General features: G+C 54.8%; 87 protein-coding genes, 1 tRNA gene, 1 rRNA gene, 1 pseudogene and 4 riboswitches (1 of these 94 only partly in view). Of the genes and pseudogenes, 11 read left to right on the plus strand and 79 right to left on the minus strand.

Annotation, left to right across the window (positions count from 1 at the left end; all coding sequences use genetic code 11):
* The 23 genes and pseudogenes from rimM to ACRTGH_RS11905 all read right to left on the minus strand — a co-directional run.
* Positions 1-389, minus strand: the 5' portion of a protein-coding gene (gene rimM, locus ACRTGH_RS11795) for a ribosome maturation factor RimM (protein ID WP_368845855.1). The gene continues 142 nt to the left of window position 1, outside the view; the window shows 389 of its 531 coding nt (coding positions 1-389); it begins with the start codon at positions 387-389; its stop codon lies beyond the left edge, outside the window.
* On the minus strand, positions 361-768 hold the full coding sequence (locus ACRTGH_RS11800; protein ID WP_368845854.1) for a YlqD family protein: 408 nt from the start codon (positions 766-768) through the stop codon (positions 361-363). The genes rimM and ACRTGH_RS11800 overlap by 29 nt, the downstream gene beginning before the upstream one ends.
* Before the next feature lie 114 nt (positions 769-882).
* On the minus strand, positions 883-1,110 hold the full coding sequence (locus tag ACRTGH_RS11805; protein WP_368845853.1) for a KH domain-containing protein: 228 nt from the start codon (positions 1,108-1,110) through the stop codon (positions 883-885).
* An 85-nt stretch (positions 1,111-1,195) separates the two neighbouring features.
* Positions 1,196-1,471, minus strand: coding sequence for a 30S ribosomal protein S16 (gene rpsP / locus ACRTGH_RS11810; protein ID WP_368845852.1), 276 nt, complete (start codon positions 1,469-1,471; stop codon positions 1,196-1,198).
* A 60-nt stretch (positions 1,472-1,531) separates the two neighbouring features.
* Positions 1,532-2,911, minus strand: coding sequence for a signal recognition particle protein (gene ffh / locus ACRTGH_RS11815; protein ID WP_368845851.1), 1,380 nt, complete (start codon positions 2,909-2,911; stop codon positions 1,532-1,534).
* 1 nt (position 2,912) lies between these two features.
* A complete protein-coding gene (gene ylxM, locus ACRTGH_RS11820; protein ID WP_368845850.1) occupies positions 2,913-3,269 on the minus strand; it encodes a YlxM family DNA-binding protein in 357 nt (118 codons plus the stop codon).
* Positions 3,270-3,403: 134 nt separating this feature from the next.
* Positions 3,404-4,303: an NAD-dependent epimerase/dehydratase family protein gene (locus ACRTGH_RS11825; protein ID WP_368845849.1), complete on the minus strand. Its 900-nt coding sequence runs from the start codon at positions 4,301-4,303 to the stop codon at positions 3,404-3,406.
* On the minus strand, positions 4,300-5,223 hold the full coding sequence (gene ftsY / locus ACRTGH_RS11830) for a signal recognition particle-docking protein FtsY (RefSeq protein ID WP_368845848.1): 924 nt from the start codon (positions 5,221-5,223) through the stop codon (positions 4,300-4,302). The genes ACRTGH_RS11825 and ftsY overlap by 4 nt, the downstream gene beginning before the upstream one ends.
* A gap of 74 nt (positions 5,224-5,297) precedes the next feature.
* Positions 5,298-8,843 (minus strand): chromosome segregation protein SMC, encoded by a 3,546-nt coding sequence (smc, locus tag ACRTGH_RS11835; protein WP_368845847.1) that lies wholly within the window; start codon positions 8,841-8,843, stop codon positions 5,298-5,300.
* 87 nt (positions 8,844-8,930) lie between these two features.
* A complete protein-coding gene (locus tag ACRTGH_RS11840; RefSeq protein ID WP_368845846.1) occupies positions 8,931-9,836 on the minus strand; it encodes a LysR family transcriptional regulator in 906 nt (301 codons plus the stop codon).
* A gap of 176 nt (positions 9,837-10,012) precedes the next feature.
* Complete coding sequence (locus tag ACRTGH_RS11845) at positions 10,013-10,795, minus strand: ABC transporter ATP-binding protein (protein WP_368845845.1); 783 nt, start codon at positions 10,793-10,795, stop codon at positions 10,013-10,015.
* A complete protein-coding gene (locus ACRTGH_RS11850; RefSeq protein ID WP_368845844.1) occupies positions 10,795-11,808 on the minus strand; it encodes a FecCD family ABC transporter permease in 1,014 nt (337 codons plus the stop codon). Before ACRTGH_RS11850 ends, ACRTGH_RS11845 begins: the two co-directional genes overlap by 1 nt.
* A complete protein-coding gene (locus ACRTGH_RS11855) occupies positions 11,805-12,761 on the minus strand; it encodes an ABC transporter substrate-binding protein (RefSeq protein ID WP_368845843.1) in 957 nt (318 codons plus the stop codon). Before ACRTGH_RS11855 ends, ACRTGH_RS11850 begins: the two co-directional genes overlap by 4 nt.
* Positions 12,762-12,776: 15 nt before the next feature.
* Entirely contained in the window at positions 12,777-13,478 is a 702-nt protein-coding gene (gene cobI, locus ACRTGH_RS11860; RefSeq protein WP_368845842.1) for a precorrin-2 C(20)-methyltransferase, read from the minus strand.
* Between the two features lie 180 nt (positions 13,479-13,658).
* A riboswitch (cobalamin riboswitch) is annotated at positions 13,659-13,836 on the minus strand.
* A gap of 287 nt (positions 13,837-14,123) precedes the next feature.
* Complete coding sequence (locus tag ACRTGH_RS11865) at positions 14,124-14,831, minus strand: hypothetical protein (RefSeq protein WP_368845841.1); 708 nt, start codon at positions 14,829-14,831, stop codon at positions 14,124-14,126.
* Positions 14,832-14,971: 140 nt separating this feature from the next.
* A pseudogene (locus tag ACRTGH_RS11870) lies at positions 14,972-17,369 on the minus strand (hemagglutinin repeat-containing protein); the annotation flags it as partial.
* Positions 17,370-17,392: 23 nt separating this feature from the next.
* Positions 17,393-17,848, minus strand: coding sequence for a DUF600 domain-containing protein (locus tag ACRTGH_RS11875; protein WP_368845838.1), 456 nt, complete (start codon positions 17,846-17,848; stop codon positions 17,393-17,395).
* Between the two features lie 42 nt (positions 17,849-17,890).
* Complete coding sequence (locus ACRTGH_RS11880; RefSeq protein ID WP_438474410.1) at positions 17,891-20,941, minus strand: hemagglutinin repeat-containing protein; 3,051 nt, start codon at positions 20,939-20,941, stop codon at positions 17,891-17,893.
* A gap of 50 nt (positions 20,942-20,991) precedes the next feature.
* A complete protein-coding gene (locus ACRTGH_RS11885; protein ID WP_368845837.1) occupies positions 20,992-21,390 on the minus strand; it encodes a hypothetical protein in 399 nt (132 codons plus the stop codon).
* Between the two features lie 39 nt (positions 21,391-21,429).
* Entirely contained in the window at positions 21,430-21,624 is a 195-nt protein-coding gene (locus ACRTGH_RS11890; RefSeq protein ID WP_368845836.1) for a hypothetical protein, read from the minus strand.
* A gap of 104 nt (positions 21,625-21,728) precedes the next feature.
* Positions 21,729-22,016, minus strand: coding sequence for a hypothetical protein (locus ACRTGH_RS11895; RefSeq protein ID WP_368845835.1), 288 nt, complete (start codon positions 22,014-22,016; stop codon positions 21,729-21,731).
* A 235-nt stretch (positions 22,017-22,251) separates the two neighbouring features.
* Positions 22,252-22,638 (minus strand): hypothetical protein, encoded by a 387-nt coding sequence (locus ACRTGH_RS11900; RefSeq protein ID WP_368845834.1) that lies wholly within the window; start codon positions 22,636-22,638, stop codon positions 22,252-22,254.
* Positions 22,639-22,683: 45 nt separating this feature from the next.
* Positions 22,684-23,055: a hypothetical protein gene (locus tag ACRTGH_RS11905; protein WP_368845833.1), complete on the minus strand. Its 372-nt coding sequence runs from the start codon at positions 23,053-23,055 to the stop codon at positions 22,684-22,686.
* 248 nt (positions 23,056-23,303) lie between these two features.
* Between ACRTGH_RS11905 and ACRTGH_RS11910 the strand changes: the two genes are divergently transcribed.
* Positions 23,304-24,500 carry an MFS transporter gene (locus ACRTGH_RS11910; RefSeq protein WP_368845832.1) on the plus strand — a complete coding sequence of 399 codons (1,197 nt, stop codon included), beginning with the start codon at positions 23,304-23,306 and terminating at the stop codon, positions 24,498-24,500.
* Positions 24,501-24,587: 87 nt separating this feature from the next.
* Here ACRTGH_RS11910 and trpS read toward each other — a convergent pair whose 3' ends face one another.
* The 34 genes from trpS to speD form a co-directional block, all read right to left on the minus strand.
* Positions 24,588-25,679, minus strand: coding sequence for a tryptophan--tRNA ligase (gene trpS, locus ACRTGH_RS11915; protein WP_368845831.1), 1,092 nt, complete (start codon positions 25,677-25,679; stop codon positions 24,588-24,590).
* Positions 25,680-25,751: 72 nt separating this feature from the next.
* Entirely contained in the window at positions 25,752-27,311 is a 1,560-nt protein-coding gene (locus ACRTGH_RS11920) for a protein O-GlcNAcase (RefSeq protein ID WP_368846212.1), read from the minus strand.
* A 14-nt stretch (positions 27,312-27,325) separates the two neighbouring features.
* A complete protein-coding gene (gene pyrG / locus ACRTGH_RS11925; protein WP_368845830.1) occupies positions 27,326-28,930 on the minus strand; it encodes a CTP synthase in 1,605 nt (534 codons plus the stop codon).
* 42 nt (positions 28,931-28,972) lie between these two features.
* Positions 28,973-29,299 (minus strand): DNA-directed RNA polymerase subunit delta, encoded by a 327-nt coding sequence (gene rpoE, locus ACRTGH_RS11930; protein WP_368846211.1) that lies wholly within the window; start codon positions 29,297-29,299, stop codon positions 28,973-28,975.
* 109 nt (positions 29,300-29,408) lie between these two features.
* Positions 29,409-31,064, minus strand: a complete 1,656-nt coding sequence (gene argS, locus ACRTGH_RS11935) for an arginine--tRNA ligase (protein WP_368845829.1) — start codon at positions 31,062-31,064, stop codon at positions 29,409-29,411.
* Between the two features lie 84 nt (positions 31,065-31,148).
* Entirely contained in the window at positions 31,149-31,592 is a 444-nt protein-coding gene (locus ACRTGH_RS11940) for a YwiB family protein (RefSeq protein WP_368845828.1), read from the minus strand.
* A gap of 130 nt (positions 31,593-31,722) precedes the next feature.
* Positions 31,723-32,202 (minus strand): hypothetical protein, encoded by a 480-nt coding sequence (locus tag ACRTGH_RS11945; protein WP_368845827.1) that lies wholly within the window; start codon positions 32,200-32,202, stop codon positions 31,723-31,725.
* Complete coding sequence (locus tag ACRTGH_RS11950; protein WP_368845826.1) at positions 32,195-33,670, minus strand: cupin domain-containing protein; 1,476 nt, start codon at positions 33,668-33,670, stop codon at positions 32,195-32,197. The genes ACRTGH_RS11945 and ACRTGH_RS11950 overlap by 8 nt, the downstream gene beginning before the upstream one ends.
* A 36-nt stretch (positions 33,671-33,706) precedes the next feature.
* Positions 33,707-34,507 carry a HesA/MoeB/ThiF family protein gene (locus tag ACRTGH_RS11955; RefSeq protein ID WP_368845825.1) on the minus strand — a complete coding sequence of 267 codons (801 nt, stop codon included), beginning with the start codon at positions 34,505-34,507 and terminating at the stop codon, positions 33,707-33,709.
* Positions 34,508-34,691: 184 nt separating this feature from the next.
* Complete coding sequence (locus ACRTGH_RS11960) at positions 34,692-34,994, minus strand: RNA helicase (protein ID WP_368845824.1); 303 nt, start codon at positions 34,992-34,994, stop codon at positions 34,692-34,694.
* Between the two features lie 76 nt (positions 34,995-35,070).
* Positions 35,071-35,577: a hypothetical protein gene (locus ACRTGH_RS11965; protein ID WP_368845823.1), complete on the minus strand. Its 507-nt coding sequence runs from the start codon at positions 35,575-35,577 to the stop codon at positions 35,071-35,073.
* Between the two features lie 43 nt (positions 35,578-35,620).
* The gene (locus ACRTGH_RS11970; RefSeq protein ID WP_368845822.1) at positions 35,621-36,601 is read right to left on the minus strand and encodes a sugar phosphate isomerase/epimerase family protein; all 981 of its coding nucleotides are present in this window, start codon (positions 36,599-36,601) and stop codon (positions 35,621-35,623) included.
* Between the two features lie 60 nt (positions 36,602-36,661).
* Positions 36,662-37,690: a FecCD family ABC transporter permease gene (locus ACRTGH_RS11975; protein ID WP_368845821.1), complete on the minus strand. Its 1,029-nt coding sequence runs from the start codon at positions 37,688-37,690 to the stop codon at positions 36,662-36,664.
* Positions 37,687-38,529: an ABC transporter ATP-binding protein gene (locus tag ACRTGH_RS11980; RefSeq protein WP_368845820.1), complete on the minus strand. Its 843-nt coding sequence runs from the start codon at positions 38,527-38,529 to the stop codon at positions 37,687-37,689. Before ACRTGH_RS11980 ends, ACRTGH_RS11975 begins: the two co-directional genes overlap by 4 nt.
* 12 nt (positions 38,530-38,541) lie before the next feature.
* Positions 38,542-39,546 carry an ABC transporter substrate-binding protein gene (locus tag ACRTGH_RS11985; RefSeq protein WP_368845819.1) on the minus strand — a complete coding sequence of 335 codons (1,005 nt, stop codon included), beginning with the start codon at positions 39,544-39,546 and terminating at the stop codon, positions 38,542-38,544.
* A gap of 191 nt (positions 39,547-39,737) precedes the next feature.
* Positions 39,738-58,898 (minus strand): hypothetical protein, encoded by a 19,161-nt coding sequence (locus tag ACRTGH_RS11990; protein WP_368845818.1) that lies wholly within the window; start codon positions 58,896-58,898, stop codon positions 39,738-39,740.
* A 13-nt stretch (positions 58,899-58,911) separates the two neighbouring features.
* The gene (locus tag ACRTGH_RS11995) at positions 58,912-61,521 is read right to left on the minus strand and encodes a TonB-dependent receptor plug domain-containing protein (protein ID WP_368845817.1); all 2,610 of its coding nucleotides are present in this window, start codon (positions 61,519-61,521) and stop codon (positions 58,912-58,914) included.
* A gap of 278 nt (positions 61,522-61,799) precedes the next feature.
* Positions 61,800-61,975: riboswitch (cobalamin riboswitch) on the minus strand.
* A gap of 127 nt (positions 61,976-62,102) precedes the next feature.
* Positions 62,103-62,996, minus strand: coding sequence for an energy transducer TonB (locus tag ACRTGH_RS12000; RefSeq protein ID WP_368845816.1), 894 nt, complete (start codon positions 62,994-62,996; stop codon positions 62,103-62,105).
* A 12-nt stretch (positions 62,997-63,008) separates the two neighbouring features.
* Positions 63,009-63,416, minus strand: a complete 408-nt coding sequence (locus ACRTGH_RS12005) for an ExbD/TolR family protein (protein ID WP_368845815.1) — start codon at positions 63,414-63,416, stop codon at positions 63,009-63,011.
* Positions 63,413-64,027: a MotA/TolQ/ExbB proton channel family protein gene (locus tag ACRTGH_RS12010; RefSeq protein WP_368845814.1), complete on the minus strand. Its 615-nt coding sequence runs from the start codon at positions 64,025-64,027 to the stop codon at positions 63,413-63,415. Before ACRTGH_RS12010 ends, ACRTGH_RS12005 begins: the two co-directional genes overlap by 4 nt.
* Before the next feature lie 155 nt (positions 64,028-64,182).
* Positions 64,183-64,977: an ABC transporter ATP-binding protein gene (locus ACRTGH_RS12015; RefSeq protein ID WP_368845813.1), complete on the minus strand. Its 795-nt coding sequence runs from the start codon at positions 64,975-64,977 to the stop codon at positions 64,183-64,185.
* Entirely contained in the window at positions 64,974-65,990 is a 1,017-nt protein-coding gene (locus ACRTGH_RS12020; RefSeq protein ID WP_368845812.1) for a FecCD family ABC transporter permease, read from the minus strand. Before ACRTGH_RS12020 ends, ACRTGH_RS12015 begins: the two co-directional genes overlap by 4 nt.
* Positions 65,991-66,040: 50 nt before the next feature.
* Positions 66,041-67,147, minus strand: coding sequence for an ABC transporter substrate-binding protein (locus ACRTGH_RS12025; RefSeq protein ID WP_368845811.1), 1,107 nt, complete (start codon positions 67,145-67,147; stop codon positions 66,041-66,043).
* Between the two features lie 87 nt (positions 67,148-67,234).
* The gene (locus tag ACRTGH_RS12030) at positions 67,235-68,233 is read right to left on the minus strand and encodes a sirohydrochlorin cobaltochelatase (protein ID WP_368845810.1); all 999 of its coding nucleotides are present in this window, start codon (positions 68,231-68,233) and stop codon (positions 67,235-67,237) included.
* Positions 68,234-68,569: 336 nt separating this feature from the next.
* A riboswitch (cobalamin riboswitch) is annotated at positions 68,570-68,746 on the minus strand.
* Between the two features lie 150 nt (positions 68,747-68,896).
* Entirely contained in the window at positions 68,897-69,820 is a 924-nt protein-coding gene (locus tag ACRTGH_RS12035) for a serine O-acetyltransferase (protein WP_368845809.1), read from the minus strand.
* An 89-nt stretch (positions 69,821-69,909) separates the two neighbouring features.
* Positions 69,910-70,650 (minus strand): alpha/beta hydrolase-fold protein, encoded by a 741-nt coding sequence (locus ACRTGH_RS12040; protein ID WP_368845808.1) that lies wholly within the window; start codon positions 70,648-70,650, stop codon positions 69,910-69,912.
* A gap of 85 nt (positions 70,651-70,735) precedes the next feature.
* Complete coding sequence (gene crcB, locus ACRTGH_RS12045; protein WP_368845807.1) at positions 70,736-71,125, minus strand: fluoride efflux transporter CrcB; 390 nt, start codon at positions 71,123-71,125, stop codon at positions 70,736-70,738.
* 3 nt (positions 71,126-71,128) lie between these two features.
* Positions 71,129-72,469, minus strand: a complete 1,341-nt coding sequence (locus ACRTGH_RS12050; protein WP_368845806.1) for an MFS transporter — start codon at positions 72,467-72,469, stop codon at positions 71,129-71,131.
* Positions 72,470-72,615: 146 nt separating this feature from the next.
* Positions 72,616-73,782 carry a carboxynorspermidine decarboxylase gene (gene nspC / locus ACRTGH_RS12055; RefSeq protein WP_368845805.1) on the minus strand — a complete coding sequence of 389 codons (1,167 nt, stop codon included), beginning with the start codon at positions 73,780-73,782 and terminating at the stop codon, positions 72,616-72,618.
* The gene (locus ACRTGH_RS12060; RefSeq protein WP_368845804.1) at positions 73,782-74,981 is read right to left on the minus strand and encodes a saccharopine dehydrogenase family protein; all 1,200 of its coding nucleotides are present in this window, start codon (positions 74,979-74,981) and stop codon (positions 73,782-73,784) included. The genes nspC and ACRTGH_RS12060 overlap by 1 nt, the downstream gene beginning before the upstream one ends.
* A gap of 30 nt (positions 74,982-75,011) precedes the next feature.
* Positions 75,012-75,893 (minus strand): agmatinase, encoded by an 882-nt coding sequence (gene speB / locus ACRTGH_RS12065; protein ID WP_368845803.1) that lies wholly within the window; start codon positions 75,891-75,893, stop codon positions 75,012-75,014.
* Positions 75,880-76,734, minus strand: coding sequence for a polyamine aminopropyltransferase (gene speE, locus ACRTGH_RS12070; RefSeq protein ID WP_368845802.1), 855 nt, complete (start codon positions 76,732-76,734; stop codon positions 75,880-75,882). Before speE ends, speB begins: the two co-directional genes overlap by 14 nt.
* A 3-nt stretch (positions 76,735-76,737) precedes the next feature.
* Complete coding sequence (locus tag ACRTGH_RS12075) at positions 76,738-78,201, minus strand: aminotransferase class I/II-fold pyridoxal phosphate-dependent enzyme (RefSeq protein WP_368845801.1); 1,464 nt, start codon at positions 78,199-78,201, stop codon at positions 76,738-76,740.
* Between the two features lie 29 nt (positions 78,202-78,230).
* A complete protein-coding gene (gene speD / locus ACRTGH_RS12080; protein ID WP_368845800.1) occupies positions 78,231-79,004 on the minus strand; it encodes an adenosylmethionine decarboxylase in 774 nt (257 codons plus the stop codon).
* Between the two features lie 449 nt (positions 79,005-79,453).
* On the opposite strand from speD, the gene uraA reads away from it, so the two are divergent.
* From uraA to ACRTGH_RS12095, 3 genes are all read left to right on the plus strand, one after another.
* Entirely contained in the window at positions 79,454-80,713 is a 1,260-nt protein-coding gene (gene uraA / locus ACRTGH_RS12085) for a uracil permease (protein ID WP_368845799.1), read from the plus strand.
* Between the two features lie 492 nt (positions 80,714-81,205).
* Positions 81,206-81,389: riboswitch (cobalamin riboswitch) on the plus strand.
* A gap of 332 nt (positions 81,390-81,721) precedes the next feature.
* On the plus strand, positions 81,722-82,885 hold the full coding sequence (locus ACRTGH_RS12090) for an ABC transporter substrate-binding protein (protein ID WP_368845798.1): 1,164 nt from the start codon (positions 81,722-81,724) through the stop codon (positions 82,883-82,885).
* 16 nt (positions 82,886-82,901) lie between these two features.
* Positions 82,902-83,735 (plus strand): class I SAM-dependent methyltransferase, encoded by an 834-nt coding sequence (locus tag ACRTGH_RS12095; protein ID WP_438474424.1) that lies wholly within the window; start codon positions 82,902-82,904, stop codon positions 83,733-83,735.
* Positions 83,736-83,974: 239 nt separating this feature from the next.
* Here ACRTGH_RS12095 and ACRTGH_RS12100 read toward each other — a convergent pair whose 3' ends face one another.
* On the minus strand, positions 83,975-85,330 hold the full coding sequence (locus ACRTGH_RS12100) for a sodium-dependent transporter (protein ID WP_368845796.1): 1,356 nt from the start codon (positions 85,328-85,330) through the stop codon (positions 83,975-83,977).
* A gap of 116 nt (positions 85,331-85,446) precedes the next feature.
* Complete coding sequence (locus tag ACRTGH_RS12105) at positions 85,447-85,845, minus strand: hypothetical protein (protein ID WP_368845795.1); 399 nt, start codon at positions 85,843-85,845, stop codon at positions 85,447-85,449.
* Positions 85,846-86,090: 245 nt separating this feature from the next.
* On the opposite strand from ACRTGH_RS12105, the gene ACRTGH_RS12110 reads away from it, so the two are divergent.
* From ACRTGH_RS12110 to ACRTGH_RS12125, 4 genes are all read left to right on the plus strand, one after another.
* Positions 86,091-86,177 (plus strand) — tRNA-Leu (locus ACRTGH_RS12110).
* Between the two features lie 354 nt (positions 86,178-86,531).
* Entirely contained in the window at positions 86,532-87,161 is a 630-nt protein-coding gene (locus tag ACRTGH_RS12115) for a LexA family protein (protein ID WP_368845794.1), read from the plus strand.
* A gap of 30 nt (positions 87,162-87,191) precedes the next feature.
* A complete protein-coding gene (locus ACRTGH_RS12120; RefSeq protein ID WP_368845793.1) occupies positions 87,192-87,440 on the plus strand; it encodes a type II toxin-antitoxin system RelE family toxin in 249 nt (82 codons plus the stop codon).
* A gap of 12 nt (positions 87,441-87,452) precedes the next feature.
* The gene (locus ACRTGH_RS12125) at positions 87,453-87,665 is read left to right on the plus strand and encodes a hypothetical protein (RefSeq protein ID WP_368845792.1); all 213 of its coding nucleotides are present in this window, start codon (positions 87,453-87,455) and stop codon (positions 87,663-87,665) included.
* Positions 87,666-88,033: 368 nt separating this feature from the next.
* On the opposite strand, the gene ACRTGH_RS12130 is transcribed toward ACRTGH_RS12125, so the two are convergent.
* The 3 genes from ACRTGH_RS12130 to ACRTGH_RS12140 form a co-directional block, all read right to left on the minus strand.
* On the minus strand, positions 88,034-88,852 hold the full coding sequence (locus ACRTGH_RS12130) for a DUF3298 domain-containing protein (RefSeq protein WP_368845791.1): 819 nt from the start codon (positions 88,850-88,852) through the stop codon (positions 88,034-88,036).
* Between the two features lie 50 nt (positions 88,853-88,902).
* On the minus strand, positions 88,903-90,507 hold the full coding sequence (locus ACRTGH_RS12135; protein WP_368845790.1) for a bifunctional metallophosphatase/5'-nucleotidase: 1,605 nt from the start codon (positions 90,505-90,507) through the stop codon (positions 88,903-88,905).
* A gap of 139 nt (positions 90,508-90,646) precedes the next feature.
* Positions 90,647-91,144, minus strand: coding sequence for a YaiI/YqxD family protein (locus tag ACRTGH_RS12140; protein WP_368845789.1), 498 nt, complete (start codon positions 91,142-91,144; stop codon positions 90,647-90,649).
* Positions 91,145-91,309: 165 nt separating this feature from the next.
* Between ACRTGH_RS12140 and ACRTGH_RS12145 the strand changes: the two genes are divergently transcribed.
* Both ACRTGH_RS12145 and ACRTGH_RS12150 read left to right on the plus strand, forming a co-directional pair.
* A complete protein-coding gene (locus ACRTGH_RS12145) occupies positions 91,310-91,909 on the plus strand; it encodes a hypothetical protein (RefSeq protein ID WP_368845788.1) in 600 nt (199 codons plus the stop codon).
* Between the two features lie 172 nt (positions 91,910-92,081).
* Positions 92,082-93,428, plus strand: coding sequence for a hemolysin family protein (locus ACRTGH_RS12150; RefSeq protein WP_368845787.1), 1,347 nt, complete (start codon positions 92,082-92,084; stop codon positions 93,426-93,428).
* A 93-nt stretch (positions 93,429-93,521) separates the two neighbouring features.
* On the opposite strand, the gene ACRTGH_RS12155 is transcribed toward ACRTGH_RS12150, so the two are convergent.
* The 15 genes from ACRTGH_RS12155 to mnmA form a co-directional block, all read right to left on the minus strand.
* Positions 93,522-94,574: a nuclease gene (locus ACRTGH_RS12155; RefSeq protein ID WP_368845786.1), complete on the minus strand. Its 1,053-nt coding sequence runs from the start codon at positions 94,572-94,574 to the stop codon at positions 93,522-93,524.
* Positions 94,575-94,864: 290 nt separating this feature from the next.
* Entirely contained in the window at positions 94,865-95,164 is a 300-nt protein-coding gene (locus tag ACRTGH_RS12160; protein WP_438474898.1) for a hypothetical protein, read from the minus strand.
* A complete protein-coding gene (locus ACRTGH_RS12165) occupies positions 95,139-95,402 on the minus strand; it encodes a late competence development ComFB family protein (RefSeq protein WP_368845785.1) in 264 nt (87 codons plus the stop codon). Before ACRTGH_RS12165 ends, ACRTGH_RS12160 begins: the two co-directional genes overlap by 26 nt.
* Before the next feature lie 137 nt (positions 95,403-95,539).
* Positions 95,540-96,280 (minus strand): ABC transporter permease, encoded by a 741-nt coding sequence (locus ACRTGH_RS12170; RefSeq protein ID WP_368845784.1) that lies wholly within the window; start codon positions 96,278-96,280, stop codon positions 95,540-95,542.
* Positions 96,277-97,026, minus strand: a complete 750-nt coding sequence (locus tag ACRTGH_RS12175) for an ABC transporter ATP-binding protein (RefSeq protein ID WP_368845783.1) — start codon at positions 97,024-97,026, stop codon at positions 96,277-96,279. The genes ACRTGH_RS12170 and ACRTGH_RS12175 overlap by 4 nt, the downstream gene beginning before the upstream one ends.
* An 8-nt stretch (positions 97,027-97,034) precedes the next feature.
* A complete protein-coding gene (locus ACRTGH_RS12180) occupies positions 97,035-97,976 on the minus strand; it encodes an ABC transporter substrate-binding protein (RefSeq protein ID WP_368845782.1) in 942 nt (313 codons plus the stop codon).
* Between the two features lie 33 nt (positions 97,977-98,009).
* Positions 98,010-98,849 carry a hypothetical protein gene (locus tag ACRTGH_RS12185; RefSeq protein ID WP_368845781.1) on the minus strand — a complete coding sequence of 280 codons (840 nt, stop codon included), beginning with the start codon at positions 98,847-98,849 and terminating at the stop codon, positions 98,010-98,012.
* Positions 98,846-99,244 (minus strand): DUF3783 domain-containing protein, encoded by a 399-nt coding sequence (locus tag ACRTGH_RS12190; protein WP_368845780.1) that lies wholly within the window; start codon positions 99,242-99,244, stop codon positions 98,846-98,848. Before ACRTGH_RS12190 ends, ACRTGH_RS12185 begins: the two co-directional genes overlap by 4 nt.
* 15 nt (positions 99,245-99,259) lie before the next feature.
* Positions 99,260-99,958, minus strand: a complete 699-nt coding sequence (locus tag ACRTGH_RS12195; RefSeq protein WP_368846210.1) for an NYN domain-containing protein — start codon at positions 99,956-99,958, stop codon at positions 99,260-99,262.
* 130 nt (positions 99,959-100,088) lie between these two features.
* On the minus strand, positions 100,089-101,459 hold the full coding sequence (locus ACRTGH_RS12200; RefSeq protein ID WP_368845779.1) for an AMP-binding protein: 1,371 nt from the start codon (positions 101,457-101,459) through the stop codon (positions 100,089-100,091).
* Position 101,460: 1 nt separating this feature from the next.
* Positions 101,461-102,594 carry a thiolase family protein gene (locus tag ACRTGH_RS12205; protein WP_368845778.1) on the minus strand — a complete coding sequence of 378 codons (1,134 nt, stop codon included), beginning with the start codon at positions 102,592-102,594 and terminating at the stop codon, positions 101,461-101,463.
* Entirely contained in the window at positions 102,591-103,142 is a 552-nt protein-coding gene (locus ACRTGH_RS12210) for a biotin transporter BioY (RefSeq protein ID WP_368845777.1), read from the minus strand. Before ACRTGH_RS12210 ends, ACRTGH_RS12205 begins: the two co-directional genes overlap by 4 nt.
* A 3-nt stretch (positions 103,143-103,145) precedes the next feature.
* Entirely contained in the window at positions 103,146-103,769 is a 624-nt protein-coding gene (locus ACRTGH_RS12215) for a hypothetical protein (protein ID WP_368845776.1), read from the minus strand.
* Positions 103,770-103,904: 135 nt separating this feature from the next.
* Complete coding sequence (locus ACRTGH_RS12220) at positions 103,905-105,035, minus strand: hypothetical protein (RefSeq protein ID WP_368845775.1); 1,131 nt, start codon at positions 105,033-105,035, stop codon at positions 103,905-103,907.
* Positions 105,036-105,144: 109 nt separating this feature from the next.
* The gene (gene mnmA / locus ACRTGH_RS12225; protein WP_368845774.1) at positions 105,145-106,203 is read right to left on the minus strand and encodes a tRNA 2-thiouridine(34) synthase MnmA; all 1,059 of its coding nucleotides are present in this window, start codon (positions 106,201-106,203) and stop codon (positions 105,145-105,147) included.
* 65 nt (positions 106,204-106,268) lie between these two features.
* Between mnmA and ACRTGH_RS12230 the strand changes: the two genes are divergently transcribed.
* Positions 106,269-107,507: a tRNA(Met) cytidine acetate ligase gene (locus ACRTGH_RS12230; protein ID WP_368845773.1), complete on the plus strand. Its 1,239-nt coding sequence runs from the start codon at positions 106,269-106,271 to the stop codon at positions 107,505-107,507.
* A 9-nt stretch (positions 107,508-107,516) separates the two neighbouring features.
* Here ACRTGH_RS12230 and ACRTGH_RS12235 read toward each other — a convergent pair whose 3' ends face one another.
* Both ACRTGH_RS12235 and rrf read right to left on the minus strand, forming a co-directional pair.
* Complete coding sequence (locus ACRTGH_RS12235) at positions 107,517-107,906, minus strand: hypothetical protein (RefSeq protein WP_368845772.1); 390 nt, start codon at positions 107,904-107,906, stop codon at positions 107,517-107,519.
* Positions 107,907-108,063: 157 nt separating this feature from the next.
* Positions 108,064-108,180: ribosomal RNA gene (gene rrf / locus ACRTGH_RS12240) — 5S ribosomal RNA — on the minus strand.
* Positions 108,181-108,420 lie beyond the last annotated feature (240 nt).

Consider the following 108,420-nt stretch of genomic DNA (forward strand, 5'->3'; position numbering starts at 1 on the left):
CTGCCCGTCTTGAGGACGTTTGTAACCTCGCCGAGCGTTTTCCCTTCCAGATCGAGCACCTGCAGGCCGATAATGTCGAACGTATAAAACTCGCCTTCCGAAAGCGGCGCCGCATCCTCCCGCTCAACGCGCAGGAGCTCACCCGTGAGTTTCGCCGCCTCTTCACGGGAGGCGCATCCGACGAGGGAAAGAAGCACAAATTGACGATGATAATGCACATGTGCGACCTGAAAAAGCTTTTCTCCAATAAAGACTTCCTTGAGGCTCTCAAAGCGTTCGGGAAAATCCGTCAGAGGAATCACGCGCAATTCGCCCCTGAGACCATGCGGCGCTCCTGCCTTGCCGATTACAACGCGCCCGTCAGCCACGGATTGCGACAACCTTGTCATCCTCGACAAGAACCTCGACGTTCATAAGCTCACGCATATTCGTGCCAACCTTGAGTTCAGCCAAACGCTCGAGCGTTCCTTGGACGATTTCCGCACCGATTGCAAGCTTCTTCGTTTCCGCGAGCTTTGCTTCCGCCTGCTCCTTGTAGTCAAGGCGTTTCTGCCTCTCGACTGCAAACTGCTGACGCACGACCTGTGCCTGCCCGATATTCTGCTGCGCGGTTTCCGTGACGATGCGCTTTTCTTCGATGCCCATCTGCTGCAGCTCAAGCTCTACCTTCTTCAGCCCTTCCTCGAGTTCGCCGATGATGCGCGCCTTAAGCTTTTCCGTCAATTTCGCCTTTACCGTGCACGGCACTTTCACCTGAATGCTGTCCATAATCTCTCCCCTTTTCCGCCTGCCCATGAAAGAAATAGCGGCAATTATCCCGCGAGGGACGTTGCCGCATTCCCAGGCATACTTCCCGACGGCCTGCTGCCGTCCGGCTGTTTCCTAGTTGATATCTACCTTGACTTTCTTGTTTTCACGGATACCGGCTGCCTTGGCGACCGTGCGGATGGCCTTCGCAATCCGCCCCTGCTTGCCAATGACTTTGCCCATATCATCCGAAGCAACATGAAGCTCGATAAAGGTCATGCGGTCTTCCTGTCGTTCCTTGACAGTGACGTCTTCGGGATGATCCACCAGCGCCTTGGCGATAATCTCAACGACTTCCTTCATGCTGATTCCTCTTTTCCGGAGCGAAGCCACGGGAATCGGCCACAATGTGCCGACGCCCTTTTGCCTCGCCAATCAGACTGTCCGTTCAGTTCTTCGAACGCTTTGCCTCATCGAACTTCGCCATGATTCCCTTCTTGCGGAAAAGCGAGCGAACCGTATCCGTCGGCTGTGCGCCCTTGCTCATCCAATCGATGGCCTTCTCCTCATCGACATTGATGACGGCCGGTTCCTTCGTGGAATCGTAGTTGCCAAGGATCTCGATGAAGCGACCGTCGCGCGGCGAGCGGGAATCCGCCACAACAATGCGGTAGAACGGTTTCTTCTTCGCACCCATGCGGGTCAAACGAATCTTTACTGCCATGTTTTCACCTCCTTAAAAGGATATTGCCGTACAAAACGGGAAAGACATCCTCCCGACAAATTACGGCATAAACGGGAGCTTGAGCCCCCCGAGGCCGCCAAGTCCGGGAAAGCCCTTGCCCTTCTTGCCGCCCTGCATTTTCTGCACTTTCTTCATCATCTTCCTCATCTCGGCAAACTGCTTCAGCAGCTTGTTCACATCCTGCACGCGCGTGCCGCTGCCCATAGCAATGCGTTTGCGGCGGCTGCCGTTGATGATGGAGGTATCGGCGCGTTCCTTGGGCGTCATCGACTTGATGATCGCTTCGATCCGGCGCACCTCCTTGCCGTTGAGGTCGATATCCTGCCCCTGCAGCTGCTTCTTGAGCCCGCCCATGCCCGGAATCATGCCGAGAATCTGCTCGAAGGAGCCGAGCTTGCGCACCTTCTGCATCTGGGCAAGAAAATCATCCAGCGTGAAATCCGCCTTGCGCAGCTTTTTTTCCATCTTTTTCGCTTCTGCGGCATCAAACGTGGACTGCGCTTTCTCTATCAGGGAAAGCACATCGCCCATGCCGAGAATACGCGAAGCCATGCGGTCGGGATGGAACGGTTCGAGCGCCTCGAGCTTCTCGCCCATGCCGACAAATTTGATCGGGCAGCCGGTCACAGCCTTGACCGAAAGAGCCGCACCACCGCGTGCATCGCCGTCAAGCTTTGTGAGAACGACGCCGTCCAAGCCAAGACCGGCATTGAAGCTTTCCGCCACGTTCACGGCGTCCTGTCCCGTCATCGCGTCGACGACGAGCAGGATCTCATGCGGCTTTACTCCGGTCTTGATATCCTTGAGCTCCTGCATCAGATTCTCGTCGATATGCAGACGTCCCGCCGTATCGATGATAACGACATCGTTCACATGGGAACGCGCATAGTCGATGGAATCCTTGGCAATCGTCACGGCATCCGTGCCCTGCGGCATGGAAAAAACGGGAATGCCGAGCTGTTCGCCCAAAACCTCGAGCTGCTTGACAGCAGCCGGACGATAGATGTCCGCCGCAACGAGAAGCGGCTTCTTGCCCTGCTTCTTCAGTGAAAGGCCGAGCTTGCCCGCCGAGGTCGTCTTGCCCGCGCCCTGCAGTCCGACCATCATGACGACAGTCGGCGGCAGGGAGGAAATATTGAGGCGGCTCTGCGTGCCGCCCATGAGTTCCGTCAGTTCCTCATCGACAATCTTGACGACGACCTGTGCGGGGGTCAGCGTCTCGAGCACATCCTGCCCGATGGCGCGTTCCTTGACCTTTTGGACAAAATTCTTCACGACCTTGAAATTGACGTCCGCCTCGAGAAGCGCCATGCGCACCTCGCGCATCGCCTCGTTGACGTCATCCTCCGTCAGTTTGCCATGGCCGCGAAGTTTCTTGAACGTCTCCTGCAGGCGGTCAGCCAGACTTTCAAATATCATGCTATACCTCCCGTCGCGTCCCGAGAAGCGCCGCTATGCGCTGCAAAACAGCATCGACGGCTTCTCCGTTCGTTTCCGTGCGTAAATTCCCGATTGCCGCCCCTATGGCGGCGAGTTCCTCGTGCTCCTCTCTAAGACGCTTTAAGAGACCGAGCTTCTGTTCATACGTCTCAAGAGCCTGCTCCGAGCGATGAATAATATCGTACACGGCTTGCCTAGAGACCCCGACCGCCTCGCCGATCTCCGAGAGGGAAAAATCGTCGAAGAGATGAAGCTCCAGGCAGCGCCGCTGCTTTTCCGTCAGCAGCATACCGTACATGTCAAACATATCCGCCAGATGAAAGAGCCTTTCCAGCATCCTTTTCACCCGCTTTCGCGCGAGAAGCCCTATGCAGCATAGGACAACTTCTTGTTCGGGCGCCTCGGGCAACCCGACTTTGTTATTATACGCAAAGCGAAAGGGACTGTCAAGTTTTTTCCTTGGCAGGCATCTCAAAATTCATATCCCTTGCGTATGCCGTCCTCAAAGGCTGTCTGCGGATGCCAGCCCGTATCCTCCTGCAGCTTCTTAACGCTCGGCGCAATGCCGTAGACGGCCTCTCCCCTTTCACCGTAATGGATGACGCCGTCCGAAGCGACGATGCGCCGTGCCTCCTCCGTGAATTCGCGCAGCGGACGGCAACGGCCGTCGGCAATATTATACACCTCGCCGACCCTGCCCTTTTCCGCCAGCGCGATCAGAGCAGCGGCGCAATCCTCAGCGTAGAGGAAATCCCAAGTCTGCCTTGCCGCCGTCATGGAAAATTCCCGCCCATCGGAAAGCGCGGCCACAAGCTCACGCAGAAGATGCCCCTCATTCTCATACTTGCCGTAAATGCTGAAGATGCGCCCCCAGAGCCATTCGACTCCCAGCTGCGCGGCAAGGCGCTGCGTCAGGTAACAGGCGGCGACTTTCGCCGCGCCATAAGCATTAACGGGATGCAATGCCGTTTCTTCTGTAATAGTTCCCTCCGTCGGACCGTATTCCGCTTGGGAACCCACGGCAAGAAAGCGGCGGCACGAGAGCGCCTTTGCTGCCCGAAGAGCTGTCAGCACAGCTTCCATATTCGTATGATGCAGCGCAAAGTCGTCGCGCGAGCCGGCCTGCCACGCGAGATGAAAAAACACCTCGGCTGTTTCTCCCACGATTTCCGCCATTCGTCCGTATTCCGCCTGGGAGATTTCGTACAGGCGCAGATTCTCATGCTTTGACAGCCGTTCATTATGCTTCGAGCCCGGACGAACGACGGCATGAACAAGATAATCCTCCTGCAGCAGCTTCTGCACCAGATGATAGCCGATAAATCCTGCCGCTCCCGTCACTACAGCGCTCTTCGCCGCGCCGCGCCTCATTCGTCCCCCAGCCCGAAAAGGGCGCGTGCGAAATCCTTGGCGACGAAAGGACGCAGATCGTCGACGCCCTCGCCGACGCCGATCCACTTGACGGGCATGGCAAGCTCCGATTTAAGGCCGATGATGACGCCGCCCTTCGCCGTGCCGTCGAGCTTCGTCAGCACGATTCCCGTAATCGGCGCGGCTTTCGTGAAGAGGTCTGCCTGGCTGATGGCATTCTGCCCCGTCGTCGCATCGAGTACGAGCAAAGTCTCATGCGGCGCCTCGGGAACCTCACGCTGAATGACGCGATTGATTTTCTTGAGCTCCTCCATGAGGTTCGATTTCGTCTGCAGACGACCTGCCGTATCAATAATGAGCATATCTATGCTGCGCGCACGCGCCGCCTTGACAGCGTCAAAGGCGACAGCGGCAGGGTCGGAGCCTTCCTCATGGCGAATGACGGACGCCCCCGTACGCTGCCCCCAAATCTCCAGCTGGTCGATGGCCGCGGCGCGGAACGTATCGGCAGCTGCAAGCATGACGGACTTGCCTTGCTCCTTGTAGTAAGCTGCAAGCTTGCCGATGGTCGTCGTCTTGCCGACGCCGTTCACGCCGATGACGAGGAGAACCGTCGGCCCTGCAGCCGCCAGACGCGTCTCATCCGAACCCGTCAGAAGTATCTCGGAAATCCTTTCGGCGAGAAACGGCTTGAGATCTTCCGGCGTATTGATTTCCTTCTTCTTTATGCCCTTCCTCACATCGGCCATGAGCCTCTCCGTCGTCTTGACGCCGACATCGGACATGATCAGCGTTTCCTCCAGCTCATCGAGCAGCGCATCGTCAATATCGGCGTAGCCGATGATCAGCTTTTCTATCTTGTTGGTAAAGGTCTCGCGCGTCTTAGCCAGACCTTTTTTCAATCGGTCAAAAAACCCCATATTCTTCCTCCTTAGCTTGCGCCATCATGAACCATATCCTTTTCCTATGCGCTGTCTCTCGATGCAGCGTCATTTCACATCGCCGCATCGAGGCGCACAGAAAGCACGCGCGACACGCCCGCATCCTCAATCGTAATGCCGTACATGAAATCTGCAGCTTCCATCGTCCCCTTGCGGTGTGTGACGACAATGAACTGCGTATTCTGTGAGAATTCGCCGAGAAATTTGCCAAAGCGCGAGACATTTGCCTCGTCAAGCGGCGCGTCGATTTCGTCGAGTACGGAAAAAGGCGCGGGACGGTAACGCAAAAAGGAAAAGAGCAGGGCGATAACGGTCAGGGCGCGTTCCCCTCCCGAAAGAACGGAAAGGTTCTGCCTTTTCTTCGCGGGAAGCTGCACCTCAATTTCCACGCCCGCATGAAGCACATCCTTCTCGTCCGTCAAAAAAAGCTCCGCCTTGCCGCCGCCGAAGAGCCGCACGAAGATATCGGCAAAGTAACCGCGAATTTCCTCAAACGCTTCCTTGAACTGGCGCGTCATCGTCACATCCATCTCATGAATCATCGTCATGAGGTTCTCACGCGCCGCCTCAAGGTCGCCTGCCTGTTTCCCCATGAAAGCATGACGCTCCATGAGTTCTTCGTGCTCACGAACGGCGTTGGGATTGACGGGGCCGAGTTCCTCTAGACTGCGGGAAATCTCCTGCATCTTCTTTTTCAGCTCGGCGGAGGAAAGATCCAAAGCCTCGGCAGCAGCCGTTTCCGCCGTATGTCCGTACTGCTCGAGCAAGTCGTTTTGCGCCTGCTCGAGCTTTACTCCCACCTCGGCGGCCGCAAGCTCCATCTGATGCAGCTTGTTTTTCAGTGTGCTGAGGTCATGCGCCGCCTCTCGCGCCGCTTTGTCGGTTTCTTGGCTTGCAGCGTGACGTTCCAGCTTCTCTTGGTAAAGCTTGTCGTAAACCGCCTTGCCTTCATCATGCTTTTCTTGCCATGCGGCAGCTTCAGAAGCAAGCTCTCGGCGTTCCTCACCTCCCTTTTCCATTTGCTCGTCCAAGGCTGCCTTCTCGGCAAGTGAAGCGTCCGCCTGCACCCTGGCGCGTTCCTCTTCCTTCTTCTTCAGCAAAGCCTGTTCAAGCGCACGAATTTTTTCCTGCTCGATCACTGTACGCCTGAGCTCCGTTTCGTTGATATATTTGCTGAGATCATCGGCATCCTGCTCGAAATCATCGAGCGTATCCTCACTGTCGGCAGCTTGCTTCTCAACCGCCTCGTAAGCACGGCGGGCTGCCGCCGCCCGGCGCACGGCCTCGTTCTTTTTCGCCTGTGCCTCGGCAAACGTCTGCCGCGCCTCCTCAGCAAGCTTTGCCAGCCCTTCCCGCGCCTCTTCTTTTTCCTTCATCTGCGCGCCCATGCGCTCATCTTTGGCGCGCAGCTCCGCCGCCAGGATTTCCTTTTCCTGCAAATCATGCAGGAGCTTCGTCAAGGATTCCTCGGCAACAGCCGCCGCTTTTTCAACGGCAGCACGTTTTTCTGCTAGGACGGCGATTCTTTCGGCTCCTTCCCGCGTGCGGTTTTCCAGCCGTTCGATCTCCCCGCTGCGGTTCAGGAAGCTCGTTTCCTGCCCCTGCGCCCCACCGCCGGAGAGTGAACCGCCGGGATTCAGGAGTTCCCCTTCCAATGTCACAATGCGCAGCCGCCACCCCATCTTCTTCTCGATGGCAAGCGCGTTGTCGATCGTATCGACAACGAGCGTACGCGCGAGCAGGAAGTCCACCGCCTTGCGAAACTTCCCATCTGCACCGACAAGCTCGTTGGCAAAACCGACGGCGCCTTTCTCTTCCTTTGCCTTCACGTCGCCCGGGCGGCGGGGAACAATCGTCGAAAGCGGCAAAAACGTCACGCGGCCGAGTTTCTGCCGTTTCAAAAAGGCAATCGCGGCTTTCGCCGTATCCGTGTCCTCTGTCACGATGTTCTGCAGACCGCTGCCCAGGGCAACCTCGACGGCGCGGACGTATTCGCCCGGCACGGAAACAAGCTCGGCCACCGCCCCCGCGACGCCGCGGCGCCACGGCTCTTTCGCCTGCAGCACAGCTTTCGGAGCGCGTCCGAATCCCTCGTAGGAAGCCTGCATATTGCGCAGAAATTTCAGCTTGTTCTCGTCGGCGCGCATTTCCTCCCTTGCGCGGTTTTCAGCAGCACGAAGCTCTCTCAGTTCCTTTGCGTTTCCGTCTTTTTCTTGCCTCCTCGCCGCACATTCTTCCTCAAGCGACTGCTGTTCCTCTTCCGTCACGCGCCTTTTTTCCGCCAGCGCCTCTGCCTCTGCCTTCAAAGCAGCCAAGGACGCCGCAGCCTTTTCCAGCTCCTCGCCGCGTTCCGCGCCGCTTGCCGAATACGTCTCCATCTCATGTTCCAGAAGAAGAAGATCGTTTTCCCGCGCGAGCAGATCTTTCTGCGCCGCTGCCTTCCGCTCCGTGATTTCGCGGTGCATTTCCTTCGCCCGGCGCAGCTTTTCGCCCAGTTCCTTGAGCTTGGCGCGGTCCTTCTCGATTCCCTCTCCCATCGCCCGGAACTTTTCCGCCAGCTCTTTTTCCGCAGCCAAAAGACGCGCCGCCTCTCCAGCCGCCTCATCGGCCGCCTTCTCAAAGTCCGCGCGCTGTTTTTCAAGGCGCTCCTTCACTGAATCATGCTGGCGCGCCCTCTCTTCAAGTATGGCGATCTCACTGTGCGCCTGCTCGATCTTTGTGCGCATCCCATTGTTTTTTTCGCCCTGCGCCTGCAGCTTTTCTTCCAGTAAAAGAATGTCCTTGCCTATTTCTTCCTTCTTCGCCTCGGCCATCTGCACGCGCGCCTCGGCGGCAATCTCCTCGGCCCTAGCGGCCTCGATCCTTGTCGCTCCCTCTTCCTGCTCCTTTTTCAGCTGCGCCTCGCGCTGGAAAAGCTCCGTCAAAGCGCAGCGCTTATATACCGCTTGCAGCTCATCATAGCGGCGCGTCCTCGACGCGCTTTCGGCAAGCGGAGTGAGCTGCGTTTCGATTTCCTTCATGATATCGCTGATGCGCACGAGATTGCCCTGCATATCCTCAAGCTTTCGCATGGATTCGCGCTTGCGGTTGCGATACTTCGTTATGCCCGCCGTCTCCTCAAAATAAAGACGGCGCTCCTCAGGCTTGCTGTTCAGGATCTCATCGATGCGGTTCTGCCCGATGACGCTCATGCCGTCGCGCCCCAGTCCTGTATCGGCAAAAAGATTGCTGATATCCTTGAGCCGGCAGCGCGACTTGTTGATGAAAAACTCACTCTCCCCCGACCGGAAAAGGCGGCGCGTCACAACGACCTCCCGATAATCCACAGGCATATCACCCTCGTTCTCAAAGAAGAGCGAGGCCTCCGCGACGCCTAAGGCTCGACGCGTCGCACTTCCCGTAAAGATGATGTCTTCCGCCTTTGCACCGCGCAGGGCGCGCACATTTTGTTCGCCCAGCACCCAGCGAATGGCATCCGTGACATTGCTCTTGCCGCTGCCATTCGGTCCGACAATGGCGGTGATGCCCGGATGGAATTCGATTTCAATCTTATCGGCAAACGATTTGAAGCCACAGGCTTCGAGGCGTTTCAACTGCAAATTTTTTTCACCAACCTAATAAAATTCTGCGGGCCCCTATGTCCCGAAGAAAACATGCGCAGGGAGCCCACCATTCTTTACATCGCCTTATTGGCTGAAACGCTCCCTGAACTCCTCCAATGCCGTATATTCCTCCATGAAAGAAACGACCTTGCGCCCCGTTTCGCTCAGACGCTTCTGCGGGTTCCAAAAGAGGTTTGCCTGCACGCCGAGCTGGGGCACCAAGGGGCGGCGCTCGAAAATAGTCTCGCCGCGCGTTACGAACCCCGGCAGGATAGATATGCCCAGACTGTTCGCGACAAGCTGCTTGATCGTCTTGAGCTGCGACGTGCAAAGCAGGATCTCCGGCGCGAAGCCGTTCTCCACACACATGCGGTAAACCGTGTCGTACTGATACGTATTCGGCTGCTGCATGATGAATTTCTCGCGCCTGAGATCGGCAAAGGCAACATGCTCACGCATCGTCAGGGGATGGGAAAACGGCAGGCAGAGCTGCATCGTGTCCCGCAAAACAGCAAGCTCGTTGCGCCGTGCCTTGGCGACAGGCGCAAGCACGACACCGAAATCGAGCAGCCCTTCCTCCACCTTGCTGCGCACTTCGACAGAATCGACATATTCACAAACTTCGAGGTTGATATCCGGATGCGCCACAGTAAATTTTGTAAAAAAGTCGGGAAAAAGATAAGCTTCAAGCATTGGCGGCAAACCGAAGTGAACCGTCTTCTTCGCATCGGGACGAAAACGCAGCATATCCTGTTCCGCTCGCTCCACCGCTTGCATGATTCCCTCCGCATGGAGAAGAAACGCCCGTCCCTCGAGCGTCAGGGACACACGTTTCTGTCTGCGGTCGACAAGCGTCAGACCGATTTCAGACTCAAGCGATTTGATCGCCTTCGTGACAGAAGGCTGAGAAACGTGCAAGGCCTCCGCCGTGCGTGTAAAATTCTCCAAATGGGCAAGTGTGCAAAAATATTCTAATTGTCGTATCTCCAAACTATCCCCTCCTCCAGTTCTCCTCAGGTATTATACCATAACTAACGGGAATAGAACAGAGCATTTCCTTCCAATCGCAAAAAAAGACTGCCTTTCATAAAAAGGCAATCCCCTGCCCCAAGCCGCGGCAACCGCTTCAAACAGCCCGGGAAGCCGCGTCCGGCGACGCTGCGGCTTCAGCGCACGAGCGAAACAGGCGAAAGCACCTGCGCCCCTTGACTGTTTGTAAAAATATCGGCGCGCACGCCAAAGACCTCCGCCAACATCGCCACGGTCAGCACCTCCTGCGGCACGCCCTTGCTGAAAACATGCCGATCCTTGATCACAGCAATCTCATCGGCATACTGGAGCGCATGGTTGATATCGTGCAGCACCATGACAACGGTCATCGCATGATTTTGGTTGAGCCGCCGGATGATTTCCATGACTTCGAGCTGATGCGCAATATCGAGGTATGTCGTCGGCTCATCGAGCAGCAAAAATTCCGGCTGGCGTGCAAGCGCCATGGCAATCCAGGCACGCTGCCGCTCGCCGCCGGAAAGCGACATGACCTGGCGGGTACGCATCTCCTCCAGGCGCGTCTCAGCCAGTGCCCAGGATACCGCTTCGCGGTCTTCCTTCGAGCGCCCCATACTCCTCCAGCTGCGGTAAGGGTAACGGCCATAATCCACAAGCGCCTCAACCGTGAGGTCATGCGGTGCAGCAAGCCCCTGCGGCAAAATGGCGAGTTTTTTGGCGAGCGCCTTGCGGCCTATTTTACGGATATCCTTGCCGTCCAGAGATACGTCCCCCTCGTAGGCAGGATTGAGTGCGGCGAGCACGCGCAGCAGCGTCGATTTTCCCGCCCCGTTCGGGCCGATGATGGCCGTACGCCTCCCTGCCGGAAAATCAACAGAAAGATCCCGAAGAATTTCCTTGCCTGAAAGGGTCACGGAAAGATGGCGGACACAAAGGGACATCAAAGCTCCCTCCTCAAGAGAAACAGGAAAAAGGGCGCACCGAGCACCGCCATGAGGATGCCGACCGGCAGTTCCACAGGCGCAAAGGCCGTGCGCGCAAACGTGTCGCTCAAGGTCACGACAGCCGCGCCCAGCAGCGCCGCCGCCGGCAGCAGGAAGCGGTAATCCGAGCCGATCAAAAGTCGCGCTGCATGGGGCACGATGAGGCCGACGAAACCCAGAAGCCCGACGACAGAAACAGCGCTCGCCGCCAGCAAGGCCGCAACAGCTGTAAGCAAGAGACGCGCAATCTCGACGCGCAGTCCAAGACTGCGCGCGATTTCATCGCCAAGAAGCAGAATATTGAGCTGACGCGAAAAAGCAAAAGCCAACACCAGGCCCACGACAGTATAAGGCCAGATCATCTCTACCTGCGGCCAGCTCCGCGCGGAAAGACCGCCGACCATCCAGAGCAAAGCGCCGTGCACACGATCGCTGTAAAAAATCATCAAGGCTGAAATCCCGGCGCCAAGAAAAGCCGAAACGGCGACACCCGCAAGAATGATGCGGATGGGACGGATCCCATTCTTCCAAGCGAGAAGGTAGATGGCAACAGCAGCCGCCATAGCCCCGAGAAAGGCCACCGGCGTCACGACGGCTTCGTGACCCGGAAAAGCGAGCAAGACGAAGATTCCCGCCAGCCCCGCCCCCGATGATATGCCGATAATATGCGGGTCGGCAAGCGGATTCTTCATGATGCCCTGCAAAATGGCTCCCGAAAGCGCGAGATGAACGCCGACGAGAGCGGCTACGATGGTGCGCGGCAAACGTATATTCATGAGGATCTGGGCGTGCACGCCATCTGCCGAGGCGGTGAGCGCCTGCCAAATCTCCCCTGCCGGAATCTCAACGGATCCCTTCATGATGCTCAAAAGCGCACCAACACATGCCAAAGCGGCGAATATCACCAAAATGGATATCCGCCGCCCGAACGCGCCAACATTCTTCTTTCCGCGCCCCGTGATAAGGCTCATTTGAAAACCTCGGGATAAACAAGCTTCGCCATCGTCTCAAAGGCCTCGGGATACCGCAGACCGGGGCTCAGCAAAAAGAGATCCTGCGGCAAATAATAAACTTGTCCCTTCTGGATGGCAGGAATACTTTGCCAAGCAGGACTTGCGGCGATCGTCGCCTCCATGTTCTGCTTGATCTCCTCAAGCTTGCCCATGCTCGTAACGAAGATGATCTCGGGATTCTGCTCGACGAGCGTTTCCATGCTGTAGGGCGCCGCATCCGGATTCTTTTCCATCGGCGTCATCCCCGAGGCCACATTGTCCCAACCAAGCATTTTCGCTATGGAGCCGGCAATGCTGCCATCGAGCTGTACGCTGAGCCCCTGCGCCGTGCTGTGCAGGATGGCGATGCGCTTCTTGTCCTTCGGCAGACGTGCGACAACATCCTGAACTTTCGTCTCCATCTCCTTCAGCAAGGCATCGCCTTTCTCCTTCTCACCCGTGACCTGGGCAAAGACCGAAACCTCACGCTTCACATCGTCATAGCTCTTCATGTCGAGGACAAGAGCCGGAATGTTGTTTTCCTCGAGCGTCGGCACAAGCTTTTCATTCATGCCTTTATTGACGATGACAAGATCCGGTTTGCACGCAAGCACCTTTTCCATATCGATCTGGTAGACCGCACCGACACTGGCCTTGTCCTTTGCGTAGTCGGGCATCTGCGTTTTCGAATCGGGACGCCCGACGACATCACCGCCCACAGCGTGCAGCGGCTCAAGGAACGAGGCCGACAGCACGACGATTCGCTCCGGCTTTGTCGGCAGCGTGACATCGCGCCCCATATCATCCTTGATCACGGCAAATGCCTTTTCTCCTGAAGCCTCCCCCGCTTCCTTGCCGCCGCAGCCGGAAAAAAGAGCGGCAGCCAGCAAGAAGAAGGACAGCACAGCTGTCATGCGAAAAACACGGTTCATTTTGCACCCTCCTCGTCAGGCGTCACGGCGCGTAAGGATCGTCGAGAGATAATTGACCTTCTTCTCCTTCTGCGCTTCTATATCATCAATGCGCTCCTCGTCCGGCAAACCGCAGCGGCTCACCATCACAGCCTTCTTCGCAAGGTTGTTCTCACTGAGCATATCGGCGATTGCGGGGAAATTCTTGTAAACCTTCATCAGGACGGCATTGTCTGTCACGGGCAGGATTTTCGCAATCTTCTCCGGCGAAGCCGTCGCCGGAATAATGGAAACAATATCATTCCCCTCGACAATCGGATAGCCGAGCTGACTGCCGATGGCGCAAAATGCCGGAATTCCGGGAATCGTCTGGATTTCCACATCCTCATGCTCAAGCAGGCGGTAGACATAGATATAGGTACTGTAGAACATCGGGTCGCCGAGCGTCAGGAACGCGACATTCTTGCCCTCTTCCAAGAGCGCCAGAATCTCCGCCTTGTTCTCCTCCCAAGCATCTGTCGACTCCGCAAAGTTCGCCACCATAGGAAACACCTGGTAGACGATCTCGATATCCTTCTTCAAATATGGCTGTGCAATCGAAAGCGCCACGCTGCCGTCCTTCTTCTCCGTCTTCGGTGCAATCAGCACATCGGCCTTCTCCATGGCACGAATTGCCTTTACTGTCAAAAGCTCCGGGTCGCCGGGACCCACACCGATACCGAAAAATATTCCTTTCATGTCTTCCTCCCATATCTCTCCAAAAGTCTCTGCCACACTCGCCGCCCGGGGACAGTATCTGCATTTGCAAAAATAAGAAGCTGCCTTCATCCCATCGCGAAAAGAATGAAGATGCAGCCCCATGACAGCAAAAAAAGAATCCCCTTCCCATCGCTCGCGGGTCTTGGGGGGATCCCCCCAACGGTGATTGTCAAACAGGCAGTTCTCCTGGCTAGGGTTTCCTCGCGCTTCCCAAACCTTCCCAGCCTCATGGCCAGTGGCATCTCTTGGGAGCGCTCCACCCGACAGTGGCGGGACCGCGCCGGTTCAACCGGCTTCTCTATTGAGCCTCATAGGCACCTGTTCCACTAGCCATTATTATACAAATCGCGGAAAAAGTCAAGGAAACAGCGCATATACGCGTTATGGGCCGTCGTTTAAAGAGAAAGAAATGTCCTTTCCTGCAACTCAGGAGCCTTGGACGAAAAAGCCATGCTCTGCCGCCATAAGGCTTGCTGTGCCTCCTGCACGAATCGTGCTGTCCACGTATTCCTTGCTTCTGCTTTCCGTCGGCGGTAAGGCATCCTTTTCCAAACAACAAGATCTATCCTTGCAAGCCGACAATATCATCATATATTGAATGCTTCTGGCATGAAAGGTTGTCTTTTATTTTTTATGAAGCCCACAAACCAAATCTCGAAATAACATTAGAGGGAAAGATTGGTCTAATGTTATTTTCTCCAGAGATTTATCTTCATCTAAGGTGGTTTTTAGTATTTGCTTTATAGTATATTTTAATGATTTGAGCCATTTTCCGAAATGATCGTTTTCTTGTGATCCATCCCATATCCTACAGTATTTTCCCCAATCAAATAGTATACAGATTTCTAGATCGCTCCATCTTTTTTGTTGTTTACTTTTATGAAAAACAACGCCTTTCTCAATATGTAATTGAATATCCTGCAATATGCGAATAATATTTACAAAATGACGGTTTTGGGAATCAATCCAAAGTGTCCTTCCATATAAAGAAGGCATCGCCGTCAGCAGATGTTTTTTTCTTGCATCATCTTTTTCTGAGATATACTGTTTGTCATGTTTCTTATCCCAATATGTATGGCGAATAAAAATATTCTGTTGACGGGATATTTTTCTATCTTTTGCATAAATCATGAAAGAGGAAATCATTTTATTAGGAATAAATTCTCGTAGTCTAAAAATTTGTTCGTAAGGTTCGTTTTGGTCGTCATAAATAAAACCGGGTTCTTCCGTATAATATGTGGCGATACTTTCATATCTTAATAAGAGTAAAGGAATTACAGGTTTGCACTCTGTAATAATTTGTTTACAATTTCCGGTTTCTATTGGATGCAACTATAACACACTCCCTAACAAACAGCTATGTTATTCTCTGGGTTCTACATCTGCAACATGTTCAGGTTCACCGCTTCCTTTATGAGAGCATATCCTATCGCTATACATAATGTTGCTAAAACTGCCATTTCAGGAGAAGCCATCATCTCATAATTGTTCTTCGTCCCACTAGCCACCGAAGTCGCACCAGCTGCCGCATTCCCACCGATGGCTTTTGCAACGGTTGCGCCGATGATGGCACTGACGCTCTGAACCGTACCCGGATCTTTGCCATCAAGTGCCTTAATAACAGCTTCGTTGAGGCCGGCGCCGACAGCACCAGAAGCAAAGCCAGCACCTGTGATCTGGCTCATGATGCCGCCGATAATGGCATGGACGGCGATTTTTCTGCCGCTGCCGTCGTCGGGCAAGTTATGTGCGAGGCGGAAGGCTTCCTCGCCGAAGGCGGCGGCGAGTTCCTGCTGCTCTTCGATCTTCTGCTTGTCAAAGATTCTGCCCAGCTCGTTCAGCGAGTTCGCCGTATCGCGGCTGAGGGCGGAGATGTCCTGCGTGGGATTGTCGCGGATGTCGATGGTTCCCTGCGCGACGGCAGACTTCGTCGTGCTGCTTGCCTCTCCCTTGGCCGGCATGGAGATGTTGGGTGCGAGGCCTATAGTATTATAGACCTTGGGAAGCGCTGATAAATTCAGCACCGGCATCTTGGTACATCTTTTCCGCCCTGTCTGCGTCGGCAAATCCTCCGCATAGCCCCGCTATGCGTCCGGTTTTCCTCCTTGGCAAGTCGAAAAATCTGCACCAATCTGACGGACTTCATTTTATCAGCGCTTCCCTGTCCTTCGCCTGCTGGCTCATCTTGTCGTAGCTGCCGTAGTGGTGGTAGGCCGCCCCGATGCTCTTTGCGCTGTAGTCCGCTTCGTTTTCCAAATCGCTGAAAGAGAATGTCCCCGTGCTGAGGCGGTTCTTTTCCGCTTCTGCGTCGCTTGCAAGAACGCCGCCTTTGAGGCCAGTGTTCTTCTCGACGTAGATGTCGAAGCCGTCTTTCCCTGCGAAGATGCCTGCCTGCTCACGGGCGCTGCGGTAGTAGGATTCCAGGCTTCCCTTGCTGACCGATGCACCGATCGTGGGCTTGGAGAAGGAGCGGAGGATTTTGCCGGAGCCGGCCGGGTCGAGCATCTGGTTCATGCTCCAGGAGAGGTTGAAGCCCGCCGATGTGTTCTTCTCCTCGTAGGTTTCTTTTTCCTGCAATGTCTCGATCGTGAGATTGCCGCCGACTTTTGCCTCGATCTTTTCGCCCTTGGCCTTGCTTCCGAGGATGTTCGTATCCTTGCCGCTTTCCAGCTTGAGGGTTCCTGCGGCTTTTACTTCCGTGGGGGTGTAGGACGTGCGGCTTTCCTTGCTCTTTCCTTTGGCGCTGCTCGCGCTTAGGCTGAGGCCGGAAAGGCCTTGCGGGCTGAAGGAGGCTCCGATGCTTGCAGCGCTCGTCTTGTTCTCGCTCGTCGTGACGCTGGTGTTTTCTCCGGCTTCGAGGCGCACGTCTCCCTTGGCCTTGAGGGAGACGTCTTTTCCTGCAACTTGGGAGCCTTTGACAGAAAGGTCATGCTCTGCTGCTTCGATGCTTGTTGTACCGCCTGCGCGGATTGTGCTGCCCACGTATTCCTTGCTTGTGCTCTCGGTGCGGCTGTAGGTCTTGCTCGTGCCGAGGCTGAGATTCAAGGAGAAGCCTGAGGCATTCTTCAGCGGGTTTTGTCCCTTGCCGAAGTTTTCATGGATGAGGCGGCCGGCCTTCAAGCGATCGTCCTTCACTTCGCCCATGCGCATGAGCGGCGCGGCAATCTCCTGCCCGAGATCGAGGAGACCGTGGCTGAGACTGACGGTAAGCCCCGTCGTCCGACTCTCCTGCGTGAAGCTCTCGCGGTAGATGTTTTCCTTGCCGTCGAGGTGCGTTTCTTTGGCCTGGATGCTTGCTTCTTTTCCGGCAAGGATGTCGGCCGATGTGAGATGCGCGGTTTCTCCCGCTGTGATCCTGACGTCGCCTTTAAGGCCGGCGATATTCGTTCCCGCCTGCGTAAGGGCGGAGCTTTCCCGTTCGCTCTTTTGCTTCTGCGTGCCGATGGTGAAGCCGAGCCCGCCGGAGGAGAAGACGCCGGATGTTTTCGTTTCCCTGAGGCTGTCGGTATGGGCGTAGTTCTCCGCCGTCTCAGCGGAGAGGTTCCGGCCTGCGGCGATGGCAGCACTTTCGTCCGCGACGACGTTGGCCGCCTGGAGCTGTATGTCCTGTTGGGCGGCGAGGTGCACGTTCTTTCCGGTCACATTTGTCCCGCGTGCCGCTGTGCGTTCACTGTCGCTGCGGAGTGTGGTCGTCATGGTCGAGAGGAAGGCACTGGCCTTGTGCTTTTCGCCAAAGCGGTCGACGGCGGTTTCCTTTCCTGCCGTGAGGCGGATGTCTCTTCCGGCAGACAGGGAGATGTCCCCTTGCCCGCTCGCGATGTTCGCCACCCGTGCCGTTAGGTTGTTTTCAGCAGCAAGGGAGATGCTGCCTCCGACATTAGCACTCTTGCATATTATTTTCCGGTTTTGATTTCTTCAAACCATTCATTGAAAATGTCAGGTGAAATTCTTGATTTTGAATCACTCCAAAAATTTTCATAGGAATATGTAGCATTCAAGCTATTTTTCTTGACATCATACACCAGTTTTATTTGTGTTGGCATATCTCTGTTGTATTGTTTGCAAAGGGTTTCAATTTTCCCAATATCTTCAATGATGATATCTAATGCCATATCTTGACGATGTTCTGAAACATCATAGTCAAAATGTTGTTTATTTGACATTTCATTAAGTTGATGTTTCTTTACAGTTTTCCCAGAAATTGTAAAGAAAAAATCACCGTGTATGGTTTTGCTTTCGTGTGAGCAGTAGATATATATCATATCTGCTTGCTCGTTTACATATTCAAGGCAGATTGATACCATATCCGCTTGATATTCAGAAAAATAATCTTCGAATATTTTTCCCATGATGAAAATCCTCCCATATTCATCGTTGCAACAGCATATTTATTATTGATTAATTTTGATTGTAGTTTTTTCCCCATCAATACTATATCTGATATCAAATCCCGACGGACGCATATCAGAATCTTTATACAGTATTTTTACTTCCACCTTTACATTCTTTCCTGATTCAATCGCTTTAGCCCATTTGTTTTCGAGTATGCGATAATCACTTAAATTGACTTTTGACGCTTGAGATACAAGATTATCCAACTCCGGGGAACCACCAAAACGATCGCCGGCCAAATGTCCCGAATGGTCATCTGAAAGCTTTCCAGGCGTATCTGGATTATGCTTCAACCGCTCTGTACGCTCTGTAAGCTGAAGTTTGTCCGTTTCAAATTTGTTCAGTCGGCCTAAGTGGTCTGTTTCGTAAAAGTAATCAAATTCTCCTGCCTGATATCGGACGTTGGGCAGTAACCTGCCGTCTTTCATATGAATCTTGACTGTATCCGTTCCTATTTTTCCAAGATTTTTGGCCGCAACTCTAGGAGCTTCGCTGGCATGGGCTACTTTGCCGAATATGGACGGCATCCTAGATGTCAATCCGGCTGCCAATCTTGCACCTCTCGATGATTTTGTCAAGGCGCCTCCCGGAGCCAACAGCAAGACGATTTCAGTGAAGAGTTCCCCAGCAACCTCCCCTTTTTGGAAACCATCCCCGTCTTTCAGTTTTTGATATCTTTCCTGGAAGAAGGCTACCATTTGTGTGCCTACTTCCTCTCGGAATTCAGGGTTTGTGCTGAGCAGCCCCATGAATTCTCCAATCGTTCCCAAAACCTGCTGCGGGTGGCTTGCCAGTTCTATAAGGGCATCGGATGCCGCAGAAACGGAACCTGCGCTTCCTTTGATAAAGCCTATGTCAAAACGGAAAATCTCCCCGATTTTTCCATCGTATTCCCCCCTGTGGAACACAATTTTTTCATCTGTCCTGTCCAATGGATAATCCCGCAGCTCATAGTCATTGTATTTGAAAATCACAAATTTTGCAGGCTGTCCGTTCAACGTCTTGTTTTGAAATCTGAATTTTTCCAGTCCAGTGCTGGTGTCCTCGATGATATCCAAATCCCATGCACGCCCCCGGTTGTCGATGGCGACAGCAACTTTCTCGCCGTTCTCTTTGCCGAACATTACCATGTACTCAAAGTCTTTTAGTTTTTTATATTCCTCCGATTCCAAGAGCAGCAATAGTTGTTTTCGGATGGCTGGGATTTTCTCGTAGCGATTGTTCCTCGTTCCGCTGGCGGCAGCGACAGCTCCAGCCGTAGCATTGCCGCCAATGGCTTTGGCAGCTGCGGCGCCGAAGAGGGTGCTGACTATCTGGGCAAGCCCCGGATCTTGTATCTTCCCGATTTCGTTGATCAGAAGTTCGTTCAATCCCGCGCCTACAGCACCCGAAGCAAATCCCGCACCTGTAATCCGGCTCATAAGCCCGCCAATAAGGGCATGCACCATGGCTTTCCTGCCGCTTCCGTCATCAGGCAGGTCATGGGCAAGGCGGAAGGCTTCCTCGCCAAATACGGCGGCAAGTTCCTGCTGTTCGGCTATGGTTTTCTTGTCAAAGATTCTGCCTAGTTCGTTCAGCGAGTTCTCCGTATCACGGCTGAGGGCGAAAAGATCCTGCGTGGTATTGTCCCGCACCTCGATGGTTCCCTGCGCAACGGCAGATCTCGTCGTGCTCTTCGCCTCGCCCTTGGCCGGCATGGCAATGTTGGGAGAGAGCCCTATGGTCTTGTAGAGTTCGTCCTGCTCCTTGGGGCTTTTGCTCTTGAGGTTGCCATAGTGATTGTAGGAAAAGCCCTGACTTTGGGATTCATAACTAGCCTTATTCTCCAGATCGCGGAAAGAGAACGTGCCCGTGGAGAGGCGGTTCTTCTCCGCTTCTGCGTCGCTTGCTATGACGGCTCCTTTCAGATCGGTATGCTTGCCGACCTCGATGTCGAAGCCTTCTTTGCCTGCGAATACACCTGCCTGCTCCCTGGCGCTTTCGTAGTCAGAATGGATGTTTCCCTTGCTTCCCGAAAGGGAGATGTCCGGCTTGCCGAAAAGAGTGCCTTTCTTCCCGTTGCCGAGGAGGCCTTTATGGATGTCGAGGCTGAGACCGATGCCTGCGCTTTTTGTTTTCTCCTCGTAGGTTTCTTTTTCCTGCAAGGTTTCGATCGTGAGGCTTCCTCCGACGTTCATTCCGACCTTTTCACCTTGCACTTGGCTGCCGAGCAGGGCGATGTCTTTTCCGGCATGAGCCTCTACGGTTTCCTGCGCCTGAACCAATGTCGGCGTATAACTTGTTTTCGTCTCCCGGCTCTCGCTTTGCATGCGGCTGGCGTTCAGGTTCAGCCCGGAGAGCCCGGAGGCTCCGTAGGTCGCCCCGATTTCTACGGATGTCTGCCAGCTTTTTGTCGTTGCCGTCGTCTGCTCTTCCGCCGCTTCGAGACGGATATTTCCCTTGGCTTCGAGCCGGACGTTCCTGCCGGAGACTTCGGATCCTTGGATCCGGATGTCCTTCTTTTCTGCCTGGAGTTGGAGATCCTGCCCGCTGCGGAGGATGCTCCTTGCCGTATCCGTGCTCCTTGTTTCCTGTGTCTCTATACTCTTGCTTGTGCCGAGGCCGATGTGGAGGTTCAGGCTCAAATTGCCTTTGGCGATGTTCTTGAGTTCCCGACGATTTTCATAGAGCGCTCTTCCGGCGCGGATTTCGTAAAGCGCCTTGAGGCGAGGATCTTCGACTTCCCCGGCTCTTTTGAGCGGCTGCCAGACGCTTTCTGCGGCACGCACGGAGTTCCCGCCGAGGCTCAGGGTAAGTCCGGTCCGGGAGCGTTCGTGCGTCTCTTTTTCCAGGTAGATGTTTTCCGCGCCCCGGATTTGGACGTCGGCGGCACGGATCCCGATATTTCCTCCTGCCGCGATGTCTGCGGCTTGGAGATCAGCCTGGTTCTGAGCTTCAATATTTACGTTCCCGCCTGCGGTGAGCTCTGCGCCGACTTGTGTGGTATAGTCGCCCTGGAAGTTGTCCTTTTCTTTCCTGGTGCCAAGGAAGATGCCAAGGCCTGCGCCCATGAGTCCGCTTTTCTTGACTTCGCGGTGCGTTTCCTCTTTCTCGTGGACAACTATTGAGTAATTGTAACTTCGATTATTTTAAGAACATGTTTTTTGTTTTGCTTTAATGATTGTACTTGATCCATATATATACGTTCATACATCTTCCGTTGTTTTTTCAAATCACTTATTACCTCCTGTAATTCAAATCCTACTTCATTTGCATAGTATTCCAAAAAACAAATCATCATTTCAAATCCATCACCGACATTTTCTACTGCATTTTTATTATTTTCAACAATAGTATTCCATTCTTTTACAACAACTGGATCAATTGGATTTCCATCTTTCATCATATCCAAGTTTATAATTCCAAGCAATATACCCAATCCATCACTCGGGTTTTTCCAATAATATGAGTCCAAAAACATAACCATTGCCTCATATAGCTCTTTTTTTATCCAATACATACGAACATCTCCATTTCATGAGACTTCACTACTTAAAATTCATCTGAATTTCCTTTTTAATCCAACCTTTTCGTCCCAAATTTTTGGTGTTTCATTTAGTCCCCCATCCCATATTTCTCCATTTCTTGATTCTACCCAATACTGTTTTCCTTCTTCATTGATTTCTGCATACCACTCATTGCCATATTGATCTTTTCCTAGTAAATTTTCTTTCTTATTGGCAATATTAGTCAATTTTTCCCTATTTTGTGGTGTATCCGTTAAATGCCCTTCCTCTTTAGAGAATATATGCTTTAGAACATTCTCTTTATTAGATAATCGATTTTTTCCTGGCGCACTTACGTTTTTTTCGGTGATTGAAAAGCTTTTATATCCTGTCCTAAATTATTAGTGGCTCGATAGAGCACTATGCCGCCATACCCCATAACCGTAAGTCCAGTAGAAACTATTTCCGGCGTTATCGCAATACCTATCCCTGTATCTGCTACTGGAATACTTCCAAGGGTTATTCCTCCGCCCCAAAAAGAAATAGCAAGACCAAGACCCATAGAAACTTCATCAGTGAAAATCTTGCCACTTTGACTAAATAAAGTATGTGGATCATGGGGAGGACGCCCTGCTATCATTTGGAATATACTTCTGCGCAAACCGAAAGCCACATTGTTATCAAGAGATATACCTACACTTTCGAAAAAATCGAGCACTGGAGATTGCACATGTACAGGGGTAACAAAAATCCTGCCTAAACGAATTTGTTGCAGTCCGTCGAAGGTGACATAATCGGTATTCTTCTTGTTGATAATATCGGCAATTTCATCGGGCGAGAGGATTCCTTCTTTTGTTAGGCGCTCTTCCTCTTCGTTATCTTGTCGGTCTTTCTCTTAGAGCAATAATCTCAAAAAAGAAATTCCATGTAACGAGGATATAATGAAACATCTCTTCATCCTTAAATCGTTCCCCTATATATTTTTTGACAAATGTATGATATTTCCCACCATAGATCCTATAAAATACATTATCAAATTTTTTCTCTCGGAAAAAATCGAAAGGCTGATCATCGTATGGTAAAAAAAGCCACTGTCCTTCGTCGACACAATGAAAAGACAGCTCTTCTTCAAATTCCAACATTATGCCATATTTATCGCTCTCCAAATAAACGGTAAACTTCTCGGAATCTCCACATTGTAAACGCAAAAGATAATTTCCGACAGGAATCATACCTCTATTGACTTCTTTCCATTTTTCCATGCTTTTTCCTCTCGGTTTCATAATCTGTTGTTCCTTTTTTGGGCATTAGCACTGCAAATCACTGAATTCTTGTTCCTTTTCGGTATACATATATATATTTTTTCCACAAAATATTATTTTATCACCAGAGTTCAACAATAAGATTATTTTTACAAACCCTTTTTTATATGGTTTTCCTTCAACAGAAAAAATATAACTCCCCATTCCCCATGGTTCATTGGCAGAAAGCTTAAAATACAACATTTCCTTAATGACCAAAACAGCTTTCTCTTCTTGCTTTCTTTGGGGAAGCTCTGCTGGCAGCGTTAAAGAAAAGTATATTTCTTTTTTTAGATACTGTATTTTTATATCATTCAGCAAAACATCATGAAGGTATAACTCATTTTTTTCTATGTTATTTGCATCAATATATTTCATAATTCATTTTCCTCAACTTTAGAACCTATCTCCCGCATGCGAATGTGTCTCCCCATTCTCATAATAGCCCCCGAGGCCAATCCACACCTGTGATCTGGCTCATGATCCGCCGAAAACGGGCGTGCAGGGCGTGCGGTTTTCCATTTTTATGTTTTCTTCTTAAAGGGATAAATATACAAACAAATGCATCCATGTTACAATAGGAAAACACACGCCTCATCAAACAAGGATGGGAAGGAGTCTTTCGCATGTCGGGTACAAACAGCCGCCTGCCTGTATTCTTGCTCAGTGCAGGCCATTTCTTCAACGATTTTTACTGCAATTTCCTGCCCGTGCTCTTACCTGTCATCATGCCCAGGCTCGGGCTTTCCCTGACGATGAGCGGGCTTCTGGTCATGGTGCTTTCCATCACTTCCAATCTCCTGCAGCCTGTCTTCGGTTTCTTCATGGACAAGCACAACTTGAATCGTTTGCTTCTTCCCGTCATCCCCTTCGGCTCTTTTTGTATCTGCAGCATCGGCTATGTCGGGAGCGCTCCCGTACTCTTCTGCCTCATCGCACTGACGGGGCTTTCCATCTCGGCTTTCCATCCTCTCGGCTCCGCGCTTGTGACGCGCGTCTCACCGCCCGAAAAGCTCGGCAGCTCGATGTCATACTATATCGCCGGAGGCAATGTAGGCTTCGCCCTTGCCCCGCTGATTATCGTCGCCTTCATCGGCACATGGCCGATGGAGCAGCTGCCCTGGCTCATCACGCCGAGCCTCTTGCTCTCACTCCTCTTCTATGCGAAAGGGCTCACAGGCTATTCCACCATACAAAAAGCAACTCCCGGACAATCGCCCCCGCTGCTTTCGGTTTTGCGCAGCCGTTCCGTGCTCGGGCTCAATCTTGCCATGGGGCTGCGCGGCTGGGCGCATTTTTCCGCCTCCGTCTTCCTGCCGCTCCTTCTCATCGAAAGCGGCTGCTCCCAGCTCGTTTCAGGGCTCATCCTCACCCTGTTCCTCGCAGGCTGCGCCGTCGGCGGTCTCGTCGGCGGCTATTTGGGCGATCGCTTCAGCCACAAGAAGATCATCGTCTATTCTCTTCTTCTCGGCATCTTTCCGACAGCATACTTCTACTGCCATCCGGGAGCGGCGCCACTTTCCCTCGCGGCGCTTTTTCTCGCCGGCGCCTGTCTTCTTGCACCTCAGCCAAGCTCCATCGTCTGGGCGCAAAAGCTCATGCCGGATAACGCAGCCATGGCGTCGGGCATGATGATGGGCTTCTGCTTCGGCATCGGCAGCATCGGCAACGTCCTGACAGCAACACTCGCCGAGCAGATCGGCCTCTCGTTAGCTATGCTTCTCACTGCACTCCCCGTCGCAGGTTCCGCTTTTGTCGCAGCATTAACGAAGTTTCCCGAACAGGCAGGAGCCGCATCGAAAATTTCATCTGAAGCAAATTAAAGAATCTGTGCACCGGGCTCTTTCGCCTCTATGCACAGATTCTTTTTTGCTGCGGCAGCGCATCTCTGCTGTCCCCGCAATCTATGGTTACGCTTCGCCGCTGAACCGCTTCACCTGACCGGCGATCAGTTCCTCGTCCTCGAAATAGTTGATCTTCATCGCCGCCTTCATCGCCTGCAAGGTCTCAGCAGCCTTTGCGCGCGCTTTTTCACTGCCTTCCGCGAGCACGCGATAAACGGCGCGGACATCTTTTTCAAGCGTCTTACGGCGTGCGCGGATCGGCGCAAGCTCGTCTTCCAAAACAGCGATGAGGAACTTCTTCACCTTGACATCGCCCAGGCCCCCGCGGCTGTAATGCTCCTTCAATGCAGCGAGGTTTTCGTAATCGGGCAAAAACCTGTCGAAATGCTCGGGACGTGCAAATACGTCGAGATAGGTAAACACCGTATTGCCCTCGATCTTTCCGGGATCTTCGACGCGGATATGGTCCGGGTCGGTATACATCGACATGACCTTCTTTTTTACCTCTTCCGCCGGGTCGGATATATAAATGCCGTTGCCGAGGGATTTCGACATTTTTGCCTTGCCGTCCGTGCCCGGCAGGCGCATCGCCGCTTTCTGCGAGGACAGCAGGCTCTTAGGCTCAACGAGCGTCTCGCCGTATACTTCGTTAAACTTGCGCACGATTTCACGCGTCTGCTCGAGCATCGGCTCCTGATCCTCTCCTACCGGCACCGTCGTCGCCTGGAACGCCGTGATATCCGCCGCCTGGCTTACGGGATAGGTGAAGAAGCCAACGGGAATGCTCGTCTCAAAGTTGCGCATCTGGATCTCCGCCTTGACGGTCGGATTGCGCTGCAGCCGTGATACCGTCACGAGGTTCATGTAGTAGGCCGTCATCTCGAAGAGCTGCGGCACCTCGGACTGCACGAACATCACGGTCTTGGCGGGATCCAAGCCGCAGGACATGTAATCGAGCGCTACCTCGATGATATTCTGACGTATCTTCTCGGGATTGTCCATATTGTCGGTCAATGCCTGCGCATCGGCAATCATGATGTAGATTTCATCATACTCTCCCGAGTTTTGCAGCTCGACGCGTCGTTTGAGCGAGCCGACATAATGCCCGAGGTGCAGCCGTCCCGTCGGACGATCCCCCGTCAAAATAATCTTTTTCATGCCAAAATCCTCATTTCCTCAAAATTCATTATCTGCCTGTTCCCAGCCCGAGGCGGCATACAAGCAGAAAGCTCACTGCCCGCCGCTCTGCCGAAAATTCGCGCCTGCCGCAGCGGCACGGCCAATATCGTCCAGCGTCGCTCCGTCGTTTTTTCCGCTGGAAAGCACTGCATTCTGCATATCAACTTGTCCCCAGCCCTCATGCCATTGCCGCGCTTTTTTAATGAAAGAGACAAGCACCTGCTCCGACAAGCGCGGCGCTTTCTCATCCTGCCATTCCACAGGGACGTCAAGCAGGCGTCTGTAATAAGCCGCCTCACGCCCCAGTTGGTTTTTGCGCCTGGCCTCGAACATGGAAAGCGCCGCCTCCCCGGCTTCAGCGTAGGAAGCGAGGAGATGAAGCTGCGGCAAGCATTCCTCCTTCACTTCCGGAGGCAATCTTTCCTCAAGGTGTTTCGCAGCACGTTCCAAGCGCTTAAATTCCCTGGCAAGCACTTTCTCTTCCGCCTTCGTATCGGCTCCTGTGGCCAGCTTTTCCCAGAAATTCTCCATCTCTTTTTGCAGCAAAGGCGCGTCGGGACTTCCTATATGTGCCCAGTCCTTGTCCATGCGCCGTGAATGAAGCGCAAAAAGCTCCATATCCGAAGCGAGGCCGCCGTATTGCTCGCGAATGGCATCGCGCCACGCTTCTTCCGCATCGTAAGCCAGCGGATCTTTCAGCCAAGCCGCCCCCGTCGCCAAAGCGATGCGCGAGAGCCGCGGCTTTTCCATCGGATTGAGCAAAAATACGGGGACACGCTCCGCCACAGCGCTGTCCAAACCCTGTACAGGGCCAAGCGCGAGCTTTCCCGGCAGATAATCTGTCACGGGGTAATTCCACCAAAGCCCCACCGAACGATGGTAAAGGCGCTCCGCCTTCGCCAGATCCTCTGCGCTCACGCCTTCAGGCACGACCTCGGAGCCTGTAAAAAGCACGACGATATCCGAATCGAGTTCCGCTGCCATATCCCGCGTATAGGCCTTTGGCGCATCTCCCTGCACCATATCGCGCAGAAAATATTCCGTCGGTACAGCCAGAAGCGGCTGATCTGCCAAGCCGCGCGTCAAAAGCTCCCGGTTCAAACGATTGAGGAGGCGCGCCTGCGCCTTGCCATCCTTTTTCTCGATATCATCAAAGAATACGGCAAAGCGATGGATGCCAAGATTATGCACCGACTCCAACTTCCTGAGCAAAGCGCGATAGTCCGCCTCGCCTGCCCAACGGGAAAAGCGGGCGTCAAGCCCCGGTGAAACGGCAAAGACAAGCTGCACCCCCGCTGCATCCGCCTCCTTTGCCAAACGCTTCAGTGCCAGCAGCTCTTCCGGCGGATAAGGCTCACGCCATTTCTCGCGGTGATACGGATCATCCTTGGGCGCATAGACATAGAGGTTCATGCCTTTCTCGCCCAAAAAATGAAACATGGAACACCGTTCCTCCTCCGTCCACGGCCTGCCGTAGAACCCCTCGACGATTCCGCTTTCCGCAATGCGCTTGCCTTCCCCGGCTTTTTGCGCCTGTGCCCTTCCCTGCGCCAAGATCTCCCCTGCGTCCGAAAAAGCAGCGGCGCCCAGAAGAAGCGCCGCCAAAAGCATCACAACCAGCCGCCTCATTTGACGTCGAGCGCAGCTTTCACAAAATCGCGGAAAAGGGGATGAGGATAGTTCGGACGCGACTTGAGCTCAGGATGGAACTGCGAGGCAACGAACCATGGATGATCCTTGACCTCGACGATCTCAACGAGACTGTCGTCCGGCAGAGTGCCGGCCACTCTCAGGCCTGCGCGTTCAAGCTCGGCACGGAAATCGTTGTTGAACTCATACCGATGACGATGGCGCTCGCTGATTTCCTCCGTCCCATAGGCAACCAGGCTGTTCGTCCCTTCCCGGAGCTTGCACGGATATGCGCCGAGCCGCATCGTACCGCCCTTGTCCTCGACATCCTTCTGCGAAAGCATGAGGTCGATGACAGGGTGCTTCGTCTCATGGTTGAATTCTGTGGAATGGGCGTCCGTCATGCCGCAGACATGGCGCGCAAATTCGATGACGGCACACTGCATGCCGAGGCAAAGGCCGAGGTACGGAATGGCGTTTTCCCGCGCATACTGTACGGCGCGAATCTTGCCCTCAACCCCGCGGTCGCCGAAGCCGCCGGGCACAAGAATGCCCTTCGCACCGGTAAAGATTTCGCCAAGATCTGCATCCGGCGATTCAAGCGCCTCCGAATTCACCCAAGCGATTTTGACCTCCGTATCGTTCGCGATACCCGCATGATGCAGTGCCTCTGTAACGGACATATAGGCGTCCGGCAGTTCCACATACTTGCCGACGACGGCAATCTTGACCTTCTTCGCAGGATGTTTGATCTTAAAGACCATTTTTTCCCACTCTTCCATATTGGCCGGGCTGTAGTCCATGTGGAGCTTTTCGAGCACGATCTTGTCGAGGCCTTCCTTCGCCATCATCAAAGGCACTTCATAAATTGTCGAAGCCGTGAGGTTCTCAATGACGGCGCTCTTGTCCACATCGCAGAAGAGTGCAAGCTTTTCCTTCATTTCGCTTGAAATCGCTTTTTCCGCGCGGCAAACGAGGATATCAGGCTGGATGCCGATTCCGCGCAGCTCCTTCACGCTATGCTGCGTCGGCTTCGTCTTGAGCTCGCCCGCAGCCGAAATATAGGGTACGAGCGTCACATGGATATAAAGCGCATCGTAACGTCCGACATCCTTCTTCACCTGGCGGATGGCTTCCAGAAACGGCAAGCTCTCAATATCGCCGACCGTGCCGCCGATCTCCGTGATGACCACATCCGCCCCGTCAGCAGCCGCTACGTCATAAACACGCTGTTTGATCTCGTTCGTGATATGCGGAATGACTTGCACCGTCTTGCCAAGATAGTCGCCGCGCCGTTCTTTCGTCAGCACTGTATCGTAAACCTTGCCTGCCGTGATATTGGAATTTTTCGTAAGGCTGATATCAATAAACCTCTCGTAGTGACCGAGATCGAGATCCGTCTCCGCACCATCGTCCGTGACGAAAACCTCGCCGTGCTGGTACGGGCTCATCGTACCGGGATCGATATTGATATAGGGATCGAACTTCTGGATCGTCACCTTGATGCCGCGGTTTTTCAAAAGCCGTCCCAAAGAAGCTGCCGTGATGCCCTTGCCAAGGGACGAAACGACGCCGCCCGTAACGAAAATATATTTTGCCATTTTTGCCTCCTGCTCTTTTCCGGCTGATCTGCGACGCTCGGCTTACTCTTCCTGAATGCCTTCGAGAAGCTTCTCACGGCGACGGGAAGTCTTTGAGCCTGAAGAAGCAGAAGAACGCGAGGCATGGGAACGCTTTGTCTCGGGCGGCTTCCACTCCGCCAGTCCCCATTTTCCATCGCCCTCATAGTGGAAACGACTGTCCATATTGATCAAGGTGTAGACTTCCGCAATGGCATGGGAAAGCGACTGCACAGGCTTGCGTTTCTTATTGATGACCTCGATGACGAGATCCTTGTAGTACATCGCTTGGCCCGATTCGCCCAAGATGGCGTATGCCACATCCGTTTCCGAGCGCTTCGAGTAATCCATATTTTCCAAAACAATAACCTCCCGTTGCTGATCCTTTGACATAACTCCTCCCGTCATGCCGCAGGAAACCGACGGCTTCCCGCTTTCAGGAGACGCCGCCGCCCATGGCTCACATCTTCTCAGGCGCTGAAATCCCAAGAATCCCCAACGCATGACGAATGACATTTCCCGTCACCGCGACAAGCGCCAGACGCGCCCCGGACAAAGCAGGCTCTACGCCCACGATGCGGCACTGGTTGTAAAAACTGTGAAAAAGCCCGGCAATATCGTAGACAAAACGCGCGATACTATGCGGCGCACGATTTTTTGCAGCACGCTCGATTTCTTCCGGATACTCCTCGATCTTCTTGATGAGGGCTGTCTCCGTCGCTTCTGTGAGAAGAGAAAAATCCGGCTCGTCCCCCGCCGCAAGGCCTGCCTCTTCCGCTTGACGGAAGATGCTCGATATTCGCGCATGCGCATACTGAATATAATAGACCGGATTCTCATTGGAATGTGACTTCGCCAGATCCAGGTCGAAATCAAGCTGGCTGTCCAAGGAGCGCATGAGGAAGAAGTATCGCGCCGCATCCGTGCCGACCTCTTCGATAAGCTCCTCCAAAGTCACGCTCTCGCCCGTGCGCTTCGACATCTTCACTAGCTCACCGCCGCGATAGAGACTGACCATTTGCAGCAGAAGCACCTCGAGATCATCCGGCGCATAGCCAAGCGCCTCCAGCGAAGCCTTGACACGACAGACATAGCCGTGATGGTCCGCGCCCCAGATATTGATGAGCCGCCCGAAGCCGCGCTCGAACTTATTGCGGTGGTAAGCAATATCGGCGGCCAGATATGTCGGCACGCCATTGTCTCGTATCACAACGCGATCCTTGTCGTCGCCATAGTCCGTCGAGCGCAGCCAAAGCGCGCCGTCCTTCTCGTAGAGAGCTCCCTTTTCCTTGAGCTCATCACAGGCCGCGAGCACGGCCTCTGGGTGCAGCGTGCGCTCACTAAACCATTCATCGAAGGTCACATTGAAAGCCTCGAGATCTTCGCGCAAATGCCCGAGCTTTTCTTTCAGGGCTATTTCTTTGAAAGCCGCCAGCCTTTCCGCTTCATTCATCGAAAGGTATCTGTCCCCATCCTCTTCGATGATGCGTTTCGCCGTGTCCACGATATCCGCGCCATGATAGCCGTCCTCGGGAAAAACCGAATCCTTTCCCAGCAGTTCCAAATAACGCGCATTGACCGAAGCGGCAAGATTATCGATCTGATGCCCCGCATCGTTGATATAATACTCGCTGCGAACGGGATAACCCGCTGCACGCAGCAGATTGACCAGGGCGCTTCCCGTCGCCGCCCCGCGTCCATGTCCGACATGCAGGAGCCCCGTAGGATTCGCGCTCACGTACTCCACCATGATGCGCGGCACATCCTTGGGCGGCAGGTTGCCGTAGTCCGCACCCTGCCTGTAAATCGCCCGGAGCATATCGTGAAGCACATTCTCCCTGAGATAGAAGTTAATGAAGCCGGGGCCTGCGATCTCCGCACGTTCCAGCCACTCGCCGCGAATCCGTGCCGTAAGCTCCTCGGCAATCTTGCGCGGATTCATGCGAAAGACGCGCGCCGACTGCATCGCGAAATTCGTCGCAAAGTCACCAAACTTTTTCTCCGGCGGCACTTCCAGCAGAATATCGGCAAATTCTCCTGCCGGAAACACGCCGTCGGCAGCCGCTTCCTCCGCCGCCGTACGAATGGCCTGTGCCAGTTGTTCCTTGATGTCCAAAAAAATCCTCCTAATCTCTTCGCCCGTCCGTATCACGGAAAACAGCGGCGACCCATTCCAGCTTTCCTCAGCACGACGCCCAATTCAGCTGCATTCCCGGCCTTCCGATGCGTCCGGCATAACCTCGATGTGCAGCTCATTCGCGCTATGCCAGGCACCATTGATGTGCATGGCATAAACCACATCGATCTGCCCGAAAACAGCGTCATAGACGATGTCAAGCCGCTTCGTCGCCACGCAGAGCTCAAGTTCCCCGAAAGGCGTTCTATAACGGCTGCGGCTCTCCTGCCCCGGAATGAAGCGCTGCTCCTGCTCCACGGCGCCGCGCCGCGTCAAAATCAGCGCCCCCGGCGCGACCTTGAGCATCGTCCGAACCGAGACGCCCTCGGCCAGTGTCGTATCATCATAGATGATGTAATGCCTGCCGCTGCGAAAATAATGCTTTCCCACAGTTGTCATTCCTATGCGGCTGACCTCGCCTGCCGCATCCGTCTGCTCGCCCGTGACCTTTACGATTACCTTTTCCACGAAATCGATCCTCTTGCTCCTGCAATCCATTGGCTAAACATAAAGGTTATCATGTTTTGCCTTCTTTTTCAATGAAAAGAATTGCCCGCCGAACGCCGCGGATTCCCCTCCCGTTCGAGCGCGGCTCCTCTCATTGCTGCTCTGCCTCCACCGTAATCGTTATCGCATTGTCCCGCATCAAACGCGCAAGCTGATAGCAATCCTCGATATATTTCTTTGCAAACCAGCGCATCATGCTGTAGCCGGCGGCAGCCGCAATCCCCTGGCCGATGAAAGGCACATACTTCGCGGCTCCCTTGCCGAGGTAGCGCTTGCCGAAACTCTTCAGGATCAGAATCACGCCTTCCTTCGTCGCAAAATCAAAGACCTTCTTCACGAACGGCACAAAGATATCATAATGCCGCAGACGTTCCTCTGCCTCCTGAGAAAGACCAAAACGCTGCCGCACGTCCGCCATCATTTTCAGGCAGATCCCTGCGTCGACCCCGATATCAAGTCCAGGAATGGGATTGATCGCATTGGCTGCCCCCGCAATCGCATACGTCTTGACCTTGCCGTGACAGTCCGAGCGAATTTCTTCCAATGTTCTTTCGCGTACCATATCAGCCATTTCCACCGCCTCCTGTCCGTGCTGCCGCCTCATTTCCGGCTTGCGGAACCTCCTTCTCGTCAGGCGCCGCCGCATCGCGCGAGGCGTCCGAATACTTCCCGATGGCCTCCTTGGCCTGCGGATACTTTTTCAGCAGCTCCTCACGCCCCATGATGCGTATGCCATCTGCCTGGAGCGCCGGCGTCGTCATGCAGCTGATGAAACTATAGCCCATGGGATCGATATTTTCCGCTGCAAAGATCTGTCCCTTGGGAATCAGCACCATCGGCATATCTTCCGCCCCAACGCCCAGCCTGAACTCCCGCAGCTTCCCATCCGGCAAAAGCACCGTGAGCTTCAGCCCGCAGCCCTCATGGAAGTACCAAAGCTCATCGCAGTCGAGTTTCTGGAAACGCAACGCACCCGATCCCGAGAGCAAGAAGTAGCTGCTGCCCACAGTCGGACGGCTCGCCTCTTCCCCTGTCCAATTCGGTGAAGTATAGACCCAGCTGTAAGCACCACCCTGCGCATCGCCCAGAAGCTTGAACTTCTGCATAAGCTCCCCGACACGCGCCGCCGTCCGCGCTGAAACGGCCATGTTTCCGGCAGTCGGCTCCGCCTGTTCCGCTCCCTGTACAGTCAAGCCGAACGGCGTGAACCCCTCGTCTCCGGCCACCGGCCTCTCGGCCTGCATCACCGCCGTCGGAGAGGACGCCTCCTCTTTTTCGCTTGCAGCGGAACTTTTCGCCGCTTCAGAATCCGCCGCAGCGTCGAGATTTGCCCCCTCTTCGCCAGCATCCGACGCCTTGGAAGCACTGCCGCCCTTCCGCACCACATGTTCGGACACAGATGCACCGCCCTTGCCCGCGCGAATCGTCAGCCTGCCGGACACGGGAGTTTCCTCAGCCTGCCCTGCAGGCCGATCCACAACCAATGTGCCATCTTTCTTGATGCGTATAACCGCTGTATCCGACGACCCTGTATTTCCGGAAGCCGCATCCGTATCCGGCTTTTTTCCCTTCTGCGCCGTTTCCGCGTCGGTCTTTCCGGAGCGGCGCGTCGAGGGTTTCGCCCCGGTACTGCCGCCAGGCTGCTTTGCCGTGCTCTCCTCCGCCTCAATTTTTGCGGAAGTGCCTGCCCCCTTGCCCATAGCGGCTTTCTCAGCCTCCTGCAGTGCCTTGCTCGATGCGGCTCCACTCTTTGGCGGTTTTTCTGCCGCCACGGCGCGGGAAGGTGCCGCCGCCTCCTTCGTTCCTTTCGTACCCTTCATGCTTTCTGCTTCATCCCCGGCTTTTCGGTCTGTCGCCGTTGAAGCGTCCTCTGCCGTCGTACGCACTTTTCGCGCCCTGTTCGTGTCATTCGCATTCCGCTGCGTCCCGGACGCCGCCTTCACGCCGCCGGCAGCCCCATGCACCACGGCCGTGCCGCCCAAGGATGTTCCGGCCAACACCCCTGCCAATACCCATCCAATAAGCTTCTTATATTCCATGGTCGAACCACCCTTCAAGCAAAACCATCCCGTACATTATATCATAAACGCTCTGTTTTCGCCGCACGCTGTACAAGACTTATTGCTCTGAGGCAAACTGATCCTGCGAAACTGCACGGAAAGGGCATCGTATGTGAGAAGCGTGCCCACGAGCAGTTTGCCGAGGCCAAGGCTGTATTTTATGGCCTCTGTCGCCTGCAAAACGCCCAGAATGCCGGAAACAGCACCAAGGATACCGACCTCCCTGCTCGTCGGCACAGCACCGTCTGACGGCGCTTCCTCAAAAACGCAGCGATAGCACGGCCCCTCGCCCGGCAGAACGGTCATTGTCTGCCCTACGAAACCAACGACACCCGCATGGGAAAACGGCTTTCGCAAAAAAACACAGGCATCATTGATTAAAAATTTTGCAGGAAAATTATCGGTGCAGTCAAGGATGAAATCATAATCCCTGTCGCGAATGATGTCCGCTATATTCTCCCGGGCAATTCTTTCCCGGTAAACAATGATTTTTGCATCCGGATTCAGCGCCGTCAGCGTCTCCTTCGCCGAATCGGCCTTTTTCTTGCCGATATCGGCCGTTTGATGGATGATCTGCCGCTGCAGGTTCGAAAGGTCGACGGCATCGTCATCGACAATGCCGAGCTCACCGATTCCCGCCGCAGCAAGGTACATTGCCGCAGGCGAGCCCAGTCCGCCCGCGCCGACAATGAGCACTTTCGCCGCGAAAAGTTTCTGCTGCCCTGCCTCGCCGACGCCCGGCAGAAGCATCTGCCTTGAATAGCGCTGTCGTTCCTTTTCTTTGAGCGCATGCACATCATTTTTTTCTGCCGTCATGACACGCCTCCTCCCTGCCGTCCAAACCGCCGCCATGCTGCCAACACGGCGCTGCACTTTCACGCTCCATATTCTTCGCGCCTTCCCATAATCCTTCTTCCCGTTTTCGCAAAACCAAAAGCGGCAGCCCGCAGCACATGCCGCGAGCCGCCGCTTTTTCAGCCTTGTTGATATTGCCGCTGTATCAGACAGAAACGACCTTGACGATATTCGCACCGAACGCCTCTTTGAGCACCGGAACACATTCCTTCAGGAGCATCGTGCGTTCACGCACCGTGCGTGTTGTGATGAGGAGCGTCGTGCCGCTCTTGGCAAGGTTCTGCAATGGTGCGAGATACTTTCCGTACTTTTCCGCCCCAAGGATTTCTTTAGCCCGTGCCAATCCGTCATGCACATCCGCCCGAGCCTCGGGAATGCGGTCTTCAATCGCACTCATAGTCTCCGCCGTAAGATGCGGATTGTGGAGCAGCCATTCTTTTTCCATCATGGTGGAATCCTCCCTCTCCTTTACGAAAAATCCTATCTCCGGAAAATGCCCGCCTCCCCCAAGACCATCTCCCATCTCAGTGCTGCATCAAGCCGACCTTGATAAAAACAATCTTGCCGTCTTTGACGCCAAAAGTCAGATAACGCATGGGATCGTCTGCCTGCCAATACGTATAATAATCGTAGCCGGGCATACGGCGCGCCTTATGCTTTTTCGGATCCACCTGGCCCGTGCCGTAAAGCTTATGGAGGATCGAGACGTCCATGCCGACCGTCACGCCTGCCGGTGTGGCCCAGCCATTGTTCGCCTTCACGATGATGGACTTCACGCTCGTGCCGTCCGCTGTCGGCACAATCTTCACGCTGTCGCCATAGCCAAGGACATAATCGATATGACGCGACTTCATCCTCTTCATCGGTCCATAGACCTCGCGCACATAATCAAGCGACATGCCCGGTTCGATGGTGCCGAGCGAAATATCCTGCGGCCCCATCCAGTCGAGCCCCTCCGCACCGCATACAGCACTGCCGGTCATAAGCGCAGCACCGAGAAGCAAGCTCACAGCGATTTTCTTCATTTTCATACAACACACTCCTGTTCAAACACAAAGCAACTCCGGCGATATCTCAGACGGCTGCATCACCTCCCCCGAAACTTTTCTTTTGCTGCCTTACTTTATCATACCATACAGCAAACGACTCGTACAAGAATTCATGCACAAGAAATTCCGGCTCAACAGCTTCTGCAATGCGCCGTGCCGCCGAAGTCGCAAAAGGCCGATGCCAATCCACCTGCGAAACATAGCGATAGGATTCTTCCACAGTCAAAGCCTGCGGCCTCTCCTTCTGTTTCTGCGCCATCATCCTGCGCACAAAAGCGCCGGAAAGCGAACAATGCAGATGCATGGCAAAGATCCGCTCACGCAATGCCCCAAGATTTTTCACGCAGCGCAAAATATAAGCGGCAGCCTGCGCCTCATCTGCAAGCCGCAGTTCCGTGTTCATCATATGCCCGGTGTCGAGCAAAAACCCCGTGCGCTCATGTCTCGTCGCCTCCAAAAGACGTGCCGCAAGCATCGGCTCCGTCAAAGTCAGTCCCGGCCACCAAAGATTCTCATAGAGCAGCAAGCACTCCTCCGGCAAGGCATCCGCAAAAGCGTTCACCAAATCTGCCGTAGCATCAATAACGGTCGCCGCGCCATAGGCAAAGCGCCGATTATAAAGCTCCCAGCTGCGCGCGTTTGCGACATGAAGCACGACATAGCGCGCACCGCAGGCCGCTGCCGCACGAATATTTTCCCGCCAGCGAGAGAGCCACTCTTCACGGCTTGCGCCAAAAACAGCGGCAACGGTTTCCCTGTCGCCGAACTCCCGCACGAGTTCCTCTTCACGCCCCCACCAGAAATCAAGCCAATTCGGCCAGAAACGCAGGTGGACGCCGCAGATGTCAAATTCAGAAAAGAACTCCTCGCGTCCCGCTCCGGTAAGCATGAGTTCAATGCCGGAAAAGCCGAACTCCTCCAGCAAATGTCTGAGGCGCGTCGGGTCGCCCCCCAAGACAATATCCGTATCGCACGGATAATCCGAGACATTCAAAAGCTCCCGCATCATCCATCCCCCACTGATGCCGCAGCGGCATCGCCGCTGCAGACATAAACAAAATCCGTCTCACTGCAAATATTTCCGGCGTCGGCGCAGCAAGTAAAGAAAATACGGCGTCCCAATAAAAGCCGTCATAATGCCGACGCGAATTTCCACCCCAGAAAAAACGATGCGCCCAAAGGCATCGGCAAGCACGAGAAACGCGCCCCCGGCCAAAAAACTTGCCGGCAGAAGATATCTGTGATCCGGTCCGGCAACAAACCGCATCATATGCGGTACGACAAGACCAACAAAACCAATATTGCCGCTGACCGACACACCTGCCGCTGTCGCCAGCGATGCGAGCGTGAGAAACAGCAGCCGAAAGAATGTCACATTCATGCCTACGGCACGCGCTTCCGTCTCCCCCAGCGCAAGGATATTCAAATGGCGTGCGAGCAGCAGCAGAATGCAGCCGGCCGCACCTATGGGAACCGCACCGAGCACGACATGATCCCAGCGTCGGTAATCCAGTCCTCCGATTGTCCAGAACAAATACTGCTGCAAAGTCTGCTCATTTGCAGCCGTGAGGACAGCAGCTGTACAGGCGGCGAGAAACATACCCACAACCACGCCGGAAAGCAAAAGCGTCATCATCGGCACCCTGCCGTGCTGCAGGGAAAGCAATACCGTCAATCCCACAGCGAGCAAAGCGCCGCAAAAAGAAAAGCCTGTCAGAAAAAACGGCCCTGCTGCGGCCGCCCCCGAGGCAATCGCCAACACGGCGCCGACCGAGGCGCCTGCCGAAACCCCGATAATGCCGGGATCAGCCAAGGGATTAGAAAAAATCCCCTGCAGCACCGCTCCCGATATGCCGAGACCCGCGCCGACCAAAAGCCCGACGAGCGTACGCGGCAGGCGGATATGCCAAAGCACCGCTTCCTGCTCCGGCGTCAGGACAACCTCGGGAAAAAGAGGCAGCCCTGCCGCATGGGAAAACGCCGCCAGGATACTGCGCAGCGGAATATCGTATTGCCCCGCACTCATGGAAAAAACAGCCGCAAACGCCACGAGAAAAACGAGAGCGAAAAAAAACCATCCCCGCCTCCTGCTCATGATGCCGTCTCCCCCCTGTCGCCCAAAATCAGCCCGAGAAGCCGTGCCTTCCTGTCGTCAAAGTCATCCTCCGTAAACACTTCGGCATGATTCGTGAGCGGATTCCACGCAACATGCACAGGCGCCCCATAAGCCCTCGTCAAAATCGTATCGGTCAGCACATCCGCAGGCTTGCCGTCCGCGAGAATACATCCTCGGGCAAGAAGCAGGAGACGCGAACAAAAACGGGCGGCAAGAGAAAGCTCATGCGCCACGATCAGTACCGTCTTGCCGGCTCTTGCAAGCTCACGACAAAAGCGAAAAATCTCTTCCTGATAAATGACGTCAAGCCCCGTTGCCGGTTCGTCAAGGAAGAGCAGCGGCGTCTGCTGTGCAAGCACCTTTGCCAGCAGCACGCGTTGGCGCTGCCCGCCGGACATCGCACCGAGCGGCGTTTCCGCCAGCTCCGACACCCCCACATACTCCATGCAGGCCTCCGCCAAGGCTCGATCCGCAGCGCTTTCTCTCCGCCACCAGGAAAGATATGCATAGCGTCCTGCCAGCACGATTTCTCGTGCCGTGTAATCAAATGCAAGATCGACCTGCTGCTGCAAATATGCGGCACGACGTGCCAAAGAGCGGGCGGACAGCTGCAAAAGCGGCTCTCCCAGCAGCATAACCCGACCTGAAAAAGGCGTCAGAATACCGCGCAGCGTCTTTAGGAGCGTGCTCTTTCCCGCTCCGTTGGGGCCAATAAGGCCGACAAGCTCTCCCTCGCCTATGGAAAGCGAAACATTTTCCAAAACAGGCTGTTTCCCATACCCCGCATAGAGGCCATCCGCCCTGATTCTTTCCCTCATAAATCCCCCGCTTCAATCCACGGCTGAAAGATGTTCATCGCGCCCTTGACGGAATGCGTCGCCATAAGCGCGATAAGCAATCTCCTGCACACCGAGCACGAAATCCTGCGAAGAATTGTAGATATAAGCCTCCGTAGGCTCCAGAAGGTTTCCGCCCCGAATCGCCTTGAGCGTCTGCAGCGCCGGATCATCCAGGTATTCCCTGCGGAATTTTTCTACATCGAAATTCCCGTGATTATTATATGTAGGCAAAAACAAGATATCGGGATCGATCTGGACAAGCTGCTCCTTCGTCATGACCTGGCCGTCACGAATGCCCAAAACGGCGCGTCCGTTTTTCACCCCCGCATAGCGGCACGCCTCATCAAAAGTCGAGCCTATACCGCCATATCCCTGCATCAGCGAGATCAGAACAACCGTTTTTCTCTCCTTCTCGGGAATCGCATCGACTTTCTGCTTAATGTCTTTAAGACGCGCGTCCATCATGGCCAGAAGCCTTTCACCGCGCTCGGGAACACCGGCCGCCTGCGCCAGCAAAACGACGGTTTCCCTGATCTCCTCAAGATTCCTCGCCCCCTTGCAGACGACGACCTTGAGTCCCGCTTCCCGCAAGGACGGCACTAAGGAGAGATCGCCCCAGTCCGGCACAATGACGAGATCCGGGGAAAGCGCCATGATTCCTTCGACCGTCGGTCTGCCTATGCGATTCGGCACCTTTTCAGCCAAACCCACGACATTCGAGCTCACGGGATCATCGAGCAGCGCGTCAACGGCCGCCATATCTTCCGGCGGCACAAGGCCGAGCATGACCTCATCCGTGCTCATCGAGAGCGTGAGAATGCGATGTGGTTTTTCGGGCAGGGACACGACCGTTCCCTGGATGTCCGTCACCTCATAGGACGCTGCCGTGCCATGCCCCGGCGCCTCTGAACTGCCGCAGGCTGCCAGCAGCAGACAAAAGCAGAGCAGCACGCCGGCCAAAACATTTCTTGCCAAAATCTTCCCTTCCTTCTTCATTCCTCCATTGTGCAGCCAATGGAGACTTCTTGAAAACATGCTACCGCGAAAGACTTTGCTTGTCAATCTTCTGTGTTTGAGGAGCAGCAAACCGCCGCACTTTCCGGCAAACATTGAACAGGAGGGATTCCCGGTGGAAACCCCTCCTGCCCATATCCCGTGCAGAGCCCGGACTGCTGCGCTTCCGTTCGTCAGAAGCTCCAGCGCAGGCCGGCGTCCACACGCCAATTCGTCTTGACATCTCCGCCAAACGTCTTTTCAAAATCACCGTAAAGCGTGCAGCCATCGCTGAGCTTTACCGTACCGCCGAGCTGCAGGGCCACCCAAGTATCCTTGGTATCCTGGCTCGTGCTCTTCCATGGGTTCACCCCATCCGAGTAATACGTCTGCATCTTGCCCGCAAACTCATGATAGAGCGACACCTTGGCAAACCAAGTGCTGTTCTCCAGCTCGCGGCCAAATCCGATACCGACCCGGCCAATCAGGCTGTTCATCGCACCCTGCCGAATATGCATCTGCTGGTACGTGCCGAGGGGAGTCAAGTAATCCGTCATTCCCATATAGTCCGCACCGTTCAGATGGCTGTAAATCAATTCAAGCTGCGGCTCGATGAAGGTACCGTTCCTATGCAGGATACGCTTACCGTATTCCGCCGAAAGCGAGCCGCCCCAAGTGTGGTAATCACCCTTGACATAGTGCCCGAAATCGTTGTAGACGGTATACTCGTTGCTGAGGCGTCCAATCTTAGCGATGATGTCGAAATACTCGCCGTCATTGCCCTTCCAAGTGCCATATATACCGAGATTTCCTTCCTTGTTGTCGCCGCTGCCGTTTGCATAGCTTGAGCTGCCCTTCATATAGCTTCCGGCAATGCCGACACGCCAGTTATTGCCCGCCTCCCAGTCGTGACCGACCTGGATGGTGTTGTAATCCATGGAGAAATCGGCTCTGTCCTTGTTGCCGCTGGCCTTGCCGCGGTAGAAGCGCACCCATGTGCCGGTCTTCTCCGGCGAAAGCCGCAGATCGCCAAGACGCTTCATCAGGTCGTTCGACTCTGCACGCCATGCCATGGCAGAAGCCGTCATCGCGGATTTCACACCGCTCATGAGTTTCGTCTCGTAGTCGCCGTACTCGATATTGGATACAAAAGGCTTCACATCGGAAGCGATCCCATCCGTACCCATGAGGATGTTGTACCTCTTCGAAGAGGATGTCATGCCGTCAGCGATCAACGCGCTCACGGAAAGCCCCCGGATTCTGTTGTTCTGGATATTGCTCGGGTCGCCGACATACTCGAACTGTTTTGCCAGCGATTTTGCAACCTTTTCATCGGCTGCATCGCTGCCGCTCTGCGCATCCGTTGCAATCGTGAGCGCATTGCCCGTTCCGTCGACATTGCGGATCCTGAACTTGCCGGTATTGGCAAGCGTCAGCGTTCCGTCTGCAGTCGCCGTGCCGGCGTAATGCACGGTGGCCGCGCCCTTGAAGCGTTCAATGTTGACGCCTTCGTCATCACTGAAGAGATAGTTGATGATACTGCCTTGCTTCGCATTCAGCCAAGTGAGGTTGGAACGTTCCGTGACATTCCAGATAGTCTTGTCTTCCAGCGTCAGCCTGCGTTCTCCCGTGCCGGCTTCCTTGGCGCTTCCCGCACCGCGAATGCTGCCCGTAAAGGTCGCACCTGCACCTTCCATGGAGATATCGAACACACCGCCGCTCGCGATAATCTTGCTGTTGAGCTTGGAATCCAGCCCCTGCATTCTGAGGCTGAAGCTGCCCGCCGTCTGTGTGATATCGCCGTCGATCGCGCTCTTGCGCCCCGTGTCGAGAAGCGAAATGCGTCCGCCGTTATTCTCGACAGCGCCCTTGAGATCGAAGCCCGCGGCAATGGAAACATCGGCACCTGCGGCCGCGCGTATGCTGCGGCTGCCCGCATCTACGCTGAGATGCTTGCCCGTAATGGCAACCCGGCTGTTTGCTGCTGCATCCACACCATAATCCGTCGCCTGGATCTTGAGCTCCGCGCCTGCGGCCTGCACCGTAACCGGCTTGTCCTGCACCGCCTGGATGCCCGTAGCCGCTGTGATCTTCGAATTCTTGGTGAACGTGTATTTATTATCCTTGAGCACATGCGCCGTCACATAATCCGTATCGACAGCCGCATCGCCGGTGATGGGCGCCGTGAACTCCGTCGTCGTCTGCTCATCCTGGCCCGGCTGCGGCGGCTGCGGGGGATCGACAGCAGGCGTATAGGTATAACCGCCTTGTCCCGTCGTCTCATTGAATGTGATATCCTCGATACGCTTGCTGGCAGCCGACGTCGTCAGGCCCTCGGCAATCTCCGCCTTGCCCGTGAGATTCCTCTCGCCCGTCGTATAGGCCGTGTACCAGAGCTTGTTGGCGAGCGCATTGAGCGTCGCACTGACAAGGTTCTTGTCCGCCGCCTTCGTCGACTCCGTATTGAGGCCGACGCTGTCTGTCGTCAGCGTAATGGAACTGCCCGCCGCCGCGTTCTTGATCCGGAAGTCTCCGCCGATCATCGTCGTCGGCGTCGCGGCATCATGCTTGTAGAATACACGCGCATGGCCGCTGTAGTTGTCAATCGAGATGTCATTGTTGTTCTTCTGGAAGATCACGCCTGCATGGGAAGCGTCGCTGCCACCCGTGAAGTTCGACAGACGGCTGCTAAATCCTGTCGGCTGCGCCGTGTACTCCTCATTATGCCAAGCGGCGCCATTCTGGAGCCAGAGATTGAGCGTCCCAACGCCGGAGATAAGCCCTTTGATGTACGATGTTCCGGTCGTAAGTGCAGCATCCACACGGCTGCCGGACTCCCTGGCGACAATATTGCCGTCGAGCATGACTTCGCTGCTGCCGACCGTGCCGTCCTTGACATTGACATTGATGCGTCCATCGCCCTGTACATCAAGCGTCACCGCATCCTCGGAAGCAGCATTTGCCTTGGCACGCAGGCCTTCCAGCGTCACCGTGCCTCCATAAGCCTGAATCGCCTTGCTGCGCTTCGTACCGGCGACATCGATTTCCGTCATGCCGGAGATATTCGTCGTACTAGCACCCATAGACAAAATACCCCAGGCAGTCTGCAGAGGAGTGACCGAAGTCGCATCGTCCACCAAGAGCTTCAGCGTCTTCGCCTTGATATCAAGCGTCTTTCCAACATTGGCGATAGCAGCGCCTTGTGTGATGCTCGCGATCCCGCTGCCATTCTTGATCGTCAGGACGCGATCTGTTGCATCGATGTGAACATCCTCATTCGGTATAATTGTGCTGCGGAGTCCTTCCTTGTCGTTTTGATACGTGATAGTCGAATCCTTCGTAAAGCGATATGTGCCGTCTGCCTGACGAACATTCGCATCGATATACTCCTGATCCTCATCCACACCGCGGAGACGCGTCGTGAATTCCGTCTTCGTCTGCTCCGTGCTCGGCGGGGGATCGACGGCAGGCGTATAGACATAGCTGCCCTGTCCGCTCGTCCCATCGAACGTGATATCCTCGATACGCTTGCTGGCAGCGGAAGTCGTCAAGCCTTCGGCGATTTCCGCCTTGCCTGTGAGATTCCTCTCGCCCGTCGTATAGGCCGTGTACCAGAGCTTGTTGGCGAGCGCATTGAGCGTCGCGCTGACAAGATTCTTGTCCGCCGCCTTCGTCGACTCCGTATTGAGCCCCGTGTTGTCCGTCGTCAGCGTGATGGCACTGCCCGCCGCCGCGTTCTTGATGCGGAAGTCTCCGCCGATCATCGTCGTCGGCATCGCAGCGTCATGCGCATAGAACACGCGCGTATGGCCGCTGTAGTTGTCGATTGAGATGTCCTTGTCGTTCTTCTGGAAGATTACCCCTGCATGTGCGTTGTCGCTGCCGCCCGTGAAGTTCGTCAGACGGCTGCCCGTAAAGCCTACTGGCGAGGCCGCGCCGTACTGCTGATTCTGCCATACAGCGCCATTCTGCAGCCAGAGGTTGAGCGTGCCGTCGCCGAAGGCAAGTCCATGGAGGTAAGATGTGTTGCTCGTAAGAGCGGCATCCACCCGGCTGCCGGAATCGCGTGCCTCGACATCGCCGTCGAGCATGACATCCCCGCTGCCGATCGTGCCTTCCTTGACATTGACATTGATGCAGCCATTATTCTGCGCAGACAATGCCATCGCCTCGGCTGCAGCATGATTCGTCTTTGCGCTGAGCCCATCCAGGTTCACCGTACCATAGCTTGTATATACGGCCTTGCTGACCGAGCTTCCTCCAACCTCGATATCCGTCTTGCCGGAAATCGTCGTCGTACTGGTTCCCGAGCCAATCTTCTGAGAGTAGATGCCGTAAGCCTTCTGCAGAGGACCTGCAGACACACTGTCATCCACCAGGAGTTTCAGCGTACCCGCCTTGATGTTGAGCGTCTTGCGGTCATTTTCAATCGCGGCGGATTCTTTCACATTCGCGGTCAAGCCGCCGGACTTGACGGTCAGCACGCGATTCGTGGCATCGATATCAATATCTTTCGCAGGCTTTATACCGCCAAGATTCGTATCCTTCTTTGTCTTGAAAGTGATCGTTGAATCCTTTGTAAAACGATATGTGCCGTCCGCCTGTTTGACATGCGCATCGACATATTCCTTCTCGTCGTCGGGATCCCCAAAACCACCGAAAAGACGTGTCGTGAATTCGGTATTCGTCTGCTCACCGGGAGTCGGAGGAACAACATTCCCGTAACGACCCTGGCCGCTCGTCTCATCGAACGTGATATCTTCGATGCGCTTGCTGGCAGCAGACGTCGTCAGGCCTTCAGCGATCTCCGCTTTGCCGGAGAGGTTTCTCTCGCCTGTCGTATAGGCTGTGTACCAGAGTTTGTTCGCAAGAGCGTTAAGAGTATTGTCCACGAGCTCTTTATCTGTTCCGGACGTTGCCTCCGTATTGAGACCCGTGTTGTCCGTCGTCAGCGTGATGGCGCTGCCTACCGCTGCATTCTTGATGCGGAAGTCGCCGCCGATCATCGTCGTCGGCGTCGCAGCCTCGTGTGCATAGAATACGCGTGCATGGCCGCTGTAGTTGTCAATCGTGATATCCTTGTCATTCTTCTGGAAGATCACACCCGCATGTGCGTTGTCGCTGCCGCCCGTGAAGTTTGTCAGACGGCTGCCCGTAAAGCCTACTGGCGAAGCCGCGCCGTATTGCTGATTCTGCCATACAGCACCATTCTGCAGCCAGAGGTTGAGCGTGCCGTCACCAAACGCAAGCCCGTGGAGGTAGGATGTACCGTCCGTAAGAGCCGCATCTACCCGGCTTGCCGCATCTTTCGCGACAATATCGCCGTCGAGCGTAACCTTGCTGCTGCCGGCAATATCGTTCTTGACATTGACATTGATGCGGCCGTTGTTCTGCGCATAGAGCGTCGCCGCATCCTCGGAAGCGGCATTCGTCTTCGCGCTGAGACCATCCAGTGTCACCGTACCGCCAAAGGCCTGCACGGCCTTGCTGACCTTCGTGCCGTCGACCTCGATTTCCGTCATACCGGCGATATTCGTCACAGAATTGCCCGTAGTACGGATACCCCAAGCGGACTGCAACGGAGCGACCGAAGTCGTATCGTTCACCAGAAGCTTCAGCGTCTTCGCCTTGATATCAAGGGTCTGTCCATCATTTGCGATAGCAGCTGCTTCCTTGACACTTGCTCTCCTGCCGCCGCTCTTGACGGTCAGTACGCGCTCTGCGGCATCAATATGCACATCCGCATTCGGCTTGATTGCCCCCCGATTCATATCCGAATTGTTTTGATACGTAATCGTCGAGTCTTTCGTAAAACGATATGTGCCGTCTACCTGCTTGACATTCGCATCGACATATTCCTGATCGGTCGTACCGAAGATTCTTGTCGTAAACTCCGTCTTCGTCTGTCCGTCCTCTGCAGGCGTATAGACATAGCTGCCCTGTCCGCTCGTCCCGTCGAATGTAATATCCTCAATGCGCTTGCTGGCGGCCGAGGTCGTCAGGCCTTCAGCGATCTCCGCCTTGCCCGTGAGATTCCTCTCTCCCGTCGTATAGGCCGTATACCAGAGCTTGTTGGCAAGCGCATTGAGCGTCGCGCTGACAAGGTTCTTGTCCGCCGCCGCTGTCGACTCCGTATTGAGACCGACGCTGTCCGTCACCATTTTGACGAGACTTCCTGCCGCCGCCTTGCCGATTGTCAGCTTGCCGCCGTAGATCGTCGTCGGTGACAACGCGTCATGGCGATAGAGCATCGTCGTCGAGCCGTTGAACTCATCAATCGTGAGATCGCCTGTCTCGCCAAGTCCCTTCTCCTCAATGGAGGAGGAACCCGTCTGTACGGGAGCGCCGCTCAGGCTGTTGCTCGAAGCGAGGAAGCGGTTCGTTCCCGTCATATCGATGAAACCGCCGCTGCCTGTGAAATATTTGACTCTGCTGATTGCCGGGTTGTTGCTCTGATCCTTCTGCTCCTGCGTGATGGCATTGTGCCAAATCGCGCCGTCGGAAAGCTGAAGCTGCAGTTTTTGCCCAACATTGAAACCTGTCCAGCTCGTGCCTTCGCCGCTCATCTCCATTTTCATGGAACCGTTGGAGAAACCCTTCCAGTAGGAACCGTTCTTCATGAAGAGGTTGACCGCGCCGAGCTGTCCCGGCGTTACGCCGTAGCCGCTCGTATCAGCATAGTTGCCGATCCAATGCGAATCCGCCGTGGAGAGACCGACGGAGACGCGCCCCTTCGTGCCCATGCCGCCATTCGTGACGATGTCACCTTCGATGACAGCGCGGTTCGTGCCTGCACCGTTGGCGAGGCCGTCCGCATCCTTCGTGACGTTGAAATTGACCGTGCCGTAGTTGGCCGAAACAAATTCACCATAGGCACGAATCGCAGCCCATGCGCCGTTGATGGCTCGAATGGAACCGCCGCCGATATCGATGGTCGAAGCGACAGCACTGACCGCTTCATTGGCGCCCTTGCCGTTTGCCGCATCATTTCCGTCTGCCAGCACATCGACAAGACCGTCGATGGTGATGTTCGACTCGACGCCCGTCACGCCGTTCATCGACTTGATGACGGCAACATTCGTCTTATAGTTTCCGTTGGCACGAACCTTGAGCACCTTATTCTCAAGATCGCTGCCGCCGTTCTCGATATGAATCGCACCGCCGCCGTTGACAAAGAGCGTCGCCGTCTGCCCGCCGCCTGTGCTCTCCGCATCGATGGAGATGGCACCGGCATTCTTGATGTTGACTTTGGAATCCTTGCCGATTGCCGTGATTCCCGTCGTGCTGACATCCGTCACAGTCTTGATCGCGAGGTTTTTGCCATTTAGATTGATGTCGAGGTTTTTTCCTGTACTGGCGTTCGATACAGCTGCACTGATATTGCTCATCCACGCGCCCGCCGCAATCAAATCCTTGCCGGTGGTAATGGTGGAATCCTTCGTGAAAATGTACTGCCCGTCCGGCTTGCGGACGCCGGCATTCGTGTACGGAGTATCATGCACCTCATCCCCCGTGATGGCGGTGGTGAAATCGGTATCCGTCTGAGAAGCCGGCGGATCAATCAGCGGCGTATAGATATAGCCGCCCCTGCCCGTCGTCTCATCAAATGTGATATCCCCCATGCGCTTGCTGGCAGCCGACGTCGTCAAGCCTTCGGCAATCTGCACCTTGCCCGCGAGGCTGCGTTCACCCGTCGTATAGGCTGTATACCAAAGCTTGTTGGCAAGGGAGTTGAGCGTTGCACTTACGAGATTTTTCTCCGCCGTTGCTGCCGATGCTTCCATATTGAGCCCGGCATTATCCGTGATCAGCGTGATGCTGCTGCCGCCCAAGGCTTTTCCGATAACGATATCGCCGCCTTTGATATTCGTCGGCGTCACGGAATCGTGGGCAAAGAACACCTTCGTATAACCGTGATAATTGTCGATGGTGATATTTTTATCGTCATTCTGGAAAATCACCCCGGCCCGATCTGGCTCAGACCCGCCAACAAAATGGCTTATATGGCTTCCCGTGAAGCCTGTCGGCAAAAGCGCGCCCTGTTTCCCGTTCTGCCAAACAGCACCCTGCTGCAGCCACATATTGATCGTCCCATCGCCATAGGCAAATCCCTTGAAATGGGAAGCCTCTCCGCGAAGACCGACTTCCACGCGACTGGCCGCATCCTTTGCTGCAATATTGCCGTCAAGCGCAACTGCACTATCACCGGCATTTTCACCCTTCACGTTGACGCTGATACGCCCGTCATTTTGTGCAAACAGCGCGGCTGCATCCTCGGAAGCGGCATTTATCTTGGCACTAAGGCCTTCCAGCGTCACCGTGCCGCCAAAAGCCTGTACGGCCTTGCTGCTCTTCGTGCCGCCGACATCGATTTCCGTCATGCCGGAGATATTCGTCACAGAATTGCCCGTGGTACGGATGCCCCATGCAGACTGCAGCGGAGCGACCGAAGTCGTATCGTTTACGAGAAGTTTCAGCGTCTTCGCTTTAATATCAATCGTCTTTCCATCATTTGTAATGGCAGCGGACTCCTTAACACTTGCTGTTCTGCCACCGCTCTTGACCGTCAGTACGCGATCTGCGGCATCAATATGCACATCTGCGTTCGGCTTGATGGCCCCCCGATTCGTATTCGAAGCATTTTGATACGTGATGCTTGAATCCTTTGTGAAATGATACGTACCGTCAGACAACCGTACATTCGCGTCGATATACTCCTGATCCGAGTCTGTACCGAAAATGCGCGTCGTGAACTCTGTCTTCGTCTGCTCGGGATCGACGGCAGGCGTATAGACATAGCTGCCTTGTCCGCTCGTCCCATCGAATGTGATATCCCCAATGCGCTTGCTGGCGGCAGAAGTCGTCAGGCCTTCGGCGATTTCCGCCTTGCCCGTGAGATTCCTCTCGCCCGTCGTATAGGCCGTGTACCAGAGCTTGTTCGCGAGCGCATTGAGCGTCGCGCTGACAAGGTTCTTGTCCGCAGCTTTTGCCGATCCTGTATTGAGTCCCGTGCTGTCTGTCGTCAGCGTAATAGCACTGCCCGCCGCTGCGTTCTTGATGCGGAAGTCGCCGCCGATCATCGTCGTCGGTGTCGAAGCCTCATGCTCATAGAACACACGCGTATAACCGCTGTAATTGTCAATCAAGATGTCTTGGTCGTTCTTCTGGAAGATTGCCCCCGCATGGCTGGCGTCATTGCCACCCTGCAAAGAAGTGAGTCGGCTGCCTGCAAAGGTGTAGTCGTAATCCTTCCCAAGCCCATCGGCCTCTTTATCCGGCACCGAATAGCCATACTGCTCATTGTTCCATACAGCGCCGTTCTGCAGCCAGAAATTAATCTTTCCTTTGCCAAAGGCCAAACCATTCAAACCGGAATTTTGGTTCACCATAGCAATATCGATACGGCTTGCTTCTCCCATAGCTCCGACATTGCCGTCCAGCTTCACAAGATTATCGCCTGCCACGCCGTTCTTGACGTTGGCAAAGATCTGTCCCGACGTGCCGGCGAGGAGCGTCTGCGCTTCGTTATAAGGAGCGACCTTTGCTTTCAGGCCTTCCAGCGTAACCGTTCCATCCTTCGCTTCCACAGCCCGACTTGAAGTATAACCAACAGCCTCTATTTCCGTCATGCCGGAGATTGTGGTTGTCCCGCTCTCATGCAGGATCCCCCAGGAATATTCAGGATAGCTTTCTTCAGTTTCGTTTGCCAACAAGCGAAGCTTGCCTGCCTTGATGTCAAGTTTCTTGCCGCTGTTCTTGATTGCTGCCGTCTTTCCGTCATTATCGGTATTGGTTGCAACCTCAAGCGTATGATCCGACGCATCAATCTTCACATCTTCCAATGGTCGAATAACACCGGCCTTCTCCTCATCCGCATTTGTATAGCTGATGCGGGAATCCTTCGTGAAGCGGTACGTGCCGTCTGCCTGGCGGACATTCGCATCGATGTACTCCTGATCCACATCCGTACCGAGGAGACGCATCGTGAATCCCGTCTTCGTCTGCTCATTGCCCGGCGTCGGAGGAGCAACATTCCCATAGCGACCCTGTCCGCTCGTCTCGTCGAACGTGATATTCTCGATACGCTTGCTGGCGGCGGAAGTCGTCAGGCCTTCGGCGATCTCCGCCTTGCCCGTGAGATTCCTCTCGCCCGTCGTATAGGCCATATACCAGAGCTTGTTGGCAAGCGCATTGAGCGTATTGTCTACAAGCGTTTTATCCGCTCCGGAAGTCGCTTCTGTATTGAGGCCCGAATTGTCCGTCGTCAGCGTGATGGCGCTGTCTGCCGCCGCCTTGCCAATCTTGAGCGCACCGCCCTTTATCGTCGTCGGCATCGAAGTGTCATGCTCGTAGAACACGCGCGTATGGCCGCTGTAATTGTCGATCGTAATGTCTTCATCGGCAGCCTGTCGGATTACTCCGGCATGTCCTGCATCACTGCCGCCCGTCAGGGAAGTCAGCCGACTTCCTGCATAAGTATAGCCATAGCCTTGCCCGAAGTCGTTTTCACTTTCATTCGGTACCATACTGCCATATCTATTATTGGACCATTCCGCACCGTTCTGCAGCCAAAAGTTGATCTTTCCCTTGCCAAAGGCGAGACCATTCAGATTGGAGCCTTCTTTTACCATGGCGATGTCAATCCGGCTTGCTTCGCCCATGGCTCCGACATTTCCATTTATATTCACGGAACTGTCTCCCGCAATACCGTCCTTGGCGTTGATATTGATCCGCCCTGTCGTGCCGGCCAAGATAGCCGTGGCTTCTCCATCCGGGGACAAAAACGCCTGCAGTCCCTCCAGCGTCACTGTTCCGGCTTCAGCTTCCACGGCGCGGACGGACGGTGCACTCGTTACACCGATTTCCGTCATCCCGGAAATATTGATCGTTCCGCTTTGATTGAGAATGCCCTTTGCTCTATGAGACGGAGCGTGCGCATTCATATTTACAAACAGGTTGGTCTTGTCGGCTTTTATATTGATATTCCTGCCATCATTTTTGATTGCCGCGGCTTCCTCTGTCGCCGGCGGCATTATGTTCGTATTGACAGTAAGGACATGCCCGGAAGCATCGATATTGACGTCTGCTTCCGGTGCGACAGCTCCGGCGCCTGTATCCGTCACAGTATCATACATGATGGTCGAGTCTTTCGTAAAGCGATATGTGCCGTCTGCCTGCCGAACATGCGCGTCAATATATTCCTGATCCGCGGTCGTACCCAAAATACGTTTCGTGAATTGCGTCGTCGTCTGTCCTTCTGCCTCCGGCGTATAGACATAGCTGCCCTGTCCGCTCGTCCCGTCGAACGTGATATCCTCGATGCGCTTGCTCGCAGCGGAAGTCGTCAGGCCCTCGGCGATCTCCGCCTTGCCCGTGAGATTCCGCTCGCCCGTCGTATAGGCCGTGTACCAGAGCTTGTTGGCGAGTGCATTGAGCGTTGCACTAACAAGGTTCTTGTCCGACGCCGCTGTCGATTCCGTATTGAGACCTGCGCTGTCCGTCGTCAGCGTAATGGCGCTGCCCGCCGCCGCGTTCTTGATGCGGAAGTCGCCGCCCTTTATCATCGTCGGCGCTGCAGCATCATGCGCATAGAATACGCGCGTATGGCCGCTGTAGTTATCGATCGTGATGTCCTTATCGTTCTTCTGGAAGATCGCGCCCGCACGGGAAGCGTCGCTGCCGCCCGCGAGGTTCGTCAGATAGCTGGCAAATCCTGCCGGCTGAGTCGTGTACTCCTCATTATGCCAAGCGGCGCCATTCTGGAGCCAGAGATTGAGCGTCCCAACGCCGGAGATAAGCCCTTTGATGTACGACGTTCCGGTCGTAAGCGCAGCATCCACACGGCTGCCGGACTCCCTGACGGTAATATTGCCATCGAGCATGACTTCGCTGCTGCCGACCGTGCCGTCCTTGACATTGACGTTGATGCGTCCGTCGCCCTGTACATCGAGCGTCACCGCATCTTTTATAGCAGCATTTGCCTTGGCACGGAGGCCTTCCAGCGTCACCGTGCCGCCAAAAGCCTGGATCGCCTTGCTGTGCTCTGTGCCGCCGACATCGATTTCCGTCATGCCGGAAATATTCGTCGTACCGCCCGTAGACAAAATGCCCCAGGCCGTTTGCAGAGGAGCGACCGAAGTCGTATCGTCCACGAGGAGCTTCAGCGTCTTTGCCTTGATATCAAGCGTCTGTCCATAATTGGCGATGGCAGCACCTTGTGTAACGCTCTCTATTCCATTGCCACTCTTGAGCGTCAGGACGCGATCTGCGGCATCGATGTTAACCCCCACGCTCGGCATGATTGCCCCACGGGCTCCACTCTTTTGATTTTGATACGTGATGGTCGAGTCTTTCGTGAAGCGATACGTGCCGTCTGCTTGACGGACATTTGCATCGATGTACTCCTGGTCTGAATCCGTACCGATGAGCTGTTTCGTAAACTCCGTCGTCGTCTGCTCCGTGCTCGGCGGGGTCGGCGAGGTCGTCGTATAGCTGCCCTGCCCTGTTGTGTTGTCAAACGTGATGTTTTCGATACGCTTGCTGGCAGCGGAAGTCGTCAGGCCTTCGGCGATCTCCGCCTTGCCCGTAAGATTTCTCTCTCCCGTCGTATAGGCCGTGTACCAGAGCTTGTTCGCAAGCGCATTGAGTGTATTGTCCACAAGCGTCTTATCCGCTCCGGAAGTCGCCTCCGTATTGAGGCCGGAATTGTCCGTCGTCAGCGTGATGGCGCTGCCAGCCGCTGCATTCTTGATGCGGAAGTCGCCGCCTTTTATCGTCGTCGGCGCAGCAGCGTCATGCTCATAGAATACGCGCGTATGGCCGCTGTAGTTGTCAATCGTGATATCCTTGGCATTGTTCTGGAAGATCGCGCCGGCATTAGCTGCAGCATCGCCGCCCTGCAAAGAGGCAAGATGGCTGCCCAGCCACTTGTCCGTGGCGCTGGATCTCTGTTCATTCGTCCATCGCGCACCATTCTGCAGGGTCAGGTTGAACTGACCGACATCATGTGCCGTGAAGCCGCCGGAGCCGAAATCTGCTCGATCGACATCATACGTTGCCGCACCTGTCCAGGAAGAATCTGCCGTCGTCAAAGAGACGTTCAGCGTGCCCTTCTTTTCAAAATCCACAAGCTGACCGCCGCTGTATTCAACCGTCTTCTTTCCGTACTCACGCGTGACATACATATCGCCCGTGATATTCGTCTTTCTGTTCCCACGGACGCCCTCGGGTGTGTTGATGTTCACCGTGCCCTTTTCAGCATGGACGGCATAGTACTGCTTCGTGTGATCGGCATCCTCGGCAGCCGAAATCGTGCCGCCGCCGACATCGATCACGCTGTCCGCGCCGACCGTCTGCAGTACGCTGCCCTTGATGTTCTGAATATCGACATTTCCCTTGACCGTGATCTTGGTCTCATCGCCTGTCGTTTTGAGCGCAGCCAGATTGCGCCCGTCGTCTGCACCCTTGTTTTTCGTGTCCACGCGATCAGCCCGTATGGACTGCACAGTGAGATCGCCGTCGATCGTGACATCGCTCGGGGAACCAATGGTACCGGATGTCTGAATCGCCGTCGCATTGTATCCCTTTGCATGAACATCCTCGATGACGACAGGTCCCTGAATATAGATATGGGAATTTGCCTCAGTCTGGATGCCGGTAGCCGCACGCGTATCCGTATTCGATGCCTTGATGGTCAGCGCCTTTTCTTCGCCGCTGTTCACAATTCGGATGCTCTTGTTGTTGCCGCCGTAAATTGCGCTGGAAATCTGGTTCTTACTGTTTGCCTCAAGGTGCAGACTATGACCGTTCATATCGACGACCATCGGATGCTGCTTATCGTATGCAGTATTATCCGTGTAGAGCGCGGAGACAATGCGGTTGCCCTTGGCATTCGGCTGTGTAGCAATCGCCTGGCGATCATAGGTCAGTGTCTCGGATTCCGTAATCGGATCAGTCGTCACTTCCGAAGCTGGCGTATAGACATAGCTGCCCTGTCCGCTCGTCTCATTGAACGTGATGTCCTCGATGCGCTTGCTGGCAGCCGATGTCGTCAAGCCTTCGGCGATCTCCGCCTTGCCCGTGAGATTCCTCTCTCCCGTCGTATAGGCCGTGTACCAGAGCTTGTTGGCGAGCGCATTGAGCGTCGCGCTGACACGGTTCTTTTCCGACGCCGCTGTCGACTCCGTATTGAGACCTGTGCTGTCCGTCGTCAGCGTAATGGCGCTTCCTTCTGCCGCGTTCTTGATCCGGAAGTCTCCGCCGATCATCGTCGTCGGCGTCGCGGCATCATGCGCATAGAACACGCGCGCATGGCCGCTGTAGTTATCGATCGTGATGTCCTTATCGTTCTTCTGGAAGATCGCGCCCGCACGGGAAGCGTCGCTGCCGCCCGCGAGGTTCGTCAGATAGCTGGCAAATCCTGCCGGCTGAGTCGTGTACTCCTCATTATGCCAAGCGGCGCCATTCTGGAGCCAGAGATTGAGCGTCCCAACGCCGGAGATAAGCCCTTTGATGTACGACGTTCCGGTCGTAAGCGCAGCATCCACACGGCTGCCGGACTCCCTGACGGTAATATTGCCGTCGAGCATGACTTCGCTGCTGCCGACCGTGCCGTCCTTGACATTGACGTTGATGCGTCCCGTGCCCTGTACATCGAGCGTCACTGCATCCTTTATAGCAGCATTCGCCTTGGCACGGAGGCCTTCCAGCGTCACCGTGCCTCCATAAGCTTGAATCGCCTTGCTGCGCTCCGTACCTGCTACATCGATTTCCGTCATGCCGGAGATATTCGTCGTACCGCCCATAGACAAAATGCCCCAGGCAGTCTGCAACGGAGCGACCGAAGTCGTATCGTTCACGAGGAGTTTCAGCGTCTTCGCCTTGATGTCAAGCGTTTTTCCGGAATTAGCGATAGCAGCGCCTTGCGTGACGCTCGCGATCCCGCTGCCATTCTTGATCGTCAGGACGCGATCTGTTGCATCGATGTGAACATCCTCATTCGGTATAATTGTGCTGCGGAGCCCACCCTGGTCGTTTTGATACGTGATGGTCGAGTCCTTCGTAAAGCGATATGTGCCGTCTGCCTGACGAACATTCGCATCGATGTATTCCTGATCCTCATCCACACCGCGGAGACGCGTCGTGAAATCCGTCTTTGTCTGCTCCGTGCTCGGCGGAGTCGGCGAGGTCGTCGTATAGCTGCCCTGCCCTGTTGTGTTGTCAAACGTGATGTTTTCAATGCGCTTGCTGGCCGCAGAAGTCGTCAGGCCTTCGGCGATTTCCGCCTTGCCCGTGAGATTTCTCTCTCCTGTCGTATAGGCCGTGTACCAGAGCTTGTTCGCGAGCGCATTAAGCGTATCGTCCACGAGCTTCTTGTCCGCTCCCGACGCTGCCTCCGTGTTCAGGCCGCTGTTGTCCGTCGTCAGCGTGATGATGCTGTCCGCAGCCGCCTTACCAATCTTCAGCGCACCGCCGATGATCGTCGTCGGTGATGCAGCATCATGCGCATAGAATACGCGCGTATGACCGCTGTAGTTGTCAATCGTGATATCCTTGTCATTCTTCTGGAAGATCACGCCCGCATGGGCAGCATCATCGCCGCCCTTGAGGGAACGCAGCTGGCTTCCTGTGAATTTCGCCGCAGTGAGCGCGTTCTTTCGCGTATTGTAATCTTCATTCGTCCAAACTGCGCCATTCTGCAATGTCAGCGCATTGCCTTTCGCCTCGCCGTTCTGCTGAGGACTGACCGGAAGACCGAATTCCTCGTCTTCATCTTCATCCTCACCGCCGCCGCTTAAGGCCACTTTTTGCATGACGCCGTTCAGGGCAGACTGCTCCGTCGTCAGCGATATATCGGTATTTCCTTCCTCACCCGTCTGAACATTGCCGTTGATGACCACCTCGTGGCTGCCGTCGTTGTTGACCGTGACCGTACCGTTGCTGTTGCTGATGGCCCAGGCGCCTTCCGTCGAGTCCTTGTTCAGCTCTACATGCAGCCCGTCCGCTTCAATCGCCGCACCTCGGCTCGTGACAAGCCCCTGCGCAGTCTGGCTGCTCTGTCCCTCGATATCGAGATCGCCCTTGATCGTGACCGTCGAGCCGTCCTGATTATTGCGTATGCCAAAAGCACGGCTGTTGCTGCTCTTTACGTCGATCTTCAGAGTGTCCGCCGTGATCTTGATGCCATCCTTGCTGTTGTTGTCCACGCCGAGGGTGAAGTTGCTGCCGTCGCCGATCAAGGTCAGCTTATGCCCGCTTGCATCGACATTGAGCGGCTGTTTCGGATACGTTGCTGCCGCGATAATGCCGTCGTGGGAACTTCTGCGAATCGTCGTGTCCTTCGTGAACTTGTAATTGCCGGGCGACGGCTCGACATTGGCCTCCTTGTACTCAGCAACTTCCTTTTGCGTGAGCTGCGAGGTGAATTCCGTCTTCGTCTGCTCCGTGCTCGGCGGAGGCGTCGTGCCGCCCGTGTAGCTTCCCTTCTCGTTGCCGAAGGTGATGTCCCCCTTGATGGAGGACGTCGTCAGGCTTTCACCAATCGAGAGCTTGCCCGAAAGCTTGTTCTCGGAAAAACTCTTGTACGTCAGCTTGTTGGCAAGCGCATTGAGCACCGCATTCTGATTGCCTGTAGTCACGCCGGCGCCGTCGGTAAAGAGCGTAAAGACATTCTCAGTGTCTGCCTTCGCCTTGTTGATGATGATGTCGCCGCCCTTAAAGAGCGCCGGCTCAGCCGCATCATGAGTATAGATTGCCGCCGTATGGCCGCTGTAGTTTTCAAGTACGAGCGGATTTATGCTCTTCTGGTAGATGATGCCGCGCTGTGCTTCCGTTGCACCGCCAACGAAGTTCGTGACGCGGCTCTGCGCATTATAAAACTTTCCGGCAGTACCGCCTGCCCGTGTCTTGACAGACGCCATCGTGCCGGCGCCCATATCCTCGTCGTCCTGATAATAGCGCTCGTTGCGGCCTTCATTGAGCCACTTTGCGCCGTTCTGCAGATAAAGATTCGCTGTGCCGCCGTTGTCGACAAGACCATGCAGATAAGACTTGTCCGTCATAAGGGCGACATCAAGCCTGCCCGTGGGCAAAGCAAACAGATCGCCGTCGAGCTTCACGTCAGCGATTGCATTTTCCGGCTTGCCGTTGCCTGGCTTCGTCCCATCTTCTCCCATATTCATGGAAATCGCGCCCTGATATGCGGCGAGCGCGTAGTAGCTGTACTTCATGCCGGCAGGCACCTGAATGGAGCCGCCTGCGAGGCGTACACTGCTGTCCTTGGCATTCGTCGTCACGCCATTGCCGTAGACGGTCATATCCACATCACCGTTTACGGTCACCGTGCTCTTTTCGACCTGTGTCAGAATGCCTGCATTATTAAAGCGCGAGAATACATTCTCACGATTGAGCGGAATGCCCCACCGATCCGTCTGCTCGCCTGCAATCTTCAGATTGCCGTTGATGCGGATTCCCGAGGCGACGCTCGCTTCATAGGATTTTTCCCCCAAGCGGTCGCTCTTTTGGACTGCGACGCCGTTGCCGCCAAGGCCGCCTGTCATCGAGATACTGAGCGGCCCGTTGATGGTAAGCTGCGCAGCCTTATCCTTCAGTGCATCGAGCTGGACGGCATTCGTCAGCGTATTACCGCCGTCAAGCCCTCGCGTGAGGATATTGATGCCCTTCGCCGCACTTACGATGAGATCCGTTCCCTTGGCGTAGATTCCCGTCGGATTTCCCACGGTATTTTCCACCTGCAGCTGCAGGAGATTTTTCTTCGCACTGATATTGAGGCGCTTGCCGCCGGTTGCCGAAATAGCCGCAAGCACATTGGTTGCTTTATCGCCGAGTTTGTCTGTGCCGATGTTGACCAGCGTGTCCCCATCCCAGCTCTGCCTCGTCGTGATCGTATCATTGAGCGCAGCGCCGGTCTTCCAAACGGCGCTTTCATTCGCCGTCGGCGCAGTCGTACCGCCGCCCAGCTCCGGCGGCAATGCCAGAACGACAGAGGCCGTCGTGCCGTAAACCCAGTCCGGCTCGATCATCGTAATCTTGTTGAAGCGCGAGAACGCCTTGTTCTCGGAGAAATCCTTCGCCTGCCATATATATTTCGCCGTATCATCGCCGTCCGTATAGGCCCGTAGGGTATCGCCAAGTTCGAGCCAAAGACGCTTCGTATAGTACTCGGCGTTGAGCTTGCCGAACCAGCCTTCCTGCTGGCTTGCGACAGCGATCTCTTTCCAATCATCGGGATCTGCCGACATCAGATTGGACATCGTCGTCTGGTAGACATGCGCATTGATCTGGCTGCCGCTCGGACTGAGGTTGTACGTCATGACATAGGCCGTGCCGTTCGGCAGGATCTTGAGGTCGCGCATATCCTCGCCGGTTCCCTTGACATGAGCCGGAATCGAGGCGCGGCGCTGTTCCGTTCCCATGATGCGCCCTGTTTTCTGGTCGATCTTGGCGATATTGAGCGCCGTATAGTGGACATTGCCCGACCCGTTATAGTGCTGATAACCGCCGATGCAGGAAATGAGAATATGGTCGTTGAATTTGTTGAGCCGCCCCTGATCAATGTTGCGGCTGATGCGCGTATAGCTGCCGAATTTCAGGCTGCCGTCGTCCTGGATGTCATACTGCATCAAGAAACCGTCGTCGTAGGGATCATAGCCGCCCAATGGATTGACGGATGCCGCCACATAGAGCCTGCGCCCCTCGACAAGAAGCGCCTCACCATGCACCACCGCTTTCGTTGGATCGCCCGTATAGGTTTTACCTGTCACGCCGTGTTCGTCTTCATCGAGGTTCTCAAACGTCTCGTTGAAATTGTAGCCGCAGTACTGCTTGATGTCATTCTTGAGGTTGACGACGGCTCTTTTGTTTTCCATCAATCGCTTGCCGCTTTGGTGCACAACGCCGATCTGTCCCATATCATAACCGGTCATATAGATATACTCGTCGCTGGCTGCCGCCGCATGCATATTCGGCACATCCGTCGTCTTCCCGCTCGCCACGCTCGCCGCCGCACCGGCAGAATTCGGATCAATGAGTCGGGTGTTCTCCAGCTGCGTCGTACTGTAGGTGTACTGCCGCAGCAGGATCATGCTCCTGCCCTTCTGATGGAAACCAAAAGACGCCGGATCGCGGTTGAGATTCTTCAGCACCCCCACCTGCGGCGCCGCATCGACCTCCGTCGTTACGCGCGAGCCGGTGACCGCGCCCATCTCGCTATTGCCGTAATCCGAAGGAATCGTCGAAACCAGATTCGCGGCATGCGCTGACGAACCGTAGAGCAGTCCGCCCACGACAAGAGCCGTCAGGCGCAGGCGCCGTGCCTTGCTGAAATACTCCTTCATCTTCTTTCCCTCCTTAGAATTCATAGCGGAAGCTCATATAGTAACTGCGTCCCTGCAGCGGGTACTCGATGTTTACCCAGCTCGGTTCGCTCAAGTAGCGCTGTACGCTGTGCACTTTCAGCTTCGACGCCTCATCAAGCACGTCGTTGCATCCGATCGACAGCGTCATATCCTTGCGCGGCGACCACTTGAGCCCCACGTTGATCGTCTTCAGCGCCGCTCTCGGTCTGCCGGCAAGTTCTTTTTCCACGGGATCCCTGGTCTGCGGAATGGCATAGTGCGTATAGTATTGTGAAACATAATGCGCTTCGCCGAAGAAGAGCCATTTCTCCGTCGGGCGGTAGGTCAGGCGGATATTGCCTTCCCACTCCGGCTGATACGTCGGACGCACCTCAAACCAATCGTAATGGACGCCCGGGGAAGAATCCCTGCGCTGCGCCTCTATATTGAGATGCGTTCCTTCGATATCGAGATCGAATTTCTTCCAATGGAAATTTGTCTGCAATTCAAAGCCGTGCGCCTTACCGCGCATATCGTTGAAGTACGAGCTGTAGTTGAGGCCGGCACGATAGAGGTAGAGCATGCGTTGCGTATCGCGCCAAAAATAGGTGAGCGTCGTCCGATTGTCCGCGCCGAGGAACTTACCGTCCCAAATCGCACTGCAGTCAAACTGCGTGCCGTACTCTGGCTGCGGGAATTTCGCGCCGCTTCCCTTGTAGTCCATTGGAGCCGGCATGATGCCCGCGCCGTCGCCCGCGATCTCGTACATGTTGAGCAGGCGGAAGTAAGTGCCGCCCGTCATGCGCAGGGAAAAGTTCTCATTGAATTCCTTTTTGAGCGCGACCTGCCAGGTCACCTTGGAATCCACCTGATTGTCCTTCGGATGAACCCAACGATACGTTTTGAGGGGATTGAAACGTCCGAACTGACTGTAGCCCACGATTTCCGAGCGATTGTAGCGGATAGCCGGCGTCAGCTGCCATGTCCTCTTCTTGTCGAGCGTGATGGTATCCTGCAGCTGTACATTGAAGATATTCTGATCGAACTGGTTGCGCATCTGCGCCCAGAGATTGCCGATGCCCGCCTGCACGTCGTCGATGACCTCATCGAGACCATCGCCCCGGATTTTCATGCGTTCATGTGAATAGTTCATCTGGAAGTCGAGCATATTGTTCTTGCTGAGCTCGTATGTGCCGTCCACCTGTATGTTGTACTTTTGGGAACTGTATTCGCTCCATTCACGCATCGGTATCTTGATCATAAAGCGCAGACCATCGTGAATATTTTCGGCACGGTAGCGCTTGTTCTGTTTCATATAGTCGACCATCCAGCCCCATTCGTAATTCTTCCCTATATAGCGCCGCTGCACGAGAAGCTCCGCCGCACTGAGCGTCTGATGACGCTTATCGTATTTATAGAGATCGTATTTATCAACGAGAAGCCCCGGTTGAATCATATCGAAATAGCTTCGGTAATCGACCCAAAGGCTGTCGGGCAGATGGCGATTGACAAATTTGTACGTTCCCTTGATCATCCAGTCATCGTTCTGCCATTTGACGAGAAGATCCGAATTGCTGTAGTCGTTGTATTGCCGCCGGCGGCGCGGATCATCCGCAGCAAGTACCAAACGCCCCCCATTGTCCTCGAGCCACTGGATACAGCCATCTACATTAGCCTGCCATGCCCCAGCTCCATTCGCAGCATCATACGCCGCTCTTTCTGCCGGCGTCATAGCGAGGTAGCCTTGCAGCTCTGCCCGTGTCTCCATAATCAGCCGTCCATCTCCGGTATTCGTATAGAACTGCTCCGCCGCATAGCTGCGATAGGGGAAGTCACCTTCCCGCGATTCATGGTTCAGTCCGAAGAGAAGGCTGCCGGGGCCAAGCGGTGCGGTGATTTCGACTGACGCCTTCTTCCCGCCGAACGAAGCAGGGCCAACCTCCGCCGAGCCATGCGCCTGCTTCGGCTTCTTCGTCACGACGTTGATGACGCCGCCGATAAAGGTGCCCGCAAAGCGCGCGGGGATGTAGCCGCGGTAGACCTCGATGCGCTCGACGTTGCTGACGGGAATCGTCGAGATATCGACTGCCGCGTCGCCGCCGAGGTTCGTCAGCACGCCGTCGACGAAGACGCCGACCTGCGCCGCCGTCGAGCCGCGCACCGTCACCGTTGTATACTGCCCCTTGCCCTGAACCTCACGCACATGGACACCCGGCACCATCTTCAAAAAGTCCGGCAGCGTCTTCTGCTCGCCCTTGAATTCCTCCGGACGAATGACGGTCACAGTACCCGGAGAAAGCGTCTCTTCCCATTTCGGCCTCCTCGCCTCCACGGTGATGTTCTCCAGCGTGTAATCCGCCGTTGTATTGGCACTCGCATTGCCGCCCTGTGCCGGTGTCTGCGCTGTCTGTGCCGTGCCCGCATTGACTCCCTGCGCCGGAGTGGGCGGCGTCTGTGCAGGCTCTTCCTGCGCCCCCGACCCCATCGACTCCTGCCACAAGGGTTCCGTCTTCGATGTCTGCGCTTCCTCCGCTGCACTTGCCGTCAGCGGGGAGCCGAGGACACCTGCCGCAAGCATCCAAAAAACCCCTGCCACCAAACGCTGTTCCTTTCTTTTCGCCATAAAATGGACACCTCTTATTTCTCCATTGTAGGACATATAGGCATGATTCAGAATAAATAGATAATAAATCCTATAATCATATGGCATCCCTCTGACCACCCCGGCTTCCAAAAAGAAAAGCCGCCTGCAAGCCAACGCATTGGCTGAGGCGGCCGCAAAGCTGCGGAAAAAGAAAAACCGGTGCAAAACGCACCGGAGACAACTCTATCCCGAAACTCATAGACGAAATCCCCTACCCATCGCTCGCAGGTACCGGCTTTTGAGTTTCCTCAAAACCGACGGTGATGTTGAAGCAGGCAGTTCTCCTGGCTCAGATTCATCGCCGCACCAAACCTTCCCAGAGCGTATGCTCCAGTGGCAAATCCTGGTGGGCTCCTCTTACAGTGGCGGGACCGCTCCGGCTTGTACCGGATTCCCTATTAAGTCTTGCGACACCTGTTCCTTGATATATTTATTTTTTATGATACCATTAGTCACATTCTAACGCAGCAATAACTATTTGTCAATCCGCTATAAGGGCAGGATGGGTTCCTGAAAAAATTATAACTTTATAATCCGGCCCATCCTGTCTCCTCTATTCCTCAGCGTATATAAAAATCTACTGTGACATTGACCCGGACTTCTCCCCCGGTAGGATTCGGGTAACTGCCGACGGCCCTCGCGGCTGAAAGAGCCGCGTCATCGAGAATGCCATGCCCCGATGAGCCCAGCAGCGAGACGCTGACAATATTGCCGCCGGCATCCAGCACGCAATGAATGGTAGACGATCCCTGCATCTCCCGCTTGATTGCCATCGTCGGATACTCCTTGTTCGCAATGATCGCTGCCCGGAAGCCCTCAGTATCGAAGGGACCGCTGCCCGTACCCGGTGTATTGCCGTCGCCGGATCCTTGGCCATCGCCCGACCCATCGCCCGTGCCCTGGCCGTCGCCCGTGCCGGAGCCGCTGCCGGAGCCGGAACCGCCGCCTGTACCGGAGCCTTCGCCCGGGCCTATGCCGCTGCCGGAACCAGATCCCGTACCTGTACCGCTTCCGCCGCCGCTGCCTTGTTCTCCGCCCGTGCTGCCTCCCGTATTGCTGCCTGCATCCGTGCCTTGGCCGGAGGTGGTGTCACTCGGTCTGCTCTGCTCCTCGCTCTTGGCCGGAGGAGGCAATCGGACCGGTTCCTTCGTTGTTGCCTCAGCCGCCTTGGACGCAGCAGTCTGCGCCTGCTGTACCGTTTCCACACGTTTTTCCATTTCCGCTTCCTGCAGCGGTGCTGGAAAATCTGCTGTCGCTGCAGATCCGCCGCCGCCACCGCCGCCTTCGTGGCCGCTTCCTTGGCTGAAATTGGACTCCGCAAGATCGATGATGTACGTCTGCTGTTCCTTTTCTTCAGCGACTTGCGCCAGCCACAGAACGAGCAGGGCTGCTGCGACAAGGTGAAGCAGGAAGGCGATGAGCGAAGCCTTGAGCCATGAATGATTCTGCTCCATATGCTGTACCTTCTATTTCTTCTGTTCCGCAGCTATAGACAGCCGCTTCACACCCGCGCCCTTGAGCATATCCATAACGGCGACAACCTGTCCATGCGCTGTCTTCCTGTCCGCCTGCAAGACGACAGCGGCATTTGCATTTTCCTGCATGTGCCGCTTCATGATGACAGACGCATCCTGGAGGCTCACAGGCTTGTTGTCGACCGTGATATGACCCTTCTCATCCAACGTCATGATAATGGGCATCTGCACGGGGGCAGATGCGCTCTGCGCCTGCGGCAGCTGCACGGCAAGAGCTTTCTGTGCGACGGTCTGCAGGCTGTTCATCATGAAGAATACAAGAAGGAAAAAGATGATGTCAATCATCGGGATGATCATAAAGACAGGCTTTTTCCTCATGCGATGCTTGCTGAAGTTCATGCCTCATCCCAACTTTCTTTTTTCGCGCCAAGCACCATCGAGCAGAGCCTCTCGGCATCCGTTACCATAGAGTCAAGCTGATGGCTGAAGTATGTATAAAAGCAAAAAGCGATGATGGCCACGCAAAGACCGGCCGCTGTCGCGACGAGAGCTTCGCCGACGCCGCCGGTGATGGCGCCCGCTCCGCCGCCGCTGTCGAGCACGCTGAAGGTCTGGATCATGCCCGTGACCGTCCCGAGAAGCCCCAACAACGGCGAAATCGTCACGATGGCGCTCAAGTAATCGAGATAACGGTTGAAGCTGATGGATTCCATAGACATGCGATCCTCAAAAGCGCTTTTCATCGCGCTCTCGGAACCGCTGTACTCCAAGCCGTTCGCAATAATGCGGCTCAACGCGGAAGGAAATTTCTCGCAAAGCTGCTGTACGCCCTCCCAGTCCTTCTGCCGCACAGCATCATCAACCCCGCGGAAAAAAGCCTTGGCGCCGCTCTGGTTGCCGCGGTAATAGAAAAACCTCTCCACCGCAATCGTCAGCGTGATGAAGGAAAGGACAAGCAGCGGATACATGACGAGGCCGCCGCTGTTGAAAAGCTTCAAAAAATTTTCCATAGTCGATTGCTCCTCCCAGTTCCGGGATATAGGAAACACGGATAAACTGCACGCCAAGCGTCGCTTTGCGGAGATTATGCGCCGCGCTTCCTATATTCCCCGCTTCATATCCATAAACCTTATTCGAAAATCATTTCCAAACCCATCGCCTTTTCTTACCCGGTCTGTTCTTCCAATTTTTCAAGAATAACAAGCGTTTCCATATCCCTGTCCGGTACGCGGATCACTTCCGTCTCGACGCCGAAATAGTCGCGGATATTTTCAGCATTGATCAAGTCCCGCGTCGGACCGAAGACGGATTTTCCCTTGCCCATCAGCAAGCTGCTGTCAGAAAGACGCAGGGCATAATCCGGAAAATGGGTGTTCATGAGGCAGGAAATTCCCCGTTCCGTTACCAGCGACTTGATCAGGCGCAGGATGCGGAACTGGTTCTTGAAATCCAGATGAGATTCCGGTTCATCCAAAAGCAAAATCTGCGGCTCGGCCGCCAAAGCCCGCGCGATGCAGACGAGCTGGAGCTGTCCGCCGGAAAGATTGGTGCATGGCATGTCGCGAAATTGCAGGACGCCTACTCGCTCCATGATTCGTTCGGCCACCTTTCGATCCTGCTTGGACGGAGATGAAAAAGCGCCAATGAAACGGGCGCGCCCCATGAGCACGACTTCTTCCGCCGTATAGGGAAACGCCATGGAATGCATTTGCGGCACATAGACAATGGGCCGCTCCTCCGAAAAAACAGCGTTCGTGCTCGCCTCCTTCCCGTCAAGCAGCAGGCGGCCGCTCGTAAAGGTACGCAGGCCTGCGATGCATTTAAGAAGCGTCGTCTTGCCGCGCCCGTTTTGCCCAAGGACGGTGACGATGCTTTTCTCCGGAACGGAAAAGGAGATATGGGAAAAAATCGGTGTTCCCGCCGTATAGAAAAAGCCTGCGTCTTCCACTTCCAGAATCATTGCCACGCCCCCTTTGTACGTTTGAAGAGAACGGCAAAAAACGGCGCACCGATAATCGCAGTGAGGATGCCGATCGGAATCTCCCCGGCCGTCGCTGTGCGCGCTGTAAAGTCAACAAGAATCAGGAAAATCGCTCCGACAGCGGCGGACAGAGGAAGCAGCTTTCCATGATCCACACCGATGATCATGCGGCATATATGCGGGATGACCAGCCCCACCCAGCCAATGGTACCGCTTACCATAACGCCCGAAGCTGTCATGATCGTCGCGAGCAGAATAACGCTGCGCCGTATTCGCGCGGGCTGCACCCCGATGGATTTTGCCTCTTCGTCGCCCAGAGACAGGACGTTGATGCGCCAACGCAAAGCCAGAAGCAGTGCGCCGGACAGCAAAATGGGGATGCCGGCATACTGCACGTTTTCATAGGACGCATTGGCAAAGCTCCCCATGAGCCAATACGTAATGGCAGGCAGCTTATCGTAGGGATCTGCAACATACTTGATGATCGAGATCAAAGCGCTGAACACAGCCGAAACAATCATACCCGACAACACGAGCGACAGGGAAGAAACCTGTCCGCGCACACGGGCCAGCGAATAGGTAAACGCGACGCTGACCAGACCGAAAAGCATCGCCAAAGCCATGGAAAAGCCGTTAACGCCGGAAAGGAGGATGCCGAGAGCGGCTCCAAAGGCCGCTCCTGAGCTCACGCCAAGCACGCCGGGACTGACGAGCGGGTTGCGGAATATCCCCTGAAAGGCCGCACCCGCAAGCGCAAGCCCCGCACCAACCAAGGCATCGAGCAGGATACGGGGCATACGCAGCTTCCATAGAACCGCATATCCCATCGTATCCGTCCCCTCTCCGAAAAGCCCGCCCGTGAGAACGCCGGCAATTTCCGAAAGATCCATGCCGTATCGCCCACCCAAAAGCGAAAGCGCGGCACTGCCTGCAAGAAGAAGCAGCGTGCAAAGCCAAATCAAGGCCAGTCGTCCCCTTGTGTTTTTCAACATATCACCTCTTCAGCAAATAACCGTTCGCAAAGCCTGTGCTTCTCCTTCACTTAAAGCGCCAATGCTGCGTTCCATTTCGTTTGGAGTATTTCATCCAGATCTTCCTGCTGCAGCTCATAGTGGAAATATTTCCGATAGAAATCCGTAAGGAGCGGACGCATCTCATAGTCTCCGAACACCTCCGGATGCAGGACCTTGCCCAGCCAGCGCATCATGAGCGGCGTCTCGACGCAAGGCGCGTCCCAACGATAGATGCCTAAAGGCGCCTTATAGACACGCCGGTTCTTTACGGCGTCCAAATTGCTCCAGTCCTGTCCGTCATAAGCGTTGCGGTAAATATCCTCCGGCGTAAAATCCGAAAAATTGCTCAGGATGATGACATCGGGATTCCACGACATCACCTGTTCCATCGTGATTTTCGGCCATTGATCCTCGACATCTACAACATTTTCACCGCCGGCAGCTTCGATCATAATCTTGTTGACGGAGCGCGTGCCGGCTGCCGTCAGCTGCTCATTCTGCAAATAGAGTACTTTCGGGCGCGGCTTTCCCTCCAGCTCCTTCGCCTTTTCCTTAAAATAAGCTTCGCTTTCCTTGTGGTAAGCGATCAGGGCGTTTGCCTCTTCCTGCTTGTTCAATATATCGCCGAGGAGCGCGATGCCCTTCTGCACGTCTTCCAACGTGCCATAGCGGATCTTGACAGCGGGGATGCCCATGCTCGCAAGTTTCTCGCCGACCTCCGGCTGATAATCCCAAATAACTGCCAAGTCAGGGCGCAGCTTGGCAATCTCTTCGTAATTCACATTGAAATTGCGGTCGACGAACGTATCGTTGACCTCCGCCATCTTCGGCGCCATCTTGCGCAGCATGCTCTTTTTGTAAGCGGCCATAGCAGACGGGTGCATACCGACAAGCTTCTCCGAACTGCCGTCCACGGCATAGACGATGGAAGCCCACGGCACGGGAACCACGACCATTCTCTGCGGATCCTTCTTGATCTTGACTTCCGCGCCGGTAAGATCCGTCACCATCTTCGTCTCTGAAGTCTTCTCTCCCTCTTGGCTCGTACCGCCGCAGCCCGCAGCGAAGAAAAAGCATGTGAGCAGTGCAAACGCACAAACCCAAAGCTTTGTCCTGCGATACATCGTGAGATCCATCCTGTCGCCTCCTAAACAATTCTTCAACAAATCCACCTAGAAAAATCTCCCCCCTGAAAGCTCAAGGGGGAGAAACATCATTTTCTTTTATTTGCTCTTCAGAGCGTCCCATGCCTCGTTCGCACGATCTACGAAGAGGTCGCGAATGGCCTTGTTCTCGCCGAGACCATGGATGTAGGTCTTGACCTTGAAGCCTTCGCTCTCGAGCACGGACTTATGGGAATCCGGCTCAGCGCCTGCCATGTCGTTGTTTGCATGGTCGCCGGCGACCATCATCATCGGCATGAGCGTAACCGTGTCAATACCCTTTGCTTTGAGCTGCGGAATGATGTCCTCAAGGCTCGGCCAGCCCTCGACGGTGTAGATGAACGTATTCTTGAGATTCATCTTGTCGATGCCGTCCTGGATGACAGCGTAGTAGGCATTGGCCGGATGCGGCGTGCCGTGCGCCATGACGAGGATTGCCTCGTTGTCCGCTACCTTGGGGAACTGCGTCGAAAGCGCCTTCAGAGTCTCCGCAACATCGTCGCGCTGCTCTTCCTGACCCTGCCAGTACATGAGCGTCGTGCCGAGCGTCATCTTCTTGAAATCGTTCTTATACTCGTTGAAGATAGCCTTGTCATAAGCGTACTCCATACCGGGAATGACATCGAGGGAACAGAGCGCCACACGCGTATAGCCGTCCTTCTTCAACTGCTTCAAAGCCGCTTCAGGCGTGGGAATGTCAATGCCTTCCTTCTCCTTGATGCGGTCAACGATGATATGCGACGTAAACGCCAGCTCGACCTTTACGCCGGGATGAGCCGCCTGAATGGCCTTGACCGTCGCCTCAATCGTCTTCGCACGCGAATCTTTGTACGTTGTGCCGAAGCTCATGACAAGAATGGCATCCTTGTTCGGAAGCTTCTGGAGCTTGGGGTTCTCATTCTTCAAAAGGCCGATCTGAGAAGCCTCAAGGAGCGCCGGTGTCGGATTCTTTACCTCAGGGTTCAGCATGTAGCCGGCATGAGCCGCAGGCGCACCGATAGCAAAAATTGCGCTGCAGGCAAGGGACATGGCCAGCATCCTTTTGAAATTCTTCTTCATGAAAGCATCTCTCCTTTAAAATGATTACGTAAGGAAATATAGCAAGCCCTGGCCTAAATGCAGCATCAGCCAAGGCGGGCTTGAAAAAAGAAAGCTCCGGGTCTCCACCCCCGGAGCTGCTGCAGAGCAGCAAAAGAGAACTGGATCGGAAATAATATATGAGCAATGCTTTCCCCTGTAGCCAAGCCGCAGGGAAAACTCTCCGCCGAAAATAAGCCCCTTTGCCCGCGTGGGGAAGGGGGTTTTCGGAGGGGAGGCACTACAAAAGAAAACCCGGCCTCAGCCGGGATTCATTGCGTTGCGCAATAATCCCCTTCCCCATCACTCGCAGGTCAAACGGTGATTGTCAGCTAGGCAGTTCTCCTGGCTCCAGGTCATCGCTCCTCTGCGCCTTCCCAGGGACATTCCCCAGTGACATCATGCAGATTCACTCGCTGTTACAGTGGCGGGACCGCTCCGGCATTTACCGGATTCCCTATTAAGTCTTGCGACACCTAACCCAATCGATATGGAGTTTTTATGGTTCTATGAACCTCATGTATTATGGTAGCACTCATTCCTATGTTTGTCAACACCCTTTTCAGGATATTTTAGGAATTTCCCAAATTAGGTCAAGAGAACATCGACAGACCTTTCGATGGTATAAAACCAGGAAACTTCCTTCTAGAAGTCAACCTGCTCCATCTCCTCGCGTGACTTGTCACAGCGCAGCTCCTGATTTTTCACGCTGACCTGCGTGCCCGGCGCGACCGACTTCGTGATAAACGCATTGCCGCCGATGACGGCGCCCTTGCCTATGACCGTATTGCCGCCGAGGATCGAGGCGCCGGAGTAGATGGTCACATAATCCTCGATGGTCGGATGGCGCTTCTTATCCTTCAGCATACGGCCGCCCTTCGTCGAGAGCGCCCCCAAAGTTACCCCCTGATAGATTTTCACATGCTCGCCGATTTCCGTCGTCTCACCGATGACAATGCCCGTAGCATGGTCGATGAAAAAGCTCCTGCCAATCGTCGCGCCCGGGTGGATATCCACACCCGTACAGCTGTGCGCATACTCGGACATGATGCGCGGAATCACGGGAACGTCGAGCACATGAAGCTCATGCGCGAGACGGTGCACGGTGATCGCGTACAGTCCTGGATAGGAGTAAATGATCTCCGCCTCGCTCGACGCCGCAGGATCTCCCTCGAATGTCGCATGAACATCCAATTCGATGTAGGAGCGGATCTTCGGTATGGCGCGGAAAAAGGCAAGTGTGATCTCCTGGGCTCGGTCAGCAATATCGCCTTCCGTTTGCACGTTCGAGCATTTGCACGGCAGAGCGATGGCGATCTGTTTGTTCAGCAGGTACGCCACATCCTCTATAACCATCGTCATATTGTTCTCAACGCTGTAGACGCGGTAGTGCTCATCCTTGAAATAGCCCGGAAAAACAATGCGCACGAGTTTGTCGAGAATATCGATGACCGTCTTCTTGTCCGGGCGGCAAAAGACATCCATCTTGTCAATAATACGCTCCTGTCTGTAATCCTCCAGGATGTCGTTGATGATGCCATGCAGGTTCTCCGCTATGATGTCCGCCATTCTTCCACTTCTCTTTCCTAGTAATGTTCAGCCGCTACGCGAAACGGCATGACCTGCTTTCAATGCCGCACTGCACTTTCAGTCACCGTTCATGAGCCAAGCACATGGGGCAAAAAATACACGAGCTGCTTCGTCCACCAGTCCCAGCCATAATCGACATCCTCGCCCCAGAAATCAACCCAGGCATCGATGCCGCGCGCCTCAAGCACCCTGCAAAGACGTGCAAGCGAACGCCGCGGCTCATCCAAGCCGTGCCCTTGCCCCGTACAGAAGACAATGTTCTTCTCATTGTAAAGCGCGATATAGGGATGTTCATTTGCCATGTTCGGCAGGAAGTCCAACGGCGAATTGTCGTAGAGTTGCCCATTGAGCCAGCCGCCGAAGAATTTCTTCGCATCATACGAGCCGGCAAGCGCAACAAGTCCGGAAAAGTATTCAGGCCGCCGCAAAAAGACAATCGTTGCATGTGTCGCACCGAAACCGCAGCCAACCGCTAGAGGCAGGCGCTGCACGCCTCCCTGGGAGCGGATATACGGCAAGACTTCCTCAACGATATACTCGTAATAAGCTTCCTGTCGGTTTGCACGCCACTCTCGGTCATCGCGGCTGAACCAGCTCTCACCGTCAACGGTATCAACCGTCACGAGGCGAATCAGCTGCCCGTCAATCCAAGGAGCGAGCGCGTCCACCACGCCGGCTCCCTCGTATGCGTCCGAAAGCCCTCTCTGCGGCGGAAAGGCCAGCACAGGAATACCGCCCGCTCCATACGTCCTGACCGTCATTTCCTTTTGCAGCCTCTCGCTGAACCAGCGGTCCTCTCTCTTTTCCATACCCATGCCCCCGCTTTCCACAATGCAGCAGCCAATCTCCATATCATCAACTATACTATACAAAACCTCGCCTGACAAGGCATCCCTAGGCTAAGGCGCGAATCAGAAGAAGCCCTGCCCAGGCCGCGAGAAGTCCCAGAAAAACGTTCGCAACTATATTCAGCAGGGCATAAGGAGCGTTCGCGCCCTGCAGCAAGGCCAGCGTCTCCATGCTGAAAGAGGAAAACGTCGTGAAGCCGCCGAGAAAGCCGACGGCAAGCAAAAGGCGCAGGTTCTCTGGCAGAAAGACGCCGCGCGGCAAAAGCGGCAGGAGCCCCATGATGAGTCCCATAAGAAAGCTGCCCGACACGTTGACGAAGAGGGTGCCGCAGGGAAACGCGGCGCCGAAGCGTGCGGCAAAGAACGCGGTCGCCAGATAGCGGCACACAGCGCCAAAGCCGCCGCCCAGAAAGACAAAGATATACTGCGCCCCCATCGTTTACGCTCCGTGCGCCTCGCGAACATCGGCGAGATCTTCGAGCGTCTTCTGCTTGCTTTCCTTGCCGCAGGTGATGACGACGATCGAGATCAGCACGAAGACGGACGCGAACAGTCCGAAGATCATCTCAATGCCAACGGAGCCGGCGAGCAGCACGCCGACGAGCATCGGCGCAATCATGCCGCCGATGCGTCCAAATCCCGCCGCCCAACCGCTGCCGAGCGCACGCATCGCCGTCGGGTACTGCTCGGGCGTATAGGTGTAGATGACGCCCCATGCGCCGAGATTGAAGAAGCTCATGCCCGCGCCCCAGGCGAGAAGCGCCGACGACGATTCGGCAGCGCCAAAGAAGTAGCTGCAAACGCCCGACAAAAGCAGGAAGGCGGACAACGTATACTTGCGTCCGATGACCTCGACGAGCCACGCGGCAGCAAGATAGCCGGGAAGCTGCGCGAGCGTCATCATCAGCACATACTCGAAGGTCTTGACGACGGCGAAGCCCTGCGCGTAGACGAGCGACGGCAGCCACATGAAGATGCCGTAGTAGCTGAAGACGATGCCGAACCACGTCAGCCAAAGCATCGTCGTGCGCAAACGGAAGCCCTTTTGCCACAGCGCGGCAAATCCCGTCTCTCTGCCGCTCTCCCGCGGCAATAGTTCATCTGCCGTAAACGGACGGTTCGCAAGACCGAGCTTTTCCTCCAGATGGCAGACGATCTCCTTCGCTTCCTCGACGCGTCCCTTCGCGAGTAGATAGCGAACGGATTCTGGCAGGTGCAGGCGGATGAGGAACACATAGAGCGCGGGCAGAGCGCCGAGCAGGAACGCGAGCTTCCAGCCGAACGTCGGAATGAAGAGATACGAGATGCAGGCGGCGACGAGCCAACCGACGCCCCAGAAACTCTCAAGAAGGACGATGAAGCGTCCGCGCAGCCGCGTCGGCGCATACTCTGTCATGAGCGTGACGGCAACGGGCAGTTCGCCGCCGAGGCCAAAGCCGACGAGGAAACGGAAGACGAGCAGCGATTCATAGCTCCAAGCCAGAGCGCAAAGCCCCGTCGATACACTGTAGAGCAGAACCGTCGCGGTGAAAACCTTCTTGCGCCCCCAGCGGTCAGCAAGAGAACCTGCAACGACCGCCCCGAGCGCCATGCCGATAAGTCCCACAGAGCCGATCCAACCCGCCTGCGCAGGGCTCAGCCCCCAATCCTTGACCAAGAGCGGCAGGACGAAGGCGATCAGGCCTGTATCCATCGCATCAAAGAGCCATCCCAGGCCCGTGACGAGGAGCATCTTGTAGTGAAAAGAGCCAACGGGCAATTCTTCCAAACGACGCAGCATAAATATCCACTTCCTTTGAAAACAAACTCATATCTTCTCCGCCCCGGACAAAGGACGTCGCCCTTTATTGTACCACCTATGCGCCGCAGGTCAAGTATTCCATGCAGGACGCAAAGAAGCGCCATCGCGAACGATAGCGCTTCTTCCTAGGACAGGCGCATCTTGAAGTCCTCGTAGCCAAAGCGCCGCACGACCTGCCATGCGCCCGCCTCATCGACGGCGACGATGGCAGGGAGCGGCATACCGTTGAAGGTGTTGTTCTTCACCATCGTATAGATCGCCATGTCGCCGAAGACGACGCGGCTGCCGACGGCAAGCGGCGCATCAAAGGAATACGCGCCGATCGTGTCGCCTGCGAGGCACGTCGGTCCCGCGAAGGTGTAGGTGAAGGGCTTCTCCCCCGCCTCACCTGCCCCCAGGACGGGCGGGCGGTACGGCATCTCGATGACATCGGGCATGTGACATGCCGCCGACGTGTCGAGTATGGCAACAGGCGTATCATTTTCGACGATTTCGAGCACTTCAGCAGCGAGGAAGCCCGCGTCGAGTGCGATCGCCTCGCCCGGCTCGATATAGACCTTGAGCTCGTACTTCTTCTGCATCTTCTCAATGCACCGCTTCAAGAGCTCGATGTCGTAACCCTCGCGTGTGATATGGTGCCCGCCGCCGAAGTTGATCCACTCCAGCCGGGGCAGCCATGCACCGAACTTCTTCTCGACGGCTTCGAGCGTTTCCGCCAGCGGCTCCGCCCCCTGCTCGCAAAGCGTGTGGAAGTGCAGTCCCGTCAAACCTTCGAGCTTGTCCGCGCGAAAATCGCCGCACTTGACGCCGAGGCGCGAGCCGGCTGCGCAAGGGTCGTAAATCGCATGTTCCTGCGTCGAATGCTCGGGATTGATGCGAAGGCCGCAGGCGCAGCCATGCGCCAGGGCAAGCGCACCGTACTTCTCCCACTGCGCGAAGGAGTTGAATACGATATGGTCGGCGATCTTGACGATCTCTTCCATGTCGTCCGGCTTGAACGCCGGTGAAAAAACGTGATTCTCCTTGCCCGGCATCTCCTCGTATGCGAGACGCGCCTCATAGAGCCCGCTCGCCGCCGCACCCGCGAGGTATTCGGCGGCAAGCGGATAGAAGCGGAACATGGAGAACGCCTTCTGCGCCAACAGCACATGTGCGCCCGTCTCCTGCTGCAAATCACGCAGGACGGCGAGATTTTTCCGCAGAAGCTCTTCCACGACGACGTAGGAAGGCGTCGGAACGGCGGCAAAGATTTCCGCGTATCTCTCGTACTTCCCGAAAGTCCCTTCGCCCATCAATCGACAAGCTCCGGCGCAAAGCTCTCCTGCCACGGCAGACCCCAGCGATTCAGCGCTTCCATGAACGGATCGGGATCGAACTCTTCGATATTGAAGACGCCCGGCTTTTTCCATACGCCGTTCATCACGAGCATTGCGCCGATCATCGCCGGAACGCCCGTCGTATAGGAGATGGCCTGCGAGCCGACTTCCTTATAGCATGCTTCATGATCGCAGACATTGTAGAGATAGTACGTTTTGTCCTTACCATCCTTCTTGCCGCAGAAGATGCAGCCGATGTTCGTCTTGCCCTTCGTCCTCGGGCCAAGGCTTGCAGGATCCGGCAGCACCGCCTTGAGGAACTGCAGCGGGATGATTTTCTTTCCCTCGAACTCAATCGGTTCGATCGAAGTCATGCCGACATTTTCGAGGCACTTGAGATGCGTCAGATAGCTCTGCCCAAACGTCATGAAGAAGCGAATGCGGCGAATGCCGGGAATGTTGAGCGCCAGCGATTCAAGCTCCTCATGGTGCAGCAAGTACATATCCTTCTCGCCGATTTCCGGGAAGTTGTAGACGCGCTTGATTTCCATCGGCTCTGTCTCAACCCAACGGCCATCCTCCCAATAACTTCCCTTCGCCGAAACCTCACGGATATTGATCTCGGGATTGAAGTTCGTCGCAAACGGATAGCCATGATCGCCCGCGTTGCAGTCGAGAATATCTATGTAGTTGATTTCGTCAAAGTGATGCTTCAAGGCATAGGCGGAAAAAACGCCCGTGACGCCGGGATCGAAGCCCGAGCCAAGAAGCGCTGTGATGCCCGCTTCCCTGAAGCGATCACGATACGCCCACTGCCACTTGTACTCAAACTTTGCCGTATCCTCCGGCTCATAATTCGCCGTATCGACATAGTCCGTTTTCGTGGCAAGACAAGCATCCATAATGGTCAGATCCTGATACGGCAATGCAAGGTTCAGGACGACGTCCGGCTTCTCGCGTTCGATAAGCGTCACAAGCTCATCCACCCGGTCTGCATCGACCTGCGCCGTCACGATCTTCGTCTTGCCTCCCGCGAGCTTTTCCTTCAGCGCGTCGCACTTCGACTTCGTGCGGCTCGCGATGCAGATTTCCTCAAAAACTTCGCTGTTCTGGCAGCATTTGTGCACAGCGACGCTCGCGACGCCGCCCGCGCCGATGATCAAAGCCTTTCCCATGGTTCTCTTCCTCCTGTTCTTCCCTTTGCCCTATACAAGCTCCGGCCCCCGAATAAACGGCTCCTCCCATGCGAGAAGCATTTCCCGGAGCAGCTTCAATGCCGCAGCGGTAGAAGCGCCGCTTGCATCATAATGCGGCGAAAGCTCCACCATATCGCAGCCGACAACGCGGTCAAGGCGCAGCGTCTTCCGAAGCGCGCCCAGAAGCTCCACGAATCCCACACCGCCCGGCTCCGGCGTTCCCGTTCCCGGCAAGACGCTCGGATCTAGGATATCGAGGTCAAGCGTGATGTAGACGGGCTTTCCCATAAGCTCCGCCAGATTCCATTCCAGCCCCGTGAAGTCAAACCGCTGCAAATGCGTATGCTCTCTCGCCCAATAAAATTCCTCACGCTCGCCGCTGCGAATGCCAAACTGATAAATGCGTCCGTCGCCCAAGATATCCCAGACGCGGCGCATGACCGTCGCATGCGACAGCCGTGCGCCAAGATATTCCTCACGCAGATCTGTATGTGCATCGAAATGCACGATATGGAGATCCGGATACTTCTCGGCAAGAGCGCGAACAACGGGCAGCGTCACAAGATGCTCCCCGCCGATCATAAAAGGCTTCTTGCCGTCAGCCAGAAGCGTCCTCGCAAAGCTCTCGATCTGTCCCAGGGCAAGAGTCGTATCGCCGAAGCAAAGCTCGAGATCGCCGCCGTCAAAGACACGCGCCTCCTCCAGATCGAGATCGAGATACGGGCTGTACGTCTCCAGCCCATACGATTCGGCTCGCATCGTGCGGCTCGCAAAGCGCGTACCGGGACGAAACGAGGTCGTCGAATCAAACGGCGCACCGAAAATGACGACGCGCGCTTCCCCATACGGGGCACTGCAGCCCAGAAACGTTTCCACATTATCCTTCAACATCGCGCAGCATCTCCTCCACATACGTCGGCAGTGCAAAAGAGCCGACATGCAGTTTTGTATTGTAATAGCGCGTCGCTATGCCGAGCTTTTTCCAGCGCTTCCAATCCACGCCCTCGATCGGCGCGCGCTTCTTCGAGGCGAAACCGAAGAGCCAATGCCCGGACGGATACGTCGGGATATGCGCCTGATAGACGCGGCTGATGGGGAAAGATTCGACGATGCGCTTGTGCGCGCGCTGCATCGCATAGGCGTCTTCCTTGTAGAACGGACTCTCATGCTGGTTCACCATGATGCCGTCCTCCTTCAGCGCCTTGAAGCAGTTGCCGTAAAACTCCTTCGTAAAAAGCCCCTCTCCGGGGCCGAACGGATCGGTCGAATCCACGAGGATCAAATCGTACGCATCTTCCGGATGACGAATGAAGCGCAGGCCGTCCTCAAAGAAGAAATGCACGCGCGGGTCAGAGAGACAAGCCGCCGTCTGCGGCAGATGCTCGCGGCAAGCCTCGACGACAAGCTCGTCAATCTCCACGAGATCGATGCGCTCCACATCGGGATAACGCAGCAGCTCGCGCACCGTGCCGCCGTCGCCGCCTCCGATGACGAGGATGCGCTTCGCCTCCGGATTGACGCACATCGGCACATGAACCATCATCTCATGGTAGATGAACTCATCCTTTTCCGTCAGCATCATGTAGCCGTCAATCGTCAAAAAGCGCCCAAACTCCGGTGACTCAAATATATCAATGCGTTGAAACTCGCTTTTGCCCGAATAAATCTGCTTGTCGACCTTGATGGAAAAACCAGCATTCTTCGTGTGCTTCTCCGTAAACCAAAGCTCCATGCCTCATGCCTCCTTCATCACATTCAGCCGCCGAAGCGCCATGTCCTCCGGTCCCGTGAGCGAACAGCCCTTCTTCTTCGCGTAGCGGATATAGGTGAGGATGTCGTCCGTCACAAGCTCGCCCGGCGCAAGGATCGGGATGCCCGGCGGATAGCACATGACGAACTCGCCCGCGACGCGCCCCGCCGTATCCGCCACGGGCAGCGATTCCTTCTCACCATAAAAGGCTTCCTGCGGGCCGCAGATGACCTTGGGGCTGATGTACTCGCCTTCGAGCATGTTCTTGGGCGGCTTCTTGTAGTTGCGCCGAATCTCTGCAAGCGCCGATACAAGCCGTTCGATATCCTTCGGCCTGTCGCCGATCGAGATGTAGGCAAGAAGGTTCGCCATATCGCCGAACTCCGTCTGGATATCGTACTCATCGCGCAGCAGGTCATAAACCTCAATGCCTGCAAGACCCAAAGAGCGCGTAAAAATGGAAAGCTTCGTGATATCGAAATCAAAAACAGCGTCGCCGTCGACAAGTTCACGTGCATAGGCATAATAGTCGCCGATTGCGTTGATCTCAGCACGCGCGTACTCCACATGCCGAATGACCTTGTCGATGGTTTCCCTCCCGCGGATCGCGAGGTTGCGCCTTGATATGTCAAGGCTTACCAGTAAGAGATATGACGCGCTTGTCGTCTGGGTGAGATTGATGATTTGATGCACATAGCCCTCGTGCACACGCTCGCCGATGAGCAGGAGCGAGCTCTGCGTCAGGGAGCCGCCCGATTTGTGCATACTGGCAGAAGCCATATCCGCCCCCGCCGCCATGGCTGAAACCGGCAATGCATCGTGAAAGTAGAAATGCGTGCCGTGCGCCTCGTCCGCCAGAAGAAGCATCCCATGCGCATGGGCAAGATCAGCGATGGCACGAATGTTCGAGCAAATTCCATAGTATGTCGGATTGTTGACGAAGACTGCCTTCGCATCGGGATGCTCCTTGATCGCACGCTCCACATCGGCGAGCCTCATGCCGAGCGAAATGCCGAGCCGCCTGTCCAACTGCGGATTTACATAGACAGGCACGGCGCCCGAGAGGATCATCGCATTGATGACGCTCCGATGCACATTGCGCGGCAGGATGATCTTCTCGCCTCGCTTTGCCGCCGTCAGCACCATCGTCTGGACAGAAGACGTCGTTCCTCCGACCATGAAGAAGGCATGCGCCGCACTAAAGGCTTTCGCTGCAAGCTCCTCCGCCTCACGGATGACCGACACGGGATGGCAGAGATTGTCGAGCATTTTCATCGAATTCACATCGACCGAAAGGCACTTTTCGCCGAGGAAGTCCACCAATTCCCCATTGCCGCGCCCGCGCTTGTGCCCGGGCACGTCAAACGGCACAATGCGCCTGCTCTTGAAGCGTTCCAGAGCCTCAAGAACAGGCGCCCTGTCCTGCGTATGATAATCGAATGCTTCCAATCCCTCTTCTTCCCCCTGTTCCGCAGCAGTCAAAAGACGTTGCTGCCGCTGTAGATTTCAATCATCTCGCGCCTCAAGCTGTTGCTGATGGAAAGGCGCGTTTTCGGCGGAATCTCGTAAATATCCGTATTGAAGAGATAGTTCTGCAGCTCGATTTCCTTGATGAGCATGCGCGTATGAAAGATATTCGCCTGGTAGACATTGATATCCATGGCATCGTATGTCGCCAAGGTCTCCGACTTGATGTACTCCTGAATCGACGACATCTTATCGTCCATAAAGAGCTTCCTTCCGGTCACGTCGCGCGTAAAACCGCGCACGCGGTAGTCCATCGTAATGATATCCGAATCAAACTTGCCGATGAGGTAATCGAGGGTTTTCAGCGGCGTGATCTCGCCGCAGGTCGCCACGTCGATATCAACGCGGAACGTCGCAATACTCGTTTCGGGATGAAATTCCGGGTATGTATGAACGGTCACATGGCTCTTGTCGAGATGCGCGACAATCTCATCGTTCATCAGCGGTTTCTTATGCCCCGCCGTGTCCTCCTCCGAAATCAAAAACGTCACGCTTGCACCCTGCGGGTCATAATCCTGCTTCGATATGCTCAGCACATGCGCACCGATCATTTCCGTCACGCGCATAAGAATCTTCGTCAGCCGCTCGGAATTGTACTGCGAGTCAATATATTTAATATAATCCTGCTGCTCACGCTGCGTTTTCGCGTAGCAAATATCGTAGATATTGAAGCTCAACGACTTCGTCAGGTTATTGAACCCGTATAATTTCAGCTTTCCTTCCAACCCGAACGACCCATCCTTCCCTTTGCTGACAAGAAAAGGCAGATAACGAGCTGTCGCTGCGCCACCTGCCGTAATTTCATTTTTGCTAGCTCTGCCTTATTATAAAGGATATTCATTACTTTGACAAGATAGAACGTCCAGACGAATTCTACCGAAAAATCCTTCCACGTCTGCTCTTCCTGCATGGTTTTTTTCGATAAGCCGCCTGCAAGATTTATTAGACAATGCACCTATTCTGTGTTAAATTCTCTCTTAGGAAAGCACGGATAAAACGAAGCCGCCCGGATTTGCACAGATGCACCGGTTCTGTCCGAGAGATGAACCGCAGGCGCAGCGGTGCTGCGTCGAAGATTTGATGACGAAAAGAGGCAGCGCAGATGCGTGGAGACGAGCGGCTGAATTTATCAACGGTTCCTTAGATATCACTGTTTTTTCAAAGGAGTATTGCTATGGCACAAAGAACCATTGACACGACGGAGCGTCTGCCGCTCCTCCAAACCATTCCCTTGTCCCTGCAGCATCTTTTCGCCATGTTTGGCTCCACGGTGCTCGTGCCGATCCTCTTTCAGATCAATCCTGCGACGGTGCTTCTCTTCAACGGCATCGGCACGCTCTTTTATCTGATCCTCTGCAAGGGCAAAATCCCCGCTTACCTCGGATCGAGCTTCGCCTTCCTCTCCCCTGTATTCCTCGTGCTCACAAGCTACAGTTACGAAGCGGCGCTCGGCGGCTTCATCATCGTCGGCATCGTCTTTTGCCTGGTCAGTTTCATCATTCATGCCATCGGCACGAGCTGGATCGATGTGATCTTCCCCCCTGCTTCAATGGGCGCGATCGTCGCGGTCATCGGGCTTGAGCTGATGCCGACAGCGGCAAAAATGGCGGGGCTGACCGATGGCGATACCGATTCGACCGTGATTTTCGTTTCCGCAGCGACTCTTGCCGTAACCATCTTTGCTTCCATAGCGTTCCGCGGCTTCCTCGCCATCATCCCCATCCTCATCGGCGTCGTTTCCGGCTACGCCATCGCCTTTGCCGCAGGCCTCGTCGATCTCTCCTCCGTGGAAAGCGCCCCTTGGTTCGCCATTCCGACCATCTACACGCCAAAATTCGAACTCGGCGCCATCCTCATCATCCTTCCCGCCTCTATCGTCGTCATCGTGGAACACATCGGCCATCTCATCGTGACAAACAACATTGTCGGGCGCAATCTCACAAAGGATCCGGGGCTCGACCGCTCCCTCCTCGGCAACGGCATATCAACGATCTTCTCCGGTTTCTTCGGTTCGACGCCGAACACAACCTACGGGGAAAACATCGGCGTCCTGGCCATCACGAAAGTCTACTCGACCTGGGTCATCGGCGGTGCCGCCGTTTTCGCCGTCGCGCTCTCCTGCCTAGGCAAGCTGGCCGCACTCATCCAGAGTATCCCCACGCCCGTCATGGGCGGCGTTTCCATGCTGCTTTTCGGCGTCATCGCCGCCTCAGGCATACGCATCCTCGTCGAATCCAAAGTGGATTACAGCAAGCCGGCGAACCTCCTCTTGACCTCCATCGTCATGGGCATCGGCGTATCAACCGCAAGCCTGTCCATCGGCACAGTGACGCTCAAGGGCATGTCGCTCGCGACCATCATCGCCGTCGTTCTCTCGCTTTCCTTCCGCCTCATCTACGCCCTGCGCCGCAAAAAGGATGCGGGCAGGAAATGACCTCTGTAAAAAAATTCCTCTGCTTCGTTTCCGCAAAGGCAGATTCCTTCGCATGCAAAATCGCCATGGTATTCATCCTTCCTCCGCTCAACCGCGATGCCATAAGCCGCGATGCCATAAGCCGCGATGCCATAGAACAAGCCTGTTTGTGCTTCATGCTCACGGCACGATCCCACCGGATGTTTTTAGTTGGTGCTTAAAAGCATACCAAACGAACGCCGCTCATGCTGTTTTATTTTCTGCAGAAATGGATTTTTTGAAGCTCACAGCGGATTATGTATTGCAGCATCCAAGTCCAGCAAAACATCTATAATCCTCGCCTGCGATACTCATTGACAGTTAACTGCCTTTATGCTACCATAAAAAAGAATTATATAGTTGGATTAGGTGTCATGGAACATCACAGATAAAACAACGCCCTCTGCTGCAGCGTTTTTCTTTCAGCAAAGAAACGAGCTGCACAAAGCGGAAGAAGCCTGCTGCAGCAAGCACGAAATTTATCGACGATGCCATGGCTTAATAGGGAATTTGGTATATGCCAAAGCGGTCACGCCACTGTAACAGGGAGCAAATCTGCAGGAAGATACGAAAGATCTTCAGTCACTGGGAAAATCCCCCGGGAAGGCGCAGAGGAGCTATGAACTGGAGCCAGGAGAACTGCCTAATCGACAATCACCGCTTGACCTGCGAGCGACGGGGACGGGGATTTTGCAAAAAGCATAGGCAGATGCTATGTCCGAACATCTCGGATGCAGATCCTTACACCCCCCGCCAGTCGGTCTGTGTCCCTTGGGCTTGACCGATTGGCGGGGGTGTAAGGACGGTGCACAATGCCCATGAAGTGGGTATGGGTGCGTGTAGTTTCCCGGCCAAATGCTGCAAAAGCAAAGCCTCCTTTCCGTTCCATGCGGAAAGGAGGTTTTTTATGGCTTGATTGCCGTAAGCGAATTTTCCCGTTTATTTTATTGATGTATTCCATGATTTGTATCAGCAAATGAGGTGCCATTTATGTTTCAAACAAAAAAGTATGCACTCGCGATCATCTTTTTGTTGCTGACCAGCATGATTTTCACAGCCTGCGGCGGAGCGCAAAAAGAGGCCGAAGAAAACAGTGCGAACACAAAACCGATTGAAATCACGGATGTCTCCGGACAGACGATCACCTTGAAAAAACCTGCGAAGCGAGTAGTAGTGCAGTGGAGCGGCTCAGGCGGCGCGTTTATCACGATGGCGGCACTAGCAGGGAAAGACATTACCAATCTCATCGTCGGCATTGACCCTTCACTGAAAGAATATCGTGCCGACATGTGGAACCAATTCAAAAAGGATCTTCCTGAATTGGAAAAAATTCCTACCATCGGTTCCGTGAGCGAAAAATCTTTCGATACGGAAAAAGTTCTCTCCTTGAACCCGGATGTCATCTTCATTCCTATGGATATGAAAGCGCAGTACGACGCAGATGTGAAGCCCAAAATCGATGCAGCCGGGATTCCGACCATTTATATTGACTACCATGCGGAAAAACTTGAAAGCCACCAGCGTTCCATTGAAGCCATCGGCAAAGCGCTGGGAAAAGAGGAGCGCGCAGAAGAAATCAAACAATTTTACACGGAGCATCTGACCAATGTCATCAACCGTGTTCAAAAACTCAGCAAACCCAAGCCGACCGTGTATATAGAAACAGGCATGGAAGGTCCGGAAGCCTTTGGCTACGCCTATAACAGCAATTATTCCTGGGGCGCCATGGCGACGTTATGCGGCGGCGACATCATCACCAAAGATGTAATCGCCACTGCAGGACCGGTCAATCCTGAATTTGTCTTGGAAAAGGATCCCGAGATCATTATGATCATGGGCTCCTATTGGCCTAAGAAACCGACCTCCATGCGCCTCGGCTTTGAGACGGATGAAGCGCATTCCCAGCAGCTCTTGAAAGCGTTCACGCAGCGCGAGGGCTGGAGTAATCTGAAAGCCGTCAAGAACCACCAGGTCTATTCGGTGCATCACGGCTTGGCCCGCGAGGTCTATGACTGCGCCGTGTTCGAGTATCTCGCAAAGACGTATTACCCCGAGGAATTTAAGGATGTCGACCCGGAAGGAACACTCAAGGAATTCTACGAAAAATTCCTGCCGTTCTCTTACGGCGGCATATGGTTCATGCACTTGAACTAAAGAAAGGGTTTTCACGATGGATGGACATCAAGAAACAAATTTTGCATTTTGGAATGCTCGATGGAAACAAAACTATGTCGAACGAGAACAGCGCATACGCGCAAACCCGCAGTTGGATTATTGGGACAAGCGTGCGCGGGATTTTTCCTTGATGCGTAAGAGCAACGATTATGATTTCGGCAGAAAAGTCTATGCCTCCCTGCATCATATTCTAAGCCCGGATGCAACGATGCTGGACATCGGCGCAGGCCCCGGAACTTTTACCATCCCCTTTGCACAAAAAATCAAATTTGCAACAGCCGTCGAGCCATCTAAAGGAATGGTTTCGGTCTTGAAAGAAAATGCTCAAGAAGCAGGCGTGCATAATTTCACCATCATCGAGGAACTGCTGCAGGATCTCCCGTCCGGGAATTCTCCTGCCTTCCAATTTGATCTCGTAGCAATTTCGCTCGTCTTGTGGATGTTCCAAGATGTATGGCCGCGCATCGTACAGATGGAGAGTTATGCCAAAGGACACTGCGCCATCGTTGCCGGCATACCGGACCGCAGGAATCCAAAAACAGCGAACAAAGCGGATGTGGATGAGTTCCAAATCCTCTGCAACATGCTTATTTCCCAAGGGCGCTTCCCCAATGTAAGCATCATCAACTATCAGTGCGAACGCACGGTGGAAGATGAAATACAGTGCAGAAAAATCATATACGAACAGTATGAGCAGGACATGACTGCAGAGGCAGAAGAAAAAATCCGGCAGGAAGTCCTTGCCAAAGCCAAGGACGGCATGTGCTTGATCTCCTCCAGATCGGCTGTTATTTGGTGGAATCCGCAAGATATTGTTCCTGTAAGCTGAGGAAACACGGATACGTTCGCTCCCCATCGCCGCGCATCTGGGCGAGTTCATTCCAAAGAGTTCATAAATATTGAGCCGTAAGAGATACGCAAAGAAATCTGCAAAAGATTTTTGCGGCCTCTTACGGCTCAATATCGTTTTATAAACCGGAGAAAGAATCTGCACAGAAGAAATCCGGAGCAGCTGAATATGCTTTTTTAAGCCTGCAGCTCACGAACAAACAACTGCGAATGCGGCGGCTACATGAGCCCCATCACGAGAATCGCGCCGACAACGAGCGGCAGAACATAGGCAAAGTAGCCGCGTGCCCAGTTGGGAATCTTCAATCCCTTGCCCATATTGGCTTCCGCATAGAAATTTTTCCAACCCCAGCCAAAGCTGTGCATAGAGTACAGCACGAATACGAGTGCGCCGCCCGGAAGCAAAATGTTGCTCACGATAAAATCCTCCAGATCGAGGAAGCTGCTCTCTCCGCCCATAGGATGCACACCTGCGAGAAGATTGAAGCCAAGGGCACACGGGAGCGACAAAAGCAAAAGGAGCACGCCGTTCACAAAACCTGCCTTTTTGCGGCTCCAACCCGTGAGATCCATCGTGCAGGCCATGATGTTTTCAAAAACGGCCAACACTGTCGAAAAGGCCGCAAACGACATGAAGATGAAGAAAAGGCTGCCCCAGATCACGCCGCCGGACATGTGGTTAAAAATATTCGGCAGCGTGATGAAGATAAGACCCGGCCCGCTTCCCGGCTCCACGCCATAAGCGAAGCAGGCAGGAATGATGATAAGTCCCGATGTGATTGCCACGAAAGTGTCAAGAAGCGCAACATTGACGGACTCGCCCAGAAGCGCATTGTTTTTCGGGATATAGCTGCCGAAGATCGCCATGGCGCCGATACCGAGACTCAGCGTAAAGAACGCCTGATTCATTGCTGCAACGATGACATTCGTAAAACCGATTTCCTCCATCTTGGCGAGATCGGGCTGGAGATAAAAAACAACCCCTTCTCTCGCGCCGTCAAGAAATACGCTGTTGGCAGCGAGCACAACCATGATGATGAGCAGCATCACCATCATGACTTTCGTGACACGCTCCAACCCTGACTGCAGTCCATGAGAGCAGATGAGGATGCCGCTGATGACAACAATGGCCATGGGTACGACCTGCAAAACAGGATCCGCGAGCATCGCGCCGAAGGCACCTGCAATGGCCTTTGGCTCAAGCCCTGTGAAAGCGCCGCGCGCCGTTTGGTAGAAGTAAAGAAGCATCCAGCCCGCAACTGTCGTATAGAACATCATGAGCAAAACACAGCCGAGCCAACAGGCATAACCATGCCAGTGCCATCCCCACTTCTCCGGCGTAAGCCTCTGGTACATGCGCACCGGACTGCGGCGCGCCGCGCGCCCGAGAGAAAATTCCATCGTCATGACGGGGATGCCAAGTACGATGAGAAAAAAGAGATAGAGCAGTACAAATGCACCGCCCCCATTCGCCCCAACGAGATAGGGGAACTTCCAGACATTGCCGATGCCGATAGCACAGCCGGCGCTGATAAGAATAAAACCAAAGCGGCTCTTGAGCGTTTCTCGCGCCATGATAAGACCTCCTGCAATAATAATAGGTAAGGCACAGCCGGCCGCGCCGACTGCGCCTTACCATTATATCATATACGGCAAGCCTGTAAAACAGGCTGTACGGCACAATCATTCCGTCAGGAAGCCTGCGGCAGTTCCACCCCCTTCACCTTAAGGATCCTTATCCCGCTGATCCCATACTTCATGCAGCGCACCTTGCCGCCCTGCCCCTCCTGAAAGTAACGATAAGGAACGGCAGAAAACACCAGATGCGACCCCGGCTTGAGCATCTCGGAAAATTCCTCGTAATTGCAAAAATCATCGAGCTTCGTCCAAATATGCCGGCAAACATTCATCCCAAAAGACGTGGCCAGATCCCGCAGCAATATGGTCGGCTGCGGCCTCTGCGCCCTCAGCTTCGTCCTGCCATAGGAAACGAGCGTTGCGGCAAAAACAACAGCCGATCCTTCATACTCGGCAAGCCTCCGCCTTTCCTCCACAGTCTTCTTTTCCGCCTTCTTCATCATCTTACTCATGATCCGCACCTCCCATACCGCATCACTTTTCCGGCAATCATCACATCACGTCATTTCCTTTTCTCATCCGGCACATCATCTGCTTTCATTATACGCGTCTTTTCCCATATTCTTCGTCAAAAAAACTGCGATGATACGCGTGTGGACGTATGTACAGAACGTTTGGCCTCACTCGCGGAAAACGCATTGGCAGGCTTGACAAACGCTCATGATGATGGTATCATCCCTTTGTTGACAAATTTCATGCCGAAGTGGCGGAATTGGCAGACGCACTTGACTCAAAATCAAGCGTAGTTCCCTACGTGCCGGTTCAAGTCCGGCCTTCGGCACCATAAAAAACACAAGGCTTCCGAGCATTTCGCCCGGAAGCCTTTTTTATATGTATTTTTATTTTGACAGCTTCTACATTTTCCCATTCTATAAAACCGCTTAGTTACGACAGAACGTAGCGCGATCGATACCAAGTAGAGACGTCATCTGATCGGCATTAACTTTATGCTCAACCATACGCCCCCGTAACTTGTTTATGTTTACCATAGGATCATCTCCACATATCGCATATATGCGATATGTGGAGATGAAATACGACATCCTTGCTCTGATGTCAAGATGTTTTTCGCAATAAACGCGAAAATATTGCATATCTGCGAAAAAAATGATACGATCAATAGCAGGAGGTGTCCACTATGACTATAGGCAGTCGAATACGAGAATATAGAAAGAAATTAGACCTATCCGTTGATGATGTTGCTGAAAAGCTCGGGAAAAATCGAGCAACCGTCTATCGTTATGAAAGTGATGATATCGAAAATCTACCAGCAACAGTGTTGGAGCCTCTTGCAAAAATCTTGCAGACAACTCCTGCTGAGCTAATGGGGTGGAAAAAAGATTCAGTGGCTGACCTTTCCTCCATCCCAAACATATTCCCGCTCAAAACAAAAAAAGTCCCCCTGCTTGGCACCATCGCGGCGGACGTGCCAATTTACGCGGAGGAGAACTTTGACGGGCATCGCGAAAGAACGAAAGGTGTTCGTGCGGATTTCTGTCTAAAAATCAAGGGCGACAGCATGATCGGCGCGCGTATCAATGACGGCGACATCATTTTTATCCATAAACAGCCCGACGTAGAAAACGGCGAGATCGCCGCCGTGTTGATCGACGGCGAAGCAACGCTGAAACGGATTTACAAAAAAAACGACTCTCTGGTCTTGCAAGCCGAAAACCCGAAATACGCCCCGATCATCTGCTCTGCAAAAACCTGTGACGAGTGCATCATCATGGGCAAAGCCGTCGCTTTCCAGAGCGATGTTGTGTAACCGCCTGTCAAGCGCCGAAAGGAGTGACCTATGAACATTGAATTTTCACGCTCCGCGCTAAAATTCCTCCAATCCACCGACCGCCCCACGCGCGAACGAATCAAAGCAGGAATCCTCGGCTTGATCCAGCAGCCGCCCATCGGTGATATAAAGACACTGCAAGGATGGAATCCTCACGCATACCGTCTGCGGGTTGGGAAGTACCGTATCATCTATGAAGTCGTATCGGATGTCCTTCGCATCCTCAATATCGGTTCTCGTGGTGACATCTACAAATAAGGAGGCTATGACATGACTGCCAACGAAAAAGAAATGCTGCGTCTTTATAATTTTCTGCCGGAGGTCGATCAGGACTTCGCCCTCGCCTTCATGCGAAAACTCGTTCTTGCATGGGATCCTGATTTCACGAAACTCACACCGACGGAACGTGCCGAATTGGAAAGCTCCCGCGCGGATTTCGAGAACGGCAGCGCGGTTCGCATGGATGAGATCGATTGGGATTGACTTCACGCCTCAATGCCGAAGAAAAGGTGCAGTCAACCTCTGAAGCTGGATGCGTTCTAATTGTGGGATGCAATCTTTTTCAGCAAGTTTCGCGTCTTGCATAAAAAAAGGACACCGCCGCAGCAGTGTCCTTCGGGGCATCGTCTCAGCCGGCTCTGTGCCTGTGTACAAATTTCGATACTATCAATCAAGCGTAGTTCCCTACGCGCCGGTTCAATTCCGGCCTTCGGCACCATAAAAAACACAAGGCTTCCGAGCATTTCGCCCGGAAGCCTTTTTCGTACACTTTTTAATTTTTGACAGCTTTTTGACAGTTTCTATATTTTTCTTGCATTTGCCGCCAAGCAAAATACGGCAGTGTCCATGCCTCAGCCGTGAACCGCGCGAAAGACTGCGGGAAACGCATCGCGCCGCACCCGCAGCGCGAAACTGCCGGCAGCATACGGGACGAGATCGCCGGGATTGTAGAATACAACGAGGTCATTATTTGCATCAAGCATCCAGTTAAACGACTTCTGCCAGTTTTCAACTTTATGGTACTTTGCCAGCGCCTTGTCAACGTCCTTTGCAAAGAGGTACTGTTCATCATTCGGATACTGCGCGCGGAAGACAGAGGCGAGAGCCGCGAGGAGGCTGTCACGCCCCACGACGATCTCATCAAGGGAAAACTTTTCCCCCGTTGCCGCATGGATGTTTTCCGTCACAAGAGGAGAATACTGCAGGTGCTCTCCGTCGCGAAAGTACCCATAGCGCAGGACAAAACTGACGATCGTATCATCGACCCGCCCCCAACGATCGACCACTGTATATTCATAGCAGGGGGCGAATTTCATCTGTGTGCCGTCGCTCTTCTCCATCTTCGCGGCATAGGCATCATGCTGCTGCTTCTGTGCAAGGCTCCAATGAAGAAGCGCCTTCTGCAGGGCAGGGCGGGCATCTCCCTCTGCCCGGATCTCAGGATAGCTCCCCCAACAGATGATGCGCCCGTCCGCACGCACGCACCAGCGGCGGTCTTCTACGGTCAGCCAGGGGAGGTGCTCTGCCTGCGTACTCTCTCTATAGAATCCATCCATCTGTTTTATCTCTGCTATAGAGATTTCATTCTTCCCTGCTGTCGCGGCCTGCACAGCAGGAACCCCGCCGAATACGAGCGCCGCCATGAGGCCTGCAAGGATCTTCCGTTTCATCCGTCATCGCTCCCTTCAAACTGCACATTTCACACGGCAGGTTTCCCGCTTCAAGGCTTGAGGATCGTGATGCGTCCTGCACCCGAAGGATTTTCATAACCCTTGCCGACGATGCCGCCCTGATCCTTGATGTAATAAGCGATGGCATCGATATCGGAAAATGCCGTGTCTTGCAGAAGCGGCGAACCTTCGAACATCGTCATGCCGTTGCCGCTGTTGCGCATGATATAGGAATTGCTGACGACCTTGTAGTCCTCCATCAGATCGAGCGGCACACCGTCGACCATCACATCTTTGACACGATAAGCGCCTTCGACACGAACAAAACCGCCCTGTTCATTCCGAACCACCGAAGACGGCACGCGCGTGTCAATGGTGTAGGTGATTCCCGAAACATGGAAGAAACCGCCGGAATCCTCCGGGCAATTTGCAGCGCCCATTTCGAGCGCATCGAGAAGCTGCTGTCCCGTAACGCTGCGCACGACAAGATTGTTCGTAAAGGGAAACAGCGCTGCAAGCGTCTTGTATGTCACCTTTCCGGCAGAAATGGGATCACGAAAGCCGCCGCCGTTGACGAGCGCCACATCGGCATGAACGGAAGCGCGGAATGCATCTGCAACGAAATCGCCGAGATTCGTTTCGCCGCTGCGCACGCGGTACTCGCCGTCGACGTCCGTCACGAGATCAACGGTCGTCGTGCCGACAGGCTTGGAGAGCTGTGCGTCCACCTGCGCGAGCTCTTTATCGACAATGCGTTTCACCTTCGCATCGACCGCCGTCAGCCCTTTGACGAGCTCGCCCGTGATCGTACCGTCATCGTGGATGGTGATTTTGCCGACACGAGCAAGCTTCGTACCCGTTTGCTCGACGAGGACGTCTTTCCCGTCCTTGTTCTTGTCGATGCGCGTGTACTGCTCATGCGAATGTCCGTCGATGATGACGTCGATGCCGTTCGTATGCGCCGCCACCGCACCGCTGGACCAGACGGGAATGGCATCTGTCGTCCCCAGATGGGTGACGAGTACGACGTACTCTGCACCTTCCGCGCGAGCGGTATCGACAGTCTTTTGAATTCCGGCATAAAGCTTCGAGCCGTCCTCATCTTCAAGGAATCCGTAGATGAATTTCCCCTTCTCATCCTGAAATTCCTTCGTCAAAGACGAAATGAGCGTTTCCGGCGTAGTCACACCGATGAGTGCGATCTTCTTGCCATCGAGCGTGACGATCTTATGCGTCTTGAGCACCGGCTTATTCGTCCTCTTGTCGATGAAGTTGCAGCTGTAGTAGCCGCACTTGAGCTTCGATGCAAGCTCAAGGAAGCGATCCATGCCGAAATCGTATTCATGGTTGCCGGGAATGACAAAATCGTAGTCCGCGCTGTTCATGATGCGGATGATTGCCGCGCCGCGCGAGAGGCTGCCGAGAGGCTCCCCCTGCAGCGCATCGCCTGCATCGACGAGGATGACCGCCGGATTCTCCTTCTGCAAATCATGCTTGTACTGCGTGACGGCAGCTATATGGATGTTCTTAGCGACGCCGCAATGCACATCGTTCGTGTGCAGAATGACGGCGTCCGCGCACGCGGGCAGCGGCAGCAAGGCGATCCAAGCTGCAGCGAAAAAGCCGCCGATGAATTTCCGAATCCTGTTTCTCATAAAAACCTCCTGTTCTGACCATCCACTGAACCAAAACACAACGCTGCTACTCGTGCAGCACCCCCTCCCATATCAAGTCCGAACCTGCAATGAAAGAACCCATGCCGTTTCGCGTGACGGCTGAACATATACCTTGAAATTATATCGGCGCCGCATTTCCCGGCTCTCCCGCACCCTTTTCCTGCGCTTCCATTTCCAGGCACTGCAGCACAAGCGTCTCAAATTTTTCCTGAAACTGCACATCATCGCTTTTTACTCGTTTGCGCGGACCTTTCCAATGCTTTTTGCGCAGGATGCGATGCGGCTTTTTATGCGCATAGCGTTTCATCAAAAGCCTGTCGATGTTCCTGTCCGTATATTGCCAGCCATCCTGGTTCATGGCATAGGCACGTTTTCCCAGCGCCATGGCTGCCACGCCGTAATCCTGAGTGACCACGATATCTCCGGCGCGGCAAAGGTTGATGAGTGCGACATCCACAGCTTCGGCTCCCCTGCCGACGATCTTCACTTCAGCGTATTCAGAATGCAGGATATGGCTCGTATCACAAAGAAGAATGACAGGAACAAGAAACTTCTGCGCCACTTCCTCGATCTCCTCCACTACGGGACATGCATCCGCATCAACAAGGATTCTCATCCTGCCATCACCTCCCTTCTGTTTAATTCGCCTCCTCATCAGGTCATTCCTGCTTTGCATAGGGAGGCGAAAATCTTCCCGCTTGTAAGGATTGGTACAACATTTTTACCGCTGTCATTGTATAATAAACTCGTTCGTTCAAGATTTTTATGGAGGGATCGCCTTATGAGCGCATTTTTAGCACCGATTCATTTTCGCATGTACCGGAAGATCCGGGCACAGGAAGACCTGACGAAAGCTGTCGCCGCTTTAGCCGCAGAGCACGCTTGGCTGACCGAAGAAGAAGCGGCAGCCTATGGGAAAGAAGAGCCGCGTCCGTTGGAGGATATCATCGACCTTTCGAATATCCACGGCTGGCTTCTGAGGCAAATCGAGGATGCAGAAACCCGTTATGCAAAGCTTGTCACCCATCTGCTCAAAGAAGATGCGGCTCGCTTTGCAGAAATCAAGAATACAGCTTTCGCTGTCGGCGCAGCCCATGCTCCGAAGGAGACTTCCCCCCGTGCGCTCTACAGTGCACTGGACGAACTCCTGCTCGACGGCATGCCGTGTGACGGCGCCTGCATGGTGACGGATTCTTCCGAGGCGAACTTTACCTGGGAACTTCGGCTCGACGTACACGGTCCCTTCTGGACAAAAGCCGGCGGCAAGGCAGATCATTACTATACGCTCCGTGAAAAACTCATGGAAGGATTTCTCTCCCAAAGCAATCAACGCATTGTAACTGAGGATCGGCAGACCTACCGCTTCGCAGAAAAAGAATAAGAACCGACGAAAGGGCTGCAGACCGATACGGATGTGTCGGCCTGCAGCCCTTTCACCATGCCGCAGGAACAGTTCCCGAAGCCTGCATACGAGGAATATGGATATGATTTGCCACACTATGCTATAATAGCAATATGAACATTTTCGTTTTTGAAAAGGATGTGCTCATCTCTTGGACAACCCTGAATTACCGATATTCATCATCACGATTGCCTTTCTCATCTTTGCCAGCAGCTTTTTCGCCCTCTCTGAAACGGCCATAACAGAGAGCCATAAAAGCCGTTTGGAAAGACTGGCGGACGAGGAAGGGAAACATGCGGACGATGCCCTGAAAATACTGGATGACCCGGAAAAGCTCCTTTCCGTCGTACAGGTCGGCATCACGTTCACCAGTATTCTCATCGGTCTCCTGATCGGCGGCGCTGTGGCTCCGATATTAGCGGAAGCCATTTCTTTTCTGCCCTACTCCCATCTCGCTGCAGCCGTCGCAAGTACCGCTGTGATTGCTTATATCAGCCTTCTCCTCGGGGAATTTTTGCCGAAGAAGATCGCCTTGCAGGATCCGGAAAGATGCCTGATTCGCTTTGCATCCTGGCTGACGCGCCTCGAACGCTCCATGCGCCCTGCCGTTTCCTGCCTCTCCGGTTCCGCAAAGGTCATCCTCCTCTTTATCGGCGTCAACCCTGACAAACCGGATATCGTCACAGAAGACGAAGTCAAGGATCTGATCGAGCAGGGCACCGAGGAAGGCACTTTCGAGAAAACGGAGCAGGCCATGGTGGACAATATCTTTCACATGAGCGACCAAACAGCCTATGCCTTGATGACGCCGCGCACCCAGATGTTTTGGCTTGATCTGGAGGACGCGCCCGAGCACAATTTAAATCTCATCCTCAAAAACCCCGATACCGTCATCCCTGTCGGACGCGGCAGCCTGGACGATTTCTGCGGGATCCTCTATGCCAAGGATCTCCTCAATGCCAGCCTGGAAAAAAAAGATCTCGACCTCGCCTCTTTCGTGCGCCAGCCCATGTTTGTGCCGCGTTCCATGGAAACTTTCCGCGTTCTTGAAAAGTTCCGTGAAACAGGGATGCATGAAGCAGTCGTTCTCGATGAGTATGGCGGCGTCATCGGCTTCCTGACGCTCAGTGACATTGTCAGCGAAATCATCGGCGATTCTTTCAGTGCCGACGAGCCCGACATGCCGCAGATGATTCCACGCGGTGAAGATTCATGGTACATGGACGGTCTTTTTTCCATAGACGACTTCAAGGAAAAATTCGATATCGACGAACCGCTGCCCGATGAGGACAAAGCACATTTCCAAACGATGGGCGGCTTCTTGACTTCCTACTTCGGCTATATCCCCAAAGAAGCGGAAACTTGCCGCTGGGGTGATTTTCGCTTCGAGATCGTCGATATGGATCGTGCGCGCATCGACAAAATCCTTGTGACATATCTCACCCGGTCGCCGGAGACGAATATGCCGGCGATCACCGAGGCAGGAAAAGGCCGCTGATCGCGCTCCTGCCATCGGCAACGTCGCTGCGTGAAAATGCCCCGTCGGAAGATCGACGGGGCATTTTACTATGCGGTAGTTGTTCAGGTTCATTCAAAGCAGGCTGTGCATCTTGCCAAGTTCTTTGACCCTTTCCAGTGAAAACTTCGACATCTGCGCAATCATTTCCGGCGGCAGCTTATTCCGCAGCATTTCTACGACAATGTCGGCCTTCCCTTCCTCACGTCCACGTTCCATGCCCTCGGCACGTCCACGTTCCATGCCCTCGGCACGTCCACGTTCCATGCCCTCGGCACGTCCACGTTCCATGCCCTTCTCTATGCCCTGCTCATATATGCCTGTACTCAGATTACACATCGTTCTCAACTCCTCTTCCATATCTATATTCGTATCCATATCGAATTCATCTTTCAGCAGCTGCTTCTTCTCTGCCGCCGGCATCTTCGTATCCTTGAATAAAAGCCGCAGGAAGCGGATGAGCCAATCTTCCTTTCGCTGACGTTCATCTCCGAGGTAGATTGTGATGATGCTCATCAGGTCGTAGTCGGCGCGATTTTCTTTATGGCCGTTCAGGATGTGATGCTCTTCCAAGTCATAACGGTTGATGGCGCTCGTGCCGTCCGGAGAGTCCATGCAGAGCCAGATACTGTAAACCTTTTTTATTTCGTCGTACGAGGAACCGGTGAATTCCGTTTCCTTCTGTGAGGAAATCAAACGGCTCGCATAGTAGACTGCCCGACGTAAGATTGCGTATCCCAGTTTTGATCTGCGCTGCGTCCGCTGTGCCTCGACGTTGATGATCAGAGTGATGAGCTCGCCCGATTTTGGTGCGCGTGCGTGAAAGAGGATGTCAAAACGAATCCGGCCTTCCGTGATGCCGACGCTCTCCGTGGCGTCTCCTAGGATCTCTTTGGGCGAATGTATGCCGTTTCTTGCAGCATTCGTCGTGTCACGGTCGATGGGAATCTCGCTGATCTGCGGTGTTCCCTCGATATATTTTTCGGCGATATCATCGATTGCGGCATCTTGAAACTCCGGCACGGTTCGCTTGAGGAGCCGCGCCATGATGACTTTTTGAGAAAGCAGCCGCTTTGCATGTTGATCGTAGGTAGGATTTTGGTAGAGAAGCGCCGGATTCTCCTGCATCGTGTTTTCTCCTTGTCATGTAAAGGCGGCGCACAATGTCCGCAAAGCGGACGTCTATGCGTGCAGTTCAAGAGCATTCTTTACGCTCATTATAACACCGACTGCTTATTTTCGCCAGACATTGGCCCTTTCCTGTAATTTATCGGACATGTTCCATCGCCAACGGCCTATCCATGATTGCAGCGTGCCGAGTTGTCTGCTCCGGGTTGTTGACGCAGCGCCGCTGCGTGAAAATGCCCCGTCGGAAGATCGACGGGGCATTTTACTATGCGGTAGTTGTTCAGGTTCATTCAAAGCAGGCTGTGCATCTTGCCAAGTTCTTTGACCCTTTCCAGTGTAAACTTCGACATCTGCGCAATCATTTCCGGCGGCAGCTTATTCCGCAGCATTTCCTGATGCTCTTCCAAGTCATAACGGTTGATGGCGCTCGTGCCGTCCGGAGAGTCCATGCAGAGCCAGATGCTGTAGATTTTTACTGAGCCGTCTGTGAAACAAGCTTTAAGGGCGGCGCAAGCGTCCACGAAGTGGACATTGTGCGCCGCCCTTGCAGAAATCTCATATCTTTTAATGCCTCGGGCTCTGGTTGACAATCTGTATCGCTTTGGCGATCTCCTGGATGATGAAAGCTTTGTCAACCGGGTCCATCGTGGATATCCTGGCAAAAATATCGCCCCTGTGTGTGGAAACGTATTTGGGAGGCAAGTGATTCAGCGCCAGCGCCATGATGTCCTCCCTGCACTTCTCACAAGAGCAGCTTTCCGGGTACATGCGGAAAACTTCATCCATGCTTTGCCTGACGAACTCTTCCATTGTGTTCTTGATTGGCATATTCCCCATCCCCACTATTGAAAAAATATATTCTAATATATATTTCATTATACAACAAGTCATACAATCTTGTCGTCAGGGATAGGAAATATGTCAATTTTTAGGACTGTTGCCCTTTCATATAAGAATCAAAAGCCTTATTTATATTGCCAACGGCAGGCACGAGTCTCCAAAAAATCGAGAAACGAAAAGAGCAGCAGCCCCAGAATGCTCAAGACGACAATCCCGGCATACATCTCGAGGTAATTGACCCTGAGCCAGGCATCCATGATGAAATAGCCCAAGCCGTACTGCGCCCCGAAGGTTTCCGTGAAAAAAAGCACGGAAATCGCCGTGGCCATGGCCACGCGCACCGCCGTAATGAATTTGGGCAGGGACGCCGGCCAAAGGACATGCCGGAAAATAGCCCAGGAGGACGCTCCCAGCGAAAAAAGAGGAAAATACGTCTCCCGCGGAATGGCGCGCACAGCATCACGCACGGCAATCACGACTTGAAAGACGATGATGAGGAAGATCATCATCGTCTTTGACAGCTCCCCCACACCGGCCAGCAGCATCAGGATCGGCAAAAGAGCGATTTTCGGCACGGGATAGAGCAAATAAACGAAGGGCGCAAACATGCGGTCAAGCCGCGGCACATAGCCCATAAAAATACCGAGCGGATACCCAACGGCGACGGCAAGGGCAAGCCCCAAGGCTATGCGGGCAAGGCTGTAAAGCGCATGGACGGCGATCGACTGGAGGAAGATCTGCTGCAGGCAAAGCGCCACGCTGACGGGCGAAGGCACAATAGGCAGGCGCAGGAGAGCCGAGAGAAGCCACCATACAGCAAAGAGCACGGTGGCCGCCGCCGGATAGACGATGATGTTTTTTTTCATGCCTTGCCCCAGTCCTTTTTAATGCTCTGCCGCAGATAACCGCCCATGCGGAAAAACGCCGCTTCCTGACGGCTGTCCGCCCGGCCGAAAAGCGGATTGTCGATGGTTTCGGCTATCCGTCCGGGACGGCTCGAGAGGATGAGGATCCTTTGCCCGAGATAAAGCGCCTCCTCGACATAATGCGTGACGAGAATCGTCGTCAGATGCTGTTCCTGCCAAAGCGAGAGGAACACTTCCTGCATCTCCTCCCGCGTAATGGCATCCAGTGCGGAAAACGGCTCGTCCATCAAGAGTATATCGGGCTGCAGCAAAAAGGCGCGGGCAAGTCCCACACGCTGCTGCTGCCCGCCCGAAAGCTCATGCGGATAACGCCCGCCCAATTCTGCAATGCCAAGCCGCTGCATCAGACGCTTTACCTTCCCCGCATCCGGTTCCCCGCGACGGATCCGAATGCCCAGCTCAATATTTTCGCGCACCGTTTTCCACGGGAGCAGGCCATAATTCTGCGGCATAAAGCCTATGCGCTGCACGGCCGGGCGCACGGGTTCCCCATCGATTGTCACGCATCCTTCATAGCCGCCCAGAATCCCTGCCACGATTTTCAGGAGCGTCGATTTGCCGCAGCCGGAGGGGCCTATGACAGCACAAACCTCACCGCGTGCCACGAGCATATCGATGCCCTCGAGCACACGGATCTTCCCCTGCTCTGTCGGATAGGCATAGGAAAGTCCCCGCACTTCGATCATCGAAGAGGTCATGGCGCAAGAAGGTCGAGTACGACGTCGTTATACCCATAAGCCGTTTTTATAAGCGCCTTGTTTTTCAGCCACGCAATGCAGTCCGTGACATCGCTTTCCTTGGGCAGGGAAGCCGGATGGTATGCCGGAAGCATCCATGCTTCTTTTGCCGCAGGAGGAAAACCGCCCTTTTCCACGACCATATCGATGTATTCGGAGCGATCTGCATGGTTCAGATATTCGACGGCCTTGTTGTAGGCGCGATACATCGCTTTGATTTCCTGCGCCTTGTCTTCCGCTGCTTTTCCCGTAAAAAGGATGACGCCGGGATTGATGCCGAGTTCATCCGAACCTGCGACAAAGCGGCAGCCATTGTGCACGGCGATGCCCGCCATCGGCTCCGGCAGTGTCGCCGCCGCCAGTTTGCCTGTCTGCAGCATCTCAAGACGTGTCGGGATCTGCGGAATGACGACTTTTTCAACGGCATCGTCTGCCATGCCGCTGCTCGCCAGTATATGATCCGTCACATATTCGATGATCGTATTGCGCGAAACCGCCACTTCCTTGCCGGAAAGCGCCTGTACGGAAACCTTGTCCTCACCGGGAGCGGCGATCAGCTTGTAGCTGCCGTCCGTCATGGAGGTCACCTTGACGTCAAAACCGCCGTCTTTGGCAAAAGCCACAGCCAGCATATCGGAAACAGCGCCGTCAAGGTTGCCGCTTTGCAGGGCGGAATCACGGTCCATGGCGCTCTTGAACTGCCGGAGCTCAACCTTCAGCCCCTCTTCCGCAAAATAGCCCTTTTCCTGCGCGATGATAAACGGCAGCGAATCCGTATCCGGCATAAGCCCGATGGTCAAAGAGCCCAGTTCCGCATTGTTTCCCTGCTTGCTTTCCGTGCCGCATCCCGCCGCCAGAAAAACAAGCGGCAGAAGCAGCAGAGCAAAAAACTTTTTCAAAGTCATCCCTTCTTCCCAAGATAAAATAAGGTCTTACCGCAGCAAGCTGCGCAAGACATCAATCCCTTCGCCAAGATGCGCCAGCACACGGTGGATCGTGTCCTCGTTCTCGCTGTAAGCGGTTTCCGCAGCCAGTTTGAGTTTGTCCGCCTGCGTTTTCATCTCATGGATATTGTCCAGCTGATTGTCCACTTCCTCAAGAAGCGCCTGCGCATCCTGTATGGACTGCTTGACCGAAGCGATGTCTGTCTGCGCCCGATTTGCTTCGGAAGCATTTTTTTCGCTTTCTCTTTGGCGCTCTTGCTCCTTGCCTGTAACCTTATCCACGAAATCGCCGACAACGGAGCCGCTCTTCTCTTGGGATATGCGTTCATTGCGCCCGGAAGCGCGCTCTGCTTTCTTTTCCAGCTCGCGTTCCTTCTCTTCCAAAGCCTTCTTCTGCTCCGCCAGGCTCGTCTTCTGTTTCTTCAGCGCCGTCTCCTGCTCGGAAAGCTCCTGCTGGCGCATCTGCATCTGCTGCGCTTCGCGGCGGCTGTCTTCCAGCTCCTGTTCATGGCTGCGAAGTGCATTGGAAAGCAAAAAGCCGCAGAAAAGCGCAAATGCAAAGCAAGCAGCAAAAATCAAGACCCCACGGATCTTTTTCCGCTGCCTGCCGCCCTGCTCCTTCTGCCTTCCCTGCCAATCCCCTTGCCTCTGCTCTCTTCTGCCCTCCGTGCGCGGAGGCAATTCCCGCACACCGCTCCGGCGGAAACGGGACGGCTCGGGCACATCGCCCAGAGGGGGCAGCTCCTGCGTATCATCGAGCCGGTTCCGTCTTTGTCCGCCTCCGTCTCTTGGCAGGAGCTGCGTCTTATCGAGATCGTCGTTTTTCATTCCTTCATCTCGTCCTTTTCCATCATATAGGCATGTTCCTTATAGATCGTCCGGCAAAGGCGGCAAAGCGTCCAATGGAGATTGAACGGCGTCGTCACGGCCTTGAACTGCACATGCCCGACGCCGGCATCCTTCAATGCCTGCAGCACCTGGTCAAGACGCTTGTTCTTGATATTGTGGAAAATCGCCGCCTCATGGGAAAAGTCCACAGGCTCCCCCGCAGCCGTTCCCTTGGAAAAGCCCTTGATCCCGAGCAGGAATCCCACGCGTTCGTTCCACGCGCTTTGCTCCAATACGGCTGCCTGGATTCCCAGCCTGCGCAGAGCCGCCTTGATGTCTGCCGCCTTTTCTTCACTGAATTGGTAGAGCAGCACTTTCTCTTCCGGCTTCTTCATTCGTCTATCTCCTCATCATTCGCTCAGTCCGCGCATCAGGAGATACGTCACGAGCTGATCCAGATCGACATTTTCGTGCCGCTTCTTTTTCTGCAGCTTGTCAAAAAGGGATTTCGGCAAACGAACCTGCAAATAATTCTTGCCTGCAGGAGGCTCCTTTTCCGCCTTCTGCAAAGGAGCCTCCTGCCCCTTCTTCTGCTGCTTCTTTTCCGTTTTGCCGCCGTCCTTTTCTTGTTCCTGCTCCTTCTTCTTGCCCTTTGCCTTTTTCTTCTTCACAGGCGGGTAGCAATAAAATTCATCGTAAGCATCACGCAGCAGCTGGCTCGCCTGCTCCGTCCCAACGCCGATGATGTGGCACGGCGTTTCGCTCTCGCGCAGCATCTTGGCAATATTGATGAAATCCGAATCCGTCGTCACAATGAGGAAACGGCGCACACCCTCGTCGCGCAGAATCTTCGCCATATCAAAAAGCGCGTAGTCGAGCGAATTCTTGCCGTCAACCTTGCGATCAATCTGGCGAAAGGTGAAGCCCTTGCGCGTCATCAAGCGGTTCCACCGTTTCTGCTCCGGGTGCTTCTCCCAATCCGAAACCACGATCATGCGGCAGGGAAAAAATTTCTGAGCTTTGCCCAGGGTAAAATCAAGCATTTCAAAAGGAGCGTTCTCGATATCGTAGAGCACCGCCACCGTTTCTGTACTTGAGTCAAATGTCATCAAAAGAAAAACCTCACAATATCATAAATTCCCGCCAACATATCAAGCCATGGGCGGTTTTCTCGCTTCAATCCTGTATATTCTAACATATTTGAGGCTTGATTTCCATGAAATCTTGGCATTGCGGGATTTATGCCGGCGGCTGTCCTTCGCTCCGCACTTTTTCCCATTTCTCCAGCAAGATGCGCGTTGCCGTCTTGCCTCTGTCGTTCAGTGGAATGACGCCGCAAAAGAGCAGGCTGCGCGGCATTTCAATCGGTTCCAAGGCGTGCCGTATGCGCCTTCGCAGCTCGACTTCAGAAACGCTTTCTTCACGTACTACAAAAGCCGCGATTTCTGCACCGCGCGCCTCATCCTCCACGCCGAGCACGGCGGCGTCACGCACGCCGGCAACGCCCTTGATCTTAAGTTCCAAGCGCTCCAGGCTGACCTTATAGCCGCCCTTATTGACCCATGCCTGCGCCCGTCCCTCGAAGATCAGCTCACCGCGTGCATTGGGATACCCTTTGTCGTGCAGAGTGAAAGGCATCGCGAGGCCGCTCACATGAAAGCGCGTCCCGACATAAATCGTGCCGTCACGAAAGGACAGCTCCACACCCGGAAACGGTCTGCCGAGATTGCGTTCATCACGCACGCCGTCCGTGCAGTCCGCATAGGTGATATAGTTCAGTTCGCTCGCGCCGTAATAGAGAAGGATTCGGGCATTCGGCAGTTTTTCCCGCAAGAGTGCCAAAAGCGGCGCAGAAATGAGCTGGGAGCCTGCAAAAAGGGATTTTACCGCGGGAAGTTTGCCTCCATTTGCCGCAAGGGCTTCCATCAAAAGGCGCAGCTTCGCCGGGACGAGGTAGACGACATCGATCGCACCCCGCCCCAACAGGGACAGCCAGGATTTCACCGCCGTGCGCCTGCTCGTGCAAACGGTTCCGCCTGCAAACAGCACCGCAAGAAATGTATTCATATTGCCCGTAAAGCTCAGGCTGCCATGCAGGAAAAGGACGCTGTCTTCTTTTACGCGGAAGATCTTGTTCTGCACAGGAAAGAATCCTGCCCAGCTTTCAAATGTGCGGTGCATCACCTTGGGCACGCCCGTCGACCCTGAGCTCAGAACGCCGAGACAATCCTCCGTTTCGCGGCTGTCCGACGGACGCGAAAATCTTTGGATTTCCGGCTTCCCCCCATGTTCTCTGACCCATAACCCCAAAGCATTTTCCCCGGCAATCGCCTCGACTTCCTCCGCCGTCAATCCATGGTGCAGAAGAATCGGACGCGCACCGATTTTTTGCACGGCAAAGAAAAGCACGGCCTGCGCCAAAAAGGAATCCGCCAGGACGAGCACATCGCCGCTTATGCCGTCCTCCCCTGCAAGACGCAGCAGCTCCTGCGCTTTTTTCTCTGTTATGGCCAGAAAAGCGGCATAGGAATACGGTTCTTCATCCACATAAAGAAAGGGCTTCCCCTGCAAGGAAGCCGCCCTGTCCGCCAACAGCATAAAATAGTCCATCTCAAGCCTCCAGCAAAATCGCCTCGCCAACACCGCCGGCGCCTGCTATGGCCATAAGACCATAACCGCCGCCCTGCGCTTTGACAGCTTCCATGAGATGCAGCAGAAGCACAGCGCCCGATGCACCATAGGGATGCCCATAAGCCAATGCGCCGCCGAACATGTTGTAGCGCCCGAGAAGCGCCGGGAAGCGCCGTGCAAAGAGAACATCGATGACCGCAAAGGCTTCGTTGAACTCGATTGCCGCCATATCCTCATAAGAAAGCCCGAGACGCGCCAAAAGGGCGTCGGCCGCCCGCATCGCCCCGTAGGGACTGCGAAGCGGATCGCCGCCTGCCATTTCCACTGCCGCGATGCGCGCTGCCGGCTTTTGCCCCGTCTTTGCCAGATACGCTTCCGAACAAAGGCTCACGAGCGCCGCGCCGTCATTCGTCTTGCAGGCCGTCCCTGCCGTCGTCAAGCCGCCTTCGCCGAGGAGCGGCGGCAAGCGGCGCAGAAATGCGGCGTTCATGCTTTCGCGTATGCCGTCGTCGCTGTCCCAGCCTTCAATGGGCAGGACGACGCCTGCCAAGCGTCCCTCTCGTCTTGCCGCTGCCGCCCGCGCATGGCTCTTCAAGGCCCATGCCTCGAGCTCGTCCCTCGTCGCGCCAATCTCCTGCGCCGTCCGCTCCGCCCCCTGCAGCATCGCATCGCCTGCCGTTTCCTGCGGGGAAAACTGCGCCGTCATATACTCGCCGTGCGGCAAAAGAGAGCGCCGCGCGTCCTCTTCGGCATAGCGGCGCACAGGCTGCAGCGAACGGCTTTCCATGCCGCCTGCGATATAGAAATGCCCCTGCCCGCTTGCGATGCGTGAGAATGCGAAGTCCACGGCCGCTGCCGCAGAAGCGCACTGCATGTCCAGCGTCACGGCGGGCACATCTTCCCCCATGCCCGCCAAAAGCGCCGCAAGGCGTGCGATATTGCCGCCCGTTCCCACCGCATTGCCGCAAAAGAAGGCATCCGGCTCCGCGCCATATTGCCGCAGCAATGCGCGCAAAAGCTCCGCCGCAAAAACCTCGGGCGGCAGGCGGCGAAAGCGCCCCCCATGCTTCACCAAAGGAGTCCGCAAGCCGCCGAGTACATAGACGTTTTTCATCTTGCTGACGAGCCGAAAGCCTTGTTGAGCTTCACGCCAAGAAATGCGGCAGCAGCCGCTTTCAATATATCGCCGGGAATGAACGGAAACACCGCCATGACCATGGCCTCCCAAAGCCCCACATCCAGCACCAGCATCATGGACGTCAGACCGCCGATATAGGTGATGGGAATTCCTGCAAAAACAGCCGCCAGTACATAGCGCTGGAAAGAATTTCCCTTGCCCTTGAGCCAGCTGACCACGGGATAGGCGACGATAAAGGCGAGAATGAAGCCCCCCGTCGAGCCGAACACCTTGCCAAAGCCCGAACTGCCGCCGACAAAGACGGGCAGGCCGATACAACCAAGAAGCGTGTAGGCAAGCAGAACGATAAACGTCTCCTTCGGCGTGAACAGAAACGCCGTCAAGTTCATGGCCAGCGTCAGAGCCGTAATCATCGCTGTCGTAAAAGGCAGTGGTATGGAAATATAGGACGCGACACAGCAAAGCGCCACGCAAAGAGCCATTTTCGTCAATTTTTGTACGGACATCGATTCTTTTTGCTTCACTTTTCATCCCTCATTTTTTTGCCGTCCGGCTATCGCGGCAGCATCATCCCCTTGCACCGCACGGCACAAGAATATCTCTTCCCCATCCGCCATGCCGAGCATTCCCTTTTCCACAGGAAAAAGCGTCACTGCTTCCCCTGCATAAAGCGGATGGAAGAACCTCATCTCAAGCGACCGTATCTCAGGAAACCGATCCAGTATGGCGGATAAAAGCAGCAGCCCCGGCACAATGGGAACCGCTTGGCGATGGAGTGAATTCTCATCGCCGACCGCCTCCACAAAGGCAAGGATCTCCTCGCGTGAAAAGGCACGCCATGTTTCGCCATGGTCCGGCATGACCCCTGTCTTTTTCCGCCGTCCGGCCCGTTTTGCCCCATCCCGCACAGACGCTCCCGCAGGCGCACGGTATCCTTTTCCCAAGACGAGGCGCACCCGGATCGCGCCCACATCTTCCGCCCCTACGCAGTCCACCTGCAGGAAGCTCGCCCCGCGCCTGAAGCAACGCACGCCTTGCCTTTCCCCGGCTTCCAGCCGTGAGCACCAAAGGATTTTTGCCACCGCCGCCCCTTCGTACGCCTCAAGGCGCAGGGCTGCCATCATACGAGCCAAACAGAGGATCTTCGCCATACCAGCACCTCCAATATACGGCACACTTCCTCATTATAGGCAAAGCCTCGTCTTTCGTCAACCTTTAAAATTTATCGGTTGACAAAAGAAAAAATGCCGCAGGGGAACCGATTTTCCCTGCGGCATCTTCTTCTCTTATTTTTTTTCTTCCGCGCTTCCTGCTTTCGCTTCCTCAGACTGCTCCTGCGATGTTCGCGGTAGGGGCGGCGCGCTTGCCTGCTCCCCCGTCATATGGCGCGCGATTGCGGCCGCCTCATGTTCGAGCGTCGTCGCCTGCTTGAGTTTCGTTTCCGCATCGCGAATCGTCGTCACCTTCTTGTCATCCATCCAAGCGGCATAGCCGAGCGCATAGGCAATGCGCAGATCGCAAATGCGCAGGCGCAGACGATGCAGCGTTTCCGCCATCGGCGGCACGGCAAGCGCAGAAAGTTCCTCCTTGCGCGCCATCCAATCCGCCGCCATCTTGTCTAGCATGATGGTTTTCAATGCCTTGCGCGTTTCCTCACTGCCCAGAGAGCCTCGCTGCAGGGTGCTGCTGACTTCCTGCTCGATCTCCTGCACGTTCTTCCCATGACCCTCCATGATCGCACGCGATTTCTCGATGTAGGATTCGAGAACAGCGTCGTGCGCCTTGGCAATCATAGCGATGAACTCATGGAGATTCTGTATTTCCGTCACGCGCCAAACCTTGTCTGCTCCCTGCGTGAGCTTCATCTCAAAAACAAATTCCTCCCCGGCATCCGCCTGATAGATGCGCACGCCGGCCCGCGCCGTGCCCGCCGCCTTGTCCGCTGCAACATAGTCAATCTTGCGAAAATGAATGGCCTTAAGCCCCAAGCGTGTAAGCACCGCATCAAGGTTCAGAGGCTCCTTCGCGTCTGCCGCATCCGCGGACGTCTCCCTCCACTCCCCGTTTTCGACATAACGCTGCACCTCGCCCCGCAGCGTCAAGGCCAACGGCGCCTTGAACATCTGCACGAAGCCGCTCATAGCCGCCTTGGCGTCTCCCGACATCGGCCGATCCGTATCGATCAAAGCCTGGATCAGCGTTTCTGACGAACTGTCGAGCAGGGCGTCCATATCCACATACTTCTGGAACATCTGCCAGTCATGCTTTTCAAACGAGTCCTGAATCTTTTGTATTGCATATTCCGGTGTTTTTGTATAATGGAAAAAATACCATGCGCCGCAGCCCAATGCCGCAGACAGCAACAAAAATATTGCCAGAAACAGACGGATCCGTCTCTGCCGTGAAAATACCGCCATACATTTTCCTCCTCCTGCGCAGCCATAAACTCCCTTTCTTATTATGCAGCAGAGAGGAAGTTTTCGCAAGAAAAATCCTGCGATTCTACAAAATATAGCGCTTTTTTTCTTATAGACTCCTACGGATTGTAGCACCGCCCAGAAGCCGCTCGCCTGCATAAAAGACCACGGACTGTCCCGGGGTAACGGCTCGCTGCGCCTCGGCAAAGGTCACCTCAATGCGGCCGGACGCCAGGGGCGTCACGCGAGCCTCCGCCTCACGGCTGCCATAGCGGATCTTGGCCCGGACAGAAAGCGGTACGGCAGGGGGCGCAATCAGCCAGTTTACATCTTCAGCCAAAAGAGCAGACGCATAAACGGCAGCATTCTCCGCCACAATGACGCGGTTGTTCTCCCTGTCGAGAGCAGCTACATAAAGGGGATGGGGCGCAGCTATGCCCAGCCCTCTGCGCTGTCCGATCGTATAAAAGGGAAGGCCCGCATGCTGCCCGAGGACATTTCCCGCAGCGTCGACAATCTCTCCCGGCGAGAAGCAATCCGGACGATGCCGCATCAAATAGGCCTTGTAGTCGTCCCCCGGGACAAAGCAGATTTCCTGGCTTTCCGTCTTATGCGCCACAGGCAGGCCAAGCGTTTCTGCAAGCGCGCGCGTTTCAGTCTTGGCCTGCTCGCCCAAGGGAAAGAGTATATGCGGCAGTACTTCGCGCGGCAGACGATAGAGGACATAGGATTGATCCTTTCTTTCGTCGCGCCCCTTCTTTATGGCAAAGCTGCCGTCCGCCTCCTCTTCAACTCGCGCGTAATGCCCCGTGGCGATAAAATCCGCTCCCCGTTCGCGTGCGAGAGCGAACAGCGCCCCAAATTTCAGGAATCGGTTGCAGATCACACAGGGATTGGGCGTGCGCCCTGCAAGGTACTCATCAAGGAAGCAGTCGACGACCCGCCTGCCGAAAAGCTCGCGAAAATCCGCCGTTTCATGTTCGATGCCAAGGAAATCCGCCACTCGTTTTGCATCAACGGCAGCCGTTGAAAGACCATCGGTTTCACGGCTTTCATCCGAAAGCCGCATCGTTATGCCGATGACCTCATAGCCTTGCTCCTTGAGCAGCGCAGCGCAAAGCGAACTGTCCACACCGCCGCTCATCGCCACCGCAGCTTTCTTTTTCATTCCATGCCTCCTAAACAATAGTTCCGTGATATACTGGAGAGAGACTTTTACGAGGAGCTGATTTTTTGAACACCGTCGGCATCATCGCAGAATACAATCCATTTCACAACGGACATATCCATCAGATTGAAACCATACGCGCCCGATACCCCCAAGCGCGCATCATCGTTCTTATGAGCGGCAGTTTCACACAGCGCGGCTGCCCCGCCATCCTCGACAAATGGCAGCGCGCCTCCCATGCCGTCCTCGGCGGTGCATCGCTCGTGCTCGAGCTGCCCGCCGTCTTTGCCGTCCGCAGTGCACAGGACTTCGCCCGCGGCGGCGTCCAGCTTCTCTCGCGCCTCGGTGTCGCCGACGGTCTCGCCTTCGGTACGGAAAGTGACGGCTCCCTCCTCGCGCAGGCGGCGCAGTGCATCGATTCCCCTGATGTACAAGAAGCCCTTCACCGACAGATCCGACAGGGAAAATCTTATGCCGCTGCCCTGAGCCATGCCCTGACAGAAAAAACAGGCTTGGAAGAAGCCTGTTTCAAAAAGCCGAACAACATCCTCGCACTTGAATACATCCGCAGCCTGAAACATCTGGCCGCACACATCCGGCCGCTTCCCTGCAAAAGAAGCGGCGCCGCCTACCACGACAACGAGCTGCACGCTCCCTGCTCGAGTGCCGGCGCCATTCGACGAGAGTTCAGCCAACCCGCGCCGCGCGAGGCACTTTTATCCAGTGTCTTGCCTCCCGCCAGCCTCAACGCTTTGCTCAAGGCATGGAAAAACCATGCCCTGCCGCAGGCCAGTCTGCTCTTTCGTCCGCTCCTGACCTGCCTTTCCACTCTCGATGCAAAGGCTCTGGAAGGGATTTACAACATAAACGAAGGTCTGGAAAACAGGCTTTGGAAGGCCGCAGCTCATAGCCGAAACCTCGACGAGCTGATTTCCGAAAGCAAAAGCCGTCGCTATCCGGCAAGCCGCATACAGCGCCTGCTCATCTATGTATTGCTGCATCTGCGCCGGCAGGATATTCGCAGCTTCGATGCATGCGGACCGCTTTACGCGCGCATTCTCGCCTTCAACAGCGAAGGAAGGAGCCTGCTGCACGAAATCAAGGAAAAGGGAACGCTTCCCCTCGTGTCCAAAACGAGCGGTTTCCTTCATTCCGCCGACATGAAACGCCCGCTGCAGGAACGGTCTCCCCTGCAGAATATGCTTGCCTGCGATATACGCGCGACAGAGCTTCGAAGCATCTGTCTCAGCGACATAGCAGGGCGCAGCGACGACTTCTTGCGTTCCCCTCTATGCCTTTGCTGAGATGATTCCCTACCGCCGCCGCAGAAACTCAAGCACAATCCAAACGACAATGCCCACAGCCGCAAGGATAAGCGCCAGGGGAAAAACAATAACGAAAAGAAGCAGCAAAATTACCGACAAAAGGAGCGAACCGACAAAACGCGACAGCCAGCTTGAGCGATAAAAACGAAGCGGCGTGCCATAGACTACCTTTCGATGGAAGCCCCTCCGTTCCCCCTGCTGCCCGTACCATATATCTTCCGCTCCGCTTCTCGTATCCTCCGCCTCTTCCACGGTCAGGCCATCATAGACGATTTTCTCCTCCTTGGACAAAACACGCACGCCGGATCTCTCGCTTTCACCACACGAAAGGCAGCTGCCGTCTGCTCCAATCTCACCGCCGCAATATCTGCACGGCATGACAAAACCTCCCCTCATATCGGGCAAAGCGCCTTGACAAGCCCTCTGGTCCGTCAAAGAACGCAAATCCCATCCGCTTGCAAACAATCTACATCCATGACTTTTTTATTATACCATAAATCGGACAGCAAAAACGCACCCTTTCGGGTGCGTCATCAACCAGCAGCTTTCTATCCTCCCAGGTCGTCTCCAACCAAGTACTTTCGACGTATGAGTGCTTAACGACTGTGTTCGGGATGGGAACAGGTGGAACCACTCAGCTATCGCCACTGGATATTGTTTCGGATGCTGTTGCACCCTCAAAACTATACAGAAGACAAGAACATTTTAGGGATGGCGAAACATACGCGCGTCTTGTGCCGCCTCCTGCCTTGCAGCAGTTTAAACGACACCGCGGTAGATGTCTGCCAATCGCGCTTCACCTTACGGCTCGCGTTCTTGGGACATCCTCACGCGCTATCCCTTTACCCAATCAGCTGCACCCTTCGGGTTTGCTTCTTGGACGGGATATGCG

Source organism: Selenomonas oralis (assembly GCF_051603425.1).
GTDB lineage: Bacteria > Bacillota > Negativicutes > Selenomonadales > Selenomonadaceae > Selenomonas > Selenomonas sputigena_A.

What these genes read in the sequence shown, in the direction of transcription:
- ACRTGH_RS12040 (WP_368845808.1), bottom strand. Translation starts at nt 70,650, where the DNA reads ATGGAAAAGAGAGAGGACCGCTGGTTCAGCGAGAGGCTGCAAAAGGAA.
- ACRTGH_RS12060 (WP_368845804.1), bottom strand. Translation starts at nt 74,981, where the DNA reads ATGGGAAAGGCTTTGATCATCGGCGCGGGCGGCGTCGCGAGCGTCGCT.
- ACRTGH_RS12025 (WP_368845811.1), bottom strand. Translation starts at nt 67,147, where the DNA reads ATGGATCTCACGATGTATCGCAGGACAAAGCTTTGGGTTTGTGCGTTT.
- ACRTGH_RS11950 (WP_368845826.1), bottom strand. Translation starts at nt 33,670, where the DNA reads ATGGAATATAAGAAGCTTATTGGATGGGTATTGGCAGGGGTGTTGGCC.
- ACRTGH_RS11845 (WP_368845845.1), bottom strand. Translation starts at nt 10,795, where the DNA reads ATGTCCCTTTGTGTCCGCCATCTTTCCGTGACCCTTTCAGGCAAGGAA.
- ACRTGH_RS12090 (WP_368845798.1), top strand. Translation starts at nt 81,722, where the DNA reads ATGTTTCAAACAAAAAAGTATGCACTCGCGATCATCTTTTTGTTGCTG.
- ACRTGH_RS12205 (WP_368845778.1), bottom strand. Translation starts at nt 102,594, where the DNA reads ATGAAAAACGTCTATGTACTCGGCGGCTTGCGGACTCCTTTGGTGAAG.
- ACRTGH_RS12000 (WP_368845816.1), bottom strand. Translation starts at nt 62,996, where the DNA reads ATGGAGCAGAATCATTCATGGCTCAAGGCTTCGCTCATCGCCTTCCTG.
- ACRTGH_RS11905 (WP_368845833.1), bottom strand. Translation starts at nt 23,055, where the DNA reads ATGAAATATATTGATGCAAATAACATAGAAAAAAATGAGTTATACCTT.
- rpsP (WP_368845852.1), bottom strand. Translation starts at nt 1,471, where the DNA reads ATGGCAGTAAAGATTCGTTTGACCCGCATGGGTGCGAAGAAGAAACCG.
- cobI (WP_368845842.1), bottom strand. Translation starts at nt 13,478, where the DNA reads ATGAAAGGAATATTTTTCGGTATCGGTGTGGGTCCCGGCGACCCGGAG.
- ACRTGH_RS12050 (WP_368845806.1), bottom strand. Translation starts at nt 72,469, where the DNA reads ATGCTGCGTCGTTTGGAAGAATTGCCCGTTGGCTCTTTTCACTACAAG.
- ACRTGH_RS11900 (WP_368845834.1), bottom strand. Translation starts at nt 22,638, where the DNA reads ATGGAAAAATGGAAAGAAGTCAATAGAGGTATGATTCCTGTCGGAAAT.
- ACRTGH_RS11955 (WP_368845825.1), bottom strand. Translation starts at nt 34,507, where the DNA reads ATGACGGCAGAAAAAAATGATGTGCATGCGCTCAAAGAAAAGGAACGA.
- mnmA (WP_368845774.1), bottom strand. Translation starts at nt 106,203, where the DNA reads ATGAAAAAGAAAGCTGCGGTGGCGATGAGCGGCGGTGTGGACAGTTCG.
- ACRTGH_RS12030 (WP_368845810.1), bottom strand. Translation starts at nt 68,233, where the DNA reads ATGAAGAAGAATTTCAAAAGGATGCTGGCCATGTCCCTTGCCTGCAGC.
- ACRTGH_RS12235 (WP_368845772.1), bottom strand. Translation starts at nt 107,906, where the DNA reads ATGCCGTGCAGATATTGCGGCGGTGAGATTGGAGCAGACGGCAGCTGC.
- ACRTGH_RS11980 (WP_368845820.1), bottom strand. Translation starts at nt 38,529, where the DNA reads ATGAGGGAAAGAATCAGGGCGGATGGCCTCTATGCGGGGTATGGGAAA.
- ACRTGH_RS11970 (WP_368845822.1), bottom strand. Translation starts at nt 36,601, where the DNA reads ATGCGGGAGCTTTTGAATGTCTCGGATTATCCGTGCGATACGGATATT.
- speE (WP_368845802.1), bottom strand. Translation starts at nt 76,734, where the DNA reads ATGGAGCTTTGGTTTACGGAGAAGCACACGAAGAATGCTGGTTTTTCC.
- ACRTGH_RS11920 (WP_368846212.1), bottom strand. Translation starts at nt 27,311, where the DNA reads ATGCTTTTGGCGGCGCTTCTTCTGGGCGCCGCTGCTTTTTCGGACGCA.
- ACRTGH_RS11885 (WP_368845837.1), bottom strand. Translation starts at nt 21,390, where the DNA reads ATGTATTGGATAAAAAAAGAGCTATATGAGGCAATGGTTATGTTTTTG.
- ACRTGH_RS12105 (WP_368845795.1), bottom strand. Translation starts at nt 85,845, where the DNA reads ATGAGTAAGATGATGAAGAAGGCGGAAAAGAAGACTGTGGAGGAAAGG.
- ACRTGH_RS12100 (WP_368845796.1), bottom strand. Translation starts at nt 85,330, where the DNA reads ATGGCGCGAGAAACGCTCAAGAGCCGCTTTGGTTTTATTCTTATCAGC.
- ACRTGH_RS12175 (WP_368845783.1), bottom strand. Translation starts at nt 97,026, where the DNA reads ATGATCGAAGTGCGGGGACTTTCCTATGCCTATCCGACAGAGCAGGGG.
- ACRTGH_RS11975 (WP_368845821.1), bottom strand. Translation starts at nt 37,690, where the DNA reads ATGAGCAGGAGGCGGGGATGGTTTTTTTTCGCTCTCGTTTTTCTCGTG.
- ACRTGH_RS11855 (WP_368845843.1), bottom strand. Translation starts at nt 12,761, where the DNA reads ATGAACCGTGTTTTTCGCATGACAGCTGTGCTGTCCTTCTTCTTGCTG.
- ACRTGH_RS11875 (WP_368845838.1), bottom strand. Translation starts at nt 17,848, where the DNA reads ATGGGAAAAATATTCGAAGATTATTTTTCTGAATATCAAGCGGATATG.
- ACRTGH_RS12035 (WP_368845809.1), bottom strand. Translation starts at nt 69,820, where the DNA reads ATGGCGGACATCATAGCGGAGAACCTGCATGGCATCATCAACGACATC.
- ACRTGH_RS12115 (WP_368845794.1), top strand. Translation starts at nt 86,532, where the DNA reads ATGACTATAGGCAGTCGAATACGAGAATATAGAAAGAAATTAGACCTA.
- ACRTGH_RS12155 (WP_368845786.1), bottom strand. Translation starts at nt 94,574, where the DNA reads ATGCAGGAGAATCCGGCGCTTCTCTACCAAAATCCTACCTACGATCAA.
- ACRTGH_RS12130 (WP_368845791.1), bottom strand. Translation starts at nt 88,852, where the DNA reads ATGAAACGGAAGATCCTTGCAGGCCTCATGGCGGCGCTCGTATTCGGC.
- ACRTGH_RS12200 (WP_368845779.1), bottom strand. Translation starts at nt 101,459, where the DNA reads ATGGACTATTTTATGCTGTTGGCGGACAGGGCGGCTTCCTTGCAGGGG.
- ACRTGH_RS12015 (WP_368845813.1), bottom strand. Translation starts at nt 64,977, where the DNA reads ATGATTCTGGAAGTGGAAGACGCAGGCTTTTTCTATACGGCGGGAACA.
- ACRTGH_RS12095 (WP_438474424.1), top strand. Translation starts at nt 82,902, where the DNA reads ATGGATGGACATCAAGAAACAAATTTTGCATTTTGGAATGCTCGATGG.
- ACRTGH_RS12190 (WP_368845780.1), bottom strand. Translation starts at nt 99,244, where the DNA reads ATGAAGAAGCCGGAAGAGAAAGTGCTGCTCTACCAATTCAGTGAAGAA.
- ACRTGH_RS12165 (WP_368845785.1), bottom strand. Translation starts at nt 95,402, where the DNA reads ATGCCAATCAAGAACACAATGGAAGAGTTCGTCAGGCAAAGCATGGAT.
- ACRTGH_RS12005 (WP_368845815.1), bottom strand. Translation starts at nt 63,416, where the DNA reads ATGAACTTCAGCAAGCATCGCATGAGGAAAAAGCCTGTCTTTATGATC.
- ACRTGH_RS12010 (WP_368845814.1), bottom strand. Translation starts at nt 64,027, where the DNA reads ATGGAAAATTTTTTGAAGCTTTTCAACAGCGGCGGCCTCGTCATGTAT.
- trpS (WP_368845831.1), bottom strand. Translation starts at nt 25,679, where the DNA reads ATGAAAAAGATTATTTTGACGGGGGATCGTCCGACGGGACGGCTGCAC.
- ACRTGH_RS12215 (WP_368845776.1), bottom strand. Translation starts at nt 103,769, where the DNA reads ATGGCGAAGATCCTCTGTTTGGCTCGTATGATGGCAGCCCTGCGCCTT.
- ACRTGH_RS11805 (WP_368845853.1), bottom strand. Translation starts at nt 1,110, where the DNA reads ATGAAGGAAGTCGTTGAGATTATCGCCAAGGCGCTGGTGGATCATCCC.
- nspC (WP_368845805.1), bottom strand. Translation starts at nt 73,782, where the DNA reads ATGGGCGAAGGGACTTTCGGGAAGTACGAGAGATACGCGGAAATCTTT.
- ACRTGH_RS11800 (WP_368845854.1), bottom strand. Translation starts at nt 768, where the DNA reads ATGGACAGCATTCAGGTGAAAGTGCCGTGCACGGTAAAGGCGAAATTG.
- ACRTGH_RS12195 (WP_368846210.1), bottom strand. Translation starts at nt 99,958, where the DNA reads ATGACATTTGACTCAAGTACAGAAACGGTGGCGGTGCTCTACGATATC.
- ACRTGH_RS11825 (WP_368845849.1), bottom strand. Translation starts at nt 4,303, where the DNA reads ATGAGGCGCGGCGCGGCGAAGAGCGCTGTAGTGACGGGAGCGGCAGGA.
- rpoE (WP_368846211.1), bottom strand. Translation starts at nt 29,299, where the DNA reads ATGGATTACTCGAAGCGCTCGGAAACGGATGTGGCATACGCCATCTTG.
- ACRTGH_RS12135 (WP_368845790.1), bottom strand. Translation starts at nt 90,507, where the DNA reads ATGAGAAACAGGATTCGGAAATTCATCGGCGGCTTTTTCGCTGCAGCT.
- ACRTGH_RS12185 (WP_368845781.1), bottom strand. Translation starts at nt 98,849, where the DNA reads ATGAAAAACGACGATCTCGATAAGACGCAGCTCCTGCCAAGAGACGGA.
- ACRTGH_RS12125 (WP_368845792.1), top strand. Translation starts at nt 87,453, where the DNA reads ATGACTGCCAACGAAAAAGAAATGCTGCGTCTTTATAATTTTCTGCCG.
- ACRTGH_RS11910 (WP_368845832.1), top strand. Translation starts at nt 23,304, where the DNA reads ATGTCGGGTACAAACAGCCGCCTGCCTGTATTCTTGCTCAGTGCAGGC.
- ftsY (WP_368845848.1), bottom strand. Translation starts at nt 5,223, where the DNA reads ATGGGGTTTTTTGACCGATTGAAAAAAGGTCTGGCTAAGACGCGCGAG.
- ACRTGH_RS11880 (WP_438474410.1), bottom strand. Translation starts at nt 20,941, where the DNA reads ATGGGCGCAGGCCTTGGCATCTTCCTTGGCACCAGGAAAGAAAAGGAC.
- pyrG (WP_368845830.1), bottom strand. Translation starts at nt 28,930, where the DNA reads ATGGCAAAATATATTTTCGTTACGGGCGGCGTCGTTTCGTCCCTTGGC.
- ACRTGH_RS11995 (WP_368845817.1), bottom strand. Translation starts at nt 61,521, where the DNA reads ATGGCGAAAAGAAAGGAACAGCGTTTGGTGGCAGGGGTTTTTTGGATG.
- ACRTGH_RS12145 (WP_368845788.1), top strand. Translation starts at nt 91,310, where the DNA reads ATGAGCGCATTTTTAGCACCGATTCATTTTCGCATGTACCGGAAGATC.
- speB (WP_368845803.1), bottom strand. Translation starts at nt 75,893, where the DNA reads ATGTTGAAGGATAATGTGGAAACGTTTCTGGGCTGCAGTGCCCCGTAT.
- ACRTGH_RS11960 (WP_368845824.1), bottom strand. Translation starts at nt 34,994, where the DNA reads ATGATGGAAAAAGAATGGCTGCTCCACAATCCGCATCTTACGGCGGAG.
- ACRTGH_RS12020 (WP_368845812.1), bottom strand. Translation starts at nt 65,990, where the DNA reads ATGTTGAAAAACACAAGGGGACGACTGGCCTTGATTTGGCTTTGCACG.
- ACRTGH_RS12120 (WP_368845793.1), top strand. Translation starts at nt 87,192, where the DNA reads ATGAACATTGAATTTTCACGCTCCGCGCTAAAATTCCTCCAATCCACC.
- ACRTGH_RS12220 (WP_368845775.1), bottom strand. Translation starts at nt 105,035, where the DNA reads ATGGCGGTATTTTCACGGCAGAGACGGATCCGTCTGTTTCTGGCAATA.
- ACRTGH_RS11965 (WP_368845823.1), bottom strand. Translation starts at nt 35,577, where the DNA reads ATGAAAATGAAGAAAATCGCTGTGAGCTTGCTTCTCGGTGCTGCGCTT.
- ACRTGH_RS11850 (WP_368845844.1), bottom strand. Translation starts at nt 11,808, where the DNA reads ATGAGCCTTATCACGGGGCGCGGAAAGAAGAATGTTGGCGCGTTCGGG.
- ACRTGH_RS11945 (WP_368845827.1), bottom strand. Translation starts at nt 32,202, where the DNA reads ATGGCTGATATGGTACGCGAAAGAACATTGGAAGAAATTCGCTCGGAC.
- ylxM (WP_368845850.1), bottom strand. Translation starts at nt 3,269, where the DNA reads ATGCTGGAAAGGCTCTTTCATCTGGCGGATATGTTTGACATGTACGGT.
- crcB (WP_368845807.1), bottom strand. Translation starts at nt 71,125, where the DNA reads ATGGGGGCGCAGTATATCTTTGTCTTTCTGGGCGGCGGCTTTGGCGCT.
- ACRTGH_RS12170 (WP_368845784.1), bottom strand. Translation starts at nt 96,280, where the DNA reads ATGAAAAAAAACATCATCGTCTATCCGGCGGCGGCCACCGTGCTCTTT.
- ACRTGH_RS12140 (WP_368845789.1), bottom strand. Translation starts at nt 91,144, where the DNA reads ATGAGAATCCTTGTTGATGCGGATGCATGTCCCGTAGTGGAGGAGATC.
- uraA (WP_368845799.1), top strand. Translation starts at nt 79,454, where the DNA reads ATGGCACAAAGAACCATTGACACGACGGAGCGTCTGCCGCTCCTCCAA.
- ffh (WP_368845851.1), bottom strand. Translation starts at nt 2,911, where the DNA reads ATGATATTTGAAAGTCTGGCTGACCGCCTGCAGGAGACGTTCAAGAAA.
- ACRTGH_RS11895 (WP_368845835.1), bottom strand. Translation starts at nt 22,016, where the DNA reads ATGATAGCAGGGCGTCCTCCCCATGATCCACATACTTTATTTAGTCAA.
- ACRTGH_RS11985 (WP_368845819.1), bottom strand. Translation starts at nt 39,546, where the DNA reads ATGAAGAAGGAAGGGAAGATTTTGGCAAGAAATGTTTTGGCCGGCGTG.
- ACRTGH_RS11990 (WP_368845818.1), bottom strand. Translation starts at nt 58,898, where the DNA reads ATGAAGGAGTATTTCAGCAAGGCACGGCGCCTGCGCCTGACGGCTCTT.